92 protein-coding genes, 1 tRNA gene, 1 rRNA gene and 2 riboswitches (1 of these 96 running past the window's edge) are annotated in these 115343 nt (G+C 46.6%); of the genes, 49 read left to right on the top strand and 45 right to left on the bottom strand.

All coding sequences use genetic code 11. The features are described from left to right. From EKG38_RS04020 to EKG38_RS04000, 5 genes are all read left to right on the top strand, one after another. Positions 1–885: the 3' portion of an OmcA/MtrC family decaheme c-type cytochrome gene (locus EKG38_RS04020; protein WP_126518937.1), read on the top strand. 1344 nt of this gene lie to the left of the window's left edge; 885 of the gene's 2229 nt are visible here — the last part of the coding sequence; its start codon lies off the left edge, out of view; it ends in the stop codon at positions 883–885. A gap of 932 nt (positions 886–1817) precedes the next feature. Continuing rightward, on the top strand, positions 1818–2822 hold the full coding sequence (locus EKG38_RS04015; protein ID WP_126518936.1) for a BMP family lipoprotein: 1005 nt from the start codon (positions 1818–1820) through the stop codon (positions 2820–2822). Positions 2823–2949: 127 nt separating this feature from the next. Then, positions 2950–4539 carry an ABC transporter ATP-binding protein gene (locus tag EKG38_RS04010; RefSeq protein ID WP_126518935.1) on the top strand — a complete coding sequence of 530 codons (1590 nt, stop codon included), beginning with the start codon at positions 2950–2952 and terminating at the stop codon, positions 4537–4539. Then, entirely contained in the window at positions 4536–5666 is a 1131-nt protein-coding gene (locus EKG38_RS04005; protein WP_126518934.1) for an ABC transporter permease, read from the top strand. The genes EKG38_RS04010 and EKG38_RS04005 overlap by 4 nt, the downstream gene beginning before the upstream one ends. A gap of 3 nt (positions 5667–5669) precedes the next feature. Next, on the top strand, positions 5670–6635 hold the full coding sequence (locus EKG38_RS04000; protein WP_126518933.1) for an ABC transporter permease: 966 nt from the start codon (positions 5670–5672) through the stop codon (positions 6633–6635). A 391-nt stretch (positions 6636–7026) separates the two neighbouring features. Here EKG38_RS04000 and EKG38_RS03995 read toward each other — a convergent pair whose 3' ends face one another. After that, complete coding sequence (locus tag EKG38_RS03995; RefSeq protein WP_126518932.1) at positions 7027–9204, bottom strand: cation:dicarboxylate symporter family transporter; 2178 nt, start codon at positions 9202–9204, stop codon at positions 7027–7029. Positions 9205–9797: 593 nt separating this feature from the next. Here EKG38_RS03995 and EKG38_RS03990 point away from each other — a divergent pair. From EKG38_RS03990 to nqrF, 6 genes are all read left to right on the top strand, one after another. Continuing rightward, complete coding sequence (locus tag EKG38_RS03990; protein ID WP_126518930.1) at positions 9798–11159, top strand: Na(+)-translocating NADH-quinone reductase subunit A; 1362 nt, start codon at positions 9798–9800, stop codon at positions 11157–11159. Between the two features lie 88 nt (positions 11160–11247). Then, positions 11248–12462: an NADH:ubiquinone reductase (Na(+)-transporting) subunit B gene (locus tag EKG38_RS03985; protein WP_126518928.1), complete on the top strand. Its 1215-nt coding sequence runs from the start codon at positions 11248–11250 to the stop codon at positions 12460–12462. Then, positions 12452–13219 carry a Na(+)-translocating NADH-quinone reductase subunit C gene (locus EKG38_RS03980; protein WP_126518927.1) on the top strand — a complete coding sequence of 256 codons (768 nt, stop codon included), beginning with the start codon at positions 12452–12454 and terminating at the stop codon, positions 13217–13219. The genes EKG38_RS03985 and EKG38_RS03980 overlap by 11 nt, the downstream gene beginning before the upstream one ends. A 1-nt stretch (position 13220) precedes the next feature. Continuing rightward, positions 13221–13844 (top strand): NADH:ubiquinone reductase (Na(+)-transporting) subunit D, encoded by a 624-nt coding sequence (locus EKG38_RS03975; protein WP_126518925.1) that lies wholly within the window; start codon positions 13221–13223, stop codon positions 13842–13844. 9 nt (positions 13845–13853) lie between these two features. Next, on the top strand, positions 13854–14462 hold the full coding sequence (nqrE, locus tag EKG38_RS03970; protein WP_126518923.1) for an NADH:ubiquinone reductase (Na(+)-transporting) subunit E: 609 nt from the start codon (positions 13854–13856) through the stop codon (positions 14460–14462). Positions 14463–14546: 84 nt separating this feature from the next. Beyond that, the gene (gene nqrF / locus EKG38_RS03965) at positions 14547–15764 is read left to right on the top strand and encodes an NADH:ubiquinone reductase (Na(+)-transporting) subunit F (protein WP_126518921.1); all 1218 of its coding nucleotides are present in this window, start codon (positions 14547–14549) and stop codon (positions 15762–15764) included. Between the two features lie 411 nt (positions 15765–16175). Here nqrF and EKG38_RS03960 read toward each other — a convergent pair whose 3' ends face one another. Continuing rightward, positions 16176–17105: a LysR family transcriptional regulator gene (locus EKG38_RS03960; RefSeq protein ID WP_126518919.1), complete on the bottom strand. Its 930-nt coding sequence runs from the start codon at positions 17103–17105 to the stop codon at positions 16176–16178. A gap of 101 nt (positions 17106–17206) precedes the next feature. Between EKG38_RS03960 and EKG38_RS03955 the strand changes: the two genes are divergently transcribed. Continuing rightward, positions 17207–18457: a multidrug effflux MFS transporter gene (locus EKG38_RS03955; protein WP_126518917.1), complete on the top strand. Its 1251-nt coding sequence runs from the start codon at positions 17207–17209 to the stop codon at positions 18455–18457. A 113-nt stretch (positions 18458–18570) separates the two neighbouring features. After that, complete coding sequence (locus EKG38_RS03950) at positions 18571–19104, top strand: NADPH-dependent FMN reductase (RefSeq protein WP_126518916.1); 534 nt, start codon at positions 18571–18573, stop codon at positions 19102–19104. Positions 19105–19196: 92 nt separating this feature from the next. Here EKG38_RS03950 and EKG38_RS03945 read toward each other — a convergent pair whose 3' ends face one another. From EKG38_RS03945 to EKG38_RS03915, 7 genes are all read right to left on the bottom strand, one after another. Beyond that, entirely contained in the window at positions 19197–21659 is a 2463-nt protein-coding gene (locus EKG38_RS03945) for an ATP-dependent Clp protease ATP-binding subunit (RefSeq protein ID WP_126518914.1), read from the bottom strand. A gap of 256 nt (positions 21660–21915) precedes the next feature. Then, positions 21916–22434, bottom strand: a complete 519-nt coding sequence (locus tag EKG38_RS03940) for a hypothetical protein (RefSeq protein WP_126518911.1) — start codon at positions 22432–22434, stop codon at positions 21916–21918. Positions 22435–22539: 105 nt separating this feature from the next. Further along, positions 22540–23874 carry a tetratricopeptide repeat-containing diguanylate cyclase gene (locus tag EKG38_RS03935; RefSeq protein WP_246033077.1) on the bottom strand — a complete coding sequence of 445 codons (1335 nt, stop codon included), beginning with the start codon at positions 23872–23874 and terminating at the stop codon, positions 22540–22542. Between the two features lie 496 nt (positions 23875–24370). Continuing rightward, positions 24371–24649: a hypothetical protein gene (locus EKG38_RS03930; protein WP_126518907.1), complete on the bottom strand. Its 279-nt coding sequence runs from the start codon at positions 24647–24649 to the stop codon at positions 24371–24373. 108 nt (positions 24650–24757) lie between these two features. Continuing rightward, entirely contained in the window at positions 24758–25555 is a 798-nt protein-coding gene (locus tag EKG38_RS03925) for an SAM-dependent methyltransferase (RefSeq protein WP_126518905.1), read from the bottom strand. 108 nt (positions 25556–25663) lie between these two features. Beyond that, the gene (locus tag EKG38_RS03920) at positions 25664–26251 is read right to left on the bottom strand and encodes a GNAT family N-acetyltransferase (RefSeq protein ID WP_126518903.1); all 588 of its coding nucleotides are present in this window, start codon (positions 26249–26251) and stop codon (positions 25664–25666) included. 19 nt (positions 26252–26270) lie between these two features. Next, the gene (locus EKG38_RS03915) at positions 26271–27863 is read right to left on the bottom strand and encodes a pepsin-like aspartic protease (protein WP_126518901.1); all 1593 of its coding nucleotides are present in this window, start codon (positions 27861–27863) and stop codon (positions 26271–26273) included. A 512-nt stretch (positions 27864–28375) separates the two neighbouring features. On the opposite strand from EKG38_RS03915, the gene EKG38_RS03910 reads away from it, so the two are divergent. Next, positions 28376–29359 (top strand): LysR family transcriptional regulator, encoded by a 984-nt coding sequence (locus EKG38_RS03910; protein ID WP_126518899.1) that lies wholly within the window; start codon positions 28376–28378, stop codon positions 29357–29359. 25 nt (positions 29360–29384) lie between these two features. Here EKG38_RS03910 and EKG38_RS03905 read toward each other — a convergent pair whose 3' ends face one another. Next, positions 29385–30365, bottom strand: coding sequence for a LysR substrate-binding domain-containing protein (locus EKG38_RS03905; protein WP_126518897.1), 981 nt, complete (start codon positions 30363–30365; stop codon positions 29385–29387). Between the two features lie 376 nt (positions 30366–30741). Between EKG38_RS03905 and EKG38_RS03900 the strand changes: the two genes are divergently transcribed. From EKG38_RS03900 to EKG38_RS03865, 8 genes are all read left to right on the top strand, one after another. After that, the gene (locus EKG38_RS03900; protein WP_126518895.1) at positions 30742–31245 is read left to right on the top strand and encodes a DUF2726 domain-containing protein; all 504 of its coding nucleotides are present in this window, start codon (positions 30742–30744) and stop codon (positions 31243–31245) included. 82 nt (positions 31246–31327) lie between these two features. Next, entirely contained in the window at positions 31328–31828 is a 501-nt protein-coding gene (locus tag EKG38_RS03895) for a cytochrome c3 family protein (protein ID WP_126518893.1), read from the top strand. A 14-nt stretch (positions 31829–31842) separates the two neighbouring features. Then, complete coding sequence (locus EKG38_RS03890) at positions 31843–32538, top strand: 4Fe-4S dicluster domain-containing protein (RefSeq protein WP_126519363.1); 696 nt, start codon at positions 31843–31845, stop codon at positions 32536–32538. Next, the gene (gene nrfD / locus EKG38_RS03885) at positions 32535–33476 is read left to right on the top strand and encodes a cytochrome c nitrite reductase subunit NrfD (RefSeq protein WP_126518891.1); all 942 of its coding nucleotides are present in this window, start codon (positions 32535–32537) and stop codon (positions 33474–33476) included. The genes EKG38_RS03890 and nrfD overlap by 4 nt, the downstream gene beginning before the upstream one ends. 234 nt (positions 33477–33710) lie before the next feature. Further along, on the top strand, positions 33711–34457 hold the full coding sequence (locus EKG38_RS03880) for a hypothetical protein (protein ID WP_126518889.1): 747 nt from the start codon (positions 33711–33713) through the stop codon (positions 34455–34457). A gap of 179 nt (positions 34458–34636) precedes the next feature. After that, a riboswitch (cobalamin riboswitch) is annotated at positions 34637–34860 on the top strand. Positions 34861–34970: 110 nt separating this feature from the next. After that, entirely contained in the window at positions 34971–36989 is a 2019-nt protein-coding gene (locus EKG38_RS03875) for a TonB-dependent receptor (RefSeq protein ID WP_126518888.1), read from the top strand. A 186-nt stretch (positions 36990–37175) separates the two neighbouring features. Beyond that, a complete protein-coding gene (locus EKG38_RS03870; protein ID WP_126518886.1) occupies positions 37176–37781 on the top strand; it encodes an arylesterase in 606 nt (201 codons plus the stop codon). A 387-nt stretch (positions 37782–38168) separates the two neighbouring features. Then, on the top strand, positions 38169–38897 hold the full coding sequence (locus EKG38_RS03865) for an HDOD domain-containing protein (RefSeq protein ID WP_126518884.1): 729 nt from the start codon (positions 38169–38171) through the stop codon (positions 38895–38897). Positions 38898–39014: 117 nt separating this feature from the next. Here the strand turns inward: EKG38_RS03865 and EKG38_RS03860 are convergent, their stop codons facing one another. After that, positions 39015–39920, bottom strand: a complete 906-nt coding sequence (locus EKG38_RS03860; protein WP_126518882.1) for a LysR family transcriptional regulator — start codon at positions 39918–39920, stop codon at positions 39015–39017. Between the two features lie 213 nt (positions 39921–40133). Between EKG38_RS03860 and metE the strand changes: the two genes are divergently transcribed. Further along, entirely contained in the window at positions 40134–42443 is a 2310-nt protein-coding gene (metE, locus tag EKG38_RS03855) for a 5-methyltetrahydropteroyltriglutamate--homocysteine S-methyltransferase (protein WP_126518880.1), read from the top strand. A gap of 190 nt (positions 42444–42633) precedes the next feature. Here the strand turns inward: metE and EKG38_RS03850 are convergent, their stop codons facing one another. The 3 genes from EKG38_RS03850 to EKG38_RS03840 form a co-directional block, all read right to left on the bottom strand. Continuing rightward, a complete protein-coding gene (locus tag EKG38_RS03850) occupies positions 42634–43833 on the bottom strand; it encodes a multidrug effflux MFS transporter (RefSeq protein ID WP_126518878.1) in 1200 nt (399 codons plus the stop codon). Continuing rightward, entirely contained in the window at positions 43830–44474 is a 645-nt protein-coding gene (locus EKG38_RS03845) for a recombinase family protein (RefSeq protein WP_126518876.1), read from the bottom strand. Before EKG38_RS03845 ends, EKG38_RS03850 begins: the two co-directional genes overlap by 4 nt. Positions 44475–44806: 332 nt before the next feature. Then, positions 44807–46357: a glutamate synthase-related protein gene (locus EKG38_RS03840; RefSeq protein ID WP_126518875.1), complete on the bottom strand. Its 1551-nt coding sequence runs from the start codon at positions 46355–46357 to the stop codon at positions 44807–44809. A 255-nt stretch (positions 46358–46612) separates the two neighbouring features. Here EKG38_RS03840 and EKG38_RS03835 point away from each other — a divergent pair, with 255 nt between their 5' ends. The 4 genes from EKG38_RS03835 to EKG38_RS03820 all read left to right on the top strand — a co-directional run bounded on the left by EKG38_RS03835 (position 46613) and on the right by EKG38_RS03820 (position 51009). Next, on the top strand, positions 46613–47212 hold the full coding sequence (locus EKG38_RS03835; RefSeq protein ID WP_126518874.1) for a hypothetical protein: 600 nt from the start codon (positions 46613–46615) through the stop codon (positions 47210–47212). 172 nt (positions 47213–47384) lie between these two features. Beyond that, on the top strand, positions 47385–49517 hold the full coding sequence (locus EKG38_RS03830) for a protein-disulfide reductase DsbD family protein (protein ID WP_126519362.1): 2133 nt from the start codon (positions 47385–47387) through the stop codon (positions 49515–49517). A 111-nt stretch (positions 49518–49628) separates the two neighbouring features. Then, on the top strand, positions 49629–50447 hold the full coding sequence (locus EKG38_RS03825) for a DsbA family protein (protein ID WP_126518872.1): 819 nt from the start codon (positions 49629–49631) through the stop codon (positions 50445–50447). Positions 50448–50466: 19 nt separating this feature from the next. Continuing rightward, positions 50467–51009 carry a protein disulfide oxidoreductase gene (locus EKG38_RS03820; protein ID WP_126518870.1) on the top strand — a complete coding sequence of 181 codons (543 nt, stop codon included), beginning with the start codon at positions 50467–50469 and terminating at the stop codon, positions 51007–51009. Between the two features lie 80 nt (positions 51010–51089). Here EKG38_RS03820 and EKG38_RS03815 read toward each other — a convergent pair whose 3' ends face one another. Both EKG38_RS03815 and EKG38_RS03810 read right to left on the bottom strand, forming a co-directional pair. Beyond that, on the bottom strand, positions 51090–51455 hold the full coding sequence (locus EKG38_RS03815; RefSeq protein ID WP_246033076.1) for a hypothetical protein: 366 nt from the start codon (positions 51453–51455) through the stop codon (positions 51090–51092). A 45-nt stretch (positions 51456–51500) separates the two neighbouring features. Beyond that, positions 51501–52883 carry an NAD(P)/FAD-dependent oxidoreductase gene (locus EKG38_RS03810; RefSeq protein ID WP_126518869.1) on the bottom strand — a complete coding sequence of 461 codons (1383 nt, stop codon included), beginning with the start codon at positions 52881–52883 and terminating at the stop codon, positions 51501–51503. Between the two features lie 230 nt (positions 52884–53113). Between EKG38_RS03810 and EKG38_RS03805 the strand changes: the two genes are divergently transcribed. The 3 genes from EKG38_RS03805 to EKG38_RS03795 are packed head-to-tail and all read left to right on the top strand — an operon-like array spanning position 53114 to position 56160. Further along, complete coding sequence (locus tag EKG38_RS03805) at positions 53114–53701, top strand: peroxiredoxin family protein (protein ID WP_126518867.1); 588 nt, start codon at positions 53114–53116, stop codon at positions 53699–53701. Next, positions 53695–54414, top strand: coding sequence for a gluconate 2-dehydrogenase subunit 3 family protein (locus tag EKG38_RS03800; protein ID WP_126518865.1), 720 nt, complete (start codon positions 53695–53697; stop codon positions 54412–54414). The genes EKG38_RS03805 and EKG38_RS03800 overlap by 7 nt, the downstream gene beginning before the upstream one ends. Before the next feature lie 54 nt (positions 54415–54468). Then, the gene (locus EKG38_RS03795; protein WP_126518863.1) at positions 54469–56160 is read left to right on the top strand and encodes a GMC family oxidoreductase; all 1692 of its coding nucleotides are present in this window, start codon (positions 54469–54471) and stop codon (positions 56158–56160) included. Positions 56161–56193: 33 nt separating this feature from the next. On the opposite strand, the gene EKG38_RS03790 is transcribed toward EKG38_RS03795, so the two are convergent. The 7 genes from EKG38_RS03790 to EKG38_RS03760 form a co-directional block, all read right to left on the bottom strand. Further along, positions 56194–57126, bottom strand: coding sequence for an alpha/beta hydrolase (locus tag EKG38_RS03790; protein WP_126518861.1), 933 nt, complete (start codon positions 57124–57126; stop codon positions 56194–56196). Between the two features lie 244 nt (positions 57127–57370). Beyond that, positions 57371–59509 (bottom strand): phosphate acetyltransferase, encoded by a 2139-nt coding sequence (pta, locus tag EKG38_RS03785; protein WP_126518859.1) that lies wholly within the window; start codon positions 59507–59509, stop codon positions 57371–57373. 111 nt (positions 59510–59620) lie between these two features. Continuing rightward, positions 59621–60817 (bottom strand): acetate kinase, encoded by a 1197-nt coding sequence (locus EKG38_RS03780; protein ID WP_126518857.1) that lies wholly within the window; start codon positions 60815–60817, stop codon positions 59621–59623. A gap of 98 nt (positions 60818–60915) precedes the next feature. After that, positions 60916–62121, bottom strand: a complete 1206-nt coding sequence (fabV, locus tag EKG38_RS03775) for an enoyl-ACP reductase FabV (protein WP_246033075.1) — start codon at positions 62119–62121, stop codon at positions 60916–60918. Positions 62122–62139: 18 nt separating this feature from the next. Continuing rightward, positions 62140–62559 (bottom strand): MaoC family dehydratase, encoded by a 420-nt coding sequence (locus EKG38_RS03770; protein WP_126518855.1) that lies wholly within the window; start codon positions 62557–62559, stop codon positions 62140–62142. Positions 62560–62678: 119 nt separating this feature from the next. Beyond that, a complete protein-coding gene (locus EKG38_RS03765; RefSeq protein ID WP_126518853.1) occupies positions 62679–64268 on the bottom strand; it encodes an acyl CoA:acetate/3-ketoacid CoA transferase in 1590 nt (529 codons plus the stop codon). A 339-nt stretch (positions 64269–64607) separates the two neighbouring features. Then, on the bottom strand, positions 64608–65516 hold the full coding sequence (locus EKG38_RS03760; RefSeq protein ID WP_126518851.1) for a LysR family transcriptional regulator: 909 nt from the start codon (positions 65514–65516) through the stop codon (positions 64608–64610). 331 nt (positions 65517–65847) lie between these two features. Here EKG38_RS03760 and EKG38_RS03755 point away from each other — a divergent pair, with 331 nt between their 5' ends. Both EKG38_RS03755 and EKG38_RS03750 read left to right on the top strand, forming a co-directional pair. After that, positions 65848–66582: a beta-ketoacyl-ACP reductase gene (locus tag EKG38_RS03755; RefSeq protein ID WP_126518849.1), complete on the top strand. Its 735-nt coding sequence runs from the start codon at positions 65848–65850 to the stop codon at positions 66580–66582. 8 nt (positions 66583–66590) lie between these two features. Further along, on the top strand, positions 66591–67802 hold the full coding sequence (locus tag EKG38_RS03750; protein ID WP_126518847.1) for an acetyl-CoA C-acetyltransferase: 1212 nt from the start codon (positions 66591–66593) through the stop codon (positions 67800–67802). A 262-nt stretch (positions 67803–68064) separates the two neighbouring features. On the opposite strand, the gene EKG38_RS03745 is transcribed toward EKG38_RS03750, so the two are convergent. The 3 genes from EKG38_RS03745 to phaZ7 all read right to left on the bottom strand — a co-directional run bounded on the left by EKG38_RS03745 (position 68065) and on the right by phaZ7 (position 72624). Further along, positions 68065–69732, bottom strand: coding sequence for a methyl-accepting chemotaxis protein (locus tag EKG38_RS03745; RefSeq protein ID WP_126518845.1), 1668 nt, complete (start codon positions 69730–69732; stop codon positions 68065–68067). Between the two features lie 382 nt (positions 69733–70114). Continuing rightward, the gene (locus EKG38_RS03740) at positions 70115–71449 is read right to left on the bottom strand and encodes a DUF1302 domain-containing protein (protein WP_126518844.1); all 1335 of its coding nucleotides are present in this window, start codon (positions 71447–71449) and stop codon (positions 70115–70117) included. A 68-nt stretch (positions 71450–71517) separates the two neighbouring features. Next, entirely contained in the window at positions 71518–72624 is a 1107-nt protein-coding gene (gene phaZ7 / locus EKG38_RS03735; protein ID WP_126518842.1) for an extracellular native short-chain-length polyhydroxyalkanoate depolymerase PhaZ7, read from the bottom strand. A 176-nt stretch (positions 72625–72800) separates the two neighbouring features. Between phaZ7 and phaZ the strand changes: the two genes are divergently transcribed. The 3 genes from phaZ (at position 72801) to EKG38_RS03720 (ending at position 76155) form a co-directional block, all read left to right on the top strand. Beyond that, positions 72801–73685: an intracellular short-chain-length polyhydroxyalkanoate depolymerase gene (gene phaZ, locus EKG38_RS03730; protein WP_126518840.1), complete on the top strand. Its 885-nt coding sequence runs from the start codon at positions 72801–72803 to the stop codon at positions 73683–73685. A 17-nt stretch (positions 73686–73702) separates the two neighbouring features. Then, positions 73703–75259 carry an alpha/beta fold hydrolase gene (locus tag EKG38_RS03725; protein ID WP_126518838.1) on the top strand — a complete coding sequence of 519 codons (1557 nt, stop codon included), beginning with the start codon at positions 73703–73705 and terminating at the stop codon, positions 75257–75259. A 683-nt stretch (positions 75260–75942) separates the two neighbouring features. Next, positions 75943–76155, top strand: coding sequence for a dodecin (locus EKG38_RS03720; RefSeq protein ID WP_012143861.1), 213 nt, complete (start codon positions 75943–75945; stop codon positions 76153–76155). A 59-nt stretch (positions 76156–76214) separates the two neighbouring features. Here EKG38_RS03720 and queG read toward each other — a convergent pair whose 3' ends face one another. Then, a complete protein-coding gene (gene queG / locus EKG38_RS03715) occupies positions 76215–77411 on the bottom strand; it encodes a tRNA epoxyqueuosine(34) reductase QueG (RefSeq protein ID WP_126518836.1) in 1197 nt (398 codons plus the stop codon). A gap of 217 nt (positions 77412–77628) precedes the next feature. Here queG and EKG38_RS03710 point away from each other — a divergent pair, with 217 nt between their 5' ends. Further along, a complete protein-coding gene (locus EKG38_RS03710) occupies positions 77629–79023 on the top strand; it encodes an MFS transporter (RefSeq protein WP_126518834.1) in 1395 nt (464 codons plus the stop codon). Positions 79024–79192: 169 nt separating this feature from the next. On the opposite strand, the gene add is transcribed toward EKG38_RS03710, so the two are convergent. Next, complete coding sequence (gene add, locus EKG38_RS03705; RefSeq protein ID WP_126518832.1) at positions 79193–80188, bottom strand: adenosine deaminase; 996 nt, start codon at positions 80186–80188, stop codon at positions 79193–79195. Positions 80189–80286: 98 nt separating this feature from the next. Beyond that, a riboswitch (purine riboswitch) is annotated at positions 80287–80386 on the bottom strand. Positions 80387–80853: 467 nt separating this feature from the next. On the opposite strand from add, the gene EKG38_RS03700 reads away from it, so the two are divergent. Next, positions 80854–81660 (top strand): substrate-binding periplasmic protein, encoded by an 807-nt coding sequence (locus EKG38_RS03700; protein ID WP_126518830.1) that lies wholly within the window; start codon positions 80854–80856, stop codon positions 81658–81660. Positions 81661–81665: 5 nt separating this feature from the next. On the opposite strand, the gene EKG38_RS03695 is transcribed toward EKG38_RS03700, so the two are convergent. Further along, complete coding sequence (locus EKG38_RS03695) at positions 81666–83570, bottom strand: GGDEF domain-containing protein (RefSeq protein WP_126518828.1); 1905 nt, start codon at positions 83568–83570, stop codon at positions 81666–81668. A gap of 312 nt (positions 83571–83882) precedes the next feature. Between EKG38_RS03695 and EKG38_RS03690 the strand changes: the two genes are divergently transcribed. The 3 genes from EKG38_RS03690 (at position 83883) to EKG38_RS03680 (ending at position 86842) form a co-directional block, all read left to right on the top strand. After that, a complete protein-coding gene (locus EKG38_RS03690; RefSeq protein WP_439332637.1) occupies positions 83883–84359 on the top strand; it encodes a phosphatase PAP2 family protein in 477 nt (158 codons plus the stop codon). Between the two features lie 93 nt (positions 84360–84452). Further along, a complete protein-coding gene (locus EKG38_RS03685; protein ID WP_126518825.1) occupies positions 84453–84890 on the top strand; it encodes a DUF3069 domain-containing protein in 438 nt (145 codons plus the stop codon). A gap of 410 nt (positions 84891–85300) precedes the next feature. Further along, positions 85301–86842: a KAP family P-loop NTPase fold protein gene (locus EKG38_RS03680; RefSeq protein ID WP_126518823.1), complete on the top strand. Its 1542-nt coding sequence runs from the start codon at positions 85301–85303 to the stop codon at positions 86840–86842. A gap of 566 nt (positions 86843–87408) precedes the next feature. Here the strand turns inward: EKG38_RS03680 and EKG38_RS03675 are convergent. The 4 genes from EKG38_RS03675 to EKG38_RS03660 all read right to left on the bottom strand — a co-directional run bounded on the left by EKG38_RS03675 (position 87409) and on the right by EKG38_RS03660 (position 92788). After that, positions 87409–89097 (bottom strand): NAD-dependent malic enzyme, encoded by a 1689-nt coding sequence (locus EKG38_RS03675; RefSeq protein WP_126518821.1) that lies wholly within the window; start codon positions 89095–89097, stop codon positions 87409–87411. 508 nt (positions 89098–89605) lie between these two features. Continuing rightward, positions 89606–90070 (bottom strand): YehS family protein, encoded by a 465-nt coding sequence (locus EKG38_RS03670; RefSeq protein ID WP_126518819.1) that lies wholly within the window; start codon positions 90068–90070, stop codon positions 89606–89608. Between the two features lie 85 nt (positions 90071–90155). Continuing rightward, a complete protein-coding gene (locus EKG38_RS03665) occupies positions 90156–91547 on the bottom strand; it encodes a serine hydrolase domain-containing protein (RefSeq protein ID WP_126518817.1) in 1392 nt (463 codons plus the stop codon). 11 nt (positions 91548–91558) lie between these two features. Further along, positions 91559–92788: an NRAMP family divalent metal transporter gene (locus tag EKG38_RS03660; protein WP_126518815.1), complete on the bottom strand. Its 1230-nt coding sequence runs from the start codon at positions 92786–92788 to the stop codon at positions 91559–91561. Positions 92789–93274: 486 nt separating this feature from the next. Here EKG38_RS03660 and EKG38_RS03655 point away from each other — a divergent pair, with 486 nt between their 5' ends. Further along, complete coding sequence (locus EKG38_RS03655) at positions 93275–93898, top strand: glutathione S-transferase family protein (RefSeq protein WP_126518813.1); 624 nt, start codon at positions 93275–93277, stop codon at positions 93896–93898. Between the two features lie 100 nt (positions 93899–93998). Here the strand turns inward: EKG38_RS03655 and EKG38_RS03650 are convergent, their stop codons facing one another. From EKG38_RS03650 to EKG38_RS03630, 5 genes are all read right to left on the bottom strand, one after another. Next, positions 93999–94499 (bottom strand): DUF4447 family protein, encoded by a 501-nt coding sequence (locus tag EKG38_RS03650; protein ID WP_126518811.1) that lies wholly within the window; start codon positions 94497–94499, stop codon positions 93999–94001. Between the two features lie 143 nt (positions 94500–94642). After that, positions 94643–95044, bottom strand: coding sequence for an SMI1/KNR4 family protein (locus tag EKG38_RS03645; protein WP_126518809.1), 402 nt, complete (start codon positions 95042–95044; stop codon positions 94643–94645). Positions 95045–95304: 260 nt separating this feature from the next. Then, complete coding sequence (locus EKG38_RS03640; RefSeq protein WP_126518807.1) at positions 95305–96090, bottom strand: RelA/SpoT domain-containing protein; 786 nt, start codon at positions 96088–96090, stop codon at positions 95305–95307. 191 nt (positions 96091–96281) lie between these two features. Continuing rightward, entirely contained in the window at positions 96282–98366 is a 2085-nt protein-coding gene (locus tag EKG38_RS03635) for a M13 family metallopeptidase (protein ID WP_126518805.1), read from the bottom strand. A 241-nt stretch (positions 98367–98607) separates the two neighbouring features. Further along, the gene (locus EKG38_RS03630; protein ID WP_126518803.1) at positions 98608–99153 is read right to left on the bottom strand and encodes a sugar O-acetyltransferase; all 546 of its coding nucleotides are present in this window, start codon (positions 99151–99153) and stop codon (positions 98608–98610) included. Between the two features lie 93 nt (positions 99154–99246). Here EKG38_RS03630 and rsuA point away from each other — a divergent pair, with 93 nt between their 5' ends. Continuing rightward, on the top strand, positions 99247–99975 hold the full coding sequence (gene rsuA, locus EKG38_RS03625; RefSeq protein ID WP_246033074.1) for a 16S rRNA pseudouridine(516) synthase RsuA: 729 nt from the start codon (positions 99247–99249) through the stop codon (positions 99973–99975). A gap of 75 nt (positions 99976–100050) precedes the next feature. Here rsuA and EKG38_RS03620 read toward each other — a convergent pair whose 3' ends face one another. The 4 genes from EKG38_RS03620 to lhpI all read right to left on the bottom strand — a co-directional run bounded on the left by EKG38_RS03620 (position 100051) and on the right by lhpI (position 103231). Then, positions 100051–100995, bottom strand: coding sequence for a DUF4097 family beta strand repeat-containing protein (locus EKG38_RS03620; protein WP_126518801.1), 945 nt, complete (start codon positions 100993–100995; stop codon positions 100051–100053). Further along, entirely contained in the window at positions 100992–101525 is a 534-nt protein-coding gene (locus EKG38_RS03615; protein ID WP_126518799.1) for a hypothetical protein, read from the bottom strand. The genes EKG38_RS03620 and EKG38_RS03615 overlap by 4 nt, the downstream gene beginning before the upstream one ends. Further along, the gene (locus tag EKG38_RS03610; RefSeq protein WP_126518798.1) at positions 101525–102061 is read right to left on the bottom strand and encodes an RNA polymerase sigma factor; all 537 of its coding nucleotides are present in this window, start codon (positions 102059–102061) and stop codon (positions 101525–101527) included. The genes EKG38_RS03615 and EKG38_RS03610 overlap by 1 nt, the downstream gene beginning before the upstream one ends. Positions 102062–102274: 213 nt before the next feature. After that, the gene (gene lhpI, locus EKG38_RS03605) at positions 102275–103231 is read right to left on the bottom strand and encodes a bifunctional Delta(1)-pyrroline-2-carboxylate/Delta(1)-piperideine-2-carboxylate reductase (RefSeq protein ID WP_126518796.1); all 957 of its coding nucleotides are present in this window, start codon (positions 103229–103231) and stop codon (positions 102275–102277) included. A 280-nt stretch (positions 103232–103511) separates the two neighbouring features. Between lhpI and EKG38_RS03600 the strand changes: the two genes are divergently transcribed. Together EKG38_RS03600 and EKG38_RS03595 are read left to right on the top strand one after the other, a co-directional pair. Next, entirely contained in the window at positions 103512–105374 is a 1863-nt protein-coding gene (locus tag EKG38_RS03600; protein WP_126518794.1) for a methyl-accepting chemotaxis protein, read from the top strand. A 56-nt stretch (positions 105375–105430) separates the two neighbouring features. Beyond that, entirely contained in the window at positions 105431–107011 is a 1581-nt protein-coding gene (locus tag EKG38_RS03595) for a sensor domain-containing diguanylate cyclase (protein WP_126518792.1), read from the top strand. Between the two features lie 97 nt (positions 107012–107108). On the opposite strand, the gene EKG38_RS03590 is transcribed toward EKG38_RS03595, so the two are convergent. Together EKG38_RS03590 and EKG38_RS03585 are read right to left on the bottom strand one after the other, a co-directional pair. Beyond that, positions 107109–107184, bottom strand: a tRNA-Phe gene (locus EKG38_RS03590). Positions 107185–107506: 322 nt separating this feature from the next. Then, the gene (locus EKG38_RS03585; RefSeq protein ID WP_126518790.1) at positions 107507–108268 is read right to left on the bottom strand and encodes an outer membrane protein assembly factor BamD; all 762 of its coding nucleotides are present in this window, start codon (positions 108266–108268) and stop codon (positions 107507–107509) included. 122 nt (positions 108269–108390) lie between these two features. Here EKG38_RS03585 and rluD point away from each other — a divergent pair, with 122 nt between their 5' ends. The 3 genes from rluD (at position 108391) to clpB (ending at position 112826) form a co-directional block, all read left to right on the top strand. Then, positions 108391–109362 carry a 23S rRNA pseudouridine(1911/1915/1917) synthase RluD gene (rluD, locus tag EKG38_RS03580; RefSeq protein WP_126518788.1) on the top strand — a complete coding sequence of 324 codons (972 nt, stop codon included), beginning with the start codon at positions 108391–108393 and terminating at the stop codon, positions 109360–109362. A 3-nt stretch (positions 109363–109365) separates the two neighbouring features. Beyond that, positions 109366–110148, top strand: a complete 783-nt coding sequence (gene pgeF / locus EKG38_RS03575) for a peptidoglycan editing factor PgeF (protein WP_126518786.1) — start codon at positions 109366–109368, stop codon at positions 110146–110148. Positions 110149–110252: 104 nt separating this feature from the next. Next, a complete protein-coding gene (gene clpB, locus EKG38_RS03570; RefSeq protein ID WP_126518784.1) occupies positions 110253–112826 on the top strand; it encodes an ATP-dependent chaperone ClpB in 2574 nt (857 codons plus the stop codon). 190 nt (positions 112827–113016) lie between these two features. Here the strand turns inward: clpB and EKG38_RS03565 are convergent, their stop codons facing one another. Continuing rightward, positions 113017–113454: a DUF4124 domain-containing protein gene (locus EKG38_RS03565; protein ID WP_126518782.1), complete on the bottom strand. Its 438-nt coding sequence runs from the start codon at positions 113452–113454 to the stop codon at positions 113017–113019. Between the two features lie 137 nt (positions 113455–113591). On the opposite strand from EKG38_RS03565, the gene pssA reads away from it, so the two are divergent. Both pssA and EKG38_RS03555 read left to right on the top strand, forming a co-directional pair. Beyond that, on the top strand, positions 113592–114371 hold the full coding sequence (gene pssA, locus EKG38_RS03560; protein WP_126518780.1) for a CDP-diacylglycerol--serine O-phosphatidyltransferase: 780 nt from the start codon (positions 113592–113594) through the stop codon (positions 114369–114371). 854 nt (positions 114372–115225) lie between these two features. Next, positions 115226–115343: ribosomal RNA gene (locus EKG38_RS03555) — 16S ribosomal RNA — on the top strand; the annotation flags it as partial.

The following is a 115343-nucleotide window of genomic DNA, read 5'->3' as shown; positions in this document are numbered from 1 at the left end:
AATCTGACGGTTGGAACAACTTACGATCACAGACGTTTCAGCTTGAAGGGTGATGGTTCAACTACCTACGATGCAGACACTAAAGTGTTCCATGTTACCACTGAGAAAGTGAAAGGTAGCAAGACATATCAAACTGATGTACCAGCAGATATCCTTACTGACAGATCGTTAGAAATCCTGCCATTAGTTAAGGTCTGTTTCACAGAAGCAACTAACGCACGTACAGATTGTACTGCAGATGATGCATATCCTGCATATGTTCAAACTGAACCATACCGTGTATACAAGGCGGGTGCTTACGGTCCTGAGATGCGTCGTCCTATCATCGATGAAGCTACTTGCATGGGTTGTCACAGCCAAGAGCTATATCATGATGCTAACGGTGTGAACTGTATCGCCTGTCATACTAATGACAAGAAGTTGGGTGCTGTTGAAGTCGGCTATGCCCCTGTACCTTGGGGAGAAATGAAGTCTTCAAGCTTTATGTATAAGGCACACAAGGCTGAAGGACATGATAATGGCCATGGCGGTAGCGGTACTATCCTGAAGACTGACTGTATGACTTGTCATGCTGAAGTTGATGGCTGGAGTGGTAAGGATTACGGCTTCGAATTAGGCCGTAACGCTGGCTCTGCTCATACTGTACCTAGCTTTATTGCTAGCGAAGGTAATACAGACCCTGTACTGACTTACTACGCCTCTCCTGATGCTGCAGCTTGTATGAGTTGTCACCAGAAGTACCTTTCAGATGCGGCGATGTCGCATATGGAACTAAATGGTGCATATATTGGTGAAGATAAGGCAATGGCAAAAGATGCTAAAGAAGCTTGTGCAACCTGTCATAGCCCAGAGAAGATCATGGAGCACCACGGTCACTCTCTTTAAACATTAAGTTCCCGGAGGGAGCCATCCCTGCGTTTCCTCCGGGAGCTTATGTGGTGATGTAAAGTTCCAAAGTTAAAGTTTTTCCTGCAAAGTCAAAGGCACCTTAGGGTGCCTTTTTTTATGACATGGGGTCCACTTCAGTTAAGCAAAGCCTTAAATAGGAGAGTGCTTCCGGCAGAATAAACTATCAGTTTCAAGGAAGGCATAAGTTTTGAAATCGTCTCTTATAACGATTGAAATAGCTTCTTAGAAGTCATTTGGAGCGTTCTGGCGGGATCCGTCTCTCATTTTTCCAAAATAATAAAATTGGGTATTTATGCTTTTTCGGAACATTTAAATGGTCGAAATGGGGAGGGAACCACTAGCCATGGCCGTTTAGCGTCACAATCTAAGCTAAAATTCGAGAGAAATGTAGTTTTGTTACATTGAAGGTAATTGTCTCTATTTCAGAACAGACTCGCTTGTGTTGGAGTGGGCGGTTGCGCACGTGTTAATGGTTTGTTTGTTAGTTTGGCGATTGTGCATGTGTCTAATCTCTATATTCTGCTTTTTCTTCCTTCCCATATTACGAACAGGTGCTCTGTTTATTGTGCTGTTTAATTACTGGTCAGTGGTAAAGTTAGGGCAATGCCAGACCAGCACCTGAATTATGCTGTAAATAGCCTGCTTTTTCGTTCTAAAATTACATGAATGCTAATCATGCCAGTTACTTAGCTTGAATGGGTACTAAGGCGCAATTAGCCCTAGCCATTCTATACTTCACTGCTGTAAGCTCTATCTTCGTTAATGTACAAAGTCAGTATCTGAGCCGGTAATTTTGCAACAAAGCAAACTGAGCTTAGGGGCAAAAAAAATACTGAATCGAAAATTATAAAGTTACTGCCCATATACATATCTATATACATACTTACATACCTACAACGAGGACAATCATGAAGAAAATCCTAACCACGACTGCGACTGCTGTGTCATTAGCACTATGTTCGTTTGTCGCAAATGCTGCTGATTTTAAACCTGCCGTAGCCTATGATTCATCTGGTAAGTTTGATAAATCTTTCAGCCAGGCGGTTTATCAGAACGGCGTAATTAAATTTACCGAACAAACTAAGATTGATGTACGTGAATTTGTACCGGCAAACGATGCACAGCGTGAACAGGGCCTTGAGCGTCTTGCACGTCGTGGTTTCAGCCCAATCGTTGTTGTTGGCTTCATGTATGGTTCAGCATTAACAAAGGTGGCTAAAAAGCACCCCGATACTGAGTTTGTGATTATCGATGCCGTTGTAGATCTACCTAATGTTAAGTCTCTTGTGTTTAAAGAGCATGAAGGTTCATTCCTTGTCGGCGCATTGGCTGCGATGAAGTCAGAAAGTCATAAAGTTGGCTTCGTTGGCGGTATGGATATTCCACTGATCCGTAAGTTTGCCTGTGGTTACGAGCAGGGTGCTAAATACATCAGTAAAGATACCGAAGTATTCCAGAACATGACGGGTTCTACTAACGCGGCATGGTCAGATCCTGCCCGTGGTGCCGAGTTGACTAAGAGTCAGTTCACTAAAGGTGCCGACGTAGTATTCGCCGCTGCCGGTGGTACTGGTGTTGGTGTTTATCAGGCTGCGAAAGATGAAGGCAAGTTTGCTATCGGTGTTGACTCAAACCAAAACTACCTACATCCGGGCGTAATGCTTACCTCTATGGTTAAGCGTGTAGGCTTGGCGACATTTGAAGTATTTACGGCTGCCGAAGGTGGTACTTTCACTCCAGGTATCGATGCCCGTGGTCTTAAAGAGAATGGCGTTGGCTGGACGATTGATGAGCATAACCGTGACCTGGTGACTGCCGAAATGGAAACTAAGATCGGTGAGATTTCAGCTAAAATCGTAGCCGGAGAGATTAAGGTTCACGATTACATGGCTGATAATAGCTGTAAGTACTAATGTTGAATACGTATGTAGGTACTGACTATTCGTACCCGCATACGTAAAAGTGAAAGTTCGCTCTCCTGCCCCAAGCAGGAGAGTTTTTTGAGAAGTACCCATGGGGCGGCAAAGAGAAACATAATTTATGTCTACACTCCCTAGCGACAAACCTTTTGCACTCGAACTGCGTGGTATCGATAAGCGATTCGGCGCAGTGCATGCTAATCGAAATATTGATCTACAAGTTCCTCCCGGCACCATTCATGGCATTATCGGTGAAAACGGGGCGGGTAAATCGACCCTGATGAATATCATCTACGGGTTTTATACCGCAGACGCCGGAGATATTCTGATTGGCGGTGAGGTCCAGAAGCTTGCCAACTCTAAAGAGGCCATCAGTCATGGCATCGGCATGGTTCACCAGCACTTCATGTTGGTCGATAACTTCACCGTTCTTGAAAATGTAATTTTAGGCGCCGAAAATGGTGCTCTGCTCAAGCACAGCCTCCATGATGCCCGCACAGAATTAGAGCGGTTAGCAAAAGATTATCAACTCGATGTGCCACTCGATGCCTTAATTGAAGACTTGCCGGTAGGCCTGCAACAGAGGGTTGAGATATTAAAAGCCCTGTACCGTGGCGCTAAGATCCTTATTCTTGATGAACCTACGGGCGTACTGACTCCTCAGGAAACTGATCACCTGTTTCATATTTTCGATGCGCTGCGTGAGCAGGGTGTCACAATTTTACTGATCACTCACAAACTCAGAGAGATCCTGGCCGCCACAGATAATGTCTCGATCATGCGCCAAGGGGCGATGGTCGCGCACAGAAAGACGGCAGAGACGAATAAGGAAGAGCTGGCCGAGCTCATGGTGGGACGAAAGGTACGCCTGAAAGTCGATAAAATTGAAGCTAAACCTGCTCAGGTTGTACTGTCCACTCAAGATTTGACCTTTACAGATGATATGGGAGTCGATCGTCTTAAAAAGGTCAACATGGATATTAAGGCCGGTGAGGTTGTCGGTGTTGCCGGAGTATCCGGTAACGGTCAGTCTCAGTTGATTAACGCCCTTGCAGGCTTACTCACACCGACCAGTGGTTCAATCACAATCGGCGACACGCGTATCTCTGCCGAGCACCCCAGCTCGCCGGACGGCGTTCGCCAACTTAGTGTGGGTCACGTGCCGGAAGACAGGTTGGACATGGGTCTGATTAAAGCATTCAGCGCCGAAGAATCTGCCATATTAGGACATCAAAACCACTCTGATTACAATGGTATGGTGATGAATAAGCCTAAGGCGATCACCTCAGAATGTGTACGTCTTATGGAAGAGTGGGACGTACGACCGCAAGATCCTAAGCTTAGAAGTTCGCTATTTTCCGGTGGTAACCAGCAGAAGCTGATCATTGCCCGTGAAGTAGATAAGAACCCGGATGTGTTACTTATCGGTCAGCCTACCCGAGGTGTGGATATCGGTGCCATCGAATTTATTCATAAACGTATTATCGAACTCAGAGATCAGGGCAAAGGTATTCTCCTTGTGTCGGTGGAGCTCGATGAGATCATGGCACTGGCAGATAGGATCATCGTGATGTTCGATGGCAATATCGTCGGTGAAGTGAGCGCCGAACAGGCGAACGAGAAAATTCTTGGAATGATGATGGCCAATATATTACCCGATGAGCTTAGCGAGTCGGATGCAGGACAAACGACTAACGGAGGTCAACCGTGAACGACTCCAAAACTCCGGCGTGGGTGAATGTCATCTTACTGCCCTTGGTCAATATCTTCTTCGCCTTTGCATTTTCTGCAATTATTTTCGTTGCCGTGGATGTGAATCCCCTCGAGGCGGCGGCGGTGATGATAAAGGGATCCCTGGGCTATCAGGAAGGTGTTGGTTATACCCTTTATTATGCGACCAACTTTATCTTTACCGGTTTAGCGGTGGCGGTGGCGTTCTCTGCCGGCCTGTTTAATATTGGTGGTGAAGGTCAGGCTTATCTCGGTGGTTTAGGTGTGGGACTCGCCTGCTTGGGCTTAGATCATGCCTTGCCATTCTGGGCGCTGTTACCTATCACTATGGTTGCCAGTATGGCATTTGGTGCACTGTGGGCGCTGATACCTGCGTATCTGCAGGCCTATCGTGGCAGCCATATCGTTATTACTACTATCATGTTTAACTTTATCGCCTCGGCGCTGATGGTTTACCTGATGGTGAACGTGCTTAAGCTAGATGGTCAGATGGCACCGGTATCGCGGGTGTTTGAACAATCAGCGATAATGCCAATGTTCCATGAGATAGCGGCTTGGTTTGGCTTGTCTTTCTCTGAATCGCCGATGAATTTGAGTTTCTTTATCGCACTGGCATGTTGTGTTCTGGTCTGGATATTACTCTGGCGCACTCGTTGGGGCTATGCCATCAGAGCCATGGGTTCAAGCCCTACAGCAGCTGAGTATGGCGGCATCAACCATAAGAAACTGGTCATCATAGTGATGCTGATCTCCGGTGCGCTTTCAGGCATGTTAGGCCTGAACGAAGTACAAGGTTATGGCCAGCAGTTGAAGCTGGACTTTGTGGCTGGCTATGGCTTCACCGGTATTGCGGTGTGTCTGATTGGTCGCAACCATCCTGTCGGTATCATATTGGCGAGTCTGCTCTTTGGTATCTTGTATCAGGGCGGGGCAGAGTTGGCGTTTGATTTCCCGAACATCGATCGTGAGATGATTCAGGTGGTGCAGGCCTTAGTGGTACTGTTCAGTGGTGCGTTGGCCTTGATGTTAGTGAAGCCAACCGAGCGTTTATTTGTGTTTTGGGATCGAAAGAAAAAATCCCTCGGCAAAGCAGAAGCGGAGGCCTAAGTTATGTATGAGAATCTGATTTTAATCTTAGATGCGACCCTCAGGGTATCGGCGCCGCTTATTCTTGCGGCACTGGCTGGTCTGTTCTCCGAGCGTTCGGGCATCGTCAACATCGCCCTGGAAGGTAAGATGCTGTCGGCGGCGTTTGCTGCTGCGGCCACGGCTTCTGTCACCGGCAATGTATGGCTGGGCTTACTCGCCGCCATCGGCGTTTCTGTTTGTCTGTCGTTGATCCATGGTTTTGCTTCAATCACACACAGAGGCGATCAGATTGTCTCGGGTGTGGCGATTAATATGTTGGCAGTGGGCCTGACTGTGACGCTGGGACGTTTCTGGTTTGGATTGGGCGGTCAGACTCCAGCCTTGTCTGACAGTGAGCGTTTTACGCCTATCACGTTACCGGGCGCCGATGCAGTTGCGGATGTGCCTGTGATTGGTCTGCTCTATAGTGAGCTTATTTCCGGACATAATATTCTGGTCTATCTGGCGCTGGTCATGGTGCCTACTGTTTGGTGGATAGTATTTCGAACCCGTTTCGGATTGCGTCTTCGTGCGGCAGGTGAAAACCCTCATGCAGTGGACACCGCGGGTATCTCCGTTGCTTGGATCCGTTATCGCGCCTTGATGTGTGCAGGCGTGTTGTGCGGTATTGCCGGGGCTTACCTGTCTACCGCGCACAGTGCCGGCTTCGTCGCGAACATGAGTGCCGGTAAGGGATTTATCGCCTTGGCTGCATTGATTTTCGGTAAGTGGAAGCCAGTGCCGGTATTGTTTGGTTGTCTGCTGTTTGGTTTCCTCGATGCGGTGGCTATTCGTTTGCAGGGCGCAGAGTTGCCGATTGTGGGTGAAATTCCGGTACAGGCGATCGAAGTCTTACCGTATATCCTGACTGTACTCCTGCTTGCGGGCTTTATCGGGCGCGCCGTCGGACCTAAGTCTATCGGTGTACCGTATGTGAAGACGCGTTAATACAGCAGTTAAAAGCGTTAGTTAAGAAGCCGGGTTAATACCCGGCTTTTTTGTATAAGAATCTAAGAGTTTTAGACATTGTAGGACCGGCTTTAGCCGGGAAGGATGAAACAAACAGACCTTCGCAGCTAAAGCAGCTCCTACATAAGAGCTCGAATCCCTAAGCTCAATGAAAACAAAGAAAGCTGAGAGTAACGAGTAGCGAGGAACAGGCAGGGAAAAGCTAGATGCTGTTCTTTATAAACAGAGTGGTTCTGCATTACTGGCGTGTTGATTTAAATATGATGGTTCGACGCACGAAATTGTAGGACTGGCTTTAGCCGGGAAGGATGGAACAAACAGACCTTCGCAGCTAAAGCAGCTCTTACATTAGGGCTCAATCCTCAAACCATCAATCTACCCAGTGCAACACATCACGGATAATCGACCAGCGGGGCTTAGGTACGGTGGCACCTTGGCCCAGCATCCAGTAGTTATAGAAGTTATCCTGATGGCCATCTACCTTACGTAGGCGCTGCCAATTGTTGACGTAATTGAGCAGGGATTGATTGTTCTGTGCCACGGCGTAAGCAACCGGATAGCGAGCCTTGCTTTCCAGCAGGGCTATGCCATACCCGGGGAAGAACAGGGTCCAGGCCGACCCCGCCTGAGCACTGATAACCATGGCATCGTATTTATCATCCTGTTGTCTGAAGAAGTTTTTATATCCTTCGATTTTAACAAACTCGATATTAGGGTAGCTTGCGGCAACATCTTCAATCGCATCGCCGTGTTCGGCATAGGCAATCGTTACCTGTTCCATCTCTAAGATGCTCTGTCTGCTCTTGAACTTGTTCACTAAGTGATCTTTAGTGGCGATGGCAAGGTTAAGTTCCAGCACGGGTTCGCAGTAGCTGAGTTGGTCCATCTGTCTGATATCCATGGCTAGTCCGGACATGGCAATATCAAAAAAGCCTGCCTCAAGAGAGCGGGCTAATTCAGCCTTGCGAAACGGGATAAACTCTACCTCAACATCTAAGTCCTCGGCTAACTTAGTAGCCATTGCGCTATCGAATCCCACTAATTGCCCGGCATTATTGTAATAGCTAAAAGGCACATTGCTGGGGGTATAGCCGACTCTTATCACTCCTCGGGTGCGAATAGCTTGTATGTCGGCGACAGGAGAGGAGGGGGTTTGGCCTAAGACCGGAAACTGTTTCTTTACCTTAGTCGGCACTTTATCTGCCACCTGCATATTGGCTATCACCTCGCTGGTGATAGCCGGACTATTAATAAACATGCCCATGCCTACACGACAGACAACCAGTGTCAGTAAAACCCCACTGACGATACCCAGTCCCATCTTGACCATTTGTGGCGGCCTGATCCTGAGGCTCTTTTGAAACAGGGCGGCGGTCAGCAGAGTCAGGGCAAACAGGTTCATCACAGCGGTAATTGAGCCGAATTTTCCTGTGATAAATCCGGCCATCACGAATAACTGGAACAGATCCGAGGGCAGGTGAACCAGATCTAACATAAACGGAATGGAAACATAGACACTGCCAAACAGCGACAGCAGACCACTGACTGACAGAGAGGGGATACTGGTAAGGTCGACCGGGGTGCCATTGAACCAACCGGCAAAGAATACAAACAGGATGACGGTTATCTTACCGATATTGGGAAAGGTAAACGCGATAGGGACTAAGATTTCGATGAGTGTTGCGCCATCTTCACTGAGGTTGTCATGCTCACGCATGATCTGCTTACACTCCTCAACAATCACTGGGATCACAATAAAGATGTTTCCGGTGGCAAATGCGGTGACCAGGCTCGCCTTTGAGATCCTAATGGCCTGAGCGAAGGTGACTGGGGTGATAGACGCGATGATCCAGGGCAGAACCCAGAAGGTGAGCAGCAGGCAAAGTACAAAATAGCTGATTAGGTAGACCTGCATGCTGGCAAATTCATCGACCCCCATGGTACCCGCCGCCGATGCCGACATCGCAAAAATACCGATAGGCAGCACTTTTACCAGCCCCTGTGTGATACGGGAAAAGACCTCACTGGTGGTGTGCATGAAGATGAGTATATGTTGCTTATGCTCACCCTCCATGCCGATAAGCGCCAGCCCCATGGCGATGCTGAACACTACCATGGCGGGCACATAACCTGCCGCCATCGATTCGAACGGGTTTGAGGGGATATAGAGTTTAAAGTAATCGATTGCCGCGACGGGCTCTATGGTACTGGTGCTGAAGAAAGAGGCAGATTCTACGAAGGGGAATGATAATGGCATTAAGGCGACGGTGATGAGCCCGATTAACCATAGTAATAACATGATGAGTCCGGCTCTGCTGAAGATTAGCATGGCGGTGCTCTTTTGCAGTTTACCAATACCGCCCACTAGTGAGACCACTATATAGGGGAGTACCGTCATCTGCATCAGTAAGATCACACTGTTACCAATAGCGCTAAGCCAACCGACAGACTCGCCGAAGAATATGCCAGTGGCAAAACCGATAAACATAGCGACCAACATCTGGCTGGAGCTGGTCATAGAGAGCATTTTTTTAAACACAGATTTCATTCCAATTGAGTCGTGTAAGTTTATGTCGCCGTGCTTCACCGTAGATATTCTTCCGTGGGCGATTAAAGTGGGCTTTGGTGCCGGTAATTATAGGTTAGACGGCTAATTAAATTAAAGTATTAACTTTCAAATAGTAACACTTGTTGCGAATGTTATTATCATTCTAGCATCTGTTCTAGCAATGACCTCTGTTTAAGCCAGCGTTAGGGAGGGGCTTCAATCAAAGGCATCCGGTTGAACCAGAAAATATTGGGAGCTTTGTGGGCTTCGAAACTTTATTAACCCGAATTCAGGTTTATTAATATCATAAATAAATAAAATTACCCTCGAATCTTCAGCTATTCTATGTAACAAATCGTAGTTTTTTTATAGATTTAGTCGTGTCTAAATCAGCGATGATTGATTTTTACTTTTATTGTTATAAAACTACATCGGTAACACGTGGTAGATCGAATAGTGAAGCTGGATCACAAAATTGCGTAAAATAATGTTACTAAGTTACAAAATGGCTGAGTAATGTGACGCCACTAGCTGAACTTCAGTTAACAAAGATATACTATTAACTATCCAAAATTTTAACGGTTGATGTTGTGATGGCAGGTTTCTCAGACCAGATTAGAATAGTAAAAAAGGGCTTAGATGTGCCCATTGCCGGGGAACCTCGGCAAGAAATCGACAATGCATCAAGGCCATCGCATGTGGCCCTTCTCGGTGAAGAATATGTCGGCTTAAAGCCCACCATGATGGTGGAAGTTGGTGATAGGGTCAAAAAAGGCCAGCCACTTTTTGAAGACAAGAAGACGCCGGGTGTGCTCTTTACCGCTCCAGCCAGTGGGGAAGTGACCGCAATCAATCGTGGTGAACGCCGTGTATTGCAATCTGTGGTCATCACCTGCCAAGGCGACGAGCAAGAGATATTTGAGACTAGCGGCGACGTATCGTCGATGAGTCGGCAGTCGGTGCAGGATAACTTGGTTAAGAGTGGTCTGTGGACTGCACTTCGTACCCGTCCTTTCTCCCGCGTGCCTCTGCTCGACAGCGCTGCTGCCGGTATCTTCGTGACAGCCATGGATACCAATCCTCTGGCAGCCGAACCGCGTCTGATAATTGCCGAAAATGAACAAGCATTTGCAGTGGGTATGTCTGTCCTGACTCGCTTGACCGATGGCAAAGTGTACCTTTGTCACGACGAAGGTGAATCACTGCCTGGCCATGAGCTATCACAGGTTGAGACTCATCGCTTCGGTGGCGTCCATCCTGCCGGGTTAGTGGGCACACACATTCACTTTATTTTACCGGTTAGCATCGAACGTCCCGTGTGGCATATCGGGTATCAGGATGTTATTGCCTACGGCAAGTTGTTCCTTACCGGTGAGCTCTATACCGATCGTGTCGTGGCGCTTGCTGGCCCCGATGTGCTTAATCCTCGTTTGATTCGTACCCAACTGGGCGCCGAGTTAAGCGCGATAGTTAAAGATGAACTGAAACCTGGCTTCTCGCGCGTGGTTTCAGGCTCGGTTCTGTCAGGACATACCGCTACCGAGGTTAACAATTACCTGGGGCGTTTCCATGTGCAAATAACCGCCTTAACTGAAGACTCTGAGCACCATCTCCTGTCTTGGGTTCGTGGGGGCTCTGAAAAGTTCTCTATCACCCGCGCAATGACATCGCGCTTTAAGCCCGCTAAGAAGTTGTTTGATATGACGACTCACACGGGCGGCTCTGCACGCGCCATGATGGCTTTTGGTCAGTTAGACCGCGTCATGCCATTAGATATTTTACCTACTCTGCTGGTTCGTGACCTTGTGGTTCGTGATACCGATGAGGCTCAGGCGCTGGGCGCGTTAGAGTTGGCCGAGGAGGATTTAGCCCTGTGCACCTTCGTTTGTCCCGGTAAGTATGATTTCGGTAAAGAGCTGCGTGCCTGCTTAGATATTATTGAAAGAGAAGGTTAATGGCTGAGTTAACTAATGAGTCCTACGTGCTGAGCCTGGCCTCGCACGTCTCTAACCTATTCAAATTAAGTATTCAGAGGGAAGGTTAATGAGTAGCAAAGATAGAAAGCCCGACGCGCAGGAAGATTACTACGCTCCCGGGCATGCGATGAAGGGCTACCTTCGTTCGCTGGTCGTTGCTCATGGTCGTAGCACTAAAGGTAAAGTGCACGTTCGTGACGCGATTGATGTTAAACGTACCATGACCTTAGTCGGTTTATGCCTGCTACCTGCCATCCTGTTTGGTTTGTACAACTTAGGCTTGCAGGCTCAGCTTGCTGTCGCGGGTGGACTGGTAACTCCGGATGTATGGCAACTTATTCCGTTTAATCTGGTATTCGGTGGCTTGACGGAGCAGACGGGTCTGATTGGCCTGTTTATCTATGGCATCAGTTTTTACATTCCTATCTACCTGACCGCGCTGGTTGTCAGCCTGTTCTGGGAGATGGTTTTCGCTAAGGTGAGGGGACAGGAGCTACACGAAGGCTTCTTCGTCACCGCCTTATTGTTCACCCTAATCTTACCTGTGTCGACGCCGCTTTGGTTGGTGGCCATGGGGATTACGTTCGGTGTCGTTATTGGCAAGGAAGTGTTTGGTGGAATGGGTTATAACTTCCTGAACCCTGCCTTGGCTGGATTGGCATTTATCTACTTTGCCTACCCATCGCAGGTTTCTACGGTCGCTCAATTGGTTGCCGTCGATGGATTCTCCGGTGCGACGACCTTAATTCATACCGCTGCGGGCAAGATGAGTTTTGCCGATTATGCCTGGTATGAAGCCTTTACCGATCCTAACTGGTGGAATGCCTTCTTCGGCTTTACCGCGGGCGCGATTGGTGAGACCAGTACCTTAGCCCTGCTGATTGGCGGCGGACTCTTAATCCTGACCCGTCTGGCTGACTGGCGCATCGTTGCCGGTGTCATGCTGGGCATGATAGCGACTGCGGTCATGTTTAACCTTGTCGGTTCGGCGAAGAACGAATTGTTTGCTATGCCATGGACCTGGCATCTGGTCACGGGTGGTTTTGCCATCGGCATGATGTTTATGGCAACCGATCCGGTGACGACCGCTTATACGAGTAAAGGCAAGCTGGCTTACGGTCTCTTGATTGGCTTTATGACTGTGCTTATCCGTGTGGTTAACCCGAAAATGCCGGAAGGCATCATGTTGGCTATCTTGTTTGCTAACTTATGGGCACCCATTTTTGATTATCTGGTCGCGAAAGCGAATATCAAGCGGAGACTGAAACGTAATGGCCTTTAAAAAAGATACAGTTCTTGGAACTATGGTCTTCACTGTCACGCTGTGCTTGCTGTGTTCGTTTATGCTCACCGGCACCGCGGAACTGCTCAAAGAGCGTAAATTGGCTAAGAAGCGTGATGAGCTTAAACGGTACGTGCTGGTAGCGGCCGATGTCGATCTGGGCGGTAATGATTTCCGTACTATTTTTGAAAAATCGGTTACCCCTATGCTGGTCGAGCTGGACACAGGCGTTGTAAGTACCGACGACAACGTGATGAATTTCGATGACCGCATGGCGGCTATCAATCCTGATACATCGCGCAAGCCGAAGAAAGATACCGCTAAAATCAAGAGCCGTGCCGATCAGGTTCGGGTATTTAAAGTATTCGACGATAACGGCAAGTTGGCTAGTGTGGTCGTGCCTATCTATGGCAAGGGCCTGTGGTCGATGATCTACGGTTTTGTCGCGGTAAAACCCGACATGAATACCATAGTAAATGTTGTCATCTATGAACATGGTGAAACTCCGGGTATTGGTGACTTTCTCAATGATCCCGAGTGGACGGCCAAGTTCCAGGGTAAGCAGCTCTTCGATGAGAAAGGCAAGGTGGCATTGAAAGTTGTCAAAGGCGGCGCTAAAGAGGGTGATATTCACGGTGTCGATGCGGTCAGTGGCGCAACCATGACGGGTCGCGGTGTGCAACGCTCGATTAAGTTCTGGTTCGGCAATGAGGGCTTCCAAACCTTCTTCAACAAGTTAAAAGCTTCGGAGGTCTAAGGTGAGTACTAATACAGCAGCCACTCGCGAGATACTGGTTAGCCCGATTTTCACTAACAACCCTGTTGCTATGCAGGTGTTGGGTGTCTGTTCGGCGCTGGCAGTCAGTAACTCTTTGCAAACCGCATTGGTGATGACAATAGCCGTTACCTTTGTACTCGTGTTCTCTAACATGATCATCTCGATGATCCGCCGCCTGATACCCAACAGCGTGCGTATCATCGCCCAGATGACAGTAATTGCGACGCTGGTAATTATCGTCGATATGGTGTTGCAGGACGTGGCTTACGAGCTATCTCGTCAACTGTCGGTGTTTGTCGGCTTGATCATCACCAACTGTATCATCATGGGGCGAGCGGAAGCGTTTGCCATGAAAAATCCGCCGCATTTAGCGATTGTCGATGCCTTGGGTAATGCCATGGGCTACGGCGTTATCTTACTCGGTGTCGCCTTCGTGCGTGAACTGCTTGGCAGTGGCACCCTGTTTGGTCATGAGATCTTAAAAACCGTTGAAAACGGCGGTTGGTATCTGGCTAATGAGATGTTCAAACTCCCACCTAGTGCGTTTTTCCTGATCGGATTAATGATCTGGACGATTAACGTAATACAGCGTAAACGAGGTTAAGGAAGGGATATGGAACACTACATTAATCTTTTTATTCAGGCAGCCTTCATCGACAACATGGCGCTGTCCTTCTTCATGGGTATGTGTACCTTTCTGGCGGTATCGAAGAAGGTATCTACCTCCTTCGGTTTGGGTGTCGCGGTTATCGTGGTGATGACCTTAGCGGTACCGCTTAACCAGTTGATCTATGCCAACGTACTGGCTCCGGGGGCTCTGGCCTGGGCGGGGATGGCTGAGCTGGATCTGAGCTACCTGCAACTGATCACTTTTATCGGTGTGATTGCGGCTCTGGTACAGATTTTAGAGATGTTTTTAGACAAGTATATCCCGAGTCTTTATGACTCTCTGGGTATCTTCCTGCCGTTACTTACGGTGAACTGTGCCATCTTTGCCGGCGTTATCTTCATGGCAAACCGTGACTATAACTTAGCTGAGTCAGCTGTATTTGCAATGGGCTCAGGTGTCGGTTGGGCAATGGCGATTGTGATGTTGGCGGGACTGCGCGAAAGAATGAAGTTTCATGCGATACCCGAAGGGTTACAGGGTATTGGTATCATCTTTATCACTACTGGCTTGATGGCTCTGGGCTTTATGGCTTTCTCTGGTATTTCTATTTAAGCGGTTCTTTTAAAAGGTTCTTTGTAAATGATCTTTTTAAAGAGCAGGGCTTAAAGAAAACGAATTATTGAAAAGGTAGATTCGATGGAAATGGCAATTGGTATCGGCATGTTTACTCTGGTTGTGAGTATGCTGGTTATGGTGATTTTATTCGCCAAAAGTAAACTGGTGTCTACGGGTGACGTCAGTATTCGCATCAACGACGATGCAGATAAAAGCATTACAACCTCAGCTGGCGATAAGCTACTGGGCGCGTTAGCGAACAAAGATATCTTTATTCCTTCGGCCTGTGGTGGCGGTGGAACCTGTGGTCAGTGTCGCGTTATCGTTAAGTCCGGTGGCGGGGATATTCTGCCTACAGAACTCGACCATATCACCAAGAAAGAGGCGAAAGAGGGTTGTCGTCTGGCCTGCCAGGTGGCGGTTAAGACCGATATGGAACTCGAAGTTGAAGATGAGATCTTCGGCGTTAAGAAGTGGGAGTGTGAGGTTGTCTCAAACAGCAACACTGCTACTTTCATTAAAGAGTTGCTACTCAAGCTTCCTGAAGGCGAAGACGTTAAGTTTAAAGCCGGTGGTTATATTCAGATTGAAGCGCCTGCACACAAGGTCAACTACTCAGACTTCGATATTCCTGATGAGTATCGTGACGATTGGGTCAAGTATGGTCTGTTCGATCTGGTTTCTAAGGTCGATGAAGATGTGTTGCGTGCCTATTCGATGGCGAACTACCCGGATGAGAAGGGCCTCATCATGCTGAACGTGCGTATTGCTACGCCACCTTCGGAAGGTGTGCCACCGGGTAAGATGTCCTCTTATATCTTTAACCTTAAAGCGGGTGATAAGGTGATTATCTCTGGTCCATTTGGTGAGTTCTTCGTTAAAGAGACCGATGCCGAGATGATATTTGTGGGTGGTGGTGCAGGTATGGCACCGATGCGCTCGCACATCTTCGACCAGCTTAAAGGGGTTAAAACCAAGCGTAAGATGAGCTTCTGGTACGGCGCGCGTTCGACTCGTGAGGTGTTCTATCAAGAAGATTTCGATGCGTTGGCGGCCGAGAATGACAACTTCGTCTGGCATGTTGCCCTGTCCGATCCTCTGCCTGAGGACAACTGGGATGGGTACACAGGTTTCATTCATAATGTCCTGTATGAGAACTACCTCAAGAGCCATAAGGCGCCGGAAGATTGTGAGTTCTACATGTGTGGCCCTCCAATCATGAACTCGTCGGTCATCAGCATGCTCGAGAGTCTGGGCGTGGAAGAGGAAAACATCTTACTGGATGACTTCGGTGACTAGATTGGTGATTTGATTGGCGACTAGATTAGCCACTTAAAGCTGTTTTTAAGAAGCGAAGCCTTAGGCTTCGCTTTTTTGTGTCTGGAACACTTATGAAGATTTGCCAGGGATGGCATAAAATCTTCGTTGTGTCTGGCCATAAATGTTCCTGACATTTATAGGCATTTCCACCATCCCTGGCGGTCAGAACACTTATGAAGATTTGCTAGGGATGGCATAAAATCTTCGTTGTGCCTGGAATTCTTGTAGTAGAGAGTTATGCCTATTTCCCACGGGCCAATGACGCTCCCGACATTTATCGGCATTCCCACCTCTGATCCATATGCATAGGGTCGGAATAGGGGGAAATGTCTAAAAAGCGAAGGGAACGCTTTAGACCCTGGCAGTCAGAACACTTATGCCTATTTACCCTTACTGTTGTGATGGGCTGTCGGCGAGCATGGTCGGTGGAATTTTTTCCACGACTAAGTCGATAAAGGCCCTCACCTTAGGGGACAGGTGCTTGCGGCTCGGATAGACCACATAGACATCGATTTCCGGGGCGGGCAGAGCGGGAAACAGGATCTCGAGTTGCCCTGACGCTAAGGCATCGGTCATATAGAACTTAGGTAAGCGGCAGATCCCGTGTCCACTTAGTGTTAGTGCCAGCTGTATTTCTGCATTATTACTGAGCACTTTTTGCCTCACATCGACCTGTATCGGATCTCCTTCACTGTCTTTATACTGCCACCGACCCGGCGTCTTGTGGTTGGAGTAGCACAGGCATTGATGGCGGCTTAGTTCCTGAGGATGGTGGGGGCGCCCATGTCTGGATATGTACGCTTTACTGGCTACGGTATACCCTTTACAGCTAAATATTTTGCGACAGATCAGGCTGGACTCCTCTAATTGAAGTGCGGCCCTTATCGCCAAATCATAGCCTTCAGCCACCACATCGACTCGTCTGTCGTTGAGATCTAATTCCAGACTCACGTTAGGGTAGCGCTGCATATATTCAGACAGGATTGGCTGTAGATAGCTGTTGGCAAATCCTATGGGACTGCTGATCTTAAGTCTGCCCTTGGGGTCGACATCATGTTGGGTGATCAGCTCGACTGCTTGCTCTGCATCCACCATCAACTGTTGGCACTGCTGATAATAGGCTTCGCCTTCGGGCGTGAGACCGATAGAGCGTGTGGTTCTGTTAAGCAGGCGTACTCCAAGGCGAGCCTCCAGCTTATTGATCTCTTTGCTCACATAGGAACTTGAGTGTCCCATGGACTCGGCGGCTGCAGAAAATCCACCGGATTTAACCACCTGAGTAAATATTACGATGCCATCGAACAGCTTATTACTAGTCATATGGAAATAGTCTTTATCAATTCAGGTTATTAATCTCATTTGGCTGTCAATATACACTTAACGTCATCGAATTGTCAGCCTAATAAATCAGTGGAGTCAGGATGCATAACAGAGCCGTGTCTTTTATCGTTATCACCGCATTGGTGTTCGCCCTGTCTCCATTAGCCATAGATATGTATCTGCCGGCTTTGCCCGAGATGGCCAAGCACCTGAATGCAACTCATAGTCAGATGGAGATGTCGGTAGCGGTATTTCTATTGGCCTTCGCAATAGCACAGCCCCTCTTCGGTCTGCTGGCCGACAGATATCACAAGTTAAACCTGTTACTGACAGGATTAGTGATTTTTACCCTTTCGACTCTGGCTATTCCTATGGTGGATTCCGCGACGGGCCTATACCTTGCACGCATATTTCAGGCTATCGGCGGGGCAAGCTCAGTGGTCTGCTTTGCCATGATCCAGCAGCAATACGATCTGAAAAAGGGCGCCAGGGTGCTCACCTATGTGATGGCTGCCGTGGTGGTGGCCCCTCTGTTGGCCCCTATGGTCGGCGGGCAAATTTTAAAATATGCGAGCTGGCAATGGATCTTCTACACCTTAGCCGGAATAGCCATCTTTGCCTTCGTGGCAAGCCTGTTAACTCATGCTCAGGCCGATAAGTCGGTGCAGGGAGAAGAGAAGACAGAGCTGGCTAGTCAGAGTAGTCGCGCCGCTTCGATATCGGATTTTGTGCAGATTTTTAAACAACCACTGCCACTGGCTTATATCCTGGTTGGAAGCTTTGGTTTTGCGGGATTATTTTCATTCGTGGCCGGTTCACCCTATGTCTATATGAATCACTTTTCGTTGAGCCCCGAGCACTACAGTTACCTGTTGGGAGTGAATGCGCTGGGAATGATTATCGGCAGTGTATTGAGTGTGAAGCTGCTGGGGCATATCAGCCCTAAAGTAAAGGCCGTCATCTCAGGTACCCTGCTGGGCCCGCTGAGTCTGCTGTTCTTCATGCTGGCACAGATTGAAGCCCCCTTGATTGCCATCGTCGCGACCGTATTTATATTTAACCTGCTGTTGGGACTGATATCGGCGAACGCCATTGCGGCTGCCATGTCATTTTTTCCGGCTCAGGGTGGGGCGATATCGGGAGTGTTTGGCCTGAGTCAGTTTGCCTTAGGCGCCCTATTCAGCGCTGCGATTAGTCTGTCAGACGCGCAGTCGCCGGTGGCTCTGCTGACCTTTATGGGGCTGGCTTGTGCCTGCGCCGCCATCTTCAGTACCTATATCTACACCAGTACCCCGGACTCTGAAAAGGGCTGTGAAGAGGTCTGCGAAGAAGCCCGGATGCAGGTGCAGTAACTTCTTATACCAGCACAAAGATATAAGCAAATCGAGATAGCGGCTCGTTCGATACTAATTCATTCGTTACAAACTTAAAGCAAACCCTATAAACAGATGATGAGAGAGACACTATGAAATTATTAGCCTTTGCAGCCAGCAACAGTTCAGCATCTATCAATAAACAGCTCGCCACCTACGCCGCATCACTGGTTGAGGGCGCCGAGATTGAGGTCTTAGATATTAACGACTACGAGATGCCTATTTTCAGTCAGGACAGAGAGAATGAGTTGGGTCAACCCGAGTTGGCGCAGCAGTTCTTTGCCAAGATTGGCAGCGTCGACGGGATCATTATCTCGTTTGCCGAGCATAACGGCTCCTACACCGCGGCCTACAAGAACCTGTTTGACTGGACATCACGTATCGATATGAAGGTATTTCAGAACAAGCCTATGGTATTGCTTGCCACATCTCCCGGACCGGGCGGCGCCGCCACCGTGCTGGCAGCCGCTAGCGGCAGTGCGCCTTACTTTGCTGCCGATGTCAAAGCCAGTCTGTCGGTACCGAGCTTTTATGATAATTTCGATATCGAAGCGGGTAAGATGCGTAACGAAGAGCTGAATCAGCAGCTGAGGGACGCCGTATTTAAGCTTCAGCCAACAAGCTGATGTCGATGTGCTAACTGATGTGGCAGAGGGTCAGTCCGTAAAAGGTTGATCCTCTGCCACACCTGGTGTTACTTCACTGGTATCCCTTGTTTTTACTCGCTCTCCTCTCCCGGTTCAATCCTGAAATTAAATGCCTTGCCCTTGTGGTGCAGACTGATGTGAATTTCACTGCCCGGGATATTTTTATTGTTGACGATGAGCGAGGCGATGGGGTTCTCAATCTGCTTCTCTATCTCTCGTCTTAGCGGGCGGGCACCGTAGGCGGGCTCGAAGCCGTCCTGAGCTACACGCTCTATCACTGCGGCATCGATATGCAGGGTGATATCGTTGTCTTTCATCTGTTTACACAGCGCTGATATCAGCAACTTGGCTATCTTGAGAACATCCTCCTGAGTCAGATAGTGAAATACGATCACCTCATCGAGACGGTTGAGAAACTCGGGTTTAAAGAACTTCTTCACCTCGTTCATCACGGTGCGACGGGCCGCCTCATAATCCAGATCTTTGCTGTAGATAAACCCGACCGGTGTGCGGTCGCTTATCAGTGACTCAGACCCAAGGTTTGAGGTCCCTATCAGCAAGGTGTTACGAAACGAGATGGTGCGCCCCTGAGCATCGGTGAGCCGACCATCTTCTAAGATCTGCAACAGCATATTAAACACATCCGGGTGCGCCTTCTCCATTTCGTCGAGCAATATGATGGTGTAGGGATTGCGGCGAACTTTCTCTGTTAGCTGTCCCCCTTCACCGTAGCCGATATAGCCCGGTGGTGCTCCGATCATCTTGGATACTTCGTGGCGTTCCATATATTCAGACATATCCAGACGTACGATACGGCTCTCATCATCGAGCATAAACTCCGCCAACGCCTTTGCCAGCTCGGTTTTACCGACCCCGGTCGGGCCGAGAAACAGGAAGGAACCTATGGGGCGATGACCCCGGTTGATGCCGGTGCGGTTGCGGCGAATGGCATTGGCCACGGCAGATACCGCATCTTGTTGACCCACGATGCGCTTATGCAGCTTATCTTCCATGCGTGACAGCTTCTCGACCTCAGACTCTGCCAGGCGGGCGGCCGGGATCCCGGTCAGGCGGGCGACCACTCGGGCGATATCTTCAGGATTTACCGACTTTTCTTCTCTGTCGATATCGGTGGTTTGCTGTTCACGTTGTAGCGAGAGTTGCTGCTCTAATTTAAGGATCTCGGTCTGCATGTTGGCGACGCGCTCGAAGGCCTGCTCGTTATAAGCTTTTTGCTTGGCCGACAGAAGCGCCTGACGCTTTCGTTCCAACTCCTTCATGGGTCTCGACAGCGCCAGCAGGTGTAGGTGCCTGTCGGCTCCGGCTTCATCGATAAGATCCACCGCCTTATCCGGCAGGTGTCTGTCGGCGATATAACGCTCCGACAGTCTGGCCGCGGCCTCCAGCGCCTCCGGCTGGTACTCTATATCATGGTGGCCTTCATATTTAGCGGCCAAGCCATTGAGGATATCTATGGTCTCTTCTATGCTGGGCTCACGCACTAAGATGGGTTGAAAACGTCTCTCCAGAGCCTTATCTGCCTCGACATATCTGTGGTATTCGTCGAGGGTATCGGCACCGATCAACTGTAGTGTTCCTCGTCCCAGCGCACTCTTTAACAGGGCGGGGGCATCCAGCCCGCCAGCACCGGCGCCGGCTCCCACCACGGTATGCAGTTCATCGATGAAGAGAATGATCTGCCCCTTAGCCTCTATCACTGCATCCCTGACCCCCTTGAGACGCTCCTCAAATTCTCCGCGCATATTGGCCCCGGCGACCAGTTCGGCGAGATCCAATGAGAGCAGGCGCTTATCACGCAGGGTATCGGGTACCTCGGCATTGGCGATACGCTGGGCTAACCCTTCGACTATCACGGTTTTACCTACACCGGGCTCACCTATGAGTACCGGATTATTCTTCTTACGTCTGGAGAGGGTTTGAATGACTCGTCCTATCTCATCCTCTCTGCCAATAACCGGGTCTAGCTGGTTATTACGGGCCATCTCGGTCAAATCCTGGGTATATTCGTCTAAGGGATCGCTGCGGCCCTCGGCATCGGCTGTGTCTAAGGTCTTGCCGCTTCTCAGCTTGACCAACGCTTCACGAGCTGGGCCGACCTCTATGCCCTGATTTTTCAGATGGATAGCGGTGACGCCGGCCCTCTTATCGCACAGGGCCAGCAACAGGCTGCCTGTACCTATGTACGTATCGCCGAGTCGCTTGGCTTCACTAAGCGCTATGCCGAAAATCTCTTCGACTTCCTGGGTGGCGACGACCTGAGTGGTATCGCCCTTCAGTGGAGTATTTTCATGGTCGTGATAGACGGCCTGGGTTAGGGTTTGGATATCTTTTTCAGGATCGGGCAATATCTGCTGCAGTAGTTGCGCGGCTTCAGAGCCCGGAAGTGACAATAATCCAAGCAGGATATGCTCCGGGGTCAGTACATTCTGATGGGCGTTTGCCAGTTCTGCGATAGCGGCATTGAGGGTCTTGTGGACCTCTTGATTACATTGACGGATATATTGCTGAAACACGTTGGACTCCTTTCATCATTGTCAGCAGCATTCGATAGGCTTAGCGCTATAACGACTAACTCGTGTCGGAGTAGCAAGATCAGGCGCTTAAGCATCCCCTTTGAGTTTAGACGATTTTTTTACCTTTAATCTGTCCTGTAAAAAACTATCTGTACAGGAGATGACCTTCCATAAGAAATTAATAGCGTGGAGATATTTTGATTTAAAAGGCGGCGGCCAATACGGAAGGCTTAGCCTCGAAGGCAGATATTGACGCTTAATCCGTGGTTTTTTTGATGCCGGAGATGCGCGCAATGATGCCTATGATACCCAGTGACAGAAAGAAGAAGCCCAGGTAGGTGCCGGTTTTTAACCAGCCGAGGGATAGCTCCACCCATGCCGGTTTTGAGTTCGTCGGTTGGTTGGCCTGCAGGAGAACTTCCATACTGTCCCCCTTATTTAAACCGGAGAAGTCGGCGCAGTTATGTCGATAGCTACCGCTGAAAAGGTGATCCCCGTAGGGGTATCGGTAAACGAGAGTACAGCTCTTCTCATCGTCAGAGTCGGGTCGCTGCGCATTACCGAAGATGTTGCGCTCGACCCTGATAACGATGCCTGTGACCGATTGACTGAAGCTTTCGTCTAAGGCTTTCTCCTGCAGGTAATAGGGCAGAAACTCGACCAGAACGAAGGCGCTTATGACGACAAATGCATAGACGTAGCTGGACAGAAAACTGAGTACCTTGTGGGTGAGGCTATTTTTCGTGAGAGAGTGATTCTTAGGTGAGTTTTTCACGCCGATGCTTTCCAGTTTGTTCGTTTGTTTGATTCACGGTTAAGGTCACTGTGAGCGTCAGTGATTATTATAAAGCCTTTGCGACTATTATAAAGTCTGCGACGATTATAGCGTCAGGCGACCCTGACGGTTTTCGCTCGCCTCGCTCCCGGCATTCTCGCCAGCATTCACATTAGCATTCTCGTCAGCAAGAGCGCGACCGAAGACGGTGGTGCGGTTGCGGCCATCATGCTTGGAGCAGTACATGGCCATATCCGCATCGGCAGTAATTTTTTCGAGATCATAGCCGGATAGTTTGGCATCTGTGACGCCGAAGCTGGCGGTGATAATAAACTTGGCGCCCGAGTTTCTGGTATCGATCTGTTCTATCGCTTTGCGGCAGGTTTCAGCCAGCTTAGTCGCCGTCAACAGATCGCAGCCCGGCAGCAAGATACTGAACTCTTCACCGCCCAGGCGCGCGAAGATATCATTGCTTCTGCCCTGCACCTTACAAACATCTGCCACCCTCTTCAACACCCAATCACCACAGGCGTGACCGTAAGAGTCGTTGATGGTCTTAAACTTGTCCAAGTCGAACAGGATACAGCTGAGGTAGATATCGCTATTCTCACAATATTGCAGGGCACTCTGGGCCAGCTGAGTAAAGTGCCCCCGGTTAAATACCCCCGTGAGGGCGTCGAACTCGGCCAGCTGTTTAAGGCGCTTCTGTGTCATCCATGACTTATAGCCCCAGAAGCTGAGCAGGGTAATAATTGCGATAAGCAGGGCTATAAACAGGCGGTTGTTTTCCGCCTCACTCCTGGCCAACCTCTGCTCTATCTTGAGCAGGTTATTCTGTTTATCCAGCAATCCGATGCGGCTCTTCTGCTCCGTGGCCTGATGCTCCGCCAACTGAAAGGCCAGGTGCTTGGTCTTGATATCATCGAGATAGGCCTTATCGGCCTCGGCGAACTTCTTGTGATATTCCAGCGCCATCTTATGATCACCACGGGATTCGGCGATCTGGTAGAGAACCCTGTAGGCATTGACTGAGGAGTTACTAATATTGATATTTTTAGCTTCATCGATTGCAACTAGTGCATACTCTTCTGCTTGTCTATTGGTGCCTAAATCATGATGTGCTTGAGATAGAAGAGAATTAAAAATAGCCAAATATGGGACATACTTTGTCGTTTTCAGAGAATCGAAATTCGACTCCAGTATAGATATTGCTTGATGTGGGTTGTTTTGTTTCAGATAAAGGGTCGCTAAATAGCTATAGATGGCGCTCACCATCACCACTTCGTTACTTTGTTGGCATGCCTCGATACCTTCCCGGATCTGCGGATCGTTTTCCTCTAGAAGATCGAGTTTAAACAGTGACTCTAATTTTAGGTTATGGGCAACACAGAGTGTTCGACCTTCAATAGACTCTTGTAGAAGTTTGTTCGCAAAACTCAAACCTAGCTCGTACTGACCTAGTTGGTTGTAAAATATTGCAGCAACGGCATAACTTCGCTGAATAAGTAAATCATCTGAGATTTTCGGTAGAGTATTTAAAGTGTCAGATAGGTAGTAAAGGCCTTCTGGCCATTGTTTTGATATTGCGTATGTATTTACTATTGATAAATTAGCTTTCAATTTTAATGTCGTTTGTGCATTAGAGCTTAAAATATTTTTGTAGATCGTTAATGCCTCATCAAACTTTCCTTGGAAAGATAAGCTGTAGCCAATTAAATATTTTAGATTGTGAGATTGTTCTTTAGTTAAAAGTTCTTCTCTTTGTTTTAGTTTTTCAATGATTGTGATGAATTGTACTGGGTCACTACTACGGATTTGTTCGGCTTGGTTAAATAGGCTTTGGGTCCCCTCTATCTGTGCTGACCAAGAGTTATGGACAATAAGCATCAAAAAGAGGCAAAAAATTCTACCTCTTTTAAGTCGTTTGGAGAACAAGTTAACCATTAGCTACTGATTTTATTTCAGATTCGTCTTCTTTTGGCAATTCTTTTTCCGGTGAATCTTTTTCTGGTTCATCCTCTGCTGGGAAGAAGATACAAACTACATCAGGACAGATATCTAATTCTTTCTTTAACTTTATTAAGTCTTTTTTAAGAAGAGGTTCCTTAATGCTTTCTTCCAAACCGCTACTCTTGATGGCTATACATTGCTCTTCTGTACTCTGTAAGCTAGCGTCTTGCCCCATACGTTCCAGCAGTTCAATCACATTTGACATGCTTTCTCTTCCTTATTGTTGTTTTAAGATTTTAAGCTACGAGCTCTTATGTAGGAGCTCGTAGCTGCGATGGTCTGTTTGTTCCATCTTTCCCGGCTAAAGCCGGTCCTACACAGCCTCTTCCTCAAGCTGTCGCTCAATCTGTGCCAGCCTTTCGAGTACTTGATGGTTGGGCTGCATCTTTTGGCTCGGCGGTATCACCAGCGTGGTGTGCATAAATATCTCGGCATCGGCCAGCTCACTCAATGCCAGAGTCTGTTTGCGCACCGTGTCTATGGGTAATACCGCGGCCTCATATAAGATCACCTCATGATCCAGCGGATACTGCTCGACGAGCAGCTCGATCAGCACCAGTCTGTGCGCTGCGCCTGTGGCAAACTTGGCCATGCTCTTATCGCCCGCTAAACCTATCTGCCAAAGCACCAGATAACAGGAGGGGTCGAAGCGGCGCTTATAAAACATAAACTGGCTGGCTTCGAACTGCTGACAACCGAATTTGCCGGGATCGATACCTAAATCGGCAATGAGACAGTCCTCCGCCGAGATCCCTGGTACCATGACGGCATCGAATCCTTCGGCTTTGGCGAGCTCGATAGATTTATGGGGCGCGTGGGCAAACACCCCGGGATGTCCATAGAAGGCACCAACCACTTTCTTGCCTGCGCGCACCTCGGTCAATATGGCATCAACCATCTCGCGGTAGGTGATATGGCGGGACTTGCCTTCGCTGTAGTAGACCTGCAGGGAGCGCACGTCGCTATGCATCTCTTGAAGCCAGAGTTCGACTATGCCATTGGAGACGCCGGAGAAGACCACATCGGCCTGCTCGATATAGCTCTTAGCCAGGGGGCAGATATGCGCCCCTAATGTCATGCCTATGCCGACACAAGCTAAACTACCCGCCATTGAAAAGTCCCTTTTATTGTTCTTGTTATTTTTTAACCAAACTACCAGTTATCAGATTGTTTTAAAAGTGTTAACCACCTTGTCGGCTCGGGATGCTTGAGTTTGATTTTAGAGTTTGTAGTGATTCTTTTCGGCGAAGCAGTGTTTATCGAAAGTTTTACTCGGTATCTCAATACATTCCGTTGAGATTAATGGTGTTTTGAAGACGAATCCCAGCTTTTTTACGAAGCGCTCTGTAGCCAGGTTACGGTTTGAAAATTGGGCGTTAATACGAACAATTTCTAGCTTACGATAGGCGTATTCCATTAATGCCCCCATGGCTTCTTCGGGTAGCAGTTTTCCATTTGCTTTACGCAGCAACATAATTCCAATCTCTGCCTGAGACCTGTCTTCGCCATGCCAGACCAATCCTTCTATTCCTATAGCTTGTTCATCATCGCGGGATGTGATCACCCAGCTCATCTGTTTGGGCTTGGCTTTTTTTTTGTTGTTTAACGAAAGCTCGAAGGCTCGGTCTGCCTGCTCGATAGTCATCGGCTCGGCTATGTTACGCATGATTTTTTTATCGGTATATAACTGACGAAATAGTAATTTATCCTCCGGCTCTATTGGCCTGATAAGCAGACGCTCAGTGGTAAACACATTGGAATTTAATATACTTTCAATTCTGCTCTTTTCACTTATGAGTAGTTCCACTTCGTATCTCCAATAATGACTATCTTTGCTTAGCGAATCGGATCACACCGGTTCTATGCGCCGAGCGGTCGAATATGACCAGGTGGTCGTTGAGCAGGGGGAGGCCTAAGAGGGTTTGATTGGGCCAGTTGGGAAGTTGACTCAAGATCTTAAAGCAGGCCTTGCCTTCACCCGGTGCGTTGAGCTGCCAGTAGCTTTCGGGTCTGCAGACTATGCTCACGGCTTGTTGGGAGCGGCTCTGCGTTTCGACTCTTTTATCAGTACCAACACTCTTATCAGGAGCTGCACTCTTATCAGGAGCTGCACTCTTATCAGGAGCAACACTCCTATCAGTACCAACACTGACATCTGTTCCGGCTCTTAAAACGGCATCTTCATTTAGATCACGGTTAATACTCATATCAGTATCGCCCACGAACGTGAAGGTGATATCCGGCCATTGGCTTAGGTCCAGGAACGAGGCATCTATGCCTCGCTCCTGGGCGGATATCTCTTTAAAGGGCGCGATTAAGGGGGCAAACGTTGGCGATATGGCTTTTAGGCTCGTTAGCATGGCTTGATAGAGGGGCTCGGTTAGGGCGATGGCCGAGGCGCCTGTATCGACGATAGCATTGCTGTAATAGTTTTTGCAGTACTTTGTCTCGAGCGCCGGAGCGGGTATGGGTATCTGATCGCCGACGCGAATCGAGGTGAGTGTGACGTTGTAATAGATGTCGTGGTCGACCCTGATGGTGTGAAACTCTCCCTGGTAGAGCTCGGTATGCTCCTCTCCTCCGCCGAGGATAAGCCAGCCCTGATTGAGCGGGTCATTGGCCAGCTGCTGAGGTGACAAGTCGCCGTTGGTGACGTGGATGCTGGAGCGCCGGCTATAGAAGGCAAATTTATTTGCGGTGAGACCGTGTTCTTCGAGTGAGGTGAAGTAGGGGATGAGATCCTGCTCCGGCTGCTGCCAGAGAAACTGTTTAAATTGCTTAAGGTCTTCGCTGTTGAAAGCTGGTTGTGTTTTATTGTGATTATTGTCGTCAGTGTTGCTCTGGCTGTTGCTCTTACTAATGGCGCTCTGGCAGTTGTCTTTGTCATCGGCGAAGGGCCAGGGGTAGGTTACCGCCGGTGAATGTTGATGGCTTTCAAGATAGGACTTAAGATCGTAGCTCTTATTGAGGTGATGGTAGCCTAACCCCAATATGCCATCGGCATCACCAAAGGCTTGTTGCTGTTTAACACTGGAAACGATAGCGAGGGGGCAGGCGTCCAGCACCAGAGGCTGGTGGGCTAAGTGAAGGTGTGGCTGATGTGTATCGAACGCTATCTCATCTTCACATTTCTCTTCACTCTTCCCTTCACAGAGCGCGACCCGGGTTGTGACCACGGGGCCGTCCCAACCACCTATGCCGTAGTTGACCTCCTGAGCCAAGCTGGTGGCGGTCAGCAGGTTGTCATCTTGAGGACGGTAAGCGCTTTGGTTCACGACTAGAGTGCTGCTACCCGTGTCCAGAATAAGGTTAACTCTCTGTGCCCGGCTACCCAGTTGTAGCTGAGCGCTGTAATCGCCCTTGGCGTAGACGTTGGTGAGGGGAACCTTTAGGGTGCGTGCTTTTATCTGACTGTCCATGCGAAGGTATCTCCTTTAATTTTCTTGCGTGCTGCTAGATGGCTTCCTGTTAAATGCCAGCCATTAAATACTGGCCCATTTCATATCCAGGGGACGAATTGGCGCGATGCGTATTGTCTGATACCTATCTTTTGTAACCTGTAACTTCAGATTTATCAATGGCTCTGAACCGATCTCCTATTTAGTGAGATTGGTATTATCCCCAGCGGATGTATCTCTGAGCTAAAGGTGCTTGTTTCTAGCACTTTTTTTTGCGTGTCATCAGGCGCTTTATTTGACCTTTTAATAGCCCTTTTATTAGAGGTCGCTGATGAAGTAAGGGTTTAGGATGTGTGATCTACTTCACGAATTCGTTTACTTAAAAATGATACATATTAGAATTATTTAATTAACTGACGACTTTGCGATTGCCTTAAACCCAGAGCCAAAGCTGGTTAGCAGAGTTTTTATATTCATTGCTGACACCGTTAGCAACACTTTTATAACAAGGGTCTACCTCAGGAGAGTGGTTAATGTTGAAGAAGGTGAATCGTCTGGATTATTTCACTTTGATGGTGTTAATTGGCCTAATCGAATTGAAAAATGGCTCCGCCGTCGCCGATAGATTACATACGACTCAATCTAAAGTGAGCAGGGCACTGAACTGTTTGCGTGAAGTCTTAGATGATGAGCTTTTTATCCGTCAAAAATATGGATTTGAACCTAACTCTGTTGCACTGCGTATCTACCCCATGGCGCAATCCATTCTCGAGCAATACGATAAGATGATATCGACGACACGTAATACCATTGTGGCTCCTTACCAGTTGAAAGTGGCCGCCCATGAGCAATGGTCCATGATGGTGCTCAATTGCGTGACCCATCAATGTTTCTGTGTCGAGGGCGGGGTCAATGTTAATGTGTTGCCCTGGTCCGATACCGTGAGTGAGCAACTGTGTCAGGGAAAAATTGATTGCAGCATATCCATTGAGCCCATCAGACATGAGATGGTTGATGATGTGAATATCGGTGATATTACCCATTTCTTCCTGATCGCCAGAGTCGGCCATCCAATTCTGTCCTCGGCCGATCCTCTGACCGATATCTTTGACTTTAAAATTGGTCTGGTTAATTCAAATTGGCACAATAATAAACCACATCGAATCGAAGAGTATGCACACGAACAGGGGATCAACATTCAGGTCGCGTTGAAGAGTCCGAGTCTGCGTATGGTCATCGATCATGCCAGTAAATCTGATGATGTCTGCGTGCTGAGTTCCGCCGTGGCCTATGAGTATTTCGAAGGCAGAGAAGATGTTGGTTTTGTCGATGTTTCGGCTCAATGGCGAGACTCGATAGAGCTGCAGCCCGAGAGTTATTTCTTGCACTGTCACCGCTCGGTGACCCCCTTGTTGGCACAATGTATGGCGAGATTACTGACAGAAAAGTTAATCGATATTCAAGGTCACTATGAGAGTTCGAAGGGGGAGACCCCCCGTCTGTTAGATATGGCATAAGCCCCATTTTCGATGTTTCTCATGGTCAATGGATGCTGCGGTTGACGATATGGCCGACGGTGTCAACTAACCAGGATATATTCGATAATAACGGCCCTTTTTTAGTGACTAAATATAGGGTCGGACTGTTAATTGACAGGTAGAGCCGTTCGGTCTCTATCTCTGATAATCGACAAACATGTAAGTTCGGCATTTGATTACTATGATCATAGATTTTGCTGAAGGGCTGCAGTGCGACTGCATCGGTATCGGTTATATGTTGGTTGAGTGCCTCAATATCGAAGTTATGATTAATCAGATCCTCGTTCTTCAGGCGATATGCGAGCTGGTGCTGACTGCAATAGAGTAAAAATGGATCCGATGTTGCTTGTTCGGGCTTGCCCAAAATACTCACATATGGATATTGAGCGATGGACTCTAAGGTGATCTCCTGTTTTAACAGGGGATGGTGTAGATCGCATACCAGATAGAGGTGAGATAGCCGTTTCAGTGCCACGGCATCGACATGGGTATCGATCTGTTTTAGATATTCATGGTTAGACTCGCTAATTAATCCGATATCGATTCGATTCTCAATAATATCTGTGATTAGGTTGTCCGAATTGGGGCTGATACTGAATTTAAGATCTAAGTGACTTTCCTTGATAGCATTCTTCAGTAGTTGAGGAAGTTGATGAACGATAAGATCGCTGACATGAATGGTGAAATGTGATTTTTCAGAACTGCTGTCGTCGACATGGAGTTGGTACAGGTGCTCAGAGCATTGCACTATCTCTTTGGCGATGGGGTAGAGCTGTTTGGCAAATTCATTGGGAATTAAGCCGTGTTTTTTTCTGATAAAGAGCGGGTTATTAAAAATAACTCTGGAATGCTGTAGGCAGCGGCTGATTTTTGGCGCAGGAATATTCATCTGTTTAGCCACAAAAGTGGCTGAATGATGCTCATATAAATTAACCAGAATATTAATGCTGAGTAGATCTAAAGTATCGAGTTTTAGATTGTGCATTTTTAATCCCCCTACGACACACATTTGTAAAACTGATAATATGTGAATTTCATAAATTAATATAAACCTATTATTGAATAAGTGCTAATAAAATGGTTAAAATAAAATAATAGTTTTTGCTTTCTATTGTTCACTCTTTTTGGTTTGTCGTATCTCGTTGTTTTTTATGTGTTTGGTTGTTTTGCTTGTTAGATATGTAATATGTGGAATTGTTATATATAACTACTGATAATCTGTAATGGATAATATCCTTATTTGATAATATGATCGCGGGTTTATTTCTATTATTAAGTGGTGAAAATAATTGCATATATTTTAATTTGAGAGCAATACTTAATTGCAAACTAAATATAAACAGATGTTTTGGAGGTTTATCATGAACGCCACCGTCATACTCAGTTATACATTTATGTACTTTGTCCTGTTTGTCATCGTTCCATTAGTTGTCGTGACGTTTGTGATGACTTGTATTAAGTTTTTCCAAACAACCGACGTACAAATGGCAGCAACAGAAGTCAGCATCAAGCCACATCTGCTCGATATGCAATCCATGCAGTTTTTAAAGACATTAAAAACCATAGCTAAAGGCCGTTACGACGTGCTCTATGACGCCTCTTTAGTGAATGTGGTCGATATAGACCAAGCCGTTAAGAATCATGATGAGGTGAAGGAGTATATGGAGCACTGTCATCTCGATTATGTGGTCGTGGATAATGAGTCATCATCAGTTAAGTTAGTGATGATGAATCCTGAAGAGAGCACCAGCGATCAAGTCGAGTTTATCGAGAAGTGTTTGTCATACACTGGAGTGCAGTTTATCAAGTTAGATAAAGATAAGAACTGTGATGAAGCACTCATCAGAAACGCGCTAGCCGCATAGCCGATAGTGGCGCCGAGCAAATCCGTTTGGTGCCACATTCCACCGAGATTTTAGCATTCATCTATCGATGTAAGGACAAATCATGTCCAGGTTATCCCGCTATTGGCCCGTATTTCCAACAATTGAGTTGCCAACAATCCTGTTGCCATCATTCATCTACTTAGTCGTGGCCGGAGCTTCTTTTCCTGTCTCTGCGCAGCCAAATGAGTCTCTGGCGATAAATCAAAGTTCCTGCATGAAGTGCCATAAACGCAACGGCGCCATGTTTGGGCTACATGCTAATACCGCACTTGCAATCCAATGTCAGTCTTGTCATGGACAGAGAGGTAAACATCCCAGGAAGGGGTCGAACATTCGACGTTTTACAAGTGATAGTGCTACCCCGGCGACTGAACAAGCGGGAACCTGCCTCGAGTGTCATGATCATGAAACCCTAGCCATGGCTGATTGGACCCACAATGTTCATGCCGACAAGATCAGTTGCGCTAGCTGTCATCAGCTGCACGTGGAATACGATCCTATCCTTGGGATCACGACGAAAGAGCGCAGCCAGCTCTGCCGCGGGTGTCATCTCGTTAAATAGTGGGAGTATCAATGATGGATATCTCAAAAAGACATTTTCTTACCGGTTGCGGCACCTTGATAGCGGGGATCTCTATCTACTCTGTGGCGAAAGAGCTGGCAGGATCTGAGGCTGGAGCCTCAGTCGATCAAACTCAAACAATCAAATATGCCATGGTGCACGATGAAAACCTCTGCATTGGCTGCAATGCTTGTGAGCAAGCCTGCCGTGACGTTAATAATGTGCCTGATGGCGTTTCCAGGGTCGTGATCAATCGAACCGGTCCATTTGGTGAGTACCCGGATCAGAGTTACCGTTTCAGTCGTAAATCTTGTCAGCATTGCGAAGATGCACCCTGCGTAAAGGTATGCCCCACGGGCGCCGCCTACATAGATCCAGACACAGGGATTGTCGGTGTGAATCAAGATAAGTGTGTCGGTTGCCAGTATTGCATTGCGGCTTGTCCCTATCAGGTAAGATTTATTAACCCTGTGACTCAAACGGCCGACAAGTGTGATTTTTGCAGAGAGACTCAGCTTAAGCAGGGCAAACAACCTGCTTGCGTCGAGGCGTGCCCGACTCATGCTCTGGTATTTGGCAATATCAGAGATCCTGAGTCTGAGTTAGTCAAAACATTAAAATCGAAACCGACGTATCGAGCTAAAACGGATTTAGGCACCCGCCCTAAGTTGTTCCATGTACCGACTATTGATGGGGAGATAGTATTATGAGTGCATTTCATTTCGATGGATTAGTCTGGCATTGGCCTATCGCTATCTACCTGTTTCTGGCCGGCTTGTCGGCAGGGGCGGTATTTTTCGGCATATTGTTGAAACATTTTAAGTTAGGTAAAAAGGCCTACCAGTCTAGATTTATTCAAGCCGCCGCCCTGATAGCACCCGTTACGGTTTGTGCCGGCTTAGGTATTTTAGTTCTCGATCTTACTAAGCCCTTGGACTTTTGGAAGATCCTGGTGTTTTACAACTCCACTTCGGTCATGTCCATGGGCGTGTTGGTATTGATGGTCTATCAGCTGATGCTGTTTGCCTGGATAGGGGCCATATTCTGTACGCCTATCGTTCAGTGGTGTGAGGGGCGTTGGGGCTTGGTCACGAGAGGCTTGATTAAATTACAGCAATGGGAAGATGTGATCACAGGGGTACTACTCATATTATCGCTATCATTAGGCGCTTACACCGGATTCCTGCTGTCGGCCTTAATCGGATTCCCACTGCTCAATAACCCAGTTTTACCTGTCTTGTTCCTGGTATCGGGGCTCACCTCCGGCGCGGCAGCGACCTTGCTGGTGGGCGTACTTCTCAAGGGAAACCCGAATGGTATCGAGGTGCGCTTTATCCATGGGATAGAGATCCCCATGATACTCATTGAGATGGCGATACTCTTTACCTTCTTCGCAGGACTCATCTTGTCAGGTGGACAAAGTCAGGTCGCGGCGTTCAATGCGCTGGGTGAAGGCTTCTGGGGCTGGATCTTCTGGGGAGGCGTGGTCGGCTTAGGTTTGACACTGCCACTGGCGTTTAACTTATGGATGAAGGTCTCTGCCGATAGAAAATTTGCCTATGTCGCGGTAACGGCCAGCTTTAGTTTAGTGGGCGTGTTATTGCTGCGTAACTTTATTCTCTATACCGGACAGATGACGGGGACTTAGTTAGAGAGTTAGTGGGGAGTTAGCGAAAGGCATATTGGTGTGCTCATATTGGTGTTCTCACTTTGAAACTCCTGTTTTAGAGGATAGAGCATAGAACACAGGGCAAGGAATTCGTTTCCTTGTCTTTTTTATGCGCTCTCAAACTGTTTTATTCTCTCTTTGATGTAAACCTCTTTGAGTATTTGTAATGCTCGGGGTAAGATCGACCTCATAAGCTAATCAAGGATGATCAGTATGAAAGCTCTCTATACACGTACTCTCGATATACTTACCCTCTATAAATCTACTCTCTATACACGTCATTGGCCGTCGCTAAAGCCACTCTCTGCCCTGTTTAAAACGGCACTTCTATCTACTTCGTTGATCACAACTTCTATGCTCCCTCTTGCCGTTTTCGGTCAGGCATTAATCTTGGATGATTTTCTCGACGGCGATGAAGTTAAACATGAATTGGCCATTTTTAGTCAAGAGGTGAGCTTTAATCTGCCCAAGGGGTGGAAGCTTGCGTTTAATGAGCAACAGGCCGGTATGTACGCCGCCGAGTTTGTTCCATCAAGCCAGGAGTTAAGGTCTTGGTCTTCGATGTTCTGTGTGCAGGGCTTTGAAGGCTTGAGTGAAAATATTGAGCCTGAAGCGTTTCTCGATTCGCTGGCTAAAGCCTACAGAGAGACTTGTGAGGGCGAGGTTATTTATAATAAGTTGGGTGAGAGTGAGGTCGATGGCCTTGAGGGATTTAGTGCCATTTTAGGCTGTACCCGCATGCCCGATACCCATAAGGCGACTCGCTTAACAGCTACCGGCACAGCTTCGGTGCCACAGGGAGAGATAGGTCATTACACCGCGATATCCGGGGTGGACGATCTGTATTTGCTCCATCAATCCAAACGTGGCGATGTGTTCAGTGCAGATAAGCCGCCTTTGGAGTCGTTAAATCACCGGGAGTTCATGTCGGCTATCTCTCCTTTGAGACTCAGTCGCTGATATATTCTGGATGAGGAATTTATTGTTCCTCGCAAATATTAGACATTTATACGTATAGACGTCTATAATGCGGCCAATCGTGATCCGGTTGTTAATCCGGAGACGTTTTAGAGCAAATCAATAACAAGATTTATGCTGTCAATCTTTTGTGGTGCCTGCTCTGTCTGCTTTTGGTGTGATGTGAATGTTAGTGCAAACGCCTTGAGTGAGAGAGAAAGGATAATCGGGAAGCCTGTGAAAATCTGGCACTGCCCCCGCAACGGTGAAAGGTGAAAGTGAGGTGCGTCTATCTATTACACTGATAATGGAAGGGCGTTAGAAAGCCCCTACTTGCTCGGATAAAGGTCTTTTGATCTTACCGAATAGCCTCAGTCCGGAGACCGGCCCATTAGATGATTTTGAGATTTCGGCGGGCAGATCTCGAGATGCGATAGGGTGATTGAATTCAGTGAACTGAACTTGGCCTCGTCGTGACATCTTTGCCCCGTTTTCCTTTCAGGAGTTAAAGGTAAAATGGGTACTCAAGCTAGACAATCAAACAAATTATCAAAATTAGCCATGCTAATCGGCAGTGCTCTGGCCTTGTCAGCGTCGACAGTGGCTTTCGCGGCCGATTCATCACAAACCGATGCCGGCGTGACTAACACTGTGGATGAGGTGATAACCATCATCGGGCGCAGTGAAAATACACCGCTTAATATTGCCGCAAATGTGAACATTATCGATATGGCAGCCATCGAGATGAGCGGCGCGACGACACTGACCGAAGTGCTGCGTGGACAGAGTGGCATACAGATCTCGGACTCGAATTCCGGCGCCGTGTTCGCCATGCGTGGCTTTTCTGCCAGCCAAGCGGCTAACAATACCCTTATCCTAGTCGATGGTCGCCGTTTGAATAATATTGATATTGCGGCACCAAGTATCAATGCCATCCCACTCAATCAGATAGAGCGCGTCGAAATACTGTCGGGCAGTGCCGGTGTACTCTATGGCGATCAGGCGGTGGGCGGTGTGATTAATATCATCACTAAGGCACCAAACAGTGCAGGCGGCGGAATTCAGCTGTCTGGTGGAAGCTTCGATACCTATGAAGGCAAAGGTGATATCTCGGGTGCCATCAGTGATACCTGGCGTTACTACGCTGCGGCCAGTTATAACCAAGGTGATAACTATCGTGAGCACAACGCCAACAAGACCTCGTCTGTATTAGGTCGCCTGCAATATGAAGATGGGCCACAGGACTTTTTCGTTGAGGCCAGCTACTACGATAACGATCGTGAGTTGACAGGGGCGTTGACTGAGGATCAGATTAAGGAAGACCCTCGCCAATCGAATGCGACGTCACCGGGTGCATTTGATAGCTATATGCACGACATGACTACGGCTGCCCGTAGTGGATATAAGTATCAACTCAACGACGAGTGGTCTCTCGGTGCCGATCTTAATTATTCCGAGACCCTGATCACCGGGCTTAATGATTGGGGCACATCGAGAAAAGACACGCGCTCACTGTTAGAGTTTACTCCTAAAGCTGTGGCTAATATCGCTACCGAAAAGGGTGACTTGAATATCGTCACCGGTATCGACTTGAGCCGCGGTGAGTCTGAATTTAGCAGCGGTCGTGGCAATGTTCAGAAACTCGCCAGTGCCTATGTGCAAGCGACCGTGCCATTATCTAAGAGTCTCAGCTATGTTGTGGGTGGCCGCTATGCAGAAGTGACCGATGAACTGGTTGACCCTGCTGCATATCCCAATGGTGTTGAGTTAGATCAAGATGCACACGCCTTCGAGCTGGGTCTTAACTATCGTCCAACGACCGCACACAGGCTCTATCTGCGCGCCGATGATAATTTCCGTTTCGCTAAGGTCGATGAGCAGGCTTATACACCAGCCAGTGTTGTTGGTCTTAAGCCGCAGACGGGTCGCTCATATGAAGCGGGTTGGGACTGGACACCTAAGTCGCACACATTACGTTTGAGTGCGTACCGTTTAGAACTTGAAGATGAGATTGTATTCGATCCGAGTGCCGAAACCCCTGCTGGTGGTAGCTTTCCCGGTGCCAATGTGAACGCCGATGCATCACGTCGCTACGGTATGAGTGCCGACTGGGATTGGCAGCTAACCGATAAGGTACAACTGGGCGCCGAGTACAACTATATCGATGCCGAATTTACCGATGGCGTTAATGAAGGTAAGCAGCTTTCCTGGGTGGCTGAGCACACTGGCCGTGGCTATTTCAGCATCGATGCAGATCAAAACTGGCAGGTGTTTACCGAACTGGTCTACACCGGAGAGCGCTTTATCGAGGGTGACAATGGCAATGCCGACCCTAAGCTGGACTCATATTGGTTAACTAACCTGGCGGTTAACTATACCCGTGATGCCTGGCTTGCCAGCTTCCGTGTCGATAACCTATTAGATGAGCAATATGTCAGTGCCGGTTATTACAGTAATTTTGGCGGCGTTAGTTACAATGGCTATTATGCGGGTACCGGACGTGCCCTGCGTCTGACGGCAAGTTATCGCTTTTAAAGAAGGAACTAGAACTTAGGGACGAGAACTTAGGATAGAAAGCTTAGGTTCAAGAGCCTTAGGTTTTTCTTTAAGCCAGACCTCAGGTCTGGCTTTTTTATGTGTTAAATTTGAGCTAGGAGCTACGGTTTATTCGCTGCTCTATCTTTAACTTAAAACTTAAAACTAACGTTCAAAGGAGAGAGAATGAAAAGAGTATTAGCCGGATTGTTCTCGATAGCTTTATTTCTGCTTTCGGCTTGCTCTGGCCCTAAGCTTGAGCCGCTTTCGAGTGATGCCGAGATCTGGGCATTTGGAGATAGCCTGACCTATGGCAAGGGGGCGGCGAGGGGGCAAGATTACCCTACGATGTTGGCGGGTCTCTCACAGAAGCGGGTGATCAATGCCGGGGTATCCGGCGAGACCACCACGCAAGGACTGGATAGGCTGACGCAGCTCTTAGAATACGATTCACCGGATCTGCTGATCTTGATGGAAGGTGGTAACGACTTTCTGCGTAACCAGAATATTGGCCAGACTAAGGCTAATCTGGCGCAGATGATTGAGCTGGCCCAGAGACGATCGATCCCTGTGGTGCTGGTGGCCGTTCCCCGTAAGGGTATCTTTCTCTCTCCGGCAGCGCTCTACAGCGAGCTGGCCGAAACCTACGGGGTGATCCTGATAGAAGATGAGTTAACGGACCTATTGAAAACAGCTGCAATGAAGTCAGATACGATTCACCTTAACGGTGCGGGTTACAGGGCTTTAGCCGAAGTGATACACCGTCGCCTTATTCAGGTTGAAGCCCTGTAAACTCATAGGCTTATACTCGGTTGATATTGGACAGGAGAGAAGAGTGGCGCAATAAAACTTCAGCACCTATCTGTGTGCTCAAGCCGTTATAAACCGCTGAGAATCGTTTCAAGGGATATTATTCATCGAACCTATGATTTAGAACCTATGATTATGGCGATAAAATGACCATACTTCAGGGGGAGGGGATTTTCTCGAGGCTTATATTGACCTTTTTTATTTGCCCCATGGAGTGATATTATCCTTGTTATCAGACATAAGGCAGATAAATCGAGTTAAAGTATTCATTTAGACGAAATCAACTTGACCCTGATAGCCCTTTTATGGGTAAATTCCCCGATAACAAATGGTGTCGTACCATCATAAAAAGTAGGTTAAAAAGTTCTCATGACAGATCTTGAGCATCAAGTATTCACTCAAGTACGTGCAATTATTAGTAACGAAGAGCAAGTAATTGGTCGCCGGGGTATTTTGATCCCGTTAAAGAAAGCCATTATTGCCGATGGTGATATTCGTAATGTCATCGATATTGTGTCATCAGATCCCGCATTAGCGGCCCATATGCTATGGCGTAGCCAGTCGGCCGCTTTTGTCAGTGGTAATACATCGAAGAACCGCTCTCTCAAAGATGCACTGGTTAGGTTAGGTCAGGTCAACATCTATCGCTATGCATTCACTTTTTATCTTAAAGAGCGTCTCGACGAGTTACCTCAGCCGTATAAGAAGCTGGTGTTTGGATATTGGGCGCTGACCGAGAGTATCGCTGCCGATGCCGTTGACAGCTTGCATCAGATGGAAGGGGTGGATATTAATCCCGATGAAGTGCAAACCTTAGCCCTGTTCAGCGTCTTCGGCGAGATTATCGCTCTGACCGCATTTGCTTATCTGAATGCCGAGTCGGAAGAGTCTTTCCCCTTGAGTATCATCAAGACACTCATCGATAACCAAAAGCAGACATTAACCATAGAAGCGTTCGAATCTCTGGGGTTAGATGAAGAGCTGAAAGATGAATTCATGATAGCGCATAATTTACGCCAGACTCGCGATCCTAACTCGCCAGGTTTGGTTCTTCGCCGCGTCTTGTCGATGAGAAATCAGCTGCTTAAGCCGTTATAAAGAAGATTCGAGTTACGAGCATTAGGCTGTAGCTCGCGACTCGCAACTTTCTTTGCCCTGTCTTTATTGCAATATCCTAGGAACTCACTGCCAGATCCTAGGATCTCGTACCTTCAATTAATTCAACTTATGTTGTTTCGCTATCCCTTCGATGGCGACTAATTCGAGCCATTTCTGTGCCAAGGCGGCATTAACTCCATCTTTTCTGTAGGCCCCGAACAGTGGACGCTTCAGTCCTTCTGTGCCTAACTTAACTGCGGTGAGGTTTAAACCATGGGACTCGCTGATAGACCAAGTCGGCAGGGCCGCGATACCGTCTTTGCAGGCGATACGTTGAAGTAACATCATGGTCAGATCGCAGCTAAGCTGCTCACCCGCTTCGACGCCAGCGGGTTCAAGAAAGTGTCGATACAGATCTAATCGCGCTAAGGGAACCGGGTAGCTGATGATGGTCAGCTTCTCCAGTTGCTTTGGGGTGACATACTCCAATGATGCCAGAGGATGATCGTTGGCGACGACAAGTTTGACCTCGAAATCGAACAGGTGCTGGTAGGCAAGGGCCTGACCGGGAACCGGATCTGAGGTGAGTACCACGTCCAGCTCTCCCATTTCGAGCGCATTGAGTGAATCGAACAGGTGACGACTGGAGAGATCTAAATTGGCTTGAGGGTAGGCGTTTCTGAACTCTTCCATTACCGGCATCAACCAGCGAAAACAGCTGTGACACTCGATACCGACGCCCAACTGATTATGTTCGTCCCTGAGTCCCTGTTTAAGATCTGATTCAGTTTCAATCACCTTAGGCAGGATCTCCTCGGCAAGGTTTAGCAGTCTGGCTCCCTCTTGTGTGAATGACAGGGGTTTGCTCTTTCTGACAAAAATAGAGGAGTTAATTCGGGTCTCCAGCTCTTTAATCTGATGGGAAAGAGCCGACTGAGTGACGAAACGTTTCTTGGCGGCGCCAGCTAGACTTCCACTCTCCTTCAGGGCAACTAGTGTTCGTAAGTGTCTAAGCTCTATCATATATATACCCGTTTATCCCTACATGAATTTTGTTCATGTTGCGCTTGAAATCAATTCGTTTGTCAGCAAATAGCCTAACACAATAAACTTCTAGACGTCCAGACGCCCAAGTGTGTTTTGCATCGACAGATGTTAAATCACCACGAGCAACAACAAGGCTATTGGCGCGTTTACTCTGAATTCTGCTCACATTAAAGCAAAAAGGTATACAATATGCAAACTTTGAAAGAGGTAACGATAGCGAATCTAGGATTTCCCCGAATTGGTCGTCAACGTGAGCTCAAGTTTGCTCAGGAAAAGTATTGGCGTGGTGAGATAACCCAAGCCGAGTTAACCCAGATTGCCAAAGCGCTGCGCAGCACTCACTGGGAATGGCAAGCCAAGGCCGGAGTGGAACTCCTGCCTGTCGGCGACTTTGCCTATTATGATCATGTGCTTACGCTTAGTGCGACACTTAACGCTATCCCTGAGCGTCACCGCGGAGAAGATCAGGCCGATAGAGTCGATTTAGATACTCTGTTTAGGGTTGCCCGTGGTCGCGCACCAACGGGAGGCGATGCCCCGGCCGCAGAGATGACCAAATACTTCAATACGAACTATCACTATATCGTTCCGGAACTGGAAGCCGATCAAAGCTTCACTGTCGCCTATGAACAGATATTCGATGAGGTCAGTGAGGCTCAGTCATTAGGCTATAAGGCTAAACCCGTGCTGTTAGGCCCGGTTTCTTATCTTTATCTGGCTAAGGCGGTGGGAGGTGAGTTCGATAAGTTAACCCTGTTACCTCAGCTGCTTAAGACTTACGGGGATATCTTAGCGCGTTTCTCATCTCAGGGAGTCGAGTGGGTTCAACTGGAGGAGCCTATTTTAGCCCTTGAACTCGATAGCGATTGGCAAGGGGCTATTGCTTCTGCCTATGAAGCGCTGCAACACGTTGAGGTAAAAGTATTACTCGCCACTTACTACGGTACGATTGCTCATCATCAATCGCTGGTCTCAGCCCTGCCGGTGGCGGGTCTTCACCTCGATCTGGTGACTGCGCCCGAGCAACTCGCCGGATTTGCCGCCAACCTTAGAGCCGAGCAGATTTTATCACTGGGGGTGATCAATGGCCGAAACGTTTGGGCGGCAGATATCGACTCGATTGCCGATCGCATCGCCCCAGTGGTGAACGATCTTAAGGGACGGGTATGGATAGCGCCCTCCTGCTCGTTATTGCATACCCCTGTAGATCTGGATGTCGAGGTGGAGCTGGAACCGGCGCTGAAGCAGCAGCTCTCTTTCGCTAAACAGAAATTGTCTGAGCTGGCTCAGTTAAAAAGATTACTCACCACGCCCGAAAGCAGTGGCGACATAGCCAAAATCGATGTGATCAGAGCCACCTGTGTTTCGCGTCGAAACGCACGGGCAGAGGCCGCTGACAGACAAGTGAACAGCAGAGTCGCAGCGCTGAGCCGTGATGATTATGAGCGCGATACTGGGTTTGCCGGCAGACAGACCCTGCAGCAGCAAAAGTATCGATTGCCGTTGCTACCGACCACGACCATAGGGTCGTTTCCTCAAACCCCGGCTATTCGTGGATTACGTAGTCGCTGGCGTAAAGGTGAGATCACCGAAACGTTTTATAACGACCAGTTGCGTCAGGTGACCAAAGATACGGTCGAGCGTCAACTTAAGCTGGGCATCGATGTACTGGTGCACGGCGAGGCCGAGCGTAACGACATGGTCGAGTACTTTGGTGAACAGTTGCAAGGCGTTGGCTTTACTCAGTTTGGTTGGGTACAAAGCTATGGCTCTCGCTGTGTTAAGCCGCCACTTATCTATGGTGATGTATCACGTCCTAAGCCTATGACAGTCGATTGGGCAGGCTATGCCCAGAGTCTGACCGAGAAACCGGTAAAGGGGATGTTGACCGGCCCCGTGACTATCTTGCACTGGTCCTTTGCCCGCGAAGATATCAGCCGTGAGCAGATAGCGACCCAGATCGGCTTAGCAATTAGAGATGAGGTGATCGATCTTCAAAATGCCGGGATCGGCATTATTCAGATCGATGAACCGGCGTTCCGTGAAGGGCTGCCGCTGAAGAGGAGCGATTGGGATACCTACCTTAAGTGGGCGGTGGATGCCTTTAAACTCAGCGCCGCAGGCGTGGATGATGAGACTCAGATCCATACGCACATGTGTTATAGCGAGTTTAATGAAACGATCAAAGCTATCGCCGCCATGGATGCGGATGTGATAACCATTGAAACCTCACGCTCACGCATGGAGCTGCTCACCGCCTTCGAGGATTTCGAATACCCCAACGAAATTGGCCCCGGAGTCTACGATATCCATACGCCGAACACGCCGACGGTGGATGAGATGGTGACACTCATCGAGAAGGCGGCCCATAAGATCCCGCTTCGCCAGCTCTGGGTTAACCCAGATTGCGGCCTCAAGACCCGCACTTGGGATGAAGTGGAGCCGGCACTTCAGAACCTGGTACAAGCGACTAAGGTACTGAGAAGAAGGTTAGGTTAGAGCTGAGAAGTTTCGAGGTTCGAGCATCGAGTCGCGAGTTCAAGAAAGAGCAGAGATAGCTGTAAGCTGTAAGTTAAAAATAGAGCTGAGAAAGTTGGAAGCGGTAAGTTATAAGTTAAGGATAGAGTGAGGAGAGTTACCTTCTCGCTCTATCTGTTACTTACAGCCATTTCATCTCAGAACGTTTGGGCTATTGAGTTGCTGCGGTTTGCTGCAAGGCTTCCGGGGTGGCAAAACCACGGAGAACATTACTGAGCGTGATTGCGGCAAAGACCACAATGATCAAAGAAAGGTGCCACGCTTGGCTCAACCCTAAATGAACCAGCACCATGCTGACGATGGAAGATACCACCATTTGTCCGCCTCCGGACATGGCCGCAGCTGCTCCCGCCTGTTTCTTGTATGGCTGCATCACCATGGCCTGAACGCAAGGTAAGGCTATACTGTTGCCCAGTATCATCAATAGCTGTCCTAGCATTAAATACAGAGGCTCAGTTGGGCAGAAGAATAACCATAGTGCAGCAGCAACATGCAGCACTGGAGTAGATAACAGCAGTTTCTTACTGCCGATAATAGGGCGCATACGATTACATATGCTGGCACCAGCTAACATCCCGAGCGCAGGGATAAGCGCCCACATCGCGTATTTATCAGACGTCATACCAATTTGGTTTTGCATGATGAATGGCATCACCGAAATCGTGGTGATCATCAAACTGAAGTTCAGCCAACCTATGCTGGCGAAACTCATGAAGTAACGTGAACTCAGTAGCTCACGATACTGCTGTAACATCTTCCTTGGTGATGGGATCTGAGTGGTTTGGCCGACAGTCTCTTGGAATCGCAATGCAATGATCGCCCAAACGAGAGAGACATAGCCCAGTAAGGAGATGAACACCATAGTCCAGCCAAAGTGGAAGTTGATGAAGCCACCGATCACAGGAGCCATCAGAGGCGTAATCGATGCAGCCATTGCAATGTAGGACATTGCAACCGGAAGTTCTGCACCACTGAAGCGATCTCGTGTGGAAGCTCGTGCCAATACTGCACAACATCCCGTCCCCAAACCTTGCAGGAAACGGCCTAACACCATTCCAGTAAATGAATGGCTGAGGAAAATGATCATCAATAGACCCATCATGGCGATCATAAGCCCAATCAACAACACTTTTTTGCGTCCTAGCGCATCGGAAACCGGACCATAAATAAATTGAGATGGGCCAAATCCAAGCAGGTAAATACTGACTAATATCTGAGCCCGTTCGTGGGAAATCGCAAAGTCTTTGGCTATCCAGGGCAGTGATGGAAACACCAAGCCCATGCTAAATTGCCCGACACTGATGATTAAACAAACCAGTAAAATTGTTTTAAATTCAATCTGTCTGCTCACGATGCATCATCCGAAGATGAGTGCGTTTTGCCTCTTCGTCTCAAGCTGCCTTCATCATCAAATGTGTTCAACTTGGCTTTGACCCGTTTCACCGTAGACAAGCTGACGTCGCACTGTTCTGCAACACTTTGTAGAGTCAGACCCTCAAGTAACAATGCGGCGATCTGCTGATGCTTTTCTTTATCCGCAGGTCTGCCGCAGAATTTCTGCTTCCACAGTTCAGGTTTGTCTTTGAGTGCTTTTCGCCCTTGTTCTGCGGCGAATAGGCGACGCTGAGTTTGTACTTTTCCGTAACCCGATAACAGCGCTAGTAAAGCATGACGATGAGGAGAATCTGGTTCAAATGCCAGTGGCTCACACGCGGTCTGCAATATCACCCCTTTTTCCAACAAACTGGTAATGACTTGCAGCGTTTGACTGAAATCATGACCAAATTCAGTCAGCCACCAAATGATTACCGTATCACCCGATTCGAGAGACTTAAATAGTTGGCTAAATGCTGTTCGTTCCATTGGGGGAACATCGCCACGCACTTTGTCTTGAAAGTGCTCAGCCTCAGGAGCTAACGATGTCATCGCAGCGAGTTGCTCTTGATACGCTTTATTCTTGGGAGAAAACCGAGTGTAAAGATAGGTCGCCATTATGTCTCCTTGTGGTTCATATGGTGTTATGGCTCATAATTGTATGTTAATTCCTCACCCCATTCAACCCCAAGTGAACCGTGAGCAATCTGAATTTCTGGTTTGTGAGTGCATTAGTTTGAATTATATATGAAAAATCTGATGAATATTTTTTTTAACGGTTTCAGTTAAAACGGATGGTAAGTACGAGCCCTGAGTTCAAGAAAGAGCTGAAGTTAAGAAGTGGCGAGGTTCGAGTAACGAGTTTAAGACAGAGCTGAAGATAGAACAGAGAAGTCAGGAGTTCCCAGGTACCAGAACCTAGGAACTCCTGGCCACGAAGTGGCATTCTATTAATCCAAGCGGGTAAATCCCGCATAATTGATCCCGGATAACAGTGCCATCTCTCTGTGCCAGGTGGCCAGATCATCCTTGTTGAAATCACTCAAGTTATTATGTCCGCAGGCTCTGGCCATCACCTGCATCAGCTCTATCGAAGCGTTGAAGAAGTTGGCCAGTTGTTGTGATGACTTGTCCACGTTCAGGCGTTGGCGCAGATTGGCATCTTGAGTGGCTATACCCGCAGGGCAGTTGTTGGTGTTGCACATGCGCGCCGCGACGCAACCGATAGATTGCATCGCACTGTTGGAGATAGCCACACCATCGGCGCCCAGGGCCATGGCTTTGACGAAGTCCATCGGCACTCGAAGGCCACCGGTCACGATCAGGGTTACTCTGCCTGTAGCGCCTTGTTCATCGAGATAACGCCTGGCCCTGGCTAAGGCCGGAATGGTGGGGACACTGATATGGTCTCTGAACATCTCGGGGGCGGCGCCGGTTCCACCACCGCGCCCGTCGAGTATGATGTAATCGGCGGTGGCATCGAGGGCAAACTGAATATCCCGCTCGATATGGTTGGCACTGAGTTTAAAGCCGACGGGCACACCGCCGCTGACTTCACGCACCCGATCCGCGAAGCGTTTAAAGTCGCATGAATTTTTCAGCTCTCTGAAGGTGGGGGGAGATATCGCGGGTTCTCCCTCGGGAATGCCCCTAACCTGTGAAATCTTGCCTTGGTTCTTGATGCCGGGAAGGTGTCCGCCGGTGCCTGTTTTAGCGCCTTGTCCGCCTTTAAAGTGAAAAGCCTGTATCGAATGCAGTAGCTCCTCTCTATAACCAAATTGCGCACTGGCGAGTTCGTAAAAATACCGGGGGTTGGCGGCTTGCTCTTCGGGCAGCATGCCTCCCTCTCCCGAGCAGATCCCGGTACCCGCCAGTTCGGCGCCTATCGCCAGCGCGGTTTTAGCCTCTTCCGAGAGTGCGCCGAAACTCATGTCAGAGACAAACAGGGGGATCTTCAGTTTCAGAGGCTTTCTGGCCTGTGGCCCGATAATCAGTTCGGTGGAGACGGTTTCATCTTCCTGTAGAGGTTTGGTCGCCATCTGCGCTGTCATGATCTGAATATCATCCCAGTGGGGCAGTTCATGGCGGGGCACCCCCATGGAGGTCATGGGGCCGTGATGGCCAAGCTTAGTTAACCCATCTCTGGCGAGCTGATGAATAAACTCTACGGTAGGCTCCTCGATGGTGGCTTTGGCTGCGGGGGCGTTATCCTTATCGGGCGCTACGCTCGGCCCAGGACCTTCTGTGCCGACCTGTTTAGCCGTGAACTGTTTATGGCTGCCATCGCAAAATGGGGCGTTGCCCGTGTGCTTGCAGGCACACAGATAGGCATCGCCGTCTTGCTCGGCGGTAAAGGCTTTGGGTTTGAATGAGGTACCGGCGTGGGAGCCATCGCAAAAAGGTTGCTTCTTGGATCGGCCGCAGGCGCAGAAGTAATACTCTTTTCCTTTGGTGAGCTCGACTTTCTTGGGTTTGTTATCTGCAACGATAGGATTGCTCATACCTTCTCCTTGATAAAGTTTCACTCGGCGGTGTGACTCACTGCAATGTCAGGTGAGTCAGCGGTTCTCTTTTTCTATATATTTTAGTAGATTAACGGCCAGTTAGAGACAAATGAGCATAAATAGTCAGGATGTAGGTGGGTATGGCTGAATTTTTATGCTCTTTTAAAGATAACCTAAGCGATGGATAATATTTCTGCAACCGTTGTTTTTTTGTTCGCTCATGGCCATAAATAGGAGAAAGTTCCGTTTAAGATGAACTATTTTCGACTAAGTCCGGTCATATCATCATGCAGCAAATATTACCTATTTATTTTTCAGGAGAGGACCATCACTAAGCCGTTTGCTAAGCGCTCTGAAACCAAATGGACGGCGATAGTGGTCACTATCTTAACTCTGTTTTGTCTGGCTCAAAATAGTGGATTATTCAACTTGGCTCTTAATTTAGAGAGAGCACAAGGAGAGACGGCCGGGCCGTTATCTGTGCTGTATAGTGCAGCCTTTAAGCCCAGTGCTAAAAAGCCCGGTGCTATCGAAGGCGATAATGAGTCTAGTTCTGGTTTATCCCAGAGCCCTTTATCCGATGTAGCTCTGTCTGATGCCGCGCTCTCTGGTACAAACTCATCCGAGGCCAGCTCTTCTCAGGCCGAAAGCTTCGAGTTTAAGCGCTGTGAACTCTCTGAAAAGTCGATGCGTTTATGTCTGGAAGACACCAGTGCCATAGCGCTGTTAGTCTTGCTGTTTCTGCTTCCTCTCTCTCCTTCGTTTGTCAGGGTATTAAATCGGGTACCCAAGAAAGTCTCATTCGTCAGATATCGGCGACTTCATCTTACACTCTGTCGCTTTCAGGAGTAGAACCGGTTCGAGTCACTTTCTGATACCTGTGGGTATTATTGCCTGTGACCCGAATTGTTAGTCGTTCCTGCTATATAAGCTTTTTTATTAGTCACTTGTTATTAAGTGTATGTTTATTTAAGGCCAGTCTCGTCGATTGGATTTATTCTGCTTGTTCTGTATTCGCTACGGAATGGAGATGAACTTGAAGTATCTAAAAAATCTATTCGCGCTCTGTTTGATTCTGTTATCGAGCTCGGCGTTTGCGCAATCCACCCCCTGGATTGAAAACCCTAACCATCCTCCGGTGAAACTGAGGTTGATGTTGACCGGGGAGTTTGACTCAGTCAATAAAACCATGCCTGCCGTACTGGAGGTTAAGTTAGAAGATGATTGGAAAACCTATTGGCGTAGCCCGGGTGAGGGCGGGATAGCACCTGGCATCAAATGGGACAAGTCGACCAATTTAAAGCGTGTCGACTGGTCATGGCCGGTACCTGAGCATTTCTCGCTGCTGGGGCTGCAAACCTGGGGCTATAAGCATCATGTAAGCTTTCCTCTGCTGTTGACCGTAAATGATAGTGATGATGTCGCTCAATTGAGAGGCAAGGTCACCCTGTCATCATGCACTACCATCTGTGTGCTGACCGATTATGAGGTATCACTGGATGTGACTCCCAGTGAGTTGAGGGCCGACAGTGAGGCGATGTTTACCTATAACAAAGCCGTGTCTAAGGTACCGCAGAAGGTCGGAAATGGCGTAGGAACACAAATTAAAATCGGTTGGGACAGTGCGAAAAGCAAGCTGCAAGTTGAGCTCGATGCGGGTCAATGGCGACAGCCTCAACTCTTGATCGATGGCGAGCCCGATACGGTATTTACCCTTAGCTCCCTTAAAGAGAAAGAGAGTGACAGTGGGCCGACTAAGCTCATTGCCACCTTCGATGGTAAGAGCTGGTTAGGGGCTTCGGAGGTGCTTGGCAAAACGCTTAATGTCACGGTCGTCGATAGTGAACAGGCTTTTGAGTATTCAAATGAAGTGATACCGACTCAGATTATTGAGGATGATATTTCACTCATTAAGGTGTTATTTATCGCGCTGCTTGGTGGCCTGATACTGAATGTTATGCCCTGTGTACTGCCTGTACTCGGCATGAAGTTAAGTACGGTTATCGCCGCACCTGAACTAAAGCGCAACGAGATCCGTCAGCAGTTTATTGCATCGGCATTGGGTATCTTAGTCTCTTTCTGGCTGCTGGCCGGATTCATCTTAGTGCTTAAATTCACCGGACAGGCGATTGGTTGGGGCATTCAGTTCCAGAACCCTTGGTTTATCGGCTTTATGGCTATCGTGACCTCAATCTTTGCCCTCAATATGCTCGGCACATTTGAGATCAACCTGCCCTCCAGTCTGCAGACCAAACTGGCGACCACAGGTGGTAACAATAACCGGGGCCATTTCCTGCAGGGGATGTTTGCGACCCTGTTGGCGACGCCCTGTAGTGCCCCTTTCTTAGGGACTGCGGTCGCCTTTGCCTTGGGTGCCGATACGCTCAGTTTGTTTGTTATCTTTACTGCGCTTGCCGTCGGGATGGCGTTGCCTTGGCTGCTGGTTGCTCTGTTTCCGCAGGTGGCGAACTACTTCCCTAAACCCGGTCGTTGGATGAATATCGTTAAGGTGTTCTTCTCGGTCATGTTGCTAATAACCAGCCTGTGGTTAATCACTCTGCTGAGTAATTTTATCGCTTCTAGCATTTTGTGGGTATTCGCCGGGTTATTGGTGCTGATGTTTTTTGTCTTTATGGCAAAGAAACATGGCAGTGCCGCCGTGATAGCCAGCATTAGTCTGGGCATATTATTCAGTGCCGTTACCGCCTTTATGACCTCTGAGCAGTGGGCCAGACCTTTGCCCACAGACTTAGTCTGGACGCCTTTGAGTGAAGCCGGGATCGCTCAACAGGTCGCACAGGGCAAAACGGTGTTTGTCGATGTGACGGCTGACTGGTGCATCACCTGTAAGGCCAATAAGGCAGGAGTGATACTGCAAGACCCTGTTTATAGCTCACTCAAGCAAGCGGATATGGTGATTATGAAGGGGGATTGGACTAAGCCATCGGCTCCTATCACTAAGTACCTGCAGAGTCATAATCGCTTCGGTGTGCCTTTTAATGTGGTCTATGGCCCCAATGCGCCTCAGGGGATAGAGCTACCTGAAATTTTGAGTACCAATGAGGTGCTATCGGCGATTGAGCGTGCCTCTTCGAGGGCGATAGCGGCGACGCCCGCTGTGGGTGACACGGACTCCGGACAGCTCAGATATGACTAGCCCTGCTTCTTTAAGGTGTGAGATCTCATAACGTTATTCATCTTCAATCGTTAAACTGAACCTATCGTGTGTGCAGGGCTTTTCATCAGTCCTGCATACCAAAGGAAAATCATGAAAGTTCTATCAAGTTTTAATCGCGTTACCGATATGCTGTTTCAATCCCGTAAGGCTAAATTTGCCATGCTGGCCACCGTTGCCGGTTCTGTATTTTTTCTCTCATCACAGTTGATGATGAGTCAGCTTGCTCACGCCGACCATAGTAGTTTTACCGATGAGCAAAAATTGGAGATCAGGGCGATTGTTGAAGATGCATTGGTCAACGATCCTGAGCTGTTAAAGGAGGCCATTATTGCATTACAGATGCGTGAAGAGGATCAGATGAGCCAGGCCAGAGGTAGTCTGGTTGAGCTGCATCACGCGGGATTATTTGAGACCCAAACCGACCCGTGGAAAGGTGCCGAAAATCCAGCCATCACTATGGTCTATTTTACCGACTTTAACTGTCCATACTGTAAGAAACTCGAGCCTTCACTGGACAAATTAATCGAAGATTATCCACAACTAAGAGTCATCACTAAGATGGTGCCACTGCAGGGTGAAGGCTCTCAAAAGGCGGTCGAGCTGGCACAAAAAGTATGGCTTAACGAGCCTGACAAATACCTCGCGTTGAAGGATATGTTGATGTCCAGCCCACGCAGACTCGACACCGATGCTATCGCTAAGGTGGCTAAGCTAACGGATACCGAGCAGTGGTTAACTAAGAGTGATGATCGGGTAGTTAAAGTTGTGCGTGATAATGTCTCCTTGATGAGAGATTTAGGGCTAAGTGGTACGCCGAGCATGATATTTGGAGACACGGTTATTCCGGGATTGGTCACTTATGAGGTGCTAAAAGAGCAGCTTGAAGAAGTGATCCAGGCTAAGGGATAAGGGCTGGGGGAGAGTGGCGATGAACGATAAGAGTAATACTGATACTGAGCTTAAGCCGACTTTTTTCAAGCGAGTTCTGGGCTGGGGGAGGCAGCTTGCTCTCTTGATACTGTTTTCCATGGTGTTCAGCGCGGGTCTCGATATGTGGCGAGGCAAAGATATCCCCAGAGACGATCTTCCCAATATCTCGGGGATTAGCCTGAAAGGGGAGAGCCTAGATATCGCCGCCTTGAGTAAAGACCAGGCTGTATTAGTGTACTTCTGGGGCACCTGGTGCCCTGTGTGTAATTTCGTTAGCCCCGCAGTGGATGTTCTGGCGACGACATATCCGGTCGTCACGGTCGCGATGAATTCGGGAGCCGATGACAAGATGGTCAAATATCTCAAGCACAAAGAGTATGATTTTGAGGTGATTAATGACTCGAGCAATGACATTGCCAGAGACTGGTCGGTACAACTGACGCCGACCATAATGGTATTCAAAGATGGCGAGCTTAAACATTACACCACCGGGTTTACCAGTCTGCCGGGCATGTGGTGGCGAATGCTATTTACCGGGTAAAAAAAGCTTTTCTGTTCCTGTTTTTAGCTAATCGATGCGGTGGTCAATATCGATCACCGCATCTACCTCTACCTCTATTTCTAATCGGTTTTGAAACTAATCTCATAGTTTTCATTAATGGTGAAGTTGAGTGTCGTACCTAGCTCTGCCAATGGACTCTCGTCGCCTATGTAACTTAGTTGGCCTTGTGCCACTGTATCACCTGAATTAGAGAGGAGTTGGTAGGTAATCAATCCAATTTGCTTTTGTGGGGAGAAGTAGATCGTTTGGTGGCTTCTCGGTTTGATGGCCGAGAAGGAGAGGTCGTTCGATGGGAAAGAGAAATTTAACGCCGAGTAGCTTTTATCAGACTGGTTATCAACCACGACTTTGGGAGACAGGAAATGATAAGCGATGGCGCTTATCATTATGAGTAAACAGAGGCCGAACGCGATTCTTCTCTTCATACCTATTTCGCTGCGATGAGTCGCTGTGATGATGACATCTCCAGATTAAGCTATTTTGCCTTCGCTGTGAAATCTATTGGGATCGAAAGGGCCGAGGTTGACGCTGGTTTTTGAGCCTGTGATTATCTCACTCACCAGTTTGCCGGAGATAGGGCCCAGACTAAGTCCCATCATGGCATGCCCCGTAGATACCGTCAGGTTAGTGTATGGGTGACAGCGACCTATGATAGGTAATCCATCGGGAGAGCAGGGCCTGAAGCCGGACCAGAATTGGCTTTGGTCGATATGTTCAGCCTTGAATGCGGGCAGATAACGACCAGCTGACTTTAGTAATCCCTTAATCCTGTTCTGGCTGATGCCTCTTCGCTCCTGATTGGCCAGTACCCCCAGCTCCATCGTGCCGCCGAAGCGGATCTCATTGTTAAATGGCGTGACCGCGACTTTAGCCTCGCTGAGAATGAAGGGGGTTTTACAGTCGAAAGTCGCGTGAGCATGTTGCTTATTGGGCACGTTATTTAAGGTGATGCTGATCCCTTTCCCCGCCTGAACGGGGAGCTTCAACCCTAAGGTCTTGCCCATTTGTCCTGACCAGGCGCCATTGGCAAGAATAAACTCATCGGCGCTAATAACCCCCTTTTCTGCTCCCTTGGTATAGTGCGCCGAGACGATCGTGTTTGGTTCGGAACTATCGGCAGGTGAATCACCGCTAGAGAGGAATTTGGTATTAAAGGAAGTGACCTCTGCGTGTTCGATAAACTCAACCCCCCCGGCTTCAAGATAGGCTCTTAAACTGCTGAGTAACTCATAGGGGGCGATGTGTGCATCTTCCGGGTAATGGGCGGCCCCGATGACATCGAAGTCGATATTGGGTTCTAAACATTTAAGCTCAATTGGGCTGAGCATCTTTGCATTAAGGCCCAGTCTGTTGGCCTGCTTGACGGTTTCGGCCTCCTCCTTTAACCCTTTATCTGTCTTATAGAGCATTAACAGACCTTTCTGATAAAACTGAAATTCAAGGGCATCTTCAGCATTGAGCTCTTCATAGAGGGCTAAAGACTTAAGGTTGATATCTAAGATGGCCTCTTGGCTATTTAATGTGTGTTGCTTGGTGCATTTTTTAGAGAAGGACCAGAGCCAGAGTAAAAAGTCGAGATTGAGGCTCGGGCGCACGAAGAAGGGGCTCTGAGGGTTTAACATCCACTTTAAGCCTTTTTGTATCATACCCGGCGCCGCCAGCGGAACGAAGTGACTGGGCGTGATATAGCCGGCGTTACCGAAAGAGCAGGCCTTGCCAATCTCTCCTTTATCTATGACTACCACCGACCTACCAGCCTTGTGTAGGTAATAAGCGCTACAGAGTCCGATAATTCCGCCGCCTATCACGGCCACCTCTTTGTTTTCATTTCGATTAGTTTCTGGTTTCATCATCAGTGTCCGGGGGAGTCAATGGTGACAAACTACCTTGGGTGGGCGGTTAAATCTTGTTCTCAATCAAGTTTTAACCAGAAAGTGATTTAACATGAATTATTTTGTAGAAGAACACGGTCTGTTAATTCAATGTAGCTGTAAAGTTGTCGGTTTTGGTGTTTATCCTATAGTGATAAGGTGGTCGAGGCCTGATATGAAACCGTATTCGTTATTGAGTTGGGGAACGTCGCATGGGTAGAGTCATTTCATCATTATCTGAACTAAGTTCTTTGGTTATCAGGAGCCTGGCTCTGATTCTTGTTTTTAACCTTAGCCTGTCAGTTAATGCCGAGCCGTTAAAAGTGGGGGAGATAGCACCAAACTTCACCATCAATCAAATCGATAATGCTCCTTTCAAACTTAGTGAGTTTAAGGGGAAGCAGTCAGTCTATCTGGTCTTTTGGAACACCTGGTGTGGCCACTGTATGAAGAAGGTGCCTCAGTTGATGGCCATTGAGCGTGAGTTCGGTGATCAGGTTAAGTTACTTGCCATCAATACCAGCTGGAGTGACTCTTTAGCCGATATATCTCAATTTCAGGCAAGGTTCGAGGCTAATTACGCTATCGCCTTCGATGAAAATGCCGACATTACCCACAGATACGGGGTGATGGGAACACCTACCGGTTTCCTTATCGATATCAATGGGGTAATAAAACAAGTGGATGGGATAACCCATACGTTGGCGGCCAATATTGAACAGTGGAATAGAGTCTCCGACAGTGAAGAGAAGCCTGTGGTGTTGGCGGGAGCGGTGTGCGACAAGGACCGCTTATGTTAGAAAAGAGCATGTTAGAAAAGAGTCAGTTAGCAAAGCAAACCGCTTGCTCGCGTAATCACGACAAGGGTCCCACATCTGTCGGGGCAGCTAAGCGTGAGCATGGGTCAATTAAAGCTGAATTTGTCAGCGCCTATGATTCCGGGCTCAATCGGCGTGCTTTTTTAAGGCAGACCGGAGCCGCGGCCGTGTTGCTCGGCTTGCTTGGGGCTAAACCCAGTGTCGGGCTGGCACAAGAATCACCGGATAAAGTAGAAAGCGATAGAGCATTAGCAGACTTCAATGCCTATAGCCGCGCGGTTGTCGAGGCGGTGCAGTTGCAGCTATTTCCCGATGATGGCGATGGCCCTTCGGCGACACAGCTTAATGGATTTCAGTACCTGAGTTGGGCATTGGACGACCCTGAAAATGCAGCCGATGGTGATAAGGCATTTATTCTCAAAGGTGTCGGCTGGTTAGAGGAGCAGTCAAACGCGACTCTGGGCGACAGCTTTATAAAACTAACGCCCATTCAACAAGATATGGTGATGAAGCAGATTTCACAAACCCAGGCGGGTGAAAACTGGTTATCGTTACTGCTCTATTATCTACTCGAGTCACTGACCCTGGATCCTGTCTATGGCGGTAATCCCGATGGTATTGGCTGGAAGTGGCTAGAGCACCAGCCTGGTTTCCCCAGGCCCGTTGAAGGGAAAACCTATTTAGATTTTAGCTAATTAGACTTTAGTTAATGTAACTCCTCTCGGTTTCAGATTTAGGCTGCATAACATATGAAAAAGACTAACGAATTTGATATCTGTATCGTAGGCAGTGGTGTGGGCGCAGGTCCAGTGGCCCATGAACTTGCCAAGGCGGGGTACAGGGTTGGCGTGCTCGAGAAGGGGAAGTGGTTTAAAGAAAGTGACTTCTTCAAAGATGAGCAGCTGGGACGTCATAGAGTATTTCGCTCTCAATTTAAGGATGAGCGGCACACCTTAGAGGAGCCCATCGGTGACGGCACCTGGTCGAGTGAGACTACCGCGCAGTTTTGGGGCGGCAATATTGTCGGTGGTGCCTCTAACTTTATGAGTGGTTACTTTCATCGACTCAAGCCACAGGATTTCCGCTTAGTCAGTGAGTTTGGTGAAATAGAGGGGGCCAATACCGTCGACTGGCCAATCGGCTATGACGAGTTAGAACCCTATTACACTAAAGTTGAGCAGCTTGTCGGGGTGTCGGGCAAGGTGGTTGAACATCCTCACCTGGAGCCGCGTTCGACCAAAGATTTCCCCTTTCCTCCCACCGCGGAACATCCGGTCGCGCAACGGTTCGATTTAGCCTGCAGATCACTTAAACTCCACCCACTTCCCATGGCGAGAGGCATCCTGTCGGTGCCCTTTAATGGGCGTTTGAGCTGTGAGTATTCCGGCTATTGTGGCAGTTATGGTTGTCACTCCGGTGCTAAAGCCAGCTCTCGGGCGGCCTTGTTGGATGACGCCGTTGCAGGCGGCAATTGCGAGGTCATCACCCAAGCGAAAGTGTATCGGCTTAACACCGACGATACGGGTAACGTGAGCTCCCTCGATTACTTTGATAAGGATGGGCACTCACAAGGTGTCACCGCCAAGATTTTCGTGGTGGCCTGTTACTCCATCGAGAGTGCGCGTCTGTTATTAAGTTCGAACGGCCACAAACATCCCAACGGCATAGGTAACAGCAAGGGGCAGGTAGGTAAGAACCTGCACTGCTGCGCAGGTGGAACGGGTCATGGCGTGTTTAAACTCGATAAGCTAAAAGAGTTTGAGGCTAAGCAGCTCAAGATCAGGGGACCCTTCTTCAATCGCGCCTTGCAGGATTGGTATGTCATAGATGACAGGTCGGTATCAGATAAGCCGATAAAGGGGGGCACCTTAGATTTTGTGTTCGATCCGCCATCACCCACTGCGGAGACGTCGGGACTTAAGTGGCAGGGGGACAATCTGTTATGGGGCACGCCGTTAAAGCAAAAGATTAAGGCGCACTTTACCCAATCGAAAGATTTTAAGTTTGAGGTGTTCTGTGACTGGCTCACTAACGACGAATGTTATGTCAGCTTAGACCCTGATGAGAAAGATAAATGGGGCCAGGCTGTCGCTAAGGTGCGTGCCGGTTTTCACCCCCACGATGAGAAGGTCGCTCAGTATCTGGTGGATCGCGGCGTCGAGGTGATGAAAGCCATGGGGGCCGATGAGGCCTGGGGCAATGTGTTTACCTCGCCGACATCCAACCTGGTCGCGGGAGGCTGCCGTTTCGGTAATGACCCTGACACCTCTGTGCTGGACAGAAACTGCCGGGTGCATGACTGCGATAACCTCTATGTCACGGATGGAAGCTTTATGCCTAATGGTGGCTCTGTCACTCCGACACTGACCATCTATGCTAATGCGTTTCGGGTTGCGGATAAAATATTGGAGCGGCTGAAGAGCCTAGAGCCTTCGCTCTAGTATTAGCCTTCAAGCCTTATCGCATCTATTGCCCTATTTCAAAAATTCAGCAATTGAACGATAAACTGATTCACATTCACTTTTAACAAGATCTTCCATGTTCATAAATGTGTGGATCATATCGGGGAAGTGGATGAGCTTAGTGGTAACGCCTGTTTTATTGAGCTTTTCAATATAGCTTGTACCTTCGTCACGCAGGGGACAGAATTCGACGGTAAAGACCAATGTTGCGGGTAAACCATGGGTAAACTCACCATGCAGTGGTGACGCTTTTCTACGATCGTCCCCAGCATTAAAGTAGTTGTCGAAGTACCAGCCAATTTTACCTTTCTGCAGTAGGTAACCCTCTGCATTTTGTTCAATAGATTTGCTCTGCATGGTGTAATCCAGACTGGGATAGATCATGACCTGTTTATCGATTATCACTTGGGTATCGAACTGGGCTTTTGCACTGACACTAGCCACTAAAGCGGCGCCACCAGAATCGCCAACGATAGATAGTTTGGGTTGGAACTCTACCTTGCGACCATTAAGCGTCGTCCAGATATTCTGCACCACAGCATAGGCGTCATTTAAACCTGCCGGGTAACGGCATTCGGGGGCTAAGCGATAATCTACCGAGACAACAATATGTTGTGTCGCGTTGGCTAGCTTGCGGCAGATGGGGTCATAAACTGTGATACTTCCTGCCATGTGTCCACCACCATGGAGGTAGACAATAACCGGTAAGGCTTTTTCCGGTGCTGGGTGGTGGATACGTACCGGAACATTATATTCATCATTAATAACCAGATCATCTCCCACCCATGCGATCTCTGGGATATCAGTGACTAGCCCTTTGGTTAAATTAGCCAACCCTTCGCGGGCATTGGTTGCGGTAGGCTTGAATCCATTTTCAATGAGTATGGCAATTTGTTGGTTAAAGTTCTCGAGCCAAGGCTGCAGTTTTTCGCTTACTTTACGCACTATTTTTATTCCTATGCCGGGGTCGTTGCTGTTTCTTATCTCGGCTTACTTGAGAAAAGCTGGGTTATTTGAACTGATTTTAATCATACCTAATATGCTCAGCGTTTATTTTCCCGATTTTGCATAATTGTATTGCCGATACAAGTGTCAGGCTAATTAGGTCAGTTTAAGTCCGAATCAAAGTGGTAAGCACACTTAGCCTATTAGGTGTGCCTACCACTGCTGCGACAATGTTTGCACAAGATTAACCTTGTGAAGCCTGAATTGCCGTTAGGGCAATGGTGTAGACAATATCGTCAACCAGTGCTCCCCGCGATAGGTCGTTAACGGGTTTGCGCATTCCCTGTAGCATAGGTCCAATACTGATGAGCTCGGCACTTCTTTGTACTGCTTTATAGGTGGTATTGCCGGTGTTCAGGTCCGGAAAAACGAATACCGTTGCCTGACCCGCTACAGGGCTATTTGGTGCCTTAGATTGTGCGACATTTGGCACAACGGCTGCGTCATATTGAAGCGGACCATCTATGATGAGATCCGGCCGTTTCTCTTTGGCAATATGGGTTGCTTCACGCACCTTGTCGACATCAGAACCGCTTCCTGAACTACCTGTCGAGTAACTGATCATAGCGACTCTCGGTTCTATGCCGAATGCGGCGGCCGATTCAGCCGATTGAATGGCAATATCGGCGAGTTGCTCGGCATTGGGATCGGGGTTAATGGCGCAGTCACCGTAGATCAGCACCTGATCTGGCATCAACATAAAGAAAATAGATGATACCAGGCTGGCTCCTGGGGCTGTTTTGATCAGCTGCAGTGGAGGTCGTATGGTATTAGCCGTAGTGTTAACCGCACCGGAGACAATGCCATCCACCTGGTTTTGAGCGACCATCATGGTGCCGAGCACCATATTGTCCTCTAGTTGCTCCTTTGCAACCACTTCGGTCAGCCCTTTGTGGCGACGCAGTTCAAGCATAGGCTCAACATAATGTCCGCGGATAGTTTCCGGCTCAATAATAGTGACCCCTTCTCCCAGAATCACTCCTTGCTGTTTGGCAATACGTTCGATCTCTTCGGTATTACCCAGTAGAACACATTTTGCGATGCCGCGCTGGGCACAGATACTTGCAGCCTCGATTGTTCGGGGCTCATTACCTTCGGGTAACACCACTGTTTTACAGGCTGCTTTGGCCAGTTCGGTTAACTTATATCTGAATGCCGGAGGTGAAAGACGATGTTCACGTGGTGAGTTTTCCGTCACGCTTTTAATCCAGCTTGGATCGATATGACTTGCGACATACTCCTGACACTCCTCGATACGCACCGCGTCATCGACAGGAACTTCATAGTTGAAGCGCTGAATATTCAGTGAGGTCTGCCAAGTATTGCTATCGGCAAGGAAAACCGGAAGACCGGTTTCGAAGGCTTGCTCACATAGAGTCATCACTTCAGGTTCGGGATCATAATTGCCTGTCAGTAACAGGGCGCCAATATTCACTCCGTTCATCGTGGCTAAACAGGCTGCGACGATGGCGTCGGATCGATCCCCTGAGGTGACGAGTAGTGAATCGGTTTGTAGGTGTGAGACCATGTTAGGAATACTTCTGGCACAGAAGGTGACCTTGCGGAGGCGACGGGTATTCATCTCCCCGGCATTAATAATTTTAGCGTTTAGGTGTTTGGCGAGATCTGATGCCCTTGGTGCTACCAGGTTTAAATTGTAGGGAACAATTCCCAGGACCCGAACCGGACTTTTACCGAGAGGTTTAAACATGCTCCTTGTATTTAGACCTTGTGGCCGTCTATTGTTTAAGACCTCTGACATATCGGGTTGGGTACGCCCTTCATCATCGACTGGCGCCCCAACTTTATTAATAATTGCGCCAATGAGGCGCTTGTTTTTGGCTCCACCCCAGGTGTTATGCGCTATCTCAAGGCGATGCATCAAGGCTGTTGCTGTCTCATTGCCTGGCGTGGCGATAAAGATGATATCGGCATCGAGGGCCTTTGCGATAGCGTAATTTATATCACCTGAAAATGGGTGGTTTCTTGTCTGTACGAGTCCCTCAACGATTAGAGTATCCGATGTCTCGATATGTTCAGTGACGCGGGCAATGATCTGTTCCATCAGGATATCGGTTTTGTTGGTCCGGATCATGTCTTCGGCGTACTTCATAGAGAAGGGCTCGAGGGGGTTAACCGTTGGAGATTTACTCAGAATTGTTGTGGACCGTTCGGATCCCTTGTCGTGGGGTCTTTGTTGGGCAATGGGTTTGAAGAAACGAATTTTTACCCCATGATGTTCAAATGCGCGAACTAAGCCCAGGCTGACAGAGGTCAGGCCTACACTGGTTCCAATGGGGATGAGCATGATATTACGAGACATAGAGACCTCTTTGACTGCGCGAGCTTTTGCGCTGAATATTTTCCAGAAACTCAGTCACCGCTGAATTTCTGGATTAATAAGCATGTTTTATTATCAGAGTGATACGTGGGATTATTTAATCAGTGCCATTGTGTCTTGGGCGATAACCCACTCCTCATTGGTCGGAATAACCATAGCGACAGGGCCACTGTCTTTAGTTATCTTGCCTCGATTGCCAAAGCGAGCAGCTTGGTTACGTTCGTTATCGAGTTCAAATCTGAATACCTCCAGTAAATTGAGGATTTTTTCTCTGACGAGAGAGGAGTTTTCGCCTATTCCTCCGGTGAACACTAAGGCATCTAATCGACGTAAAGGCACGGTATATGAGGCGATATACTTAGCCAGGCGATAACAGAATATCTCCAGTGCGAGACTCGCTCCTTTATGCCCACGCTGGACACCCTCTTCTATACCCCGGCAATCATTGGTCAATTCAGAGATCCCGAGTAAGCCGCTTTGGTTGTTTAGCAGGTGATTGACTTCATCTAAGGTGTAACCGAGTCGATTAACCAGATGGTAGATAATAGATGGATCGAGATCGCCGCATCGGGTTCCCATCACTAAGCCTTCTAACGGTGTTAGTCCCATCGAGGTGTCTACGCTCTTACCACCTCTGATCGCCGTTATCGACGCGCCGTTTCCAAGGTGGGCACTAACAATATTGGTGTCTTCGAGTGGTTTGCCAAGAAGCTTTGCAGCTTCACGACTGACAAACAGGTGGCTGGTACCGTGCATGCCATAACGGCGAATACTATTTTCACGATACAGCTTATAGGGAATGGCGTAGATGTAGGCCTTTTCTGGCATGGTCTGATGGAAAGCGGTATCAAATACGGCGACCTGTGGAAGGGACGGAAATGAAGCCTGAGCCGAGCGAATTCCAATCAGGTGTGCAGGGTTATGTAACGGTGCCAGGCTTGCGCAATTCTCAATGCCCTTGATTACGGTTTCATCGATAAGTACGGATTGAGTAAATTTCTCTCCACCGTGAACGACCCTGTGTCCAATGGCCAGGATCTGTTCTTTAAGCTGTGGATCATCAGATAAGATGATGTTAACGATATATTCAACGGCTTCACGGTGTGCGGTAAATGCACCGAGATCGGCCTCATGCTTTTCTCCGGTTACTTTCCATTTAATACTGGCGCTTACTAACCCAAAGCATTCGGCAAGCCCAGAGAGCTGCTCATCGCCTGTTATGGCATCGATAATTGCAAACTTCAGTGAAGAGCTTCCGCAATTTAGAACTAATACGAGTTTGTTGGACATGATTAAACCTTGTGAACTTTAGATAACACCTGCTCAATTGAGCAGGTGTTTTTTAGATGTTGAAGTGTGCAGACCGGGAGAGTCAGAAGATAAAAAGATTAAGGCTGAAGTTGGCACAGAGAGTCAAAATCTACTCTAGCCTGATAATCGACGCCCGGCAGTTCGAAGCCATTAAGCTGCATGAAGTCTGTTTTATAACCTTGATAGTCGCCTACTAAGGCAAAATTATCCGGCGCAATTTTAGCGATCAGTTTATCGACTTCACTCTGAACGCCAGCATCGAGCTCCCAATCATCGATACGGATCAATCGCTGGTTATCGACCGGGATAGCCGATTTATCACCATAAACCCGCTGAGCAAACAGCCTTTGCATCTGTTCGATGCAGCCTTCATGCAGTCCCTTCTCTTTCATGACTTTATAGAGTGCAAGGATATAGGGGGAAAATGCCGGGATATAGACACTGGCCTTGGTGACCAGGGCTTTACACACAGAAACGTGCGCCGTTCCGCCAATCTTTGCCAACTTATTATTAAGCATATCGCCGGTAGCATGCAGATGCGTCTTGGCTCTGCCGAGGGTTCCCTGGTGATAGATAGGGTAGGTACTCTTGGCGCCAATATATGAATAGGCCAGTGTTTTACAACCTTTGTCCAATACATCGGCTTCGGATAAGATCTCTATCCAGCTTGCCCAGTCATCGCCGCCCATCACTTTCTCGGTGGCATCTATCTCTTCATCTGTCGCCGTACCCACTGTCATCTGTTCCATGGTATCGGTTTCGATATTGATAGTCGGTCCGGTTACCGGCTCGCCGATTGTCTTGATTGATGAGCGCCACAGCTCTCCGGTTACCGGATCGGGTCTTACACCCGTTGCTAAGCTGTAGATAACAAGGTCAAGCTTGCCACCAAACTCAGACTTTATGTAATCGATAACCTGCTCTCGAGTCTGTGGTGAGAAGGCGTCGCCGACAAAGTTCTTCGCAATTAGTCCCTGTTTCTCAGCTTCTTCACGGAAGAAGATATTGTTGTACCAGCCAGCCGTTCCAATACCTTTCTCACTCGGGCCACGTTCGAACGATACGCCTATGGTATCCGCCGATGCGCCCCCGAAGGCCAGTGAGATGCGGGAAGCTAAGCCGAAACCGGATGATGCACCTAAGATGAGTACTTTCTTAGCACCATTAACGATAGGCTTTTCAGCTTTTACATAATTGATCTGGTTAATAATGGCTTGTTTGCAGCCTGTTGGATGTGCATTGCGTGCAACGACCCCTTTAACTATGGGTTTAATAATCATCATTTACTCCTGAATATAAAATTAATCTGCCTTGGGGGGCATTACAGTGGCCATGCCTTCGATAACCACTTTGTTGTGCTGGTTGATGCTGCGGGTCCTGAGCTTGACTATGTTCTTGTTTGTGATTATCTCGGCGACCTCGACTTCTGCGCGTATGGTGTCACCGATATAGACCGGTGCGATAAAACGCATATCCTGACCCAGGTAGATGGTTCCGGGGCCGGGTAACTGCATCCCAAGCACTGCCGAGGTCAGGCCGGAGACTAAAATGCCATGTGCAACTCTCCGACCAAAGACGCTTTTCTGGCCTGCTAACTCACTCACATGAACTGGATTTATGTCCCCACTGATCCCGCAAAATTGCAGTATGTCAGATTCGCTTATGGTCTTCTCAAATGACGCATTCTGGCCGATAGCAAGCTGGTTAATTGTATATCTCATTGTATTTACCCGTTTAAAAGAGTAAGCCATTGTGATTAATGCTTTTTAGTCAATGGCTTAAAATGAACCTTCCAGTCCTCCTAAATGCTGTTATTAAAGGGGGACTGGTGTTGGTGGAATTAGGCGGCGTTGAATACGGTTAAGTCGTCATCCTTTGAGTTAAGGGTGAGCCCCATGGGTCGGTCGATAAAGATCCGCTTATCCATAATTTTTAGATCTGCGCCGATCGTGGGGCAGAACTCCATCTGATCTAATATGTCATGCTTGAGATCTACTCCCGGGGCAATCTCAATCAACTCGAGTCCCTCCGTGACCAACTTAAATACGGCGCGCTCGGTGATATACAGAACCGGTTTGTTGTTCTTTCTGGCGATATCGGCCGCGAATGTGATCTGACCGACCCGATTAATCAGCTTTTTAATCTGGCCTTCTTTGACGATTCGTAACTCTCCGTCCCCCGTTTCAATCTGCAGCTTTCCTGCGGTGAATGTGCCGCAGAAAAATACCTGCTTGGCATTCTGGGTGATATTGATAAATCCGCCGCAGCCAGCAATTTTAGGACCGAATTTTGAGACGTTCAGATCGCCATTTATGTCACACTCTGCTAGCCCCAAGAAAGCCTGATCGATTCCGCCACCATCGTAAAAATCAAACATTTGATCTTGGGTTATCACAGACTCAGGGAAAGCCGATGCCCCAAAGCTGAGTCCACCGGCCGGGGTTCCGCCAATAGCTCCAGGCTCGACCGTTGCAATAACCTGATCCGTGATCCCCTCCTCATCGGTGACATTGGCAATCACTTCGGGGGCGCCGATGCCGTAATTTAAGATGGCACCCTGTCTGAGCTCCATCGCCGCACGGCGGGCGATGATTTTCTTAGCATCCAGTTGACGCGGCTGCGGTTTGCCTATTTTCCCGTCTCCGCGTCCGCAGTAGGCGGGGTTCATCTGCTCAGCGAATGTCTGCATATGCGCTTCACCCTCTGCAACGACAACCGCATTGACAAAAATCCCGGGAATGCGGACCTGTTGTGGGGCTAACGTTCCAGCTTTGACGACTCTTTTGACTTGTACTATCACAGTGCCGCCCATATTGGTGACAAGCTGTGCAGCTGCCAGGTTTTCTAAAAACAGACACTCATCTTCCATGGTGATATTGCCGTTCTCATCAGCCGTTGTGCCTCTTAGCAGTGCCACATTGGCATCGAGTCGTTTATAGAACAGGTACTCGTTATCATCTATGGTCATCAGTGATACGCGATCTTGTGTAGTGATGGCGTTAATTTTCCCGCCACCGAGCCTAGGGTCGATAAAGGTGCCGAGGCCGACATGTGACAATGTGCCGGGTTTACCGGCTGCCGAATCTCTGAGCAGTTGTGCTATCACTCCCTGAGGAAAGTTATAACCTTGTATCTGCTCCTCATTGGCCATTTTCTGGAGTCGTGGAATGAGCCCCCAATGCCCTCCCAGAGCCATGCTGACCATACCTGGATGTGAAAGGTGATTGGTGGCCTTGTCTTTACCGTCCCCCTGACCGGCGGTGAAGTAGATCTCTAAATTATTAGGGTGCCCGGTTGAAAGGAACTGTTCACCGACGGCTTGCTCTATCGCTTCAGGAACAACCGCACCTATGAATCCGCCTAAAATCACCTTATCTCCATCCTTGATTAGGGATGCAGCTTGTTTGGCTGTGAGTACATCAACTTTCATAATAACTTCCTTCAGAACCGAATAATTCAAGAAACCAACAGCCCATAGGTAAAGTGGCTTTAAGGTAATGAATGAAGTTTATAATCTTGTTATTGATGAGAAAATAGATGAAATTCGGAAAGATAATTGCATTAATGGGATAATTGCGGTTGGAGGAAACATTAAGTTTTTTGGGATGTAAGGCGGTGTGGTGTTGCTTCTGAATAATAGTCAGTTTGAAGAGAAGGGCCGATAATATGGCTATTGAATCATCTAAGCTCTTACCCTATGACTAACTGCATGAGTATGAGCTTAGATATGTCGCTGCCAGTGGCAAATGGCTGGAATTTTAGATGATTATTATGTTTCTTGGCTGATCTCTTGAACTCGTTTGAGTAGGAACTCCTTAAAGTTGACACATCTTGTTGGCATCTGCTTTCTTGGCCTGAAATAGAGGCTGAACTCAAACTGGCTATTACTATAGTTATCGAGTACCGGCACCAAGCGGCCATCAGCAAGTTCATCTTTAATCAGTTGATTTGGCAAGTAGGCTATGCCAGCTCCTGTTAGGGCCACAGTCTTCAAAAATTCGCTGTCTTCCACTTCAACAGTTTGAGCAATATCAACGGTAGTAAATTCTCCGTCTAGTTCAAATACCCACTTATTGCCACCGACTAAAGTTGAGGCATATAAGCAGTTATGCTTCTTGAGATCCTCCGGGAATTCAGGACAGGAAAACTGTTCAATATAGCTGGGTGAGCAACACGCTTTTAGGGGGTATTGAAGTAGAGAGCGTTTAACCAGCAGGCTGTCTTTTTCCAGGTAGCCTTGGTAAGTAGCATTAGCCCTGATAGAGAAGTCGACCTCATCGATATGGTCAACATCATAAGCGGTTTCAACGATTCGAAAGGAGACATAGGGGTACTCGCGTAGATACTCGCCTACGATCCGGCTGAGGAAATTTTTGGCAAAAAGTGGCGTGCTCGCTATACGGATCACCCCGCGGTCTTCATTACCCAGGTTTTGTATTTCGGTGAGGATGTCATCAATTTCGGTGTTTACATGGCAGAATCGATCGAATAACCGTTCTCCCGCCTGTGTAGGTACTACTTTACGGGTCGAACGCTTGAGTAAGCTGACCCCCATATTCTCTTCCAGTTCAATAATCCAGCGGCTACCCGCCGAGGCTGAAATTCCATACTGCTTGGCAGCATCGCTAAAAGAACCTGTTCGAACCACGTGTAAAAAGTAAACGATTTTATCGAGCATAGAAGTTTCACTATGGGCAGAGAAGGGAATAGCCAAACATATGAGTATGACTGCTATATATTATTGATACGTTAAGTAGCTTAATATTGATACCAATATTTGAAAAGAGATATGAGTAACAAAAAAGAAATTACCTCAGTCGTCGATATACTATCCCGAATTAGCTATTCTTAAAAGAATTTTATCCCTTATATGCAATAGTGTTTTGACTTATTGATACTAATCATCGAACCGTTCTAGGCCTAATATAGGTGCAAATTAAAGCAGATATCGCCGTGGTTATTTGGCGCTCTCTGGCTTTCCTATATGACTAAATAAAGGTGGTAGAACTATGCTGGCTAACAAAGTTTGTATTGTAACAGGCGGGGCGCAGGGAATTGGGCGTTGTATCGTTGAAACATTTGCGAAGCAGGGAGCATTAAAAGTCTATGCCTGCGATATGAATCATGAAGCGATGGTAGATCTGGAAACTCAGTACAGTAATGTTTGTGCTAAACAGCTTAATGTTTGCGATAGGGATGCTATCAAGATGCTGGTGGCAGAATTGAAAGAGGTACATGGCAACATCGATGTGTTGGTTAATAATGCCGGTATTACCCGAGATAATCTTCTGGACAGGATGAGTGAAGATGACTGGGATATGGTGGTCAATGTCAACTTGAAGGGCGTCTTCAATATGACTCAGGCGGTTTCACCTGTGATGATTGAAAGTGGTGTCGGTTCAATCATAACCATGTCATCGGTCGTCGGTACCGACGGCAATGTTGGTCAGAGTAACTATGCCGCGACTAAAGGCGGTGTGATCACTATGACTAAGGGCTGGGCAAAAGAGTTTGCACGTAAAGGTGCTCAGGTTCGCGCGAACTGCGTCGCGCCCGGCTTTATCGAAACCCCAATGACCATTGAACTTCCGGAAAAAGTACTCGATTACATGAAAGGGAAGACACCACTGGGGCGTATGGGTAAGCCTCAGGATATCGCCGATGGTGTCTTGTTTCTGGCCAGCGATAACGCCAGCTTCATCACCGGACAAACACTAAAAATTGATGGCGGCTTGGTGATCTAGGAGGCAGTATGAGAAAGGTATATATTGTCGGTGCTAAACGCACCGCACTAGGTAGTTTCGGTGGAACTTTAGCTTCTGTTCCAGCTTTTGAGCTTGGAGGTCACGCGATTAAAGGGGCGATTGCTCAAGCCGAGATCTCTGCTCGCTGTATCGATGAGGTGGTAGTAGGTAATGTGTTGAGTGCGGGTCAGGGCATGGGTCCTGGCCGACAAGCCGCACGTTTTGCAGGCATACCCGATGAGGTTCCGGCCTACTCTCTTAATATGATCTGTGGCAGTGGTATGAAGACGGTTATAGAAGCGGCCAGTAAGATCAAAGCCGGTGATGCAGAGATCGTGGTCGCTGCGGGCATGGAGAATATGTCTAGTGCTCCATACCTCATGAGCAGCAATAACCGTTTCGGTGCCAAGATGGGTGATCAAAAGCTAGTTGATTCAATGATCCATGATGGACTGACAGACGTCTTCAACCAGTATCATATGGGAGTGACTGCCGAGAATATTGCTAACAAGTATGAGATTAGTCGTGAGACTCAGGATCAGTTTGCACTTCGGAGTCAGCAGAGGGCCTGTGCCGCTATTGAGGCCGGACGTTTCGAAAATGAAGTCGTGCCAGTTGAGGTGATGCTTCGTCGTAAGCCGGTGATGTTTAATCGTGATGAGTACCCTCGTACCGATGCCACAATTGAAAGTCTGGCTAAGCTGCGGCCCGCATTCGATAAAAATGGTTCGGTGACCGCGGGTAATGCTTCCGGGATTAATGACGGTGGTGTGGCATTTGTTATCGCATCACAAGAGGCGGTCGATGAGTACCAATTGCAACCATTGGCAGAGATAGTGAGCTACGGTCAGGGGGGGCTCGATCCCGCATATATGGGACTTGGGCCGATACCTGCGATCAGACAGGCGCTACAGCGTGCTGATATGCCTTTAGATAAGGTAGAACTCCTCGAGTTAAATGAGGCCTTTGCTGCTCAGGCGATAGGTGTGATGCATGGCCTTAGTGAAGAGCATGGCGTCTCGCTCGACTGGTTTGATAATAAAACTAACCTTAATGGTGGCGCCATTGCCTTAGGTCACCCCCTAGGTGCTTCCGGAGCACGCGTATTAACAACACTGCTCTATGAGATGCAAAAGCAGCAGTGCAGTTACGGACTTGCCTCCTTGTGTATAGGTGGGGGAATGGGAACTGCGGTCATCATCAAACGATGTGTAAATTAATTCCTTTCATCATAAACCTGTAAAAGAGTGCCCCCTTTGCCGTCCATTTTATCTGGACGGCTTTTTTCGGTTCAAAAAATAACTTGAATATAAGTTTGTGCTAAAAGGGGAGTATTTTTTCTTGCATGTCGAGTTTTATTTAGTGTAATACCAATCGGTATAACAAAATGCTCCATTCAGAGTTTTGTACACTCGATGCAGTGCTAATGAGCTTAAACGTGGAGTAATAATGTTTAAGCTCGTTGCCTCTCTTTATATTAATTTATGAAATCTTAAATTGTCCCACCAACTTGCTCAAATTACCTCCTTCCAGAGATACTGTTTGGCTTACTTTGTCGGCATCTTCACTGGAGTGAAGTAGATCGCTCACTATATCTTTTATCGCAAAGACGTTACGGTTTATCTCTTCAGTAACCGAACTTTGCTCTGTCGCAGCAGTGGCAATTTGAGTACTCATGTCGTTGATCGAAGTTACTGCCGAAGTCACCGCCCCTAGACTCTCCGATATCGCCCGTGAAGAATCCACCGAGCGGATACAGCTTTGCTGACTATCGTCCATGCTCTTAACCGCTTGGGAGACTGAGGTGTGTAGCTTAGATAGCATTTCGTTGATCTCCAGAGTACTGGCCTGAGTGCGACTGGCTAAGTTACGCACCTCATCGGCAACCACTGCAAAACCGCGCCCCTGTTCTCCGGCCCGCGCCGCTTCGATAGCCGCATTTAAAGCCAAAAGATTCGTTTGTTCGGCAATACTGCCAATCACAGTTAGGACTGAGTCGATCTTATGTGATTGCTCACTCAAAGATTTTACGTTGATTGCTGCGTTGTCAATTTGCATCATTAAGGACGAGACCTCGGTTAAAGAGCTATCAACACACCCTTGTGCCTTGGTGACATCACTGGTAGCAGCAAGGGTTGCATCGGCCACTAAGGAGGTGTTCTGGGCCACTTCATTTGCTGTAGCCGACATCTCGCTCATCGCCGTTACTACCTGGTCTGTTTCACTGTTATGGTTTATCAACTTACCCGACATAACCTTAGTCTGCTCGCTGATATTTTTAGCTGCCAGTCTCACTTTTCCTGTAGCTGAGGCGACATCACCAATAATATGCTGCAACTTGTCAACAAATAGGTTAAATGAACGCCCAAGCTGAGCGATTTCATCTTCACCTTTAATATTCAATCGTCGGGTCAAGTCCCCCTCGCCCTTAGCTATGTCGTTTAAGTTAGCTGCCATATTTTTAATCGGCACGACTATGTGTTGTGCAGTAAATATAACAAATAATGCGGTTGTGCCGGTTAGCAAAAATGCAATTATCAATATCCCAATAGATTTATCTTTCATCTGATTAGTTGAAGTGGCTTTATAATTGGCTACTACATTATCTATATCATCAATATAAACACCTGTTCCTATCATCCAGTCGGTATTAGGAAGCATCATAGTAAAGCCAATTTTCTCGATTTCCTGGCTAGAGCCTGGCTTTTGATAAAAGTAGGAGTAATTACCGTCACCGTTTTTAGCTGCATCGAGCAAGCCTACAAGAATTTTTGTACCTCTTGAGTCTGTCAAACCTATTTTATTTTTCCCTTCATACTCAGGTTTTAAACCGTGGACAATATTTTTACCACTGGAGTCATAGATGTAGAAGTAACCTGCATTGCCAAAACGAATATTGCGTAATGCCTGGTTAACATCACCTAGAGGTTTTAGGGATAATTGATAAGCCACTATCCCGGCAGCAATTTCGGTTGCTTCTTTAATATGATTTTTTCTTTCATCAATTAACTGAGTCCTAAAAGTGACAACATCGTCTTCGAGCGAGGCCTGTTCGAAGACATAGGAAACAGAAATAAGAAGTGAAATTGAAATTAAAAATGGGAGCAAAGCAAGAAGTAATAATTTATTACGTAAATTGGAGTTAAACATGTTTTACTACATCCTATAGAGTTGAAGTTATATTTAAGGACTATAGCTAGGGCACTACACCCGGTGTTATTGATAATTTCTCAGGTTTGTTTTAATAGGGCGCTAGATATAACTTTATTCCATGCAGATAAAATCTATGCAGGTAATATATTTGTTTTTTGAAAAGTATCGCCCGTGATGCAATATAGAATAGATTTTCTGAGTTTATGCATCTGAAATTAACAAATAATGGCGGCCAACAAAAAAGTGACACCGTTAGGTTAATGTTAGGAGGCAGGCCATGATTTTGCCCTTACTAGCTTTATGATGGGGACAAGTTGTAGCTGAAGATATAAAAAGCCGCTTTAGCCTGGACCAAAGCAGCTGTTTTTACCGTTTGCTACTAACCGAAGCTGACTCTGAGTGTGGTCATGACCGCAGTATCATCGATATCTTCATCGGCGTGCCCTGCGCGTAGCTCAACCGAAGTGCCTTTACTGAACTCGTAGAGGGCCTTGATATCAAAGAAGTTACCATATGTATTATCTCTATAGAAATCGGGCAATACGGTGCTTAGATCGGCGTTATAGAGATCTAGTTCCATACGACCTGCGGCTAAGGTCACCGTTAACTCATCCATTGGAGTCCAGTTAGCACGCACACCATAGATAATGCCATCTTTACCGGTATTTCCGTTGAAGTCACCTAAACCACCGAAGAACTCTGTGCGGGTAGGGTTGATTTCGTTGCGAGGAGAGTTGTTGATAAGCATAGAGTAACTATCCCATCCACGTCCCACCTGGCCTCCATCACCGATGCCGGCAACTTGAGCTTGTATTTGGAATTCTGGTGTTATCTGATAGCCCGCTTCTACGAATGCTGCCCAGCTATTGTTTCCCCAGAAGTAGTTCGCCTGTTCTGCATTTGCGTCAGACAGGTTGAAGTTAGCCGCTGTTTTGAATGAAAAATCGCCTATCGTCTTTCCCAGGTAAGGAGAGATGTTATGGAAATTGTCGATAAAGTATGGATTAGGAAATTCATTAGGAAAATCCGGAGCCGATTCACCATCGAAATAGGCCCAAAGTACGCCCCAGTCGAGACCACTTTGGTTACCTATGGCGGCAATGGTGTACATGTTCAGATCGCCCGTCGATAACGGAGCGACACTGTTCTGTGAAAAATCTTCAGAAAATCTGAGATCGTATAGTCCGATTAACCCAAGGTAGCCACCATCTGTCATGATAGTTTTCATAGCAAGGATACGATCCCGGCGGTCATCTTGGATGTTAAAACCATAAGCCCAACTGGCTTCCTGGCGACCCACACGGAATAACCAACCATCATCTCCTTTGTATTGAAGGTAAGCCAAATCTAAGGACAGAGAGTCGATATTCTTATCGCTTGTGTAGTCGCTACCCGAACCACCGCTGTGACGACGATCTCCAGCCCAGTCATAGAAACCTAACATGCGGGTGTTGATGGACCATCCATTCTCGTTCGTCAAATTCAGTGTTAATCTGGCTTGAGATTGAGCGCCCTTAACGTCGTCACCAGTATTGAAGTTTCCTTCGCCGTTATCGACGTTATAGGCTTTTACAAAAGCATCAGCCTTAAACTCTACAGTTCCGACATTATCAAATTCAACCGTTACTGCATGTAAAGCTGGAGACATCATTCCCAGAGAACAAGCAAAGGCTAAGGCTGTCAGCTTGGTTCCGGATTTATTGTTGTTCATCATCTATTTCCCTCTATTTTGTTTTATTTATATTCTTGGTATTTCTATTTTGGTATTTAATTCAGGTGTAATTAAAACGCATCGATTACCGGGCCACTTACGTAGTCGACCGCACAAGCTGTACCCTTACAGTCGCTTGTCAGCATCTTCACTAAGATGGCACCACTATTAATTTTGCTGTTGAAGTGTCCGACACCATCCAGATCTCCACCGGATAGGTTATAGGGGCTCAAATCACTGAAGTTGAAGTCGAGTGCACTTGCAGTTGTGCCAGCTCCCAGCTGTAGTTGGGAAATGACATTTGTTTCTGGTGTGAATAGCGCTCCTTTTGAACATGTACTTCGGCCGGAGGTTGTCGTGCAGTGGATCTGATCATGTAAGCCAGCCGTCAAACTGTAGAATCGATTTTCCGGGTGCTTCGAAGGTAGGTTGCGCATACTGCGAGAGTAATAATTGCCAGTCCAGGCATTTTGTCCCCACAGTGGTGAGAAGCTGCCATTATCGGGATATAGCCCAAAGGTGTTAGCGTCATAAAGGTTCTGACTGCCACAGGTTGGTGCTAATGTATTGGCGTATCCGGTATATAAACATGATTGCAGCCCACGAATGGCACCGGCGATATTGATAAAGCGTTCGACTTTATTCCAGGTTTGATGCTTGTATAGGCTGGAAAGTGCCATTGATACACCGAGAGAATGAGCCACTATGTTGACCTTTGACTGGCCGGTATACGCCAGTACATCATCGATAAATTGATGAATAGTTTCCTGTTTGCTCGCATCATGGTAATTAAGCTGCGGGGATTGTCGTTGCTTAGTAGAGAGATAAGTTACCCCGAATAACTCACAGTCATTGTAGCCAGCCTGTTTGAAGGACTCATAGACAGAAAAGGGAGCTTGCGGGTAGCTTTCTGGGGTGGCACTCGGTGGGAGTGCCCAGCCGATGGCATTGTCTCCATTACCATGAATAAAGATAACCGGTGTTTTGTTTGCCTGGCAGCTTCCCCCTCCAAATCCACCGCTAGGATACTTGTCTTGGTTTATGAAGTTATCTGAAAATTGATAATTAGAATCAGAGCAAATAAATCCATTATGATTATTGCACTCTACCGAATGAGCCGAAGAAGATATTAATAGGGCAGGTAATATCCATAAATGCATTTTTAAACCATCAATCATTTCTAACATCCTCATCATCAATAAAGTTACGATTATATTAACCATTTACAGGCCTCTTTTGCGTAACATTTTTGGGATTGTTTTTTTCATTAACGGGATGTTAATAGGGTAACCAGATGCCTTGAATAACGTTATTATTGGACCATATTTCAGTGAATCATATTAGGAGTGGAGCCATGTGCCAACAGATAAAAACTGAAAAAGTGATCTTAGCCAATGGTGAACAGATATATTATCGTGAGTGCGGCAAGGGACCTGTCTTGGTCTTACTGCATGGCAATATGACCTCATCTTTTCACCTTGAGGAGTTTATCAAATCCATCTCTTCTGGAGTAAGAGTCATCGCTCCTGACATGCGTGGATTTGGATTGTCGAGTTATAAACAGCCTATCTCCAGTTTGAATGAACTCTCTGATGATATTGCAGACCTTTTGAATCAACTCAATGTTGAGCACTATGCCATAGCAGGTTGGTCTACCGGTGGTGGTGTTGCGATGCAGCACTGTATCGATCATAGAGAAAAAGTAAGCCAGCTTGTACTGATGAGCAGCATAGGAGTTAGCGGTTACCCGATTAAGTCTAATGGAGGGCAGGGGGACTACCTAAAGAGTAAACAAGCCATACTGAACGACCCTATGTTTGCTCCGGTATTTACCGCCTTCGAAAATAAAGATAAGGCTTTCGTACGCGGTCTGTGGGACATGGTGGTCTACAACCATAAGAAGCCGGCAGCAGAAACTTATGAATTACTGCTTGATGATGTGCTGACTCAAGTGAATTTAGCAGATATCTATTTTTCCTTGTCCGTCTTTAACTTAAGTGATGACTTTAATGGGGTTTCCCAGGGAAACAGCCTGATTCATCAATTTAAAACACCTACCTTAATCTTACATGGTGATGAAGATCTGGTTATTCCCGTAGACACGGCTCTAAATACCTATCGGGAGCTGAAAGAGTGCGGTGAGCTGGTGTCATTGAAAACCTACCCCAGCAGTGGCCATTCACTGTTTATCGATCAAATTGAAGATATCAGTCATCAAGTTCTGACTTTTATTAAATAATAACTAGGACCAATAAAATGAATAGAAGTATCAAGTTTCACCTACTCTCATTATCACTTATCGGTATTGTTGCAGGGTGTGCAACGACTCAGTATCCAGTGAATAATATGCAAGCATTAACCGTGACAGAACAATGCCAGGGAAGCTATTGGCAAGACTGTGTCGCCTATCCTTTTCCTGTGCAGTATGCGCAGGTAAAAGATGGAAAGGGAGTCGAATGGCAAGTGGCATATATGGATGAGTATGCCGGCGACAAGAGCACACCTGAGACCGTCGTACTTATCCATGGTAAAGGCGTGTATGGTGGATATTTTGGCGACCTGATGAAAGCGTTACTGACTCAGGGCTACCGAGTCATAGTGCCCGACCTTCCCAATTATGGTAAGTCGATTCTAGGAAACCTGAATAACCCGGTGACACGTTCGCTCGACGATACCAGAAGCGCCATTCATGATCTGCTGGCGAATAAATTGAACATAGATAAAGCCAGTTTCCTTGGCCACTCCATGGGGGGGCAGTGGGTGATGGGTTATGCGTTAGAATATCCTCAGCAAGTTAATAAAATAGTGCTTGAAGCATCGGGAGGCATGGAAGAGTTCCCAACGAGTGTCGCTGGTTTGCCATTTTTTGGCGATGAGCAGAAAGATTCTTATGAGAGTTGGGAAGGGATCTGGGGCAGCACACTGAAGAAAGAGAAAGCGAAAACGGCAGAAGATATCGCACTGTTTAACTACTTTAAGGCCAAGAACCCTAAGACTGGGGTTATCATGGACTCTCCTTCCGGCTACTTCATCAATAAAACCCCCATGACGGATTATGTGACTCACGCCCGTCAGTATATGATCGATAACTCTAGTAAGGAGTATGATGTCTATGCACAGACCTATATCCGAGATATCTATTCGATGGGAGTCGAAGTACGGGTAGAAGATCCACGGAGCCTGGTGAAGAGGATTGATCAGATAACGGCGCCAATGCTTATCACCTATGGAGAGAAAGAGCCCTTTATTCCAACGACCATTTTTAGTGGTCAGCAGAGCTTACGTTGGGATGTGATTAAGCCTGTGTATGATAAGTTATCGAGTAAAGGCAATGAGCCAACTGTGGTCATTTACCCTAATGTCGGGCACTTTATCCATACCGATATTCCTGAGCAATTTCATCAAGACGTGATTAAATTTCTTGCCGGAGACAGGATATCCGGTGCAGAAAAAGTGTCATCCTACAAGGCACCGCTGGTAGTGCCACCAGAGGAGGTAACCGCTTTCTTCGATAAGTTTAAGCGAGTTCTGCTGAGTCAAAGTAAGGCTAACATTGCCGCCTTTTACGCAGACGATTTTGTTGAAAATGGCTACGATAAATCTGCATTTTTAGCGATTCTATATAGTCAGATGGCTAAAGTTAAAGAGTATGAAGTCTCTTTAGTTAAGTTTGAGAAAGATCCGAATGTTGCAGATGAATACTTCATCGAAGGCATGGTGAACTTGGGGACTATATCAGTACCATTTAAAGAGGGGAGTAAGGTTCGTAAAACCTCTGAGGGTTGGAAGTGGCTGGGCAACAGGAAGTCCTGACTCTCTTGTTGATCTTTTAGTGTAAAAGTGAAAAGCATCTCATGATATGGAGATGCTTTTTTATTAATGAGGGGGGAATAAATTATCTGCTGTAGTTGACCTAATGTAACAGGGGCTAACTCGTATTTTATTGAGTTGCTCATCTAACTTTAGATGTGACTGAAATAATATTTAGTAGTGTAGATGATAATTTGATAATAGCTGGCTAACTACATTATGGATGTGGTTTTATGTTTTTAGTCAGAGGTCGGTAAATATATTGATGTGTATAATCTATATCAAATCAATGAGGTGAATTGCAATATTAATAACAAGGTTTAGTCGTTTATATTGTTGGGAGGTGTTTTACCTTATAAAACATTAGATTTAAGTTTTAACTGGTGTTTAGCCCCAAACTCAAGTAAATATCTTTTATCTGCTAGTCATACATATGTTGAGCATGATGAAGAGGAGGGGCTGGTCTATCGTTTCATGGATGAAGCAGATCTTGTAGGAGCGGCTTTAGCCGCGAAGTTGTTTTGAACCTAGGAACTCGAACCTCGAATCTAGGATCTAGGAACTCAGTACCTTCCCTCGGGAAATAAACTCAAATCGGTGGCAAATTTAGTCTTTTTGGTGAGCAGGTTGAGATATCCCTTCTATACTTAATTTACTGAATATACTCTCTAATACCCGGATTCAATATGAGCCATACTTATAAGATCATTGAGATAGTTGGAACCTCACCCATCAGTTCCGATGAGGCGATAAAGAATGCCGTCAAGACTGCGGGTCAGACATTGCAGCACCTTAGGTGGTTCGAAGTCGTCGAGACTCGCGGACATCTTGAGGCTGGGTTAATCGCCCATTGGCAGGTGACGCTGAAGATAGGTTTTACTTTAGAACCTGAAGATTAAAAAACGAGGTTTTAGTTGCTAGGCTCTGGAACCTAGCTCATGGCAACTCGGACCTTTATTTATGCATCCCTCGGCAGGCCTTTTTCGACGCTGCGGATCACTCGCTGTGTTTTTCTGTTGGGGCTGGCTTGCTCTTGATCCTGCTTTTCTTGTTGTTGAGCGAGTGCCCAGTCAATATGTTCGATAACCATCTCATCGACCTCTTCAGATATTTTTTTCTGCTTAAGTCCTTCTAAGATCTTCTCTGATGCTGGCGCATTTCCCAGGGCTACCGCTATGTTTCTCAGCCAACGCTTATGACCTATACGGCGTATCGGGCTCCCCTCGGTGATCTTGAGAAACTCGGCTTCGCTCCAACCGAACAGGGTGAGCAGTTGGGGGTGTTTCAGTGGATCCCGGGTATGGAAATCATGCTCATTAGTCAGTGGTGCCTTGCTGTTTACCGGACACACGAGCTGGCAGTCATCACAGCCGTAGATTCGATTACCGATAAGAGGCCGGAACTCCTCAGGAATTGCGCCTTGTAGCTCAATAGTCAGGTAGGAGATGCAGCGTCTGCCATCGACAATGTAGGGTTCTCCTATGGCATTAGTCGGGCATGACTTGATGCAGGCAACACAGGTATTACACCCCTCTACCACTGGAATGTCGACAGGCAGTGCCAAGTCGATGAAGAGCTCGCCTAAGAAGAACCAGCTGCCGGCATCTTGATTGAGTAATAAGCTGTGCTTTCCGGTCCATCCCAGACCCGCTTTGTCGGCTAATGGCCGCTCTAAGATCGGAGCCGAGTCGACAAATGGTCTGAAACCGGGCTTGCTGCCTCCCAGGTTGACCAACTCAGCTTCTATCATCTGTCCCAGCTTCTTAAGCCTGTTGCGGATCATCTTGTGATAATCGCGGCCGCCGGCATAACGTGAAATATAGGCTAAGTTTGGATCGCTCAGGTTAGTGGCAAATCCCGCTTCCGGAGGCAGATAATCCATACGGGCAGAGATCACTCGTGTTGTTCCCGGATGTAATTCATGGGGGCGAGCCCGCATCATGCCATGGCTTTCCATATAGCCCATCCCGCCATGGTAGCCATTGTCTAACCACTGCTGCAGTTGAGGCTCTTGCGCTGTTAGGTCGGTGTCGCATATCCCTATTTGGGCAAAGCCCAGCTCCTGGCCCCACTGTTTTATCTGCAGTGCGAGTCGTGTGAGATCGCTCGGTGAGAGAGTGTAGAAACTAGATGGGCTAACGGGAGTGTCTGACATAGGTAACTAAGGCTAAGGGATACGGGGACATGATAGCAGTATTTGTGCTGTCTATAAATTTCTTCCTGATTAGCTCAAAGAGATAGCCAATGTAACGTGATTGTAAATCATATATTCTTTATACTCTTTATAAAATTAGAGTACCGGCGAACGCTCCCTATGTGAGGCTGTTTTCGGGCATATCGCTCTTTTACCTCCTTAGCGAACAGGTTTTGGCTTGAAAAGCATTAATAATAAGAACAGTGATAGAACCGTGAGCAAAGCTTCAAGTGGCAGTGGAACGCTACCTAACGGGAAAGTGTTTTATGGCTGGTGGATCGTCTTAACCTCAGTAATCGGCCTATCTCTTGGTTACAGCGTCATTGCCATGTCTTTCGGTACGTTTATCAAGGAGTTTGAAGAGACCTTTGGTTGGACACGAGGTCAGATATCTTTCGGTTCCACCGTAATCGGTATCACAGCGATCCTTTTCTTCCCCTATGCAGGTATGTTGGTCGATAGATATGGGGTTAAGAATATCTTGTTGCCATCTACCTTTCTCTTCGGCCTGGTCATGGCCTCGATGTCACTGCTTACCCCATCGATATGGCACTTTTATGTCATGTGTATCCTTATTCCTCTTCTTGGTGCCGGCACGGCGCCATTGACTTATTCTCGCCTGCTCGTGAGCTGGTTCGATAAGCAACGTGGGCTTGCTCTGGGCATAGGGTTAAGTGGTGTGGGGGTGGGGACGGCTATAGTGCCGCTGATCGCATCTTTCTTTATTGAACACTACAGCTGGCGCCAGGCTTATCTTGCTATCGGTGGTTTAATCATTTTGTTGGTGTGGCCGATGGCCAGGTTTGTGTTAGCCGATAAACCCAGTGATAAGGGGTTGCTCGCCGATGGCAGTGCATTGAGCGATGATGAAGCGAGTGCCAAGCGTCAAGCGCGAGTGGAACAGACAGATATTAAGCTTGGTTACACCGCTAAAGAAGCGATGAAGAGTAAGGCTTTTTGGTTGATGTTAGGCTCATTTTTTATCACGGGGTTAACGACTTCTACCCTGCTGGTTCATCTCGTTCCTATGATGATGGATAGAGGTGCCAGCCTACAAGAAGCCGTGGAGACGTTTGCTTATTTGGGTATATCGGTGGTCGGCGGACGTTTGATTGCGGGTTACTTGATGGACAAGTTCTTCGCCCCTTACGTGGTAGCGATCTTCATGCTTGGGCCTATCCTGGGCTTAGCGGCATTTTCGATGGGAGCCTCCGGAGAGATGGCGGTAATCTCGACAGGTCTCATCGGTATTGCTATAGGTGCAGAATTTGATGCCATGGCCTATTTCACCACTCAGTATTTCGGGAAACGATCTTTCGGGGTTATCTATGGTTATAGCTACACAGGTTTTAAATTAGGCGCCAGTATTGGTCCACTCGTCATGGGCTTAGCCTATGACCGTTTAGGTCGCTACACCGAGGTGTTATGGGCCATGTCGGCCACTATGGCACTGGGTTGCGTACTCATTTTATGCATGGGGGCATACCCATCGCTTCCGGTAAGAGAGGTTTCTTCAAAGCTGGGTCAAAAAAGCTCTTTGGGTAATAGAAAAGCGCTAAGCAGTAAATCATAAAGCAATAAATAAAGAAGCTGTAAAGGGGGGAGGCCACTTGAGCCATGGACTATCTTTCTCTGATTTATACCGGTTGGAATGACTTAACTATATTTATGCATGGCGATAAAAAAGGGGAATCGTTTATCGATTCCCCCTTAATTTGCTTATCCGGCTGTGACGTTAATCGCTACTCGGCGAACTGCATAAGATACTGTTTGACCTCATCGGACGCGAACGCCTGCTCGACACTGTTTCTGTAGATCTTGAAGTAATCTTCACGAGTCAGATTGAACTCCTCCATCACCTTGCGCACCTCATCTGTCATCGTGGTGTTCGATACGGTGCGATTATCCGTATTGATGGTGATTGGCAGTTCATCTTGGTGGAAGTCATGAATCGGGTGCTCGCTTAAGATATTCACCGCTTTGGTTTGGATGTTACTGCTCGGGCAGGTCTCTAAGCCGATGTTTTTATCCTTTACTAAGTCGTAAGCCTCTTGATGCCCTGTGATATGGATACCATGACCGATGCGTTCGGCATGAAGTAGTGACACGGCATCATGCACATTTTGGCCAACGCCCTGTTCACCGGCGTGAATGGTGATGCGATAGCCCTTCTCTTTGGCATATTTCGCGTAGGGGATAACGTCGTGGCAGAAGCCCGGAAGCTCAGCACCGGCAAGGTCGAAGGCAACAACCCCTTCATTCAGGAACTCTGCACCGGCATCGATAACGGCATTAATGTTATCTTTTGGAAAGGTTCTTAAGATAGAGAGGATATAATTGCCCTTGATATTAAATTGAGCTTCGGCGCGCTGCATCCCTTTGACGGCACTGCCGATGATCTGCTTGAAGCTTAATCCCTGTTGCTGATGTAGCTGTGGACCGAAACGGACCTCGAAGTACTTTACATTTTCCTTGGCTGCATCCTCGAAAAGCTCAAATGATATCCGCTCAATCCCTGCTTCTGTTTGCATTACGGACAGGGGCAGGTCGAAACGCAAAAGGTACTCTTCAAGGTTTTGGCATGTCTCTGGAGCTATCATTAGCGAATTGATTTCATTGATATCTTTGCTTGGCAGTGAAATGTTTTGCTCTTGAGCCAGTTCGATAATGGTTTGCGGGCGAACGCTGCCGTCTAAGTGACAATGTAGATCGATCTTGGGCAGGTTAAAATAATTCATGAGTCTCTACCTTTATTGGATAGTACCTAAATAGGAACACTATCTATATATTGAATTAAATAATTCTACCTATAGAGATAGTACATATTTTGGATAGTGCATAAAGTTACAGACTTCATAATCAAGAATTTGTGGTTCTTGGTAGAAACTCCCAAACCGTATCATTGGGATTATACGAAGCTATTCGAGGGCCTAGGTTAACATTATGATAAAAGTGTCGCAATATATTAGATTTACAAAATCATTCAAAAATTTTCATTTTTGTCTTTCTTATAACTCTTAATATCAAGTACCTGCTTATTTTAGCCGCCAATACTAGTTTAAAAATTACCTTATTCTCACTTTAATACTTCCCAGTTACTGAACCACCAATATCTTGCTCACAGCCTGTCACTATTAGCGTTTTTTATCCCGGTAACCTGGAGTACTTGGGTTTAGCATTGAGAGCGGATTGTTGAGGGCGAACTACCGACTGTTTTTGTTTTAGTTAATTTTATCGATCAGGTTGGAATCGCTTAGGTTTGAGTTTAGGTTAAACTTACTGTGGTGAGCGAGTCTGCGCTGGCTAACATACTCGTTACTCATTGAGTTGTGTTTGCTCTGATAGTATTTAGCCTGGCGCTTAAGTCAGGTATCTGAGTCGTCTTGTTTTCTTATGGAGTTTTATGAGGTGTTTTGGCCATTTTGTTGCGTTTATTCTGTGCTCATTTCTTATGGGTCATTATCTCTTTGGGAGCAGGGCTGTTGCCGAACAAGATGAAGCGCAATTAAGGTTAATTACAGAACCTTGGGCGCCTGTTTCATATGAAGATAATGGCATAGCCAAAGGATTTGCCGTCGAGCTGGTTAATCAGTTACAAGTTTCAATGGGGACCCATTATCCGGTCGAGGTTCTCCCCTGGGCGAGAGGCTTCTCTATAGCAAGCTCAACGCCGAATGTCATGTTATTCGCCACCTCTGTCGATGAAGAGCGTCGAAAGCAATTTGATTTTGTTGGCCCAATTCTAACAAGCAATATCTCTCTCTACACCAAAGCCGAAGATACCATAGAGATAAATTCAATAGAGGAGGTGAAGAGAGCCGGATTAATTGGTGCATATCGCGGTTCTTTGGGAGAGGGTGTGTTAAGGCGGGCGGGAGTGGATCAGTTGTTGATCGCCAGCTTTCCCCTGCAAAACGCTAAACAATTGATGCGTGGGCGGGTGCGGTTCTGGTGTCAGGCCGATATCGCGGTGACTAGCCTGCTCTCTGAGATAGGTATCAAACCTGAGAGGGTCAAACCCGTATTTCTGTTGTCTGAAATCGATCTTTACCTGGCTTTTTCAAAAGGTACCAGTGATTCGGTTATTACGAGGTGGAGAGACGCGTTAATCAGTTACAGAGAGTCAGGCTTGTATAGCGAACTTTACCATCAATGGTTTGGCGAGCTGAGCGAGCCTGGAGAGGTAAAAATCATCTGGCGAGAACGGTGAACTCTCTAGTTTGTCTCAGTTTTGTTTGAACCTGTATTGCTGACGGCGCAGTTTTTTCCCTCGGACTTTGCCTGATACAGTGCACTATCGGCACGTTGAAGCAGCTCTGAGAAACTCTTATCCTTCTCCTGAGCGGCAATGCCTGCGCTGATTGTTATACCAAAGTTAGCTGCAATATCACTCAAGTCTGATTTGGCGATAGAGTTGACGAGTCTCTGTGCTATCTCGGTGGCTTGATTGAGTGTGGTCTCTGGTAAAATAATTAAAAACTCTTCACCACCGACCCGGCCAACCAAGTCATTTTTTCTCATATGAGCACTGCTTATTTTGGCTAGTTCTCTCAGGGCTTTATCGCCAATATCATGGCCGTAGTTATCATTGACTGATTTAAAATTATCCGCATCGAAGAGGATTATTGCCAGAGATGGGGGCTTAACTGAAAATAGCTTTTCACCTGTGGCATAGGTATGCCTGCGGTTTGGCAGCTGAGTCAGATGATCGGTCATAGCCAGCACTTCCAGTAGCTTCGATTTCTGGGCCTGCTTGAAGGCAAAGAACGAGATAATTAATATGATAATAAATGCCAGAATCAGCACCGCATATTCAAGCTGTTTATTCTGCTTTACGATTTTTAATTCATGTTCTTTAATTCGCTGGTATTCAACTAAGCGTTCATTTTCAGTTTCAATTCGTTTGGTGTTAAAACGTGTACGCATCTCTGTCGTACGGTTAGATTGCAGCTTTGCATCCAGTTCATTATGCAATACAAGATACTGTTCCAAGGAACTAAAGGCTTGTTTCCAATCCTGTTGAGTACTATAGGTCTGGCTTTCTAAGAGCAGTAGTTGCGCCATCCCACGAGTGTTTTTGACTCGAGAAAATGCGGCTTTAGCGTCATCTAGTGCAATCAAGGCTTGTGCGGGGGCCCCTTGCATCAGATGGACTTGAGCTTCGAATAGTTTCATAAAACTGTAGAAGGCTTCGTCATCCGGTTTAATAGAGTGACTCGCTTCCGTCAGGTAGGCCTTTGCTTCAGCCATTCGGTTTAACTTGAGTAATGTACCCGATATATTGACGGCAACAGTACTCGAACCACTCACGCTTCCCTGTTCTGTCCAATACTTGTGAGCTCTTTGATATTTATCCAGTGCTTGCTCATATTCACCCAGCTCTTCTAGCGCTATGGCCATCTGTGTCAATATGCCGGTTGCCGAATTCATATTTCCGAGTTCGATAAATTTTGTTTCCAGCTGCTGGTAATATTTTATCGCGGTCTGAGGATCGCCAAATCTTCGGTAGCTGGTCGCCAATTCTGTCAGATTATAGAGGGCCCAAAATTCCAGTTTCAGGCTGTCATAAAGATGTTGAGCCGTGATGAGATCTTCTAATGCCAGGGCAAAATTGCCCTGAAATGAGTACATGGCTCCACGGACACTGCGTGCATCGGCGATAAGCTTAGTGGACTCAAGTTGATAGGCATCTCCTACGACCTGGTTGAATTCCTCCAATGCCAGCTCGACACGCCCTTGCTGTTGATAGAACCAGGCGCGACAAAGCTTGATATCGGTAAGGATTTCAGGAGCATGTTTGATCTTGTTAGATGCTAAATAAGTATTAGCAAGCTCGATAGCCAGGGCTCTTTGTTTCTCATCGGCAGGATCATGATTCCAGCAAAGCGCACTTTGTAATCTAAGGTAATGGGGAGTGTCGTCGGGGGATATTTGTGTTTTAAGATACTCAAGCTTTCGGGTTAACTCGGCAGGCTCTATCACCATACCGCTCTCTATCTCGGTCAGAATATCATCGACACTGGTTTGTTCAATGGCGAGCAAAGAGGGTGAAAAAAGCGCAGAACAGAGGCCGATATTCATCAGCAAAAAATAAACTCTATTCAGCCATCGTTTTTTCATTTTATTTAACTAATGCCTTTGATCTTATTCATCATTTAACCTTAGCATATGAGTTTCCCCATTCGCATATTTTTATTGCATGCATTAACCATCAATTAGGTTTTAATCAATGAGTTTTATGTCGAGTAATACTACACCTACATATAGGCAGCTGTATACTTTTGTGTTATTGGCCGGTGTTATGGTTAATAGACTTTTGCATTTGAGATGGTCTGAAGGTATAAATGCACGCTTCAATTAACCGAACATGAGTGAGTTGCTGTTGTGAGATTAGTTTTTGCGAGCATATTGTTGTTAATGTGTGGGCCGGCAATGGCGAAATCGAATCTGGAAAAGTCCGGGGATATATTGCACCTGTTGCTCCCTGCCGCCACTTTTGGTGCGACATTAGTCTATGAAGATGACTTTGAGGGGAGCTGGCAACTTATCAAGACGGGTGTGGTTTCTCGTATTGCTGTCGAAGGGCTAAAATATGCGATAGACAAAGAGCGTCCCGATGGTTCCGATATGGACTCATTTCCCTCTGGCCACACCGCCGATACCTTCGCCGCCGCGACATTTGTACAGCAGCGCTATGGTTGGGAGTGGGCAATCCCCGCTTATGTCGGAGCCGCTTATGTTGGCTACACCCGTGTTGCCAGCGATCAACACCATGTAGAAGATGTACTTGTCGGTGCCGCCATCGGCGTACTATCCGGTTTGTATTTTACCGACCCTTATAAAGGCATCAGCATTACCCCAATTGCAGGGAATGGGAATTACGGCCTGTATGTGAGTGGAAAGTTCTAAAGGAGATGCTGGCAAGGGTTGGCATTTGACCCGTATTCGACGATGCAGAGTCGGGTACATAAACGAATAATTTTAAACGATACCGAGTTAACTATGACTGATATTTCTGTTGAATATAAAGCGCGCGTAGAGCAAGTTTCACTGAACGTATGTAACACCGTTATTCCTATGGAACAGCTTCCTGAAAACCTGATGGAGGCCTATGCCAATCTGTGTAACGAACTGCTCGAAGACAATGATGAGAAGTTTGCTAAAGGTTGGGAAGCGCTGCCAAAGAGCGCACAAGCCTTGTTGCCAAGGGAAGACTTTCACGGTTTCTATATCGCCAATGCCTGGTTGCAGTTGAGCCGTGTCGCTCAAGATATCTCTGATATGGCCGACAGCGATGAGGCCATCGACGAAAAGGAATACAACGGTATCTTTGCCCGTATCTCCGATGAGTCACTGAAAGAGAGCGCCAAGAAACTGAAGAAATCCCGTACCGACAGAGCCCTGCTTAACAGCATTCGTGCGGTAATCGACGGAAAGTAATCATCTCCCTAGTATGAGGTGTTAATCCTTTTACAGGGTGCTGATTGAGGCTATGGGAAACCATGGCCTTTTTTGTATCTTGCTTTTACTTGGCGACTTGTCGAATAACAAGTCTGATTAATATTTTCTTATTGGTTCATTTTACTTTATTCGTATTTATCTTGGTTATTGTCTACCTAAGTCCAATTTTAATTAATCACCTGCCGTGGGCTTATGTGCAAACACTTCAGTGACACGCTGTGAAGCCATCCCTGGCCGCTCTGCGGTTTCATCCCTGAAACCGAAGGTCACTGCCGCGTTTACACCTGGGTGTTTATCTCTTCGATTAAGGTTTGTTATCGAATAATCAACATGTTCAGTTAGTTATAAATGTGATATTTTTTAGTGGCCTACGATAACTGGATAATAGAATGCCAAATAATAGAACCTACAAGTTTACTTGGGAAGATTCGGTCACTCTAGAATGTGGTACTGAATTTAGCTCTGATAAGTTAGGGCGAGCGAGATATGCTAACTTCCTTACTAATTTTCTTGTAGGTGAAGCATCGAAAGGGTATGTGCTAAATCTAAACTCTGGTTGGGGAACGGGTAAAACCTATTTCCTCAAACGCTGGCAAGATTCTATAAATGAATGGCATCCAACAGTTTATATTGATGCTTGGAAACAGGATTTTTCGAATGATCCCATGTTAGCTGTTGTGAGCTCTATAATTTCACAGCTCCGTAATCAATCTCAGGATAACGTTGAACAAAAAATATTGGATATTGGCAGTAAAGTTTGGGGGTTTTGTAAGCAAGCAACTCCCGAAGTCACTAAGGCAGTAGTTAAGAAGCTCAGTGGTATAGATGTAGATAAGGTTATAGATGAAAGCGAAGAGGATAACCTATTTGAGAGCAAAGACTTTGCAGATGCTTCAGGCAAGTTGGTCGCTGCAATTATTAAAGATCACAGTGCAAAATTGAAAAGTATCGAGGATTTTAAGAAAGCGATAACTGCATTTATCAGTGACACTCTTAGTAGTTCGGAGAAAAGTAATCCAACATTTATATTCATTGATGAGCTTGATAGGTGCCGTCCATCTTATGCAGTAGAAATGCTTGAAGTTATTAAGCACTTTTTCGATATGCCTAACGTCATCTTTGTCGTTGCTACGGATACTGAACAGCTTCAGCATGCCGTAAAGGCTGTTTACGGAAATGGGTTTAATGCAAATGTATATTTAGGCCGATTCTTTCAAAGACGCTGCACGTTGCAAGAGCAACCAAGAGTAGACTTTATTCAGAACAAACTAGCCAATTTAACTGAGGCACAACTCGGGAGTCTCAGTGAACTCGTTTGGCCATCAATTGATAATGACATTGGGTATCTGGCTTACTTAATTGGTTCCATAACTGACGTTTTTTCTTTACCTCTACGTGAAACAGAACAGCTAATCGATAAGGTTAAGGCTGTGATATTTACTCTCGAAACCAAAAAAATCGATATCTTACTCCTATGCTCCCTAATGATTATTCATGACAGATATTTTGATTACTATCAAAATATTATGGATGAAAAACATCCGAAAGGAATGGATGATTATTGTTATGTTCCTAGGATTATTCAAGCAATTATGCGTAAAGAAGACTTCGGGAAGTCAATTGAATTAAAGTTGAGTATTTCTAAGCATATCAAGAATGGCGTAGTATCTAGAGGAGATAGGGGCTATTCAATTCGTTTTGAAGACGGGAAGCACTCGATGAACTATTGCGCGTTATTATCTATTCAACTCGAAACACTACACAGTAGCAGAAATATAAATCACTACGATGAGATTACTAACACTGTTTCAGGTCCCGGAAATAAATCTGCGCATGTTCAAAATGTTGTAGGCGTTGAATTAGCTAGCTTAGAGCAATCAAAAAGTGATTATAAAAACTGGGTAGAACTAGCCACCTCTTTTGATGCCTAATATCACTCTCAGTTATCAACTCTTTGTGTTTAACCATTGTGCCTCCAGGTACATTATTCCCCGTTGGAAGTTGCCGAAGTGTGTTGAAGAAAATAGCGTGAGACCGACATGGATGTCGGGCTAGTTTTCGGGGGGCATGGACGCCCCATCGGAAACGTTAGTTATTTTGAAAACGGACTTCGGCCCGTACTCAATGCATGTAACTTCGCTGGGGCGTCATAGGTGGATGCAAGGAGGATAAGGACGAGCAGTCCTCCTTGCCCGGTGTGGTACGGAGTACCACGACTTTACTCCAAACGAAGTTTGGGTGATCCCACCGCGGAAAGCGATAAGTATCATTGAAGCTTAGAGCTTCTGGAAATAGCTCTATACCGATGAGAGCCTGCTGCTAGTTAAGAATATTCTTGGTTTATTCGGGCAAAAAAAAGCTACCGATATTACCTGGTAGCTTTAATCTTTCTCGAAGCTCGAAGCTCGAAGCTCCAAAATATTCGCGGCTAAAGCCGCTCCTACATAGATAATGTCTCACTCCTGCAATAACGCCTGTAACTCGAACCTCGAAAGAGTTAGAACGACGTTCTCTTATAACGTCGATACTCTGCGGTCCAGAAGTTGTCTTCGATAGACTGCTCGAGTAGCTCATCGGTACAGGGGAGGGCGTGTCCTTGCTCGATGGCAACCTTACCTACGGCAAGGGCGATATGTTTACTTACCTTGTGGATCTCTTCCAGCGGTGGTAGCAGTGGGCCTTCGCCATTGAGTGCAAGTGGTGAACACTCGGCTAACGCACGACTCGATGCCATCAGCATCTCATTGCTGACTCGTTTGGCTCCGGCGGCTAAGACTCCCAGACCTATGCCCGGGAAGATATAGCTGTTATTACACTGGGCAATTTCAAAGGTTTCATCTTCCACGACGACGGGCTCGAATGGGCTACCCGTTGCAACGAGTGCCTGACCCTTAGTCCAGTGCAGGAGATCTTTCGGTGTGGCTTCGACGCGGCTCGTTGGGTTAGATAGCGGGAAGACGATTGGGCGAGGACAATGGCTATGCATCGCCTTGATTATCTCCTCACTGAATACGCCGGGTGCGCCTGATACGCCAATTAATACGGTTGGTTTAGCGTTGTTGACGACATCCAGCAGTGAGATGTTTTCACTGAAATTATCCCAGTTTTCAATATCATCACATTTCTGCGCCAGCTTTTGCTGAAATGGCAACAGAGTCGGCATATTATTCTGCAGTAAGCCCCAGCGGTCGACCATAAAGATTTGTGTGCGTGCCTGTTGTTCGCTGAGCCCTTCAGCGATCATTTGTGCCACTATGGCTTCGGCAATACCGCAACCGGCAGAGCCTGCGCCGAGGAAGGTGACGCGTTGATCACTTAGCTTAGTTTTTGCCGCTTTACAGGCCGCCAATAGTGAACCAACGGTGACAGCCGCCGTACCTTGAACATCATCGTTGAAGCAGCAATATTGATCTTTATATCGCTCCAGCAGTGGCATGGCATTTTTTTGTGCAAAATCTTCAAATTGAATCAAAGCATCGGGCCAGCGGCGATGTACCGCCTGCATAAAGGCTTCGACAAACTCGTTATATTCTTCGCCACCGATGCGCTGATGGCGCCAGCCCATGTACATAGGATCTTCTAGCAGATTAGGGTTATCGGTTCCGACATCGAGTGTGATGGGTAGGGTATAGGCGGGACTGATGCCACCACAGCTGGTGTAGAGTGATAGCTTACCAATCGGGATCCCCATACCACCGATACCTTGGTCTCCCAGACCCAGAATACGCTCACCGTCGGTGACCACAATAATTTTTACTTTCTGACGGGTAGAGTTATTTAAAAGATCATCGATGCGATCTTTATTTGGGTAGGAGATAAACAGGCCACGGTTACGACGATAGTTTTTTGAGAAACGTTCACAGGCCATCCCCACAGTAGGGGTATAGATGATCGGCATCATCTCGGTGATATGATTCTGAACCAGACGATAGTAGAGAGTCTCGTTGGTGTCTTGGATATTTCTCAGATAGATATGTTTGTCGAGATCGTTAGTGAAATTAGTGTATTGGTCATAGGCTCGAGAGGCTTGCTCCTCGATGGTTTCAATCACATGGGGAAGCAGGCCTTCCAGGTTGAAAAAAACTCGTTCTTCGTCGGTGAATGCGCTGCCCTTGTTGATCAAAGGGGCTTCGAGAATAGCTGGACCTGCGAATGGAAGGTAGAGCGGGCGTTTGTGATCGTCCATGGGTAACCTTTATGATGTTTTTAGTTATTTAGGATGCTGTTTTCTATGCTTGGAAAGACTAACACAAAGTGTGATCTTTGTTCTGTTTTCGCAGGCTGATTTTCGATTATTTTTCTCTTATCTGTTTAAAACGCGCTAATACCAATTGCATTAAGTATCTGACCATTCAGCGAGAATTCAAGGCCCTGTAGGCAAGTAGGATGATTGAAGCTAATAGTTATTCTCGGCAACAAGCTCCTGCGTTGCTCTACCTCCTAAATCCATTTAGTCGTATATCGAAAGCATCCAGTGCAGCATAAAGGGCTTTGCCCTCTGCTTTAAACATCAGTCGCACTAAGTGAGCCCCCTCAGGCTTCCTTAAAAAGGAGTAACCATTTTCTCATCAATGCGCCTTGAATTGAAAACCCTGAGGGGCTCTGAATTGGTTAATTATTTAATGCAACTGGTATCATCAGCCACAAAAAAGCACAGCCTGAGCTGTGCTTATGTTTTAACTTAGGTACCAGACCTACTTACCGCGATACTTCAGCGATAAACCGGTCAAGAAGTTACGCAATACCTGATCGCCACACTCTTTGAAGTGTTTATGACCCGGCTTTCTGAATAGCGCACCTAACTCAGATTTTGACATGTTAAACTCTGCCAAAGTTAAGGTGCCGATGATGTCATCTTCACGCATCTCGAGTGCTACTCTTAGCTTTTTAAAGATAAGGTTGTTATTGACTTGCGATACCGGCTCAGGAATTTCAGCGCCCTCTTTCAGGCCACGCTTCTCGATAATCAAACCATCGAGGAAAAGACACATGGTCTTATCGTTACACGGCTGGTAACCCTCTTCAGATTCTTTCTTAAGCATGTCGAGCAGTTGCTCTTGAGATACTTCGTGATTTACCTTACCGAAGATCTTGATCATCTTGGCGTTCTGGTAATCGAACACGAAACGTAAGCGGCGTAAAATATCGTTGTTAATCATGATGTTTTTTCTTTATCTCGATGATTCCGCGTCTGCGGGATCTTGTGATTGCTATTATAGCCGAATTTAACGTTGATCCTTTGATTTATTTAACATCTTGAATCTGCGTCGATATTAACCTGCTTCTGATGATTGCCCGAATCTGGTTATGCAGCTCAAATACCCTGTCGAGAGAGTTTAGGTTCAGTGAGATGTTTTCTAACATCACTAAGCCTAAATTAAATTGCGGATAGTAGAGTGTCATAGACATATAGCCTGAGAGGTAGCCGGTATGGCTATATTCTGTAAGGTTATCATCAAAGTTTAAGCGTAGGCCGTATCCGTAGCTCATATCTGACCAGAGGAAGTCTATCTCGGTGTGAGGAGTCGTCATTAACTGATAGCTTTTCGGGCTGATAAATTTACCCCCATGCAGTTTTATCTGAAAGTCTGAGAAGGCTTTGGTGGTTGAGATTATCCCGCCAGCTGGAATTAAAGACGCGGTGATTGTCAGGTCCGATTGGGTTAACCCGTTTGCGGTCTCTGTTAAACCGATGGCGAGGGCGGGGGCACGTTGGCGTATATCATCGATATCACCTACTTCTGCATAGAGTCCGCCTAATCTATATGCCAGTTTAAAATCGGCTATCTGCTGGGGTAGAGGTTGTTGATTTACCTGCTCAAGGAGTTCTCCTAAGATGCTATAGCCATAGTTTGAATATTGAAATTGAGTACCTGGCTCGAAACGATTTGGTTTGCCCAGTTGATCGATACCCGATGTGTGGCTCAGGAGGTGATGAAGGGTGATCCTCTCATCAAACCGGTTAGGGTTGAACCTAGGTTGCTCTTGGGATGTTTGCATCGAGGTGCCATAGAGGAGCTCTGGATTAGTCGTTTTAGCCTGGCTTTGGGGAGCCTCAGTGGAGCTGTCCGCTGACCCATCTTCATCGACTTGGGATATTTTTCCCTCTTCAGTTTCTGACTCTGGCTCAGTTTCGGGCCGAGTCTCAAACTTTGCATTAAAACCTGTAGGCTGCTCATTTTCTTGCTCTTGCTCCCAGCCCGCTTCACTATCTACCAGTGTTTCATTCTGGAATCGATAGCTGTTAAGAGAGCGGTCAAGCTGTAGTTTTCCGGCATCGACGGCTTGCAGTATTAAGGTGGCGGTGATCTGTTTGGAGAGAGAGGCAATAACAAAACTGGATTGTCTGTTGATCCCTCTACCTTTATGCATGCTAAGTAAGGACTTCCCCCCCTCCGTCAAGAGGATGCTGCCGCTAAAGGGTTGCAACGAATTGTCGATAGCCTCCCTGACTCGACTTTCGAGCGGAAGATTCTGCAAGGCTTCGATTTTTTGTGACCCGGCTTGTTCGCTCTGGGAGTTTTCAGCGGATGAGTTATCCCCGGGCGGTGGAAAATCGGCATGGGCTGGAGCGGTTAACAAACCAAGCAATATTACACTCCGGCTCAAAGCAATTAAGTTGATCCTTAACTTCATTTTTTACTTCCTTACTTTGTTGCCATCCAATAAATAAACAATCCGGCGAAGCTTACTAAATATAGCAAACCGAATAATGAAAGAGACTTCATCTTCAAGCCATAGCGGTCTGATTCCGGTAGGGCTGAACTGGTCATCAATTTATAGTTTAACCAGGCAAACACTACTGTGGTCATGAAAGCCAATATCATGACAAACTCCAGCAGTGGCAATAATGCCCCTTTAAAGAATAGTACTATGGCCAGCCCAAGCGCACTGATGGTTAGCATGACCCAAGTCAGTCGTTTTTGTGAGTCACGTTTATTAGTCAGTAGCTGCCAACCCATATTCAGGGTTCGGCTATAGCCATCGATAACGGTCACTGTGGTACTGAATATACATAAAAGCGCAACGGCTCCTATCAGGTAGCGGGTTTCATCGCCCAGTACCTGGCTGTATAAGGTGATAAGTTGGCTCGCAAATTTAACCCCCGATGATGAGAAGTGTTCACCGCTGCCATGCATGACTAAAGAGCCCAAGGCTAAAAATACGATGGCAAGCAGGGCCGTGATCAGGTAGCCAAAGTTAAAGTCGAAGATGGCCTGCTCTTTGGTGACAGTTTGGCTTTTCTGTTTTTCCAATAACCATAGAGAGTTCCATGAACTGACCTCTATCGGTGCTGGCATCCAACCCATCATGGCAACTAAAAAGCCGATATACCCCCATTGCCAAGGGGAGGGAGATATAAATTCTGGACTCACGATAGAGGGCGCATTCAGTGCTAAGGCGACAGCAATCAAGGTGGTGATAGTCAGAAAAAACATGATCACTTTAGTGAGCTTATCGAGTAGCGCGTAGTGGCCGAAAATGAGCAATACTAAGCTGGAGATTAAGACGATGAACGCCAATATATCGATAGATAGCGGAATAAAAAGTGTCAACATGGCTGCCGTTAACATCGTTACCCCTGCCGTGCTGGCAATTGCAGCTATGGTGTTGAGTCCGGTAAACAGGAGTAGATAGCCTCTGCCTTGCTTTAAGTAACCATGGAGTAGACTCTCATTGGTGGCCGCGGTATAGCGGGCACCAGCGGCAAAGAATGGATATTTGAGAAGGTTGACTGCAAGTATTAACCACGCAAGTTGCCAGCCAAACTCTGCGCCGGCTCTTGTCGAAGCGACCAGGTGCGAAGCGCCAATGGCAGCGGCGGCCATTAATAGGCCTGGTCCCAATGCTTTCAAGGCCATTCTAAATGACATCATCGGGTGTTTTTTTGAGTGTATAACTGGGTTATCGGCTAGCTTTTCCATGAGGAACCATTTGATTCAGTTTCATTGGCGGTGGTGTTATTTTTCCGGTGTCTAAAATCCATTTTTATCATCCATTGTTCTAATATCCTGAGTTCACTAGGCTCAGAAAATGTTCAGTAAGCGAATTAATTAGATTAACAAGATGCTGTTGTTAAACCAATGGTAACCTTGTGAGAATCTTGTTTATTGGGGGAGATGCTTGATAAGGAGGTCCTTAAACTCCTTCCTGTTAAACGGTTTGCCGAGGCTGGCTACGATATTGACTCGCTTCATCTTTAATATATCGAGTCGAAATGGATAAAAGCAGTGGGAAGGCTTCTCATGATTAAAAGGTAAGAGAATGTAAATGCGGTCTTCCAAAGGCCGTTCTTTTTGCTTTAAATAGAACGTTGCTTTTAATAGAAGCCATTTTTGATATTAAGATCAAAGGAGTGTGTCATGATAAAGTTGTATGGTGTTCCCCGTAGCCGTTCATTGCGAGTGTCCTGGACGCTGGAAGAACTTGGGATAGATTGGCAGTATCACTTCATTAATTTCGCCAAAGGGGATAGCCGAAGCGCGGATTTTCTCGCGGTGAATCCATGCGGTAAAGTGCCGGCACTGATTGATGATGAACTGGTTATTACCGAGTCGGCAGCTATCGTTTTACACCTAGCGGAAAAGTATGGCGACAGGAAACTGCTACCTGAGGCAGGAAGCGATCTCTCTGCCCTACACCATAGGTGGGTGAGCTTTATTATCTGCGAATTAGAGCAGCCCCTCTGGACTATGGGGAAACATAAGTTTGCCTTGCCCGAAAATCTGCGTCAGAGCAGCATCTTACCTGTGGCTAAATGGGAGTTTGATAAGGCGGCAGGTATCGCAGAGAATTGGCTGCCAGACAGTGATTATCTGTTAGGAGATAGCTTCTCTGCGGCAGACATATTATTAGCTCATACCCTGTTATGGGCGACACGTTTCGAGCAGGATATCCCGCCAAAACTTGCCGCCTATCGCGATCGCATCACAGCCAGGCCCGCGATGGCTAAAGCTCTCGAAAAAGAGATGGCTGGAGCCGAATAAAAAGCAGGTTAATTGCAAACAAAAAAAGCATCTACTTAGATGCTTTTCATTTACGCTTTTCATTTACGCTTTTCGAACCTCGAACCTCGAACCTCGCTACTTATAGCTGAGTTGCAGCCCATTTCGCGCGGCTTTGACGGCTCTCTTTGAAGTCCTCTTTCTCGCGATAAGCTTTGTAGCCCTCGACATCGAGTGGGACTAAGGTAACGTCGACTTCAAGAACAAGTTTACACTCTTTCTTGATACGCCAAGCCGCGGTGTTATACAGCTCGGTCAGTGGTAGGGAGCTTAAGAATTCCGGATTGTATTGGGTATAGATAGCTTGGGTTGGGTAAACCACGAAGCTGAGTCGACGCTTAGGCTCTTTCTTAAATAGCTCTTCGATACCATCACAGGTGTTAAGTACCTGCATTTCGATGATTTCATCTATCTCCAGTAGCTTCTTCTCTGCAAGACCCGATACCGGTTTCTCACCCGCTTCCCAGGCGAGAACATCCTCTTCGGTTGCTGTCGAAAGCTCGGCAACTTGCGCTGGAGTTAGCCCTACAGATAAGCGTAGGTATTTTATTTCGATGGCATTTAAGCCGACATTTTTAGACATGATTTTTCCAAAATAGAGATAATTTCCGCAAGCTTGATGCGAAAAAAATTTTTAACTTGCTAGAACCTAGAACCTAGAACCTAGAACCTAGAACCTAGAACCTAGAACCTAGAACCTAGAACCTAGAACCTAGGAATTGAGACTTAACTCTGCATCCAGACCTCTTCGGCCCATTGCCAGAATGATTCCCAGGTTTCACTTTCCGGATCGTCTTCGCTCCAGAGCATGACCTGACCTTCCTGATCGATGCAGTAGAAACTATTTCCCTTTTGACATATAGCTACGTATTCACGTGACATGCCAATAGACCAGGCATAGGCGGTCACTTCAGACAGGTAGGTGTGTGAATATGGGTCGCTGGCCGTTACCGGCTCGATGGTTCCATAAATGACATCACTGGCGTAAAGAAGGTATTCCTTTAGCTCTGAAGGTAGAGGCATGAGGATCTCCTCTTCAACGACCACGATTTGTTCAAAGGTCGGGAGTTCTAAAGGGATAGGAACCGCTTCGCTCAGTTCCTGTAGTTGCTCAATGATGTCGTGCATCGTCTCTTCGCTGGTTATGTTTCAGTGGGGACAAGTATATCCTGATTGATGTTATTTTGTTAGTTAGCGTTTGCGTCAATACTTAGATTGTGGTTTTGCTTCCCTTAAAGGCTAAAGAGAGAAAAGAGAAGGTATTTGCTGTGTTTCGTCCCAAATTGAAAGGGGAAAACTATAAATCAGTAGCTATGAATAAGTCGTTATAAATAAGTAAGTATGGAGGTTAAGCGGACCTGCTAACCTCCAGATTAGGCTGCTGGACTCTAAGCTGCTACGGCAATGATACCGGCCTCATCGATACGCTTATATTGCAACCAGGCTTTATGGTATTGCTTATGTGATGCCTGACGCAGGCGTGTTATTCGCGCCGTTTCTATCTCATTGAGGCGTCTGTTTTCATGTTTAGCAGCGGCTTGTATGGCTTGCACCTCTTCATACACCAGATGCTCTGCACCACTCTTTATCTTTGCTATCTCGTCTAAGTGAAGTTGCACCTCGGCTATCATCTGTGAACCGGGGAGTCTGATAAGTACATTGAGATCGCGATAACCGGATTCTTTTGGTGAGGCGAAACGGTTTTTGACCTGAACGATCTGAGTTTTAGTGCTCAATGATTCATAGGCTTGCATAAGGTCATGGATATTATTAGTAACCAGTGTGGCTCTTGCCAGATCGGTTAATTGACTCGCATCACCATTAAACTTAGTTATCACCTTCTCTTGTGCCCTTGCAAAACTCTTGATTGGCGGGAGTAGAGGGGAGCCGTGAGTATTTTCGGCGATGCTATTCATAATGAGGTTTAGCTCATCTTGTGCGGGTTGGGCCTGAGCATACAGAGTGGCTAAATCGCTGCTGGTTTGTCTGGGGATCTGATATTGGAGGCTGGATATCGACGTCAGACCGGTTAGGTTTTTGGTCAGTGACTGCCTGACGGCATAGTTATCACTTTTTTCTTTGACGTTATTTTGAAGTTCGTAAGTTGCCGCGAACCCTGTCCGGGTGGATAGAAGAAGTAGGAAGATAAAAAATGTACGAAACAATCTGTTCATACTATTCATAAACATAAAGTAGACCTCTTTTCTCGCTGAAATACTGAACGATAAGGTTAATTTAGGCTTTGTTTGCTTAATCTATGCTGAATGGATAATTAATGTTTGTTCATAAAGGCGTCAACTCGGTTTTTAGATAAAAAAAGAGCGCTTAACGCGCTCTTTTAAAAGAAAAAATTAGAGTAGGTTGATTACCAGATCTTTACACGCTTTTCGGGGGCGAGATACATGGCGTCGCCCTCTTTAACATCGAAAGTGGTATAGAACTGAGGCATGTTAGACAGGGCACCCAATGAGCGGAACTTAGCCGGAGAATGCGGATCGGTCGCTACGCGGTTACGCATAGATTCCTCTTTTATCTTCGCACGCCAGATTTGAGTGAATCCGATGAAGAAGCGCTCATCGCCGGTTAAACCGTCTATAACCGGGGCCTCTTTTCCGTCAAGTGACTTTTTATAGGCTTTATAAGCTATGGTCACACCTGAAAGATCACCGATGTTCTCACCAAGGGTGAGCTCACCATTAACGTTGAGATCGTCAAATACAGCATAACCATTATATTGTGTAACTAAGGCACTTCCCTTAGCGGCAAATGCTGACAGATCTTGTTCTGTCCACCAGTCACGCATGTTGCCTTCACCATCAAACTTAGCACCCTGATCATCGAAACCATGGCCCATTTCATGACCAATAACGGCACCGATACCACCATAATTTACGGCATCATCGGCTTCCATATTAAAGAATGGAGCTTGAAGGATTGCCGCCGGAAATACGATCTCATTCATGGTTGGGTTGTAATAGGCGTTGACCGTTTGTGGGGTCATATGCCATTCCCATTTACGGATTGGGCCAGCAAGTTTTTCCAACTCTTTGTCATGGCCGAGTAGACTCGCACGAATACCGTTACCGACGAGCTCGTCAGCTTTAACCGTCAGTTTGTCGTAATTTTCCCATCTATCCGGGTAACCAATCTTAGGGTCAAATTTAGCCAGCTTGTCTTTTGCTGCAACTTTAGTGTCGGCGCCCATCCAATCCAGGTTGTCTATGCTGTCGCCGTAAGCTCCACGTAGATTCTCAACCAGAACCTGCATACGCTCTTTGGCCTCAGGCGTGAAGTGACGCTTAACGTAGACTTTACCCACGACCTCACCAAGCACTGAGTTTACAGTACTCACCCCGCGTTTCCAGCGTGGTTGCTGCTCGGCTTGACCGTTCAATGTTTTGGAGAAAAACTCGAAATTTTCTCTATCAAGATCGGCGGTTAACTGGCCAGCAAAACTCGTGAGCAGTTGCCACTGCATGTAGGTTTGCCATGTGGTCAGATCATTCGCTTTTAGAACTTCATTGAAGCCTTCGATGAAACTTGGCTGATTGATGATGATGTCAGATTGCTTCTCGACACCTAATGTCGTCAAGTATCCAGTCCAATCGATATCTGGTGCCAGAGTCGGGAGATCTTTAACTTGCATCAGGTTGTAAGTTTTTGTGCTATCTCGGGTCTCAACCACGTCCCAGTGTCTGCTGGCTATGGCAGTTTCGAGGGCTAACACCTTCTCAGCACTGGCTTTTGGCTTAGCAAGGCCTGCTAAAGTGAACATCTTTTCGATGTGTTCGACGTAAGCCTTACGAATATTGACGAAACGCTCACCTTCATTGAAATAGTAATCTTTTTCCGGAAGGCTTAGGCCATACTGCCAGATGTGTGTGGCGTAGCGGCTTGAATCTTTTGCATCGACATCGATATAGAAAGCTAGTGGCGTGCCAGCACCAATTAGCTGGCTATGAGCAAAATATTTGACCAGTTCATCTTTCGATTTTAGGGCGGCAATTTTGTCTAACTCGCCCTTAATTGGCGCAGTCCCCAGCTTATTAAGCGTGTCGATATCCATAAATGAGCGATAAAGGTCGGCAACTTTTTGCTCGTCACTACCCGCTGCCAGATTAGGAGTGGCGGCTACCTCTTCGATAATGGCTTTTACATCATCACGGGATTTTTCACGAAGATCATAGAATGCACCCGCGCTGGTTCTGTCGCTCGGGATCTCGGTATTCTTAATCCAGGTGCCATTTACGTAGCTGTAAAAGTCGTCTTGCGGACGAACTGACTTATCAAAATTAGCAAAGTCGATACCTGAACCCAGTGCTTTTGATACCGCTGCTGCAGTCTCTGTTTTAGTGGTTTCAGGTGCTTTAACTTCGGCTTCTTTATTATTGCAGGCACTAAGGCCTACAATCAGTGAGGCACAAAGTCCCCCAACGAGTACTTTCTTCATTATGCTTCCTTTATCTGCTGGTTGCCCATCTTTGGGTCATTGTTGTTATGTCCAACGCCACTGCTTTGGTGATACGGCAACTGGATTTTTTAAGTAAGTCAATGCGGCCCTTACATTATGCTACATATGTTAATGGTATGGCGTAGGTGTAGACAAGTGTTGAGGGGCACTTCCGTGTGTTTCTACTCATTTAGTTGTGTAAGTAAAGGTTTCCTCTACCATGAATTTTGGATATATCAGGCTATAACGCTTTGATTATTCGTGCCGGGTTTCCAGCTACCAGAGTCTTTGCCTGAACATCTTTGGTCACTACCGAGCCTGCACCTATAACCGCCTCGTCTCCGACTGTTATCCCCGGAAGGATGATTGCACCACCGCCAATCCAGACACGCTTGCCTATGGTTATGGCTTTGGCTGTCTCATAGCCTTGGCAACGCTTTTCGGCTTCGAGAGGGTGGTTGGCGGTATAAAATTGCACATTGGGTCCAACCATAGTGTGCTCTCCGATATGGATTGGAGCATTGTCTTGCAGGGTGACATTGCTATTGATGTATACCCTACTGCCAAGGTGAATGTGTAAACCGTAGCTGATGTAAAATGGCAGGACAATGTTGGCATCGGATGACTTGTACGGTAGCAGCTTTTCATCATGCTGATAATCGAAGGAGAGGTTAGCCTGTCGATTGAGCACCTGTTGTTGCTTTCTCAGATCCATGATCTCTGCATCTAAGTAGCTATATTCTTGACCGGAAATCATTTTTTGATAGTTGCTAAGTTCCTGGTTCATAACTGTTCCTGCTCATATTGACGAATACAGGTTAGTGTGAAGCCGATATCGATGCCAAGCAAAACTTTGCCCTTTGTGAGCTTGGGCTTCATAATGTCGCCAATTCTGTACTCAAAGCTGAGATCTATTGTGCGTCTAGACAAATTTATCTGCGAATCTACTTCGCTAACCCGTTCTTTAGCAAAGAAGGCCATGCATAGAGGCGATGTCACTTGCGATGGTGAAATCATTAAGAACTCTGGCTTTAAAGTGACCGATGTACATACCATCTGTCTCGATGGCGAGGTGCTATCGATCATCGGGCCTCGTTTTATCATGATCAATAAGCCCGTCGATACCATCTGTTCGACCATAGATGAAGAGTATCCATCTGTGTTGGGATTAGTAGATGTCATCAAATCTGAAGAGTTGCATATTGCAGGGCGTCTGGATGCGGACACCACTGGGCTAGTGCTGATAACGAATGATGGTCAGTGGTCCCATAAAATCACCTCTCCTAAGAAGGAGTGCGGTAAGCGTTACTTGTTGGAAACGGCTGAGCCATTGGCTGATTCATTGGTTGAGCAGTTTGCAACTGGGTTGCAGCTCAATAATGAAGACGGTCTGACTAAACCGGCTATATTGGATATCTTAGGTTCTCATGAGGCAAGATTAACTATCACTGAAGGTAAATATCATCAGGTTAAGCGCATGCTCGCCGCGGTGGGGAATAGAGTCACCCGCTTACATAGAGAATGCGTCGGCACGATAGAGTTAGATGCAGATCTTGATTTGGGTGAGTGGCGTTACCTTACCGATGAAGAGGTAAAGTCGGTTAAGTAAGTTAATTAATATAAGGCCTGCATCTGCAGGCCTTTTGTTATCTGCTTACAAGGTTCACTACCAGTGAGACAGAGCTTAGTCAGAGAGCTTGATTGAGCCACTAATGGTTGAAATTTTGATATCTGCGCCGGCACTGCCCGTTTGGAATTTAAGATAAGAGGTGGGAGAGTACTTCTCTTTCTTTGGCTCGTCATCGGTCAGACTGTTTCTGATCTTACCTCCGGGTCCACCATTGATATTGAAGTTGGCGGCAAGGTTTTTCGGAATGTTCAACTCTATATCGCCACTCACGCTATCTAAGCTCGCCCTTGATTTTAGAGTGTTCATTGCGAGTGTGATGTCGCCACTGATCGTTTTTACTTTTAATTCATTCACTTTTTTCAGCTGAACGTTGGCATCTCCCGATATCTGCTCGATAGAGACATTTTCAGCTGAGGTATTTGATGTAAGCTCTCCACTGACCAGCTTATAGCTTATCTCTCCATCACTGTTTTTATCTTTTATCGACCCCGATATGGTGTCGAGTTTAATCTTTCCGGTTAATTTAGACGTTTTTATGTTCCCGGATACGGTGTGGATGAAGATCTGATTGTCGATATCGGACGCATTGATATTGCCACTGACGGAGTAGATCCCAATGATTCCTGAAAGAGAGGAAAGATTATAGCTTGAGGATAGGCCCTCTGCGTTCAGGGTTAAGTTTTTAGGCACCATGATAGTTAAATCAGAACCACTCTTATTATTACCATTGAAGTGACGGGGCATTTTATCTTCGAGAGTGACCTGGTTTCCCTGCTTATCTAATATAAAGCCTTCGCTGAGTTCATCTAATGTCCCCTTCACGCTGATCTCATCCTTATCCCAAGAACTCACCTTTACCTCACCTCTCAGTACCTTGATATTGAGTTTTAGGTTGTCATCTACCTGTAATTGCTTATCGACAGATTGTGCTGCGATAGCCATATTTGCCATTAATATGAGGGGGATGGTGAAGTAATTTAATAATTGAGTGGCTTTCATATTGTCGCTCCTTGTGAATTTTGTGAAACAGGCAGCTTCTGTCCCTGCCTTAGAAGTTCTATCTCTCTGTGTTGGGCCCATAGCCATAATTGCCAGAGTTGTTTGTCTGTTGGATTACGTTTCAGTGATTCATAAATTTGCTTGGCGGCTTCTCTTAGTTGATCGATACCCGTTTCGACTGGAGAGCTATATGGACTGCTCTGCCAGTTAACCAGCTTACTCGTTTGTTGAAGTTGTGCGATTTGAATCTCGTGTTGGGCTTTTATCTCTGAGAGTGTGTTTATTAATGCTGAGTCGACCTCTGGAAGTGGTAAAAGCGGATTAAAAAACTTCTGGCCGATAAAAGCTGTGATTAACAATAGGCAGGCTATTGCTGCATTACGCCAGAGGTTATGGCTGGAACGCTTAGTCATATGACTAATAGGCGCATCCAGGCGTTTATCGATCTTGTCCCACAGATCATTTTCCGGTATGAGTTCCTTTGGGAGGCTCGCTATCAAGTCGTCGAGTTTGCTATCTTTGCCATTCATTACAGCATCTCCTGTAGTAGCTTTCTGGCTCTGTGGTACTGCGCTTTACTCGTGCCGGAGGCAATGCCCAACAGACCGGCGATTTCATCGTGTTTGTAGCCTTCAATCGAGAACAGTATAAATACAATACGCGCTCGTTCGGGAAGCTTGAGTAATAGCTTGTCAAAGTTCTCATATTCCAGTTTGTCACCGCTCGCTTCGGTATGTTCACTCATGGGTGTGAAACGGGCCCAAAAGCTTTTATGTTTCTTAATGCTGCTCAATGTCTGGTTGACCGTCATGCTATGTAGCCAAGTCGTAAATTGACTCTCTCCCCGAAATTGAGGCAACTTTTGCCATAAGCGAACAAAGGTTTCCTGTGTCGCTTCTTCTGCCAAATAAGCTTGTCCGGAGAGTCTGAAGCAAAGGCCATACACTCTTTTATGATGACGCAAATAGATCTGTTTGAAAGCGGCTTTATCTCCTTGCTTGGCCTTATCAATCAGCTCTAGTTCTGAAACCTCTTGGTTTGCAATGAACTCTATCTGTGCATTCACTCAATATTCCCTGTGTTATGAGTACTGAATCTTTTTGATACCTATTAGACATAGGCATAGTGGAAAAAGGTTTGAATGGATATTAAATAAATGTTGCCGAAAGGTAAATCCGTTATGTGGGAGAGGAGGGAGTAGAAAGTAAAGCGGGCGTAATATATCAATTAAGGCGGTTGTGGGAAGAGGGAAGAGAGGAGGTCCTCTCTTCTTTGCAGGCTATTTACTTTGGTTTATCTCTGCAAATGCTATTTGTGCGCCGACGAGATCGGCTAAAGCGGTGCCAACGGTTTTAAATAGCGTGATCTGCCTGGGGCCAGTTCTTCCCTTCAGTCGATTATCACACAGTTGTGCCAGCTCACCTTTGACTTCATTCGTGTTGTAAAGCCCCTCGGCGACAGGTATCAGGATCTCTCCAGCCTCGGCAAAGACATTTATTTTTGAGTCGACATATACATCTGATTTTAAAATTAATTTAGTGTCGCATTCGCGTCTGTCATGATTATGGTTACCGACAAAGTCTGTATGTGTACCTTCCTGCACCCAGTCACTGTCAAACAACGGGGTCGGGGAGCCCGTAGCGCAACTGATGATGTCGGCATTACGAACGGCAGATTCTAAGTTGTCACATACTTTTACGTCGAGTTCGGGGCGGCTGGTTTTTACTATATCGACTATCTTGAGAGCATTTTCCGGGTTGCGACCCCAAATCTTAATCTCAGTAATAGGTCTGACGCTTGCGTGAGCGAGTGCCATAAAGGAGGCAAGACGACCGGTGCCACATACCAGCAACTTAGAGGCGTCTTCTCTTGCCAGAAAGTCACTTCCCAATGCTGAGATAGCTGCCGTACGCCAGTAAGTTACGCTTGTACCATCCACTAAAGCCTGCGGGACACCTGTCTTACGATCAAAAATCATTATTTTGGAATAGAGGCTCTCTAAATTTGCAGATTTGCTTGGATTATTTGGAAAGTAGGTAAAGGCTTTAACCGCGATCGTTTGCTCATTCCATGAGGGCAGCACGGCAAAGGCATCGCTGTGGGGAGAGGATTCATCTAAGCTGAAAACTTGTCGTTGAGGTATGCCTGCAGGTTTAGAGAAGGTCTCTTTAAGCGCACTAATCAGTTTCGGGAAGTTAAGTGTCTGGTGAATTTGTTCTGCATCAATGACTAGCATAGTTACTCCATAATATCCTTTTGGATATTGTATGCTAAAGTCGCATCCAGATAAACATGACTCTTGATATGAAGAGGAATATGTGGATAAAACATGAAAATGCAGGGGTTGCATGATTTTATTGCGTTTTATAACTAATATTAGCTAATGATGCTGATTTTATTGCGGTGACCAGTGGTGGTGTAACTCCGCAGTTGCATTAGTTGCCTAACCAACTTAGCCCTGTTATTTATTTACAACTATCCTTACTAGAGTGCTCTCATTTATAAAGGTCGCCAATATGCTCATTCGTCATAAATTACTGCTCAGTGCCGCAGTGTCTATTCTCTCCATATTTGCCATGTTCGGTCTGCAAGTATATTCCAGTGGAATACAGGATGAACTGTCTCATACTGCTCAAAATGTTATTGATTTAGAGAAAGAGGTGCTGAGTCTTCGCAAAGACGAAAAGGATTTCTTTGTCCGATTGGAGCTTAGTTATTTGGATAAACATCAGTCAAATTCTGATGATATTGCAAAAGTGATTAACTCGTTAAGAGAGAGCTTTGTTATTTATGAGATATCGACCGATGCCCTGCAGAGTTTCGAGAAGAGTCTGAGTCACTATGAACAATCGTTCAAAAAGGTGGTTCAACTGCAGCAGGAGATTGGACTTACCCCCAAAACAGGCCTCTATGGCACTCTTAGAGAAGCCGTTCGTAATGTTGAAACTCTGGTTAAAAAGTATGATGAGCCTGAACTGATGGTGGTAATGCTACAGCTCAGGCGTAATGAGAAAGACTTTATGCTGCGTCGGACTATGAGTTATGTAGACAAATTTGAAGGCAATATTGATAAATTCGAGCAGACGTTGGCTGAGTCCGGGCTCGATTATAGTGTCAAAAATGAAACCATGACGCTCATCTCAAGTTACCAGAAGGACTTCGCAACCTTGGTGGCTAAAGAGCAAGCCTTAGGGTTAACTAAAAGTGATGGTGGAATGGCGGAGCTGCGTAATGCAATTGCTACGGCAGAGGCGGACTCCGAACGACTGAAAGAGCAAGCAGTTACAGCCATTAATGCGGCACAAGAGTCGGCGCTTACGATGGGGATTGTCGTATTTATCCTGATTGCTATCATTCTTTGTGCTTTCACCTTCTTAATTATCCGCAGCATCATGGAGCCGGTAACACGTATCACGCTTGCTATCTCAAACATCGAAAAGAATAAGGATTTGACGGTCCGCTGTGATGCAACCTCAGACGATGAACTTGGGCAGATCGCCAAACACTTTAATCTTATGGTTGAGAGCTTCCAGAAACTGATTGAAGAAGTTATAGATTCGGTGCAGATCATGAATCACTCATGTTCAGATCTATCATTAAATGCCACTAAAGCATCAGAAGGCGTTGCCCAGCAGCTCAATGAAACCGATATGGTGGCTACTGCGATAACTGAAATGGGCGCGACTATCGATGAGATTGCAAAAAATACCGAGTTAGCCGCCGACAGAGCCGGAAATACCCATGACAATGCTCTAAAAGGGCAGGCCGGTGTCGAGCAGACCATTGAGAAGATTCAATCATTAGCTGAACAGTTAAATGGCTCTGCGCAAGTAGTCGGTGAGTTGGAAAAAGACAGTGAGACGATAGGTAGCGTGCTGGATGTGATTAGAGGAATCGCCGAGCAGACGAATCTTCTAGCGCTCAATGCGGCTATCGAAGCGGCCCGTGCCGGTGAGCAGGGACGTGGTTTTGCTGTCGTCGCCGATGAAGTACGTAGCTTGGCTATGAGGACTCAAGAGTCGACCGAAGAGATCGCTGGGATCATTCAAACACTGCAAGCAAGAACCCGCTCTATTGTTCAGTTAATGGAAGCGACCCAGAGACAGGGAGGGGAGAGTGCAGAGCAGGCCGCAATAGCGGGTACCCTGCTCGAACAGATAAACGTCGATGTAACGAATATCATGGACATGAGCACTCAAATTGCGGCTGCAATCGAAGAGCAGAGTATGGTTGCCTCAGAGGTTAATAAGAATGTAGTGGTTATCAGGGATATTGCTCAGGACTCGGCGACAGCTGCTGATGAGAATGCACAGGCGACGAGTGAAGTTCAGTCTCGTGCCGAATCACTTCATCAAGCAGTGAGTTTATTTAAGATTTGACCCTGAAATTGACTCATTAGGCTAAGCTTAAAAATGGATTGAACCGAGTTGGGTGTATGAAATTAAATCACTTTTTAAATTTGCTTGGCCTGGTGATCCTGTTGTTCTCATTCTTTACGGCGAGTGTGCTTTATCACTTTGTATACTTGCCCTCTATTGAGTCGCAGATACGATCTCAGCAAGAAAAAGAACTCCTTACTGTTCGGCGTGGCATTAAGTTTGCCCAAAAGAGTCTAGAAACACTTTGTTATGATTATGCTGTCTGGGATGAGATGGTTAAATTTGTCGATTCCAGAGAGCCCGGCTTCATAGAGTCTAATTTAAGCGTAAACACTTTCGAAGTTGCCGATATCGATGGAGCGTACCTCTTCGATACCCAAGGTAAGCTTCTGTGGCAGTACTTCGTAACCCCTGACTTTTCATCTCATCACTTACAAAAAGATATCACAACCTGGGTTGGACAAGTGTTACCCGATGAGAACATCATTACAAAGCAGCTCCCCTCGACAAGAAACGGAATAATTAATTTAGACGGTACTGTGGTCTATTTCAGTAATGCCGTCGTGTTACCAACCAATGGAGCTGGGGAGATCGCCGGTAGCCTGCTGATGGTGAGGGAGATAGATAATAGTCTGGTTGATCAGATCAGCCAGCTGAGTCTGGTTAACTTTAATATAGAGGGTTTAGACCCTGAAAAATCATATTCAGGGCTGACCAACTTTAATAGTATGCCTCAAATAGGTGTTCTGGCCTCTAAGCATGAATGGCTTATTAATGATGTTTTCGGTGTGCCTACTCTGAAAATATCATTGGTTCATGACGAGAGAGTCACACCTTCAATTCTGACACCGGAATCAATGCTCCTTTTTATTACCTTGATTATCGCATCGTCTTGCTCTGTGATTCCGGTTTCTATCATGATATTAAGGCCGATACGGAGTGCCAGCTTAGTTTTAGATAAAATGGCTGAGCGGGGAGTGTTATACAAGATGAGGACCACATGGCACATAGATGAGATGGTCCGTTTAACAAGTTCCTTCAATCTGATGGTCGATAAATTAGAGCGGCATCAAAATTATCTGGAGTCTTTGTCCTATAAAGATCCCTTAACGGGGATCGCTAACCGTCGTAGTCTTGAGGTTTTCGCGCAACGAGCCTTCACGCAGTGGAAAGAGGGAAAAGGTGTCATAGGTTTCTTGATGATAGATATCGATCTGTTTAAGGAGTACAACGATACCTTAGGTCATCAAGCAGGAGATCAAGCCATCCTTTCGATTGCACAAACCTTATTGCTTGAATGCAGGCGAAGGGGGGAGTTGGTCACACGTTATGGCGGGGAGGAGTTTTGTGTCGTCATTCAGGGGGATAACTTTGCTCAAATGGAGTTGTTATCGAAAAGGATGCTCGAAAAAGTGAGGGAGTTAAATATCTATCACCCTAAATCTTGTTTCGATGACAGGGTAACTGTGAGTATTGGTGGCGTGTTCTATGAACGTTTTCATCCGTCATTTTCAGATGTTAGCTGGAAAAGAATGATCGCCCAAGCTGATGAGCAACTTTATGAGGCAAAGTTATCGGGGCGTAATAAACTGATGCTTGAGTACAAGAGAGTAGAATCGCTAAAGCTTGTGGAATAAATTAATGATAATAGATGGATGAAAACTGCTTTAACATAAATTAAAAAATAATTTATTGAGGGAGTCTGGAGTCGGAGATATCTAAAGAAGATAAAATTGGTGCCCGAACCCGGAATCGAACCAGGGACACGAGGATTTTCAATCCTCTGCTCTACCGACTGAGCTATTCGGGCAACGGGCGCTATTAAAAGGCTTTTAGACTTTTGAGTCAATAACTTTTTTCAATTTAATTACATTCCTCGTTTGTTTGGATGACTTTTACTCTAATTAGGCTGGCGGGTTGTCTTTTTGAGTGAAAAGTTAGCACTGTAGGACTTTGAGGCTATTTGTTATCTCTTAGGGGGGGATTATTGAGGAATTGATATTTTATGGATGAATGGTATTAGGCAAGTTAGGTTATCGGTTAGTACTGGATGATAGAGATGAGTTATTTTTGCTCATAAAAAAGCTCCGTTACCGGAGCTATTTTATGACTTCGTCATGCTAATACTTTGGTTAGCGAGACAACATCTTATTATTTGGGAAGTTAATTTTCATTACCGACAAGACATTTTCTTTAAGTTTTTCTTGGCCTAATTCACCATAAGCCTCAGCCATAATCTCTAATGCTCGCTCTGTCGATGTTGTGCCAGGATACGTTTCCATGACCGACTGTGCTCTCGTTGAAGCCGCACTCCAAGCATTCATTTTTATATAGTATTCAGCTACGTTGATAGAGTATTTTGCTAAGCGGTTTTTCAAGTAAAGCATGCGCTTAGCTGCATCTGGTGCGTATTTACTCTTAGGGTATGACTTGATTAGACGGTCGAAATCATTAAAGGCATCTTGTGCTACTTTGGGATCTCTGTCTGTTCTGTCGATATCTAACATATCGTGGAACATATAGTTATCAGATTGCATATTGACGAGTCCACGCATGTAGTAAACATAGTCAATATCTTTATGAGTTGGGTTCAGTCTGATAAAACGATCGATATTAGCGATACCCGATGCAGCGTCATCTAGTTTATAATAAGCGTAGATGAGGTCGAGTTGTACTTGAGTTTTATGCGGGCCAAAAGGATAGCGAGAGTCTAATGCTTCTAATGAGCGTACCGCTTTACTGAAGTTTCCAAGCTCCATGGACGTTCTTGCTTGAGAGTAAAGTATATCTGGTGAGGATTTCTTTACCTTTAGATCTTCTTCTGGGCTACTACTACAGGCCGCTATGGCCAGTGAAAACAGGCCGACTACGGCACCTTTAGCGAATTTATGCATACTTAAGTTCGATTCTTTTAAAGTTATGGTTAAGAATTTTTTCATTTCAATATAAAATAGAAACAATTCGATTGTAACAGATAGCACACATTTTTGGACCCCGAAACGCGGGTACGGTTCCTATGACACAAGAGATTAATCTAAAAAGTGAGATAACAGCAACACAAACAGGTCAAAGATTGGATCAAACTTTGGCTGATCTGTTTCCTGATTACTCACGCACACGCATCAAAGAGTGGATCCAAGCTGGTTGGGTTTACATTGATGGCACCGTTTCTATCAAGCCGAGAGAGAAGGTGCTTGAAGGGCAAGTAATACAAGTTGAAGCGACATTAGTCGAAGAGACAAAAGCTGAAGCACAAGCAATAGACTTAGATATTGTTTATGAAGATGATCACATTCTAGTGATCAATAAACAGGCTGGACTCGTTGTTCATCCCGGCGCTGGTAATAGTGATGGTACTTTGATGAATGCTTTGTTGCATCATTGTCCAGGTATCGAATTGGTACCGCGAGCGGGTATCGTGCACCGTCTGGATAAGGATACAACCGGACTTATGGTTGTTGCTAAGACCGTTGAGGCTCAAACTCATCTGGTTGCCGCTCTTCAAGCTAGAGAGATCACTCGTGAATATGAAGCCATAGTAAAAGGCTCTATCATCTCTGGCGGTACAGTCGATGAACCCATCGACCGTCATCCAACCAAGCGTACGCATATGGCTGTGGTGCATAATGGTAAGCCTGCAATGACTCATTACCGTGTCGCTGAAAAATTTAGGGCTCACACTCGATTGAGATTGCGCCTCGAGTCAGGCAGAACCCATCAAATCCGTGTGCATATGGCTCATATCGGGCATATCTTGGTCGGTGACCCTGTGTACGGTGGCCGTCCCAGACCACCAAAAGGCGTTTCGCCTGAGTTCTTTGAAATTTATATGGGCTTTAAGCGTCAGGCTTTACATGCAATCAGGCTCGAACTTGCACATCCTTATACGTGCGAGATTATGAGCTGGCAGGCACCCGTGCCTGAAGATATGGTCATATTGACTAAGGCGTTACGCCAAGACACGCTCGAAAATCCATCGATTGTTTAATCGATGGCACCATTCTTAAAGAATAGAGATTGGCATATTCCTCAAGGAGTGAGGATTGCTTTTTCTACTCGTCGAGGCGGCGTAAGTGAATTTCCGTACAAGAGTCTTAATTTGGGACTACATGTCGGGGATTGCGAAGAAAAAGTACTGAGAAACAGAGCGCTCATTCACGAGCGTTTTGATCTTCCAGGTTTACCTGCTTGGTTAGAGCAAACTCATAGCACCAGAGTCATCGAAGCTGATCATAAAACGGTTCATAATGCCGACGGTAGCTATTCTGAACGCTCAAAACAGGTATGTGTAGTGATGACCGCGGACTGTCTGCCAGTGTTACTCTGTGACAGGAGTGGCTCTGAAGTTGCCGCTGTTCACGCAGGCTGGAAAGGACTATGTGATGGAGTTATTGAGGTGGCACTCGATAAGTTTAAGTCTGATAAAGCACACCTTATCGCTTATCTTGGGCCGGCAATTAGTGCCGATGCCTTCGAAGTCGGCGAAGAGGTCAGGAGGATGTTTATCTCTCAGCATCCGAGCTGCGATGTTTTTTTCATTAAAAAAGAGCCCTTAGCTCTTCTCTCTACCCCAGGAACTGAAAACTCCTTAGTTTCAACTGAGCAGAAATACCTTGCAGACCTTCAAGGGTTGGCAAAGTTTCGACTGAATTTAGCTGGTGTCTCTGAGGTTTATCAGGCCGATACCTGTACTTTTAAAAACGCGGATGATTACTTCTCATATCGCAGAGATAAAACCACTGGTCGCATGGCTTCATTTATTTGGTTGGCATAGAGGTAACTTGCTTTTACAGATAAAGAGTTACCCACCTTGAAAAATCACCCTGTGCCCCCATATTTTTATTATTGAATTTAGTTCTTTTCGTTTGTGGAGGCTGTATGCGACTCGATCGTATGACCAATAAATTTCAGACTGCAATATCCGATGCACAGTCATTGGCATTAGGCCGTGATCATCAGTTTATTGAACCTATACATCTGATGATGGCCCTACTTAATCAAGATCATGGTTCGATTCATCCTCTGCTCACTCAAGCGGGCATACGAGTAAGTTCACTTCGTGCACAACTCAACCAGGAATTAGAACGATTATCTCAAGTGGAAGGGACTGGCGGTGATATTCAATTATCACAGGCCTTGATTAGACTCTTAAATCTTTGTGACAAATTAGCCCAGAAACGAAAAGATAAGTACATCTCCAGTGAACTGTTTATTCTGGCGTCACTTGAGGGAAATGACACTCTTGCACAGAATTTAAAGAAATCCGGTGCGACTAAAGAGCTGTTAGAAGAGACGATAAAGCAAATTCGGGCAGGAAAGAACGTTGACGACCCCAATGCTGAAGATCAACGTCAAGCCCTGAAAAAGTACACAGTAGATCTGACTGAACGCGCAGAGCAGGGTAAGCTCGATCCTGTCATTGGTCGTGACGACGAGATCCGTCGAACTATTCAAGTACTGCAGCGTCGAAGTAAAAATAATCCAGTTTTAATTGGTGAGCCCGGTGTGGGTAAGACTGCCATTGTCGAAGGACTGGCCCAGCGAATTATCAATGGTGAAGTGCCCGAAGGCATAAAGAACAAACGTGTTCTTTCATTAGACATGGGCTCGTTAGTGGCGGGAGCTAAATACCGTGGAGAATTCGAAGAGCGACTAAAAGCGGTTCTGAATGAGCTTTATCAGGAAGAAGGTCAGGTCATTTTATTTATCGATGAGCTGCATACTATGGTCGGTGCAGGGAAGGGCGATGGTGCAATGGACGCAGGCAACATGCTTAAGCCAGCGCTGGCTCGTGGCGATCTGCACTGTGTCGGTGCGACGACATTGGATGAATACCGTCAATATATTGAGAAAGATGCAGCATTAGAGAGACGTTTTCAAAAGGTGTTAGTCGAGGAGCCTAATGTCGAAGATACGATTGCGATATTACGGGGACTTAAAGAACGTTACGAATTACATCATCATGTTGAGATCACCGATCCCGCAATCGTTGCCGCTGCCACTATGTCAAACCGATACGTCTCCGATCGCAAGTTACCCGACAAAGCCATTGACCTTATCGATGAGGCGGCTTCGAGCATACGTATACAGATAGATTCTAAGCCTGAACCTTTAGACAAACTAGAGCGCCGCTCGATACAGCTAAAGTTGGAGGAGCAGGCGTTATCGAAGGAGGCCGATGAAGCGAGTCTACGTCGCCTATATTCGATACGTAAAGAGTTGAGAACTGTCGATGCTAAAGCATCAGAACTGAATGAAATTTGGCATACTGAAAAAGCGTCTTTGGCGGGAACTCAACATATAAAAGCAGATCTTGAGCAGGCAAGGTTAGATCTCGATGTGGCTCGTCGAGCCAGTGATTTGACGCGTATGTCTGAACTTCAATACGGTCGAATTCCGGAGCTGGAGAAGCAGTTAGATTTGGCATCTCAAGCCGAGATGCAAGATATGACCTTATTAAGAAATAAAGTGACAGATGTTGAGATCGCTGAAGTATTGTCAAAAGCGACAGGGATCCCAGTCTCCAAAATGCTGGAAGGTGAGAAAGAAAAGCTCCTTCATATGGAAGAAGCGCTTCACTCTCGAGTCATTGGGCAAAATGAAGCCGTCGATGCGGTTTCTAACGCTATTCGCCGAAGTCGTGCCGGGCTTTCAGATCCTGACCGTCCAATCGGTTCATTTCTATTCCTGGGCCCAACCGGGGTTGGCAAGACTGAACTTTGCAAAGCTTTAGCGAAGTTTCTGTTCGATACTGAATCTGCATTGGTTCGTATCGATATGTCAGAGTTTATGGAGAAACATTCTGTCGCACGTTTACTTGGGGCACCTCCAGGATATGTCGGCTATGAAGAGGGAGGCTATTTAACTGAAGCGGTAAGAAGAAAGCCGTATTCTGTCATTTTGCTCGATGAGGTCGAGAAAGCGCATCCGGATGTTTTCAATGTTTTACTTCAGGTGCTGGATGATGGTCGTTTAACCGATGGGCAAGGTAGGACTGTAGATTTTAGAAATACCGTGGTCATTATGACCTCCAATCTTGGCTCCGATGTTATTCAAGATAGATTTACAGAACTCTCTTATGGCGAAATGAAGTCGGAGGTGATGAACGTGGTTGTTCATAGCTTCAGACCTGAGTTTCTTAACCGAATCGATGAAACTGTGGTATTCCATCCTCTCGATGAGAAACATATTACGCATATTGCGGGTATTCAGATAGAGTCACTAAGACAACGTCTTGCGGAAAAAGAGTTCGAGCTCATACTGAGTGGCGAAGCCTTAGCGCTCATTGCACGAGCGGGGTTCGATCCTATCTATGGTGCCAGACCATTGAAAAGAGCCTTACAACAAGAGGTTGAAAATCCGTTAGCTCAAAAAATATTAAGTGGTTCTCTGGTACCCGGGAAGCCGATTAAAATCGATTGTGCGGGTTCAGAACTTGCCTTCGAGCAATAATGACTAACCTAGGTCTTATTCTGAATGTAACGTATCTTATGGGTTGTGGCTTTCAATCTATACAAAGAAAGGACCAGGCTACTTGAATGAAAAACAGACTCGTATGAGTCTGTTTCTTTATGGAGTCTAGGCGGCGTTACACCGATTGGTATTAGTATGGCACAGGTAACTTAATGTCTTATCAAACTGTCTATTTTTTACAGAACAATTTTATACGTTCCTGTTGAGCTGTAATTTTAGTCTGACGGTCTTCCTCTCTCATTGCCACCATCTCACCCGTTGTTTCATCTTTACTTATGAATTTGGAATGGCTCGTAAGGACTTTTAAGCTGTGTTTTGCATTGTCGCAAATGTCAGCTGCATGCTGTTTATTTTGTTCCTTTATCCTTGCCGCATTTTTCTCCTCTTCGCTTGGTTCCGGTTCTGCGGCTCTTGGCTTCGGAGCGATAAAACCTATGGGTTGCTGTTCAATATCTTCACTGTAGATTTTATCTGTCGAGGCATTTTCCGGTACCTGCTGGCTATAATGAGTGACGCCGTCTTTATCTACCCACTTATAGATGACCGTTGCGGATGCAGAGCCAATCGATATCAACGTTAATACGAGTACTAATGTTTTTGTGAACATAATTCCTTCCAATATGAACTGAAACCTTAACTATATCCGGTAAAGCTAGAGTCAATAAGTGTTTGGGTTAATGGATAAAGCAATGGATACCCAAAGTATGGTATCTTTTTCATACAAGATACTAGTGTTTTAAAATTATGCAAAATTTTGATAAAGAATCAGTTAAGAGTAAAGGCATCTATCTGCTACCCAACCTGTTTACTACTGCAGGGTTATTTTCAGGATTCTATGCCGTAATTGCATCTATGAATGGGCAATTTGAATCTGCTGCAATTGCAGTCTTTGTTGCCATGCTCTGTGATGGCCTGGATGGACGCGTTGCCAGGATGACCAATACTCAGAGTGAATTTGGTGCTGAATATGACAGCATGGCAGATATGGTCTCTTTTGGTGTTGCCCCGGCCTTGATAGCCTACAATTGGGGGCTAGCTGATTTAGGTAAGGTCGGTTGGCTTGCTGCTTTTATCTATTGTGCGGGAGCGGCTCTTAGATTGGCTAGATTCAATACCCAAGTTGGTGTTGAAGACAAAAGGTACTTTCAAGGCTTGGCAAGTCCAGCCGCTGCTGCACTTATCGCCGGGAGCATCTGGTTTGGTGAGCAAAGTGGGGTTGAAGGCTCTGATGTTAGTTGGCTGCTAGCTTTAGTTACGATAATTTCAGGCTTACTTATGGTAAGTAATTTTCGTTATCACTCATTTAAAGATTTCGACTGGCGCGGTAAAGTGAATTTTATTGTCATTTTAATCGTTGTCGGAATATTTGTTTTCATCTCGATAGAACCTGCGCTAATTCTATGTTCGATTTTCTATATCTATGCCTTATCCGGACCTGTTATAACGATCTACCGTATTCGTAAGCTGAAGCATCCTGCTACAGTTGATGATGACTCTATGGTGAAAAAAGAGGATGAAGAATGAGTATCCTCAAACCAGCATCAGCCTAATTCTATATGGATAGCTCATAAAGTCAGCTTTTTCGTTCCCGCCCCTCTTTCTATGACCATTTTTGTCTTGGATAAATTCAGCTGTTAGCGGATTTATAACAGGGGTGATAGAAGGCCAAATATTCTGGTAAAGATTTTTTGAAATTAACGTGCAGCAATTTCAAAATGTGCCAGACTTAATTTCCTGAGATATTCGTTTACACCGTCACCCGATGTACAAAGCAGGGTTCTAGGGAGAAAGTGTGATTTTAGATATCGAACTGTAAGGAAATCAGAGTAAATAAATATAGAAATATGGTGAGCTTTATCATGGGGTGGCTGAAAAACGTTCGCTCGATGGGGTTTTATTAAAAAGCGCTTGCGCTCTTTCTGAATCTCCCTATAATGCGCATCCACTGACACGGCAAAGCAGTCTTTCAAAGCGTAAAGCGGAGTGAGACCGGTACGAGTCAGGGCAACAAGTTCGCTAAGTTTTACAATAGTTTTTAACTCGTTTTAAACGATTAAAAATTTTTGTAAAAAAAAGCACTTGACGCCAACCACGGGAAGTGTAGAATACGCATCCCTAAGCCAACGACCTAGCGTCTAACGGCGATATCTGAAAGATTGATATCAACGCTCTTTAACAAGTTGAAACAAGAAATCTGTGTGGACACTCACAGGTGTTGAGTTATTCGAAATTGCTTCTTTGGAAGCAATCAAAAATTTAACTCGATGAACCACTGAGTGACCATAGCAATATGTAAACTTCATTAATCTTCGGATTGATGAAAAACAGTATAATTCATTGAGCCGTTTTGCTCTTGACCGAGTAAAACAAAAAAACTTTAATTGAAGAGTTTGATCATGGCTCAGATTGAACGCTGGCGGCAGGCCTAACACATGCAAGTCGAGCGGAAACGGAGATAGCTTGCTATCAGACGTCGAGCGGCGGACGGGTGAGTAA

Origin of the sequence: Shewanella canadensis (assembly GCF_003966225.1) — a bacterium.
Classification (GTDB): Bacteria; Pseudomonadota; Gammaproteobacteria; order Enterobacterales; family Shewanellaceae; genus Shewanella; species Shewanella canadensis.
This window is presented reverse-complemented; position numbering and strand designations above follow the sequence as displayed.

Coding starts and splice junctions, on each gene's coding strand:
- EKG38_RS03700 (WP_126518830.1), top strand. CDS start 80,854: ATGAGGTGTTTTGGCCATTTTGTTGCGTTTATTCTGTGCTCATTTCTT.
- EKG38_RS03720 (WP_012143861.1), top strand. CDS start 75,943: ATGAGCCATACTTATAAGATCATTGAGATAGTTGGAACCTCACCCATC.
- nqrE (WP_126518923.1), top strand. CDS start 13,854: ATGGAACACTACATTAATCTTTTTATTCAGGCAGCCTTCATCGACAAC.
- EKG38_RS03680 (WP_126518823.1), top strand. CDS start 85,301: ATGCCAAATAATAGAACCTACAAGTTTACTTGGGAAGATTCGGTCACT.
- EKG38_RS03685 (WP_126518825.1), top strand. CDS start 84,453: ATGACTGATATTTCTGTTGAATATAAAGCGCGCGTAGAGCAAGTTTCA.
- EKG38_RS03740 (WP_126518844.1), bottom strand. CDS start 71,449: ATGATGAACAACAATAAATCCGGAACCAAGCTGACAGCCTTAGCCTTT.
- EKG38_RS03695 (WP_126518828.1), bottom strand. CDS start 83,570: ATGAAAAAACGATGGCTGAATAGAGTTTATTTTTTGCTGATGAATATC.
- EKG38_RS03645 (WP_126518809.1), bottom strand. CDS start 95,044: ATGCACGACATCATTGAGCAACTACAGGAACTGAGCGAAGCGGTTCCT.
- EKG38_RS03760 (WP_126518851.1), bottom strand. CDS start 65,516: ATGCTCGATAAAATCGTTTACTTTTTACACGTGGTTCGAACAGGTTCT.
- pgeF (WP_126518786.1), top strand. CDS start 109,366: ATGGCACCATTCTTAAAGAATAGAGATTGGCATATTCCTCAAGGAGTG.
- phaZ (WP_126518840.1), top strand. CDS start 72,801: ATGTGCCAACAGATAAAAACTGAAAAAGTGATCTTAGCCAATGGTGAA.
- EKG38_RS03585 (WP_126518790.1), bottom strand. CDS start 108,268: ATGCATAAATTCGCTAAAGGTGCCGTAGTCGGCCTGTTTTCACTGGCC.
- EKG38_RS03805 (WP_126518867.1), top strand. CDS start 53,114: ATGGGTAGAGTCATTTCATCATTATCTGAACTAAGTTCTTTGGTTATC.
- EKG38_RS03870 (WP_126518886.1), top strand. CDS start 37,176: ATGAAAAGAGTATTAGCCGGATTGTTCTCGATAGCTTTATTTCTGCTT.
- EKG38_RS03835 (WP_126518874.1), top strand. CDS start 46,613: ATGAACTATTTTCGACTAAGTCCGGTCATATCATCATGCAGCAAATAT.
- EKG38_RS03665 (WP_126518817.1), bottom strand. CDS start 91,547: ATGAAGTTAAGGATCAACTTAATTGCTTTGAGCCGGAGTGTAATATTG.
- EKG38_RS03675 (WP_126518821.1), bottom strand. CDS start 89,097: ATGGACGATCACAAACGCCCGCTCTACCTTCCATTCGCAGGTCCAGCT.
- EKG38_RS03755 (WP_126518849.1), top strand. CDS start 65,848: ATGCTGGCTAACAAAGTTTGTATTGTAACAGGCGGGGCGCAGGGAATT.
- EKG38_RS03795 (WP_126518863.1), top strand. CDS start 54,469: ATGAAAAAGACTAACGAATTTGATATCTGTATCGTAGGCAGTGGTGTG.
- EKG38_RS03830 (WP_126519362.1), top strand. CDS start 47,385: ATGGAGATGAACTTGAAGTATCTAAAAAATCTATTCGCGCTCTGTTTG.
- EKG38_RS03595 (WP_126518792.1), top strand. CDS start 105,431: ATGAAATTAAATCACTTTTTAAATTTGCTTGGCCTGGTGATCCTGTTG.
- lhpI (WP_126518796.1), bottom strand. CDS start 103,231: ATGCTAGTCATTGATGCAGAACAAATTCACCAGACACTTAACTTCCCG.
- EKG38_RS03800 (WP_126518865.1), top strand. CDS start 53,695: ATGTTAGAAAAGAGCATGTTAGAAAAGAGTCAGTTAGCAAAGCAAACC.
- EKG38_RS03780 (WP_126518857.1), bottom strand. CDS start 60,817: ATGTCCAACAAACTCGTATTAGTTCTAAATTGCGGAAGCTCTTCACTG.
- pta (WP_126518859.1), bottom strand. CDS start 59,509: ATGTCTCGTAATATCATGCTCATCCCCATTGGAACCAGTGTAGGCCTG.
- EKG38_RS03995 (WP_126518932.1), bottom strand. CDS start 9,204: ATGAAATCTGTGTTTAAAAAAATGCTCTCTATGACCAGCTCCAGCCAG.
- nrfD (WP_126518891.1), top strand. CDS start 32,535: ATGAGTGCATTTCATTTCGATGGATTAGTCTGGCATTGGCCTATCGCT.
- EKG38_RS03825 (WP_126518872.1), top strand. CDS start 49,629: ATGAAAGTTCTATCAAGTTTTAATCGCGTTACCGATATGCTGTTTCAA.
- EKG38_RS03635 (WP_126518805.1), bottom strand. CDS start 98,366: ATGAAGAAAGTACTCGTTGGGGGACTTTGTGCCTCACTGATTGTAGGC.
- EKG38_RS03600 (WP_126518794.1), top strand. CDS start 103,512: ATGCTCATTCGTCATAAATTACTGCTCAGTGCCGCAGTGTCTATTCTC.
- EKG38_RS03840 (WP_126518875.1), bottom strand. CDS start 46,357: ATGAGCAATCCTATCGTTGCAGATAACAAACCCAAGAAAGTCGAGCTC.
- rsuA (WP_246033074.1), top strand. CDS start 99,247: ATGTCGCCAATTCTGTACTCAAAGCTGAGATCTATTGTGCGTCTAGAC.
- EKG38_RS03950 (WP_126518916.1), top strand. CDS start 18,571: ATGAAATTATTAGCCTTTGCAGCCAGCAACAGTTCAGCATCTATCAAT.
- EKG38_RS03900 (WP_126518895.1), top strand. CDS start 30,742: ATGAACGCCACCGTCATACTCAGTTATACATTTATGTACTTTGTCCTG.
- EKG38_RS03890 (WP_126519363.1), top strand. CDS start 31,843: ATGGATATCTCAAAAAGACATTTTCTTACCGGTTGCGGCACCTTGATA.
- clpB (WP_126518784.1), top strand. CDS start 110,253: ATGCGACTCGATCGTATGACCAATAAATTTCAGACTGCAATATCCGAT.
- EKG38_RS03650 (WP_126518811.1), bottom strand. CDS start 94,499: ATGTCTAAAAATGTCGGCTTAAATGCCATCGAAATAAAATACCTACGC.
- EKG38_RS03845 (WP_126518876.1), bottom strand. CDS start 44,474: ATGGCGACCTATCTTTACACTCGGTTTTCTCCCAAGAATAAAGCGTAT.
- phaZ7 (WP_126518842.1), bottom strand. CDS start 72,624: ATGATTGATGGTTTAAAAATGCATTTATGGATATTACCTGCCCTATTA.
- EKG38_RS03620 (WP_126518801.1), bottom strand. CDS start 100,995: ATGAAAGCCACTCAATTATTAAATTACTTCACCATCCCCCTCATATTA.
- EKG38_RS03860 (WP_126518882.1), bottom strand. CDS start 39,920: ATGATAGAGCTTAGACACTTACGAACACTAGTTGCCCTGAAGGAGAGT.
- EKG38_RS03660 (WP_126518815.1), bottom strand. CDS start 92,788: ATGATGTCATTTAGAATGGCCTTGAAAGCATTGGGACCAGGCCTATTA.
- EKG38_RS03725 (WP_126518838.1), top strand. CDS start 73,703: ATGAATAGAAGTATCAAGTTTCACCTACTCTCATTATCACTTATCGGT.
- EKG38_RS03655 (WP_126518813.1), top strand. CDS start 93,275: ATGATAAAGTTGTATGGTGTTCCCCGTAGCCGTTCATTGCGAGTGTCC.
- EKG38_RS03955 (WP_126518917.1), top strand. CDS start 17,207: ATGCATAACAGAGCCGTGTCTTTTATCGTTATCACCGCATTGGTGTTC.
- EKG38_RS03960 (WP_126518919.1), bottom strand. CDS start 17,105: ATGACTAGTAATAAGCTGTTCGATGGCATCGTAATATTTACTCAGGTG.
- EKG38_RS03565 (WP_126518782.1), bottom strand. CDS start 113,454: ATGTTCACAAAAACATTAGTACTCGTATTAACGTTGATATCGATTGGC.
- fabV (WP_246033075.1), bottom strand. CDS start 62,121: ATGATGATTATTAAACCCATAGTTAAAGGGGTCGTTGCACGCAATGCA.
- EKG38_RS03895 (WP_126518893.1), top strand. CDS start 31,328: ATGTCCAGGTTATCCCGCTATTGGCCCGTATTTCCAACAATTGAGTTG.
- EKG38_RS03630 (WP_126518803.1), bottom strand. CDS start 99,153: ATGAACCAGGAACTTAGCAACTATCAAAAAATGATTTCCGGTCAAGAA.
- EKG38_RS03750 (WP_126518847.1), top strand. CDS start 66,591: ATGAGAAAGGTATATATTGTCGGTGCTAAACGCACCGCACTAGGTAGT.
- EKG38_RS03865 (WP_126518884.1), top strand. CDS start 38,169: ATGACAGATCTTGAGCATCAAGTATTCACTCAAGTACGTGCAATTATT.
- pssA (WP_126518780.1), top strand. CDS start 113,592: ATGCAAAATTTTGATAAAGAATCAGTTAAGAGTAAAGGCATCTATCTG.
- metE (WP_126518880.1), top strand. CDS start 40,134: ATGCAAACTTTGAAAGAGGTAACGATAGCGAATCTAGGATTTCCCCGA.
- EKG38_RS03930 (WP_126518907.1), bottom strand. CDS start 24,649: ATGTCAAATGTGATTGAACTGCTGGAACGTATGGGGCAAGACGCTAGC.
- EKG38_RS03745 (WP_126518845.1), bottom strand. CDS start 69,732: ATGTTTAACTCCAATTTACGTAATAAATTATTACTTCTTGCTTTGCTC.
- EKG38_RS03905 (WP_126518897.1), bottom strand. CDS start 30,365: ATGCACAATCTAAAACTCGATACTTTAGATCTACTCAGCATTAATATT.
- EKG38_RS03765 (WP_126518853.1), bottom strand. CDS start 64,268: ATGAAAGTTGATGTACTCACAGCCAAACAAGCTGCATCCCTAATCAAG.
- rluD (WP_126518788.1), top strand. CDS start 108,391: ATGACACAAGAGATTAATCTAAAAAGTGAGATAACAGCAACACAAACA.
- EKG38_RS03990 (WP_126518930.1), top strand. CDS start 9,798: ATGGCAGGTTTCTCAGACCAGATTAGAATAGTAAAAAAGGGCTTAGAT.
- EKG38_RS04010 (WP_126518935.1), top strand. CDS start 2,950: ATGTCTACACTCCCTAGCGACAAACCTTTTGCACTCGAACTGCGTGGT.
- EKG38_RS03880 (WP_126518889.1), top strand. CDS start 33,711: ATGAAAGCTCTCTATACACGTACTCTCGATATACTTACCCTCTATAAA.
- EKG38_RS03980 (WP_126518927.1), top strand. CDS start 12,452: ATGGCCTTTAAAAAAGATACAGTTCTTGGAACTATGGTCTTCACTGTC.
- EKG38_RS03810 (WP_126518869.1), bottom strand. CDS start 52,883: ATGATGAAACCAGAAACTAATCGAAATGAAAACAAAGAGGTGGCCGTG.
- add (WP_126518832.1), bottom strand. CDS start 80,188: ATGAATTATTTTAACCTGCCCAAGATCGATCTACATTGTCACTTAGAC.
- EKG38_RS03815 (WP_246033076.1), bottom strand. CDS start 51,455: ATGAAGAGAAGAATCGCGTTCGGCCTCTGTTTACTCATAATGATAAGC.
- EKG38_RS03875 (WP_126518888.1), top strand. CDS start 34,971: ATGGGTACTCAAGCTAGACAATCAAACAAATTATCAAAATTAGCCATG.
- nqrF (WP_126518921.1), top strand. CDS start 14,547: ATGGAAATGGCAATTGGTATCGGCATGTTTACTCTGGTTGTGAGTATG.
- EKG38_RS04000 (WP_126518933.1), top strand. CDS start 5,670: ATGTATGAGAATCTGATTTTAATCTTAGATGCGACCCTCAGGGTATCG.
- EKG38_RS03915 (WP_126518901.1), bottom strand. CDS start 27,863: ATGGACAGTCAGATAAAAGCACGCACCCTAAAGGTTCCCCTCACCAAC.
- EKG38_RS04015 (WP_126518936.1), top strand. CDS start 1,818: ATGAAGAAAATCCTAACCACGACTGCGACTGCTGTGTCATTAGCACTA.
- EKG38_RS03615 (WP_126518799.1), bottom strand. CDS start 101,525: ATGAATGGCAAAGATAGCAAACTCGACGACTTGATAGCGAGCCTCCCA.
- EKG38_RS03690 (WP_439332637.1), top strand. CDS start 83,883: ATGGCGAAATCGAATCTGGAAAAGTCCGGGGATATATTGCACCTGTTG.
- EKG38_RS03820 (WP_126518870.1), top strand. CDS start 50,467: ATGAACGATAAGAGTAATACTGATACTGAGCTTAAGCCGACTTTTTTC.
- EKG38_RS03910 (WP_126518899.1), top strand. CDS start 28,376: ATGTTGAAGAAGGTGAATCGTCTGGATTATTTCACTTTGATGGTGTTA.
- EKG38_RS03770 (WP_126518855.1), bottom strand. CDS start 62,559: ATGAGATATACAATTAACCAGCTTGCTATCGGCCAGAATGCGTCATTT.
- EKG38_RS03985 (WP_126518928.1), top strand. CDS start 11,248: ATGAGTAGCAAAGATAGAAAGCCCGACGCGCAGGAAGATTACTACGCT.
- EKG38_RS03925 (WP_126518905.1), bottom strand. CDS start 25,555: ATGGCGGGTAGTTTAGCTTGTGTCGGCATAGGCATGACATTAGGGGCG.
- queG (WP_126518836.1), bottom strand. CDS start 77,411: ATGTCAGACACTCCCGTTAGCCCATCTAGTTTCTACACTCTCTCACCG.
- EKG38_RS03640 (WP_126518807.1), bottom strand. CDS start 96,090: ATGAACAGATTGTTTCGTACATTTTTTATCTTCCTACTTCTTCTATCC.
- EKG38_RS03670 (WP_126518819.1), bottom strand. CDS start 90,070: ATGATTAACAACGATATTTTACGCCGCTTACGTTTCGTGTTCGATTAC.